This window comes from Mycobacterium asiaticum (assembly GCF_001673315.1).
Lineage (GTDB): Bacteria > Actinomycetota > Actinomycetes > Mycobacteriales > Mycobacteriaceae > Mycobacterium > Mycobacterium asiaticum_B.
The window spans coordinates 1-88,041 of sequence record NZ_LZLQ01000088.1 but is presented as its reverse complement, the minus strand read 5'-3'; the positions used below and the strand labels follow the sequence as shown (position 1 = coordinate 88,041).

The 88,041-nt window shown below is 65.7% G+C and carries 96 protein-coding genes and 1 pseudogene; 71 read left to right on the top strand and 26 right to left on the bottom strand.

Annotated elements, in window-relative coordinates:
* The 4 genes and pseudogenes from A5636_RS13680 to A5636_RS13665 form a co-directional block, all read left to right on the top strand.
* Positions 1-337: pseudogene (locus tag A5636_RS13680) on the top strand (elongation factor Tu); the annotation flags it as partial.
* A gap of 170 nt (positions 338-507) precedes the next feature.
* The gene (locus A5636_RS13675; RefSeq protein WP_065159170.1) at positions 508-1,311 is read left to right on the top strand and encodes an SHOCT domain-containing protein; all 804 of its coding nucleotides are present in this window, start codon (positions 508-510) and stop codon (positions 1,309-1,311) included.
* A gap of 117 nt (positions 1,312-1,428) precedes the next feature.
* On the top strand, positions 1,429-2,244 hold the full coding sequence (locus A5636_RS13670; protein ID WP_065159169.1) for a mycofactocin-coupled SDR family oxidoreductase: 816 nt from the start codon (positions 1,429-1,431) through the stop codon (positions 2,242-2,244).
* Positions 2,245-2,269: 25 nt separating this feature from the next.
* Positions 2,270-3,445 carry an NAD(P)/FAD-dependent oxidoreductase gene (locus A5636_RS13665; RefSeq protein ID WP_065159168.1) on the top strand — a complete coding sequence of 392 codons (1,176 nt, stop codon included), beginning with the start codon at positions 2,270-2,272 and terminating at the stop codon, positions 3,443-3,445.
* Here A5636_RS13665 and A5636_RS13660 read toward each other — a convergent pair.
* The 3 genes from A5636_RS13660 to mftR all read right to left on the bottom strand — a co-directional run bounded on the left by A5636_RS13660 (position 3,442) and on the right by mftR (position 5,918).
* On the bottom strand, positions 3,442-4,704 hold the full coding sequence (locus A5636_RS13660; protein WP_065159167.1) for a VOC family protein: 1,263 nt from the start codon (positions 4,702-4,704) through the stop codon (positions 3,442-3,444). The genes A5636_RS13665 and A5636_RS13660 overlap by 4 nt on opposite strands.
* Positions 4,697-5,227 carry an RNA polymerase sigma factor gene (locus A5636_RS13655; protein WP_065159166.1) on the bottom strand — a complete coding sequence of 177 codons (531 nt, stop codon included), beginning with the start codon at positions 5,225-5,227 and terminating at the stop codon, positions 4,697-4,699. Before A5636_RS13655 ends, A5636_RS13660 begins: the two co-directional genes overlap by 8 nt.
* A gap of 88 nt (positions 5,228-5,315) precedes the next feature.
* Positions 5,316-5,918 (bottom strand): mycofactocin system transcriptional regulator, encoded by a 603-nt coding sequence (gene mftR / locus A5636_RS13650; RefSeq protein ID WP_155763802.1) that lies wholly within the window; start codon positions 5,916-5,918, stop codon positions 5,316-5,318.
* A 109-nt stretch (positions 5,919-6,027) separates the two neighbouring features.
* Between mftR and mftA the strand changes: the two genes are divergently transcribed.
* The 7 genes from mftA (at position 6,028) to mftG (ending at position 12,605) form a co-directional block, all read left to right on the top strand.
* Complete coding sequence (gene mftA / locus A5636_RS13645; RefSeq protein ID WP_036352637.1) at positions 6,028-6,117, top strand: mycofactocin precursor MftA; 90 nt, start codon at positions 6,028-6,030, stop codon at positions 6,115-6,117.
* A gap of 2 nt (positions 6,118-6,119) precedes the next feature.
* The gene (gene mftB / locus A5636_RS13640; protein WP_081287784.1) at positions 6,120-6,428 is read left to right on the top strand and encodes a mycofactocin biosynthesis chaperone MftB; all 309 of its coding nucleotides are present in this window, start codon (positions 6,120-6,122) and stop codon (positions 6,426-6,428) included.
* A complete protein-coding gene (gene mftC, locus A5636_RS13635) occupies positions 6,425-7,612 on the top strand; it encodes a mycofactocin radical SAM maturase (RefSeq protein ID WP_065159164.1) in 1,188 nt (395 codons plus the stop codon). The genes mftB and mftC overlap by 4 nt, the downstream gene beginning before the upstream one ends.
* A 2-nt stretch (positions 7,613-7,614) precedes the next feature.
* Positions 7,615-8,790 carry a pre-mycofactocin synthase MftD gene (mftD, locus tag A5636_RS13630; protein ID WP_065159163.1) on the top strand — a complete coding sequence of 392 codons (1,176 nt, stop codon included), beginning with the start codon at positions 7,615-7,617 and terminating at the stop codon, positions 8,788-8,790.
* Positions 8,791-8,963: 173 nt separating this feature from the next.
* Positions 8,964-9,710, top strand: coding sequence for a mycofactocin biosynthesis peptidyl-dipeptidase MftE (gene mftE, locus A5636_RS13625; protein ID WP_065159162.1), 747 nt, complete (start codon positions 8,964-8,966; stop codon positions 9,708-9,710).
* A 30-nt stretch (positions 9,711-9,740) separates the two neighbouring features.
* Positions 9,741-11,156 carry a mycofactocin biosynthesis glycosyltransferase MftF gene (gene mftF / locus A5636_RS13620; RefSeq protein WP_065159161.1) on the top strand — a complete coding sequence of 472 codons (1,416 nt, stop codon included), beginning with the start codon at positions 9,741-9,743 and terminating at the stop codon, positions 11,154-11,156.
* 9 nt (positions 11,157-11,165) lie between these two features.
* Positions 11,166-12,605, top strand: coding sequence for a mycofactocin dehydrogenase MftG (gene mftG, locus A5636_RS13615; protein ID WP_065159160.1), 1,440 nt, complete (start codon positions 11,166-11,168; stop codon positions 12,603-12,605).
* A gap of 13 nt (positions 12,606-12,618) precedes the next feature.
* Here the strand turns inward: mftG and A5636_RS27285 are convergent, their stop codons facing one another.
* Both A5636_RS27285 and A5636_RS13605 read right to left on the bottom strand, forming a co-directional pair.
* A complete protein-coding gene (locus A5636_RS27285) occupies positions 12,619-13,305 on the bottom strand; it encodes a PE family protein (RefSeq protein ID WP_081287783.1) in 687 nt (228 codons plus the stop codon).
* Positions 13,306-13,459: 154 nt separating this feature from the next.
* Entirely contained in the window at positions 13,460-15,055 is a 1,596-nt protein-coding gene (locus A5636_RS13605) for an MFS transporter (RefSeq protein WP_065159158.1), read from the bottom strand.
* A 110-nt stretch (positions 15,056-15,165) separates the two neighbouring features.
* Between A5636_RS13605 and A5636_RS13600 the strand changes: the two genes are divergently transcribed.
* From A5636_RS13600 to rpsQ, 12 genes are all read left to right on the top strand, one after another.
* Positions 15,166-15,822, top strand: a complete 657-nt coding sequence (locus tag A5636_RS13600; RefSeq protein ID WP_065159157.1) for a TetR/AcrR family transcriptional regulator — start codon at positions 15,166-15,168, stop codon at positions 15,820-15,822.
* 463 nt (positions 15,823-16,285) lie between these two features.
* Complete coding sequence (rpsJ, locus tag A5636_RS13595) at positions 16,286-16,591, top strand: 30S ribosomal protein S10 (RefSeq protein ID WP_003873519.1); 306 nt, start codon at positions 16,286-16,288, stop codon at positions 16,589-16,591.
* 14 nt (positions 16,592-16,605) lie between these two features.
* Positions 16,606-17,259: a 50S ribosomal protein L3 gene (rplC, locus tag A5636_RS13590; RefSeq protein ID WP_065159156.1), complete on the top strand. Its 654-nt coding sequence runs from the start codon at positions 16,606-16,608 to the stop codon at positions 17,257-17,259.
* Positions 17,259-17,924 (top strand): 50S ribosomal protein L4, encoded by a 666-nt coding sequence (gene rplD / locus A5636_RS13585; RefSeq protein WP_065159155.1) that lies wholly within the window; start codon positions 17,259-17,261, stop codon positions 17,922-17,924. Before rplC ends, rplD begins: the two co-directional genes overlap by 1 nt.
* Positions 17,924-18,226 carry a 50S ribosomal protein L23 gene (gene rplW, locus A5636_RS13580; RefSeq protein ID WP_065159154.1) on the top strand — a complete coding sequence of 101 codons (303 nt, stop codon included), beginning with the start codon at positions 17,924-17,926 and terminating at the stop codon, positions 18,224-18,226. Before rplD ends, rplW begins: the two co-directional genes overlap by 1 nt.
* A 30-nt stretch (positions 18,227-18,256) precedes the next feature.
* A complete protein-coding gene (gene rplB, locus A5636_RS13575) occupies positions 18,257-19,099 on the top strand; it encodes a 50S ribosomal protein L2 (protein WP_065159153.1) in 843 nt (280 codons plus the stop codon).
* Between the two features lie 19 nt (positions 19,100-19,118).
* Positions 19,119-19,400 (top strand): 30S ribosomal protein S19, encoded by a 282-nt coding sequence (rpsS, locus tag A5636_RS13570; protein ID WP_011739061.1) that lies wholly within the window; start codon positions 19,119-19,121, stop codon positions 19,398-19,400.
* Positions 19,397-19,981, top strand: a complete 585-nt coding sequence (gene rplV, locus A5636_RS13565) for a 50S ribosomal protein L22 (RefSeq protein ID WP_065159152.1) — start codon at positions 19,397-19,399, stop codon at positions 19,979-19,981. Before rpsS ends, rplV begins: the two co-directional genes overlap by 4 nt.
* Positions 19,981-20,823, top strand: coding sequence for a 30S ribosomal protein S3 (gene rpsC / locus A5636_RS13560; RefSeq protein WP_065159151.1), 843 nt, complete (start codon positions 19,981-19,983; stop codon positions 20,821-20,823). Before rplV ends, rpsC begins: the two co-directional genes overlap by 1 nt.
* Before the next feature lie 3 nt (positions 20,824-20,826).
* Positions 20,827-21,243, top strand: a complete 417-nt coding sequence (gene rplP / locus A5636_RS13555; protein WP_036352685.1) for a 50S ribosomal protein L16 — start codon at positions 20,827-20,829, stop codon at positions 21,241-21,243.
* A complete protein-coding gene (gene rpmC / locus A5636_RS13550; RefSeq protein WP_065159150.1) occupies positions 21,243-21,485 on the top strand; it encodes a 50S ribosomal protein L29 in 243 nt (80 codons plus the stop codon). Before rplP ends, rpmC begins: the two co-directional genes overlap by 1 nt.
* Positions 21,482-21,856, top strand: coding sequence for a 30S ribosomal protein S17 (gene rpsQ / locus A5636_RS13545; RefSeq protein WP_155763801.1), 375 nt, complete (start codon positions 21,482-21,484; stop codon positions 21,854-21,856). The genes rpmC and rpsQ overlap by 4 nt, the downstream gene beginning before the upstream one ends.
* Positions 21,857-21,950: 94 nt before the next feature.
* Here rpsQ and A5636_RS13540 read toward each other — a convergent pair whose 3' ends face one another.
* Positions 21,951-22,595, bottom strand: a complete 645-nt coding sequence (locus tag A5636_RS13540; protein WP_253900588.1) for a TetR/AcrR family transcriptional regulator — start codon at positions 22,593-22,595, stop codon at positions 21,951-21,953.
* Between the two features lie 53 nt (positions 22,596-22,648).
* Here A5636_RS13540 and A5636_RS13535 point away from each other — a divergent pair, with 53 nt between their 5' ends.
* From A5636_RS13535 to rplO, 14 genes are all read left to right on the top strand, one after another.
* Positions 22,649-23,968 carry an oxygenase MpaB family protein gene (locus tag A5636_RS13535; RefSeq protein ID WP_065159147.1) on the top strand — a complete coding sequence of 440 codons (1,320 nt, stop codon included), beginning with the start codon at positions 22,649-22,651 and terminating at the stop codon, positions 23,966-23,968.
* Between the two features lie 141 nt (positions 23,969-24,109).
* Positions 24,110-26,485, top strand: a complete 2,376-nt coding sequence (locus A5636_RS13530) for an arylsulfatase (protein WP_065159146.1) — start codon at positions 24,110-24,112, stop codon at positions 26,483-26,485.
* A 101-nt stretch (positions 26,486-26,586) separates the two neighbouring features.
* Positions 26,587-27,480, top strand: a complete 894-nt coding sequence (locus tag A5636_RS13525) for a formylglycine-generating enzyme family protein (RefSeq protein WP_065159145.1) — start codon at positions 26,587-26,589, stop codon at positions 27,478-27,480.
* 102 nt (positions 27,481-27,582) lie between these two features.
* Positions 27,583-28,524, top strand: coding sequence for a DUF4436 domain-containing protein (locus A5636_RS13520; protein WP_065159144.1), 942 nt, complete (start codon positions 27,583-27,585; stop codon positions 28,522-28,524).
* A gap of 239 nt (positions 28,525-28,763) precedes the next feature.
* Complete coding sequence (gene rplN, locus A5636_RS13515; protein ID WP_036352708.1) at positions 28,764-29,132, top strand: 50S ribosomal protein L14; 369 nt, start codon at positions 28,764-28,766, stop codon at positions 29,130-29,132.
* Entirely contained in the window at positions 29,133-29,450 is a 318-nt protein-coding gene (gene rplX / locus A5636_RS13510) for a 50S ribosomal protein L24 (RefSeq protein WP_065159143.1), read from the top strand.
* Position 29,451: 1 nt separating this feature from the next.
* The gene (gene rplE, locus A5636_RS13505) at positions 29,452-30,024 is read left to right on the top strand and encodes a 50S ribosomal protein L5 (protein ID WP_065159142.1); all 573 of its coding nucleotides are present in this window, start codon (positions 29,452-29,454) and stop codon (positions 30,022-30,024) included.
* 4 nt (positions 30,025-30,028) lie between these two features.
* Positions 30,029-30,214 carry a type Z 30S ribosomal protein S14 gene (locus A5636_RS13500; RefSeq protein ID WP_011739072.1) on the top strand — a complete coding sequence of 62 codons (186 nt, stop codon included), beginning with the start codon at positions 30,029-30,031 and terminating at the stop codon, positions 30,212-30,214.
* A gap of 72 nt (positions 30,215-30,286) precedes the next feature.
* Positions 30,287-30,685: a 30S ribosomal protein S8 gene (rpsH, locus tag A5636_RS13495; RefSeq protein WP_065159141.1), complete on the top strand. Its 399-nt coding sequence runs from the start codon at positions 30,287-30,289 to the stop codon at positions 30,683-30,685.
* Between the two features lie 12 nt (positions 30,686-30,697).
* A complete protein-coding gene (gene rplF, locus A5636_RS13490; RefSeq protein WP_065159140.1) occupies positions 30,698-31,237 on the top strand; it encodes a 50S ribosomal protein L6 in 540 nt (179 codons plus the stop codon).
* Positions 31,238-31,239: 2 nt separating this feature from the next.
* On the top strand, positions 31,240-31,608 hold the full coding sequence (gene rplR / locus A5636_RS13485) for a 50S ribosomal protein L18 (RefSeq protein ID WP_065159139.1): 369 nt from the start codon (positions 31,240-31,242) through the stop codon (positions 31,606-31,608).
* 37 nt (positions 31,609-31,645) lie between these two features.
* Positions 31,646-32,338: a 30S ribosomal protein S5 gene (gene rpsE, locus A5636_RS13480; protein WP_065159138.1), complete on the top strand. Its 693-nt coding sequence runs from the start codon at positions 31,646-31,648 to the stop codon at positions 32,336-32,338.
* Complete coding sequence (gene rpmD / locus A5636_RS13475; RefSeq protein ID WP_065159137.1) at positions 32,335-32,529, top strand: 50S ribosomal protein L30; 195 nt, start codon at positions 32,335-32,337, stop codon at positions 32,527-32,529. The genes rpsE and rpmD overlap by 4 nt, the downstream gene beginning before the upstream one ends.
* 2 nt (positions 32,530-32,531) lie before the next feature.
* Positions 32,532-32,972, top strand: a complete 441-nt coding sequence (rplO, locus tag A5636_RS13470; RefSeq protein ID WP_065159136.1) for a 50S ribosomal protein L15 — start codon at positions 32,532-32,534, stop codon at positions 32,970-32,972.
* Between the two features lie 15 nt (positions 32,973-32,987).
* On the opposite strand, the gene A5636_RS13465 is transcribed toward rplO, so the two are convergent.
* Positions 32,988-33,914: an LLM class flavin-dependent oxidoreductase gene (locus A5636_RS13465; protein ID WP_065159182.1), complete on the bottom strand. Its 927-nt coding sequence runs from the start codon at positions 33,912-33,914 to the stop codon at positions 32,988-32,990.
* Positions 33,915-33,987: 73 nt separating this feature from the next.
* Here A5636_RS13465 and sppA point away from each other — a divergent pair, with 73 nt between their 5' ends.
* On the top strand, positions 33,988-35,769 hold the full coding sequence (gene sppA / locus A5636_RS13460) for a signal peptide peptidase SppA (protein WP_065159135.1): 1,782 nt from the start codon (positions 33,988-33,990) through the stop codon (positions 35,767-35,769).
* Here the strand turns inward: sppA and A5636_RS13455 are convergent.
* A complete protein-coding gene (locus A5636_RS13455; protein ID WP_065159134.1) occupies positions 35,763-36,683 on the bottom strand; it encodes a class I SAM-dependent methyltransferase in 921 nt (306 codons plus the stop codon). The genes sppA and A5636_RS13455 overlap by 7 nt on opposite strands.
* A 15-nt stretch (positions 36,684-36,698) precedes the next feature.
* The gene (locus tag A5636_RS13450; RefSeq protein WP_065159133.1) at positions 36,699-37,652 is read right to left on the bottom strand and encodes an SAM-dependent methyltransferase; all 954 of its coding nucleotides are present in this window, start codon (positions 37,650-37,652) and stop codon (positions 36,699-36,701) included.
* Between the two features lie 372 nt (positions 37,653-38,024).
* On the opposite strand from A5636_RS13450, the gene A5636_RS13445 reads away from it, so the two are divergent.
* The gene (locus tag A5636_RS13445; protein WP_065159132.1) at positions 38,025-38,573 is read left to right on the top strand and encodes a TetR/AcrR family transcriptional regulator; all 549 of its coding nucleotides are present in this window, start codon (positions 38,025-38,027) and stop codon (positions 38,571-38,573) included.
* A complete protein-coding gene (locus A5636_RS13440; RefSeq protein ID WP_437339829.1) occupies positions 38,504-39,796 on the top strand; it encodes a cytochrome P450 in 1,293 nt (430 codons plus the stop codon). Before A5636_RS13445 ends, A5636_RS13440 begins: the two co-directional genes overlap by 70 nt.
* On the opposite strand, the gene A5636_RS13435 is transcribed toward A5636_RS13440, so the two are convergent.
* From A5636_RS13435 to A5636_RS13425, 3 genes are all read right to left on the bottom strand, one after another.
* A complete protein-coding gene (locus tag A5636_RS13435) occupies positions 39,793-40,704 on the bottom strand; it encodes an MBL fold metallo-hydrolase (RefSeq protein WP_065159130.1) in 912 nt (303 codons plus the stop codon). The genes A5636_RS13440 and A5636_RS13435 overlap by 4 nt on opposite strands.
* Before the next feature lie 90 nt (positions 40,705-40,794).
* Positions 40,795-41,448 (bottom strand): L-fuculose-phosphate aldolase, encoded by a 654-nt coding sequence (locus A5636_RS13430; RefSeq protein WP_301336721.1) that lies wholly within the window; start codon positions 41,446-41,448, stop codon positions 40,795-40,797.
* 5 nt (positions 41,449-41,453) lie between these two features.
* Positions 41,454-42,434 (bottom strand): NAD(P)-dependent oxidoreductase, encoded by a 981-nt coding sequence (locus A5636_RS13425; RefSeq protein ID WP_065159129.1) that lies wholly within the window; start codon positions 42,432-42,434, stop codon positions 41,454-41,456.
* Positions 42,435-42,464: 30 nt separating this feature from the next.
* On the opposite strand from A5636_RS13425, the gene A5636_RS13420 reads away from it, so the two are divergent.
* Positions 42,465-43,811: a xylulokinase gene (locus A5636_RS13420; RefSeq protein ID WP_065159180.1), complete on the top strand. Its 1,347-nt coding sequence runs from the start codon at positions 42,465-42,467 to the stop codon at positions 43,809-43,811.
* A gap of 58 nt (positions 43,812-43,869) precedes the next feature.
* Positions 43,870-44,535: a GNAT family N-acetyltransferase gene (locus tag A5636_RS13415; protein WP_065159128.1), complete on the top strand. Its 666-nt coding sequence runs from the start codon at positions 43,870-43,872 to the stop codon at positions 44,533-44,535.
* Between the two features lie 17 nt (positions 44,536-44,552).
* Here A5636_RS13415 and A5636_RS13410 read toward each other — a convergent pair whose 3' ends face one another.
* Together A5636_RS13410 and A5636_RS13405 are read right to left on the bottom strand one after the other, a co-directional pair.
* A complete protein-coding gene (locus tag A5636_RS13410) occupies positions 44,553-45,479 on the bottom strand; it encodes a class I SAM-dependent methyltransferase (protein WP_065159127.1) in 927 nt (308 codons plus the stop codon).
* 13 nt (positions 45,480-45,492) lie between these two features.
* Entirely contained in the window at positions 45,493-46,428 is a 936-nt protein-coding gene (locus A5636_RS13405; RefSeq protein ID WP_065159179.1) for an SAM-dependent methyltransferase, read from the bottom strand.
* A 264-nt stretch (positions 46,429-46,692) separates the two neighbouring features.
* Between A5636_RS13405 and secY the strand changes: the two genes are divergently transcribed.
* The 13 genes from secY to A5636_RS13340 all read left to right on the top strand — a co-directional run bounded on the left by secY (position 46,693) and on the right by A5636_RS13340 (position 59,456).
* The gene (gene secY, locus A5636_RS13400) at positions 46,693-48,018 is read left to right on the top strand and encodes a preprotein translocase subunit SecY (RefSeq protein WP_065159126.1); all 1,326 of its coding nucleotides are present in this window, start codon (positions 46,693-46,695) and stop codon (positions 48,016-48,018) included.
* Complete coding sequence (locus A5636_RS13395; protein ID WP_065159125.1) at positions 48,015-48,560, top strand: adenylate kinase; 546 nt, start codon at positions 48,015-48,017, stop codon at positions 48,558-48,560. Before secY ends, A5636_RS13395 begins: the two co-directional genes overlap by 4 nt.
* Positions 48,561-48,562: 2 nt before the next feature.
* Complete coding sequence (map, locus tag A5636_RS13390) at positions 48,563-49,363, top strand: type I methionyl aminopeptidase (RefSeq protein ID WP_065159124.1); 801 nt, start codon at positions 48,563-48,565, stop codon at positions 49,361-49,363.
* A gap of 74 nt (positions 49,364-49,437) precedes the next feature.
* The gene (locus tag A5636_RS13385; protein ID WP_081287782.1) at positions 49,438-49,968 is read left to right on the top strand and encodes a sigma-70 family RNA polymerase sigma factor; all 531 of its coding nucleotides are present in this window, start codon (positions 49,438-49,440) and stop codon (positions 49,966-49,968) included.
* Between the two features lie 57 nt (positions 49,969-50,025).
* Entirely contained in the window at positions 50,026-50,799 is a 774-nt protein-coding gene (locus A5636_RS13380) for an anti-sigma factor family protein (RefSeq protein ID WP_065159123.1), read from the top strand.
* Positions 50,800-50,848: 49 nt separating this feature from the next.
* On the top strand, positions 50,849-52,591 hold the full coding sequence (locus A5636_RS13375; RefSeq protein ID WP_065159122.1) for a thiamine pyrophosphate-binding protein: 1,743 nt from the start codon (positions 50,849-50,851) through the stop codon (positions 52,589-52,591).
* The gene (locus tag A5636_RS13370; protein WP_081287781.1) at positions 52,572-53,789 is read left to right on the top strand and encodes a flavin-containing monooxygenase; all 1,218 of its coding nucleotides are present in this window, start codon (positions 52,572-52,574) and stop codon (positions 53,787-53,789) included. Before A5636_RS13375 ends, A5636_RS13370 begins: the two co-directional genes overlap by 20 nt.
* Positions 53,786-55,126, top strand: a complete 1,341-nt coding sequence (locus A5636_RS13365) for an FAD-binding oxidoreductase (protein WP_065159121.1) — start codon at positions 53,786-53,788, stop codon at positions 55,124-55,126. Before A5636_RS13370 ends, A5636_RS13365 begins: the two co-directional genes overlap by 4 nt.
* Positions 55,127-55,320: 194 nt before the next feature.
* Positions 55,321-56,049: an anti-sigma factor family protein gene (locus tag A5636_RS13360; RefSeq protein ID WP_065159177.1), complete on the top strand. Its 729-nt coding sequence runs from the start codon at positions 55,321-55,323 to the stop codon at positions 56,047-56,049.
* Positions 56,050-56,188: 139 nt separating this feature from the next.
* The gene (locus A5636_RS13355; RefSeq protein ID WP_065159120.1) at positions 56,189-56,860 is read left to right on the top strand and encodes a hypothetical protein; all 672 of its coding nucleotides are present in this window, start codon (positions 56,189-56,191) and stop codon (positions 56,858-56,860) included.
* Complete coding sequence (locus A5636_RS13350) at positions 56,857-57,876, top strand: 3-oxoacyl-ACP synthase III family protein (RefSeq protein ID WP_065159119.1); 1,020 nt, start codon at positions 56,857-56,859, stop codon at positions 57,874-57,876. The genes A5636_RS13355 and A5636_RS13350 overlap by 4 nt, the downstream gene beginning before the upstream one ends.
* Entirely contained in the window at positions 57,873-58,919 is a 1,047-nt protein-coding gene (locus A5636_RS13345; protein WP_065159118.1) for a pyridoxal phosphate-dependent aminotransferase, read from the top strand. The genes A5636_RS13350 and A5636_RS13345 overlap by 4 nt, the downstream gene beginning before the upstream one ends.
* A 36-nt stretch (positions 58,920-58,955) precedes the next feature.
* Positions 58,956-59,456 carry a MarR family transcriptional regulator gene (locus tag A5636_RS13340; RefSeq protein ID WP_065159117.1) on the top strand — a complete coding sequence of 167 codons (501 nt, stop codon included), beginning with the start codon at positions 58,956-58,958 and terminating at the stop codon, positions 59,454-59,456.
* Between the two features lie 7 nt (positions 59,457-59,463).
* On the opposite strand, the gene mmsB is transcribed toward A5636_RS13340, so the two are convergent.
* From mmsB to A5636_RS13300, 8 genes are all read right to left on the bottom strand, one after another.
* Positions 59,464-60,339 carry a 3-hydroxyisobutyrate dehydrogenase gene (gene mmsB, locus A5636_RS13335; protein ID WP_081287786.1) on the bottom strand — a complete coding sequence of 292 codons (876 nt, stop codon included), beginning with the start codon at positions 60,337-60,339 and terminating at the stop codon, positions 59,464-59,466.
* A gap of 20 nt (positions 60,340-60,359) precedes the next feature.
* Positions 60,360-61,520, bottom strand: a complete 1,161-nt coding sequence (locus A5636_RS13330; RefSeq protein ID WP_065159115.1) for an isobutyryl-CoA dehydrogenase — start codon at positions 61,518-61,520, stop codon at positions 60,360-60,362.
* 7 nt (positions 61,521-61,527) lie between these two features.
* The gene (locus A5636_RS13325) at positions 61,528-63,048 is read right to left on the bottom strand and encodes a CoA-acylating methylmalonate-semialdehyde dehydrogenase (RefSeq protein ID WP_065159114.1); all 1,521 of its coding nucleotides are present in this window, start codon (positions 63,046-63,048) and stop codon (positions 61,528-61,530) included.
* A 115-nt stretch (positions 63,049-63,163) separates the two neighbouring features.
* Positions 63,164-64,606, bottom strand: a complete 1,443-nt coding sequence (locus A5636_RS13320; protein ID WP_065159113.1) for a PecA family PE domain-processing aspartic protease — start codon at positions 64,604-64,606, stop codon at positions 63,164-63,166.
* A 463-nt stretch (positions 64,607-65,069) separates the two neighbouring features.
* Positions 65,070-65,678 (bottom strand): dTDP-4-dehydrorhamnose 3,5-epimerase, encoded by a 609-nt coding sequence (gene rfbC, locus A5636_RS13315; RefSeq protein ID WP_065159112.1) that lies wholly within the window; start codon positions 65,676-65,678, stop codon positions 65,070-65,072.
* Position 65,679: 1 nt separating this feature from the next.
* Positions 65,680-66,675 carry a dTDP-glucose 4,6-dehydratase gene (rfbB, locus tag A5636_RS13310; RefSeq protein WP_065159111.1) on the bottom strand — a complete coding sequence of 332 codons (996 nt, stop codon included), beginning with the start codon at positions 66,673-66,675 and terminating at the stop codon, positions 65,680-65,682.
* A 9-nt stretch (positions 66,676-66,684) separates the two neighbouring features.
* On the bottom strand, positions 66,685-67,545 hold the full coding sequence (locus A5636_RS13305) for an LLM class F420-dependent oxidoreductase (protein WP_065159110.1): 861 nt from the start codon (positions 67,543-67,545) through the stop codon (positions 66,685-66,687).
* An 18-nt stretch (positions 67,546-67,563) separates the two neighbouring features.
* Complete coding sequence (locus tag A5636_RS13300) at positions 67,564-68,430, bottom strand: LLM class F420-dependent oxidoreductase (protein WP_065159109.1); 867 nt, start codon at positions 68,428-68,430, stop codon at positions 67,564-67,566.
* A 240-nt stretch (positions 68,431-68,670) separates the two neighbouring features.
* Here A5636_RS13300 and infA point away from each other — a divergent pair, with 240 nt between their 5' ends.
* The 8 genes from infA (at position 68,671) to truA (ending at position 73,408) form a co-directional block, all read left to right on the top strand.
* On the top strand, positions 68,671-68,892 hold the full coding sequence (gene infA, locus A5636_RS13295; protein WP_003418601.1) for a translation initiation factor IF-1: 222 nt from the start codon (positions 68,671-68,673) through the stop codon (positions 68,890-68,892).
* Positions 68,893-68,951: 59 nt separating this feature from the next.
* Complete coding sequence (gene rpmJ, locus A5636_RS25520; RefSeq protein ID WP_003879483.1) at positions 68,952-69,065, top strand: 50S ribosomal protein L36; 114 nt, start codon at positions 68,952-68,954, stop codon at positions 69,063-69,065.
* A 153-nt stretch (positions 69,066-69,218) separates the two neighbouring features.
* The gene (rpsM, locus tag A5636_RS13290) at positions 69,219-69,593 is read left to right on the top strand and encodes a 30S ribosomal protein S13 (RefSeq protein ID WP_007167900.1); all 375 of its coding nucleotides are present in this window, start codon (positions 69,219-69,221) and stop codon (positions 69,591-69,593) included.
* Between the two features lie 6 nt (positions 69,594-69,599).
* Positions 69,600-70,019 carry a 30S ribosomal protein S11 gene (rpsK, locus tag A5636_RS13285; RefSeq protein ID WP_065159108.1) on the top strand — a complete coding sequence of 140 codons (420 nt, stop codon included), beginning with the start codon at positions 69,600-69,602 and terminating at the stop codon, positions 70,017-70,019.
* A 24-nt stretch (positions 70,020-70,043) separates the two neighbouring features.
* Positions 70,044-70,649 carry a 30S ribosomal protein S4 gene (rpsD, locus tag A5636_RS13280; protein WP_065159107.1) on the top strand — a complete coding sequence of 202 codons (606 nt, stop codon included), beginning with the start codon at positions 70,044-70,046 and terminating at the stop codon, positions 70,647-70,649.
* 76 nt (positions 70,650-70,725) lie between these two features.
* Positions 70,726-71,769 (top strand): DNA-directed RNA polymerase subunit alpha, encoded by a 1,044-nt coding sequence (locus tag A5636_RS13275; RefSeq protein WP_065159106.1) that lies wholly within the window; start codon positions 70,726-70,728, stop codon positions 71,767-71,769.
* Between the two features lie 171 nt (positions 71,770-71,940).
* Positions 71,941-72,567, top strand: coding sequence for a 50S ribosomal protein L17 (gene rplQ, locus A5636_RS13270; RefSeq protein WP_065159105.1), 627 nt, complete (start codon positions 71,941-71,943; stop codon positions 72,565-72,567).
* Complete coding sequence (gene truA / locus A5636_RS13265; protein WP_172827233.1) at positions 72,530-73,408, top strand: tRNA pseudouridine(38-40) synthase TruA; 879 nt, start codon at positions 72,530-72,532, stop codon at positions 73,406-73,408. Before rplQ ends, truA begins: the two co-directional genes overlap by 38 nt.
* A 65-nt stretch (positions 73,409-73,473) precedes the next feature.
* On the opposite strand, the gene A5636_RS13260 is transcribed toward truA, so the two are convergent.
* Positions 73,474-74,268: a cutinase family protein gene (locus A5636_RS13260; RefSeq protein ID WP_437339828.1), complete on the bottom strand. Its 795-nt coding sequence runs from the start codon at positions 74,266-74,268 to the stop codon at positions 73,474-73,476.
* Positions 74,269-74,388: 120 nt separating this feature from the next.
* Here A5636_RS13260 and eccB point away from each other — a divergent pair, with 120 nt between their 5' ends.
* A complete protein-coding gene (eccB, locus tag A5636_RS13255) occupies positions 74,389-75,789 on the top strand; it encodes a type VII secretion protein EccB (RefSeq protein ID WP_065159174.1) in 1,401 nt (466 codons plus the stop codon).
* On the opposite strand, the gene mycP is transcribed toward eccB, so the two are convergent.
* The gene (gene mycP, locus A5636_RS13250) at positions 75,760-77,088 is read right to left on the bottom strand and encodes a type VII secretion-associated serine protease mycosin (RefSeq protein ID WP_065159104.1); all 1,329 of its coding nucleotides are present in this window, start codon (positions 77,086-77,088) and stop codon (positions 75,760-75,762) included. The genes eccB and mycP overlap by 30 nt on opposite strands.
* Positions 77,085-78,410, bottom strand: coding sequence for a type VII secretion integral membrane protein EccD (gene eccD, locus A5636_RS13245; protein ID WP_065159103.1), 1,326 nt, complete (start codon positions 78,408-78,410; stop codon positions 77,085-77,087). The genes mycP and eccD overlap by 4 nt, the downstream gene beginning before the upstream one ends.
* Positions 78,411-78,504: 94 nt before the next feature.
* On the opposite strand from eccD, the gene eccCb reads away from it, so the two are divergent.
* The 7 genes from eccCb (at position 78,505) to glmM (ending at position 86,479) form a co-directional block, all read left to right on the top strand.
* Complete coding sequence (gene eccCb / locus A5636_RS13240; RefSeq protein WP_065159102.1) at positions 78,505-82,047, top strand: type VII secretion protein EccCb; 3,543 nt, start codon at positions 78,505-78,507, stop codon at positions 82,045-82,047.
* Positions 82,044-83,249, top strand: a complete 1,206-nt coding sequence (locus tag A5636_RS13235) for a type VII secretion-associated protein (RefSeq protein ID WP_065159101.1) — start codon at positions 82,044-82,046, stop codon at positions 83,247-83,249. Before eccCb ends, A5636_RS13235 begins: the two co-directional genes overlap by 4 nt.
* A gap of 51 nt (positions 83,250-83,300) precedes the next feature.
* On the top strand, positions 83,301-83,609 hold the full coding sequence (locus A5636_RS13230; protein WP_081287778.1) for a WXG100 family type VII secretion target: 309 nt from the start codon (positions 83,301-83,303) through the stop codon (positions 83,607-83,609).
* Positions 83,606-83,905 carry a WXG100 family type VII secretion target gene (locus A5636_RS13225; protein ID WP_065159100.1) on the top strand — a complete coding sequence of 100 codons (300 nt, stop codon included), beginning with the start codon at positions 83,606-83,608 and terminating at the stop codon, positions 83,903-83,905. The genes A5636_RS13230 and A5636_RS13225 overlap by 4 nt, the downstream gene beginning before the upstream one ends.
* Positions 83,906-84,087: 182 nt before the next feature.
* A complete protein-coding gene (gene rplM / locus A5636_RS13220) occupies positions 84,088-84,531 on the top strand; it encodes a 50S ribosomal protein L13 (RefSeq protein WP_065159099.1) in 444 nt (147 codons plus the stop codon).
* Between the two features lie 8 nt (positions 84,532-84,539).
* Positions 84,540-84,992, top strand: a complete 453-nt coding sequence (gene rpsI / locus A5636_RS13215; RefSeq protein ID WP_155763803.1) for a 30S ribosomal protein S9 — start codon at positions 84,540-84,542, stop codon at positions 84,990-84,992.
* Positions 84,993-85,141: 149 nt separating this feature from the next.
* Complete coding sequence (gene glmM / locus A5636_RS13210) at positions 85,142-86,479, top strand: phosphoglucosamine mutase (protein ID WP_065159098.1); 1,338 nt, start codon at positions 85,142-85,144, stop codon at positions 86,477-86,479.
* A 93-nt stretch (positions 86,480-86,572) separates the two neighbouring features.
* On the opposite strand, the gene A5636_RS13205 is transcribed toward glmM, so the two are convergent.
* Positions 86,573-87,871, bottom strand: coding sequence for a hypothetical protein (locus A5636_RS13205; protein ID WP_065159097.1), 1,299 nt, complete (start codon positions 87,869-87,871; stop codon positions 86,573-86,575).
* Positions 87,872-88,041 lie beyond the last annotated feature (170 nt).

Below are 88,041 nucleotides of genomic sequence, written 5' to 3'. Positions count from 1 at the left end.
GCGCGAGGACGTGGAGCGCGGTCAGGTTGTCATCAAGCCCGGCACCACCACGCCGCACACCGAGTTCGAGGGACAGGTCTACATCCTGTCCAAGGACGAGGGCGGCCGGCACACGCCGTTCTTCAACAACTACCGACCGCAGTTCTACTTCCGCACCACAGACGTGACCGGTGTGGTGACGTTGCCGGAGGGCACCGAAATGGTGATGCCCGGTGACAACACCAACATCACCGTCAAGCTGATCCAGCCCGTCGCCATGGACGACGGTCTGCGGTTCGCGATCCGTGAAGGTGGCCGTACCGTCGGCGCCGGCCGGGTCGTCAAGATCATCAAGTAGCGCTTACCGCGACAGACGCAAAAGCCCCCGAAACGAAAGTTTCGGGGGCTTTTGCGTCTGTTCGGCCAGGGGACCCGCCAGGGGACCCGCCGTCATTTTTGGGATCGGTAGCGGCGGTTCGGGCGCTAATGTGAATCAACTTTCGGGGCGAACACGAGGAGCGAAATCACATGCTGGCGCGGTACATCAAAATGCAGCTGTTGGTGCTGTTGTGCGGCGGCCTGGTCGGGCCGATCTTCCTGGTCGTGTACTTCACTCTGGGCTTCGGGGAGCTGCTGTCCTGGATGTTCTATGTCGGGCTGCTGATCACAGTGGCCGACGTGCTGGTCGCTATCGGACTCACATATTGGAGTGTCAACACCAGCGCCAGAAACGAGCAACTCGAGCAGTCCGGCGTGCTCGCCCTGGCGCAGATCACCGGCCTCACCGAGACCGGCACGCGGATCAACGAGCAACCGTTGGTGAAGGTGCATCTGCACATCTCCGGCCCCGGCATCGCGCCGTTCGACACTGAGGACCGTGTGATCGCCAGCGTGACGCGGCTGGGCAACCTGACCGCCCGCAAGCTGGTGGTCCTGGTCGACCCCACCACCAACCAGTACCGCATCGACTGGGATCGAAGCGCGTTGGTCAACGGTCTGGTGCCGGCCCAGTTCACCGTCGCGGAAGACAACCAGACCTACGACCTCAGTGGGCAGGCCGGGCCGTTGATGGAGATCCTGCAAATCCTCAAGGCCAACAACATCCCGCTCAACCGCATGGTGGACATCCGGTCCAATCCAGCACTGCGGCAGCAGGTGCAGGCCGTCGTGCGTCGCGCCGCCCAGCAGCAGGCCGGACCGGCGGCTGCGACCGTCGGCTCGCAGGCCTCGATCGGTGACAGGTTGCAGGAGCTGGAGTCGCTGCGTGCCAGCGGTGTGCTCAACGACCAGGAATACGCCAGCCGGCGGGCGCAGATCATCGCGGAGATCTAGAGTCGCGACTCGCTCGCGAGCCGAACCCCACTGCGATCCCAGGGCAAAATTTTCGCAGTGCGGTTCGGCTGACGGGGCAACTAGAACACGTTTCAGTTTCGCTGCTAGCCTGACCCCATGGGATCACTGCAGGGACGGGTGGCATTGATAACCGGCGCCGCGCGTGCCCAGGGTCGGTCGCACGCAGTGCGGCTTGCTCGGGAAGGCGTCGACATCGTCGCTCTGGACATCTGCGCCCCGGTGTCCGACACCATCACGTATCCGCCGGCCACGTCCGAGGATCTGGCCGAGACCGTCCGGGCCGTGGAGGCCGAGGGGCGCAAGGTGCTGGCTCGAGAGGTGGACATTCGCGACGACGCGGCACTGCGCGGAGTGGTGTCCGACGCGATCGAGCAGTTCGGTCGACTGGACATCGTGGTCGCCAATGCCGGCGTGCTGGGTTGGGGCCGGGTCTGGGAACTCTCGGATGAGCAGTGGGACACCGTCATTGGGGTAAACCTCACCGGCACCTGGCGGACCCTGCGGGCGACCATCCCGGCGATGATCGAAGCCGGCAACGGCGGCTCCATCGTGGTGGTCAGCTCCTCGGCGGGCCTGAAAGCCACGCCAGGCAACGGCCACTATGCCGCCAGCAAATATGGTCTGACCGCGCTGACCAACACGCTGGCCATTGAACTCGGTGAATACGGCATCCGCGTCAACTCCATCCACCCCTACTCGGTCGAAACCCCGATGATCGAGCCGGAGGCGATGATGCAGGTGTTTGGCGACCATCCGCGCTTCGTGCACAGCTTCCCGCCAATGCCAATGCAGTACAAGGGATTTATGTCGCCCGAAGAGGTATCCGACGTCGTCGTCTGGTTGGCCGGTGACGGCTCGGGCACGCTGTCGGGGACGCAGATCCCGGTGGATAAGGGCGCATTGAAGTACTGATTGTCTACCGTGCTATGAACTCCACGTGACCAGTACCAACGGAATTGTGATCGTCGGCGGCGGGCTGGCTGCGGCACGGACCGCCGAGCAGTTGCGCCGAGCCGAGTACGCCGGTCCGATCACCATCGTCAGCGACGAGGTGCACCTACCCTACGACCGTCCGCCGCTGTCCAAGGAGGTGCTGCGCGCCGAGGTCGACGACGTGGCCCTCAAACCGCGTGAGTGGTACGACGAGAAGGGCGTCACCCTGCGGCTGGGTGCGGCTGCCACCGGCGTCGACATCACCGCCCGGACCGTGACGTTGGCCGATGGGACCTCCCTGGGGTACGACGAGCTCGTCATCGCCACCGGCCTGGTGCCGCGACGCATACCGACTTTTCCCGACCTGGAAGGTATCCGGGTGCTGCGGTCGTTCGACGAGTGCTTGGCGTTGCGGACTCATGCATCGTCGGCGAAGCGGGCCGTGGTCGTCGGCGCCGGGTTCATCGGTTGCGAGGTGGCGGCGAGCCTGCGCGGCATGGGTGTGGAGGTGACGCTGGTCGAGCCGCAGCCGACGCCGCTGGCGTCGGTACTCGGTGAGCAGATCGGCAATCTGGTGACACGGCTGCATCGCGACGAAGGGGTCGACGTGCGGACGGGGCTCGGAGTCGCCGAGGTGCGCGGTACCGGACACGTCGATTCGGTGGTCCTGAGCGACGGCACCGAGGTCGGCGCCGACCTCGTCGTCGTGGGTATCGGGTCCATTCCGGCGACCGACTGGCTGGCCGGCAGCGGTATCGAGATCGACAACGGCATCGTCTGTGACGAGGCGGGCCGGACCAGTGCACCGAACGTGTGGGCGCTGGGCGACGTGGCCTCGTGGCGCGACACGACGGGACACCAAGCGCGCGTGGAGCATTGGAGCAACGTCGCCGATCAGGCCCGGGTCGTGGTGCCGGCGATGCTGGGTCGGGACGTGCCGACAAACGCCGTCGTCCCGTACTTTTGGAGCGACCAGTACGACGTCAAGATTCAGTGCCTGGGGGAACCGGTGGCCACCGACGTGGTGCACCTTGTCGAGGATGACGGCCGCAAATTCCTGGCCTACTACGAGCGCGACGGTGTGCTGGTTGGCGTGGTCGGTGGCGGATTGCCCGGCAAGGTGATGAAGGTGCGGGGCAAGATCGCTGCCGGCGTGCCCATCGCCGAGATGCTGGGTTAGAACTGGCCCAGGTAGAAGCGCGCACCCTGGTCGTCGGTGCATTCGGCGCTCAGGCCGTACGGCTGACGTGACGGCTCGGCCAGCACGCGACCGCCCGCCTCCCGGACCCGCGCAACGGCGGCGTCGATGTCGGCGACGGTCCACATCGGAACGGTCGCGGGGTGTTTGCTGCCGCCCGCGGCCCCGGACATCGGATGCGCCTGCTGCACCTGCCAGCCGTCCTCGATCCGGCCCGGTTCGAACGTCCAACCCAGCACCCGGCCGTAGAAGTCGCGGAACGATGCGATATCGCCGACCTCGTAGGTGACATACGCCAATTCGCCGGGCCCGGAACCGTTGAGTTCTGGTCTCTTTCGCGCTGCTGCCGCATCGAAGACTGCGAACGCAACGCCCTGCGAGTCGGTGGCGTCCACCGTGGCGCCGTGTGCGGTGTGGTTGATCTCGTCCGCGGTGCCGCCGGCTTCGGCGATGGCCGCGCGTGCCGCCTCCAGGTCGGTGACGGCGTAGCAGCAGAACAGGGTCGGACGGCCGGCGCTGACATGGATGCCGGTCGGTAGGTCGGTGTTCGTCACCCGGTGTGAGACGGGGTCGTAGGTCCAGCCGAGGACGTGGCCGTAGAACGCCGCGGCACGGTCGGTGTCGGGAGTGGCGATCGAGATGAAGCCGATGTCGCCATGCCGGATACCTTCGGTCGGCGCACCGAGAGGACCGCTGAGCATCCACCGGTGGCCGAACGGGTCGATGATTGTGGCGTTGCGTGAGCCATGGGCCTCATAGATGTCGCGTGCGACGGTGGCGCCGAGCTCGCGCGCCCTTTGCAATGCCGCGTCGGTGCTGGGGACATGCAACATCAGGCTGACCGAAACCGCTTGCGGTGCGGGGGCTTTCAGGCCTATTTCGGGGAACTCGTCGGCCAGATACAGGACGCCACCGGCGATGCCGATCTCTGCGTGCCCAATTCGGCCGTCCTCCATCACGATTGGTTCGCCGATCACCACAGCTCCGAAAGCGTCCGTGTACCAACCGATCGCTGCCCGAGCATCGGCGACACTCAGATACGGCTGGGCGGCGGGACGAGGGACCTCGGAGTTCTCGGGTTCGACTACTGCTTGGGTGCTCATGTCAATCCTTCCTAACGTCGCCGGCGACAGGGACAGCACCGCCTCCAGGCGATGCCGCAGTCGCACGGCGAACGCGGGATCGGGCTGGACCGGAAGGTCATCGGTGTGCAGCACGCTGAGTGGATCGTGCTTACTCATGACTGCCTCCCTCCGGATACTCTTTCCTGAACGCTCTTTTGGCGCGGACCAGCAGGGCTTCGGTGGCGTGCACGGTGCGCCCGAGCAGCTGCGCGCATTCGCTCACACTGCAGTCGTCCATGTAGCGCAGCACCAGCACCGCGCGGTGTGGTTCGGTCAGCTTGGCCAGTACATTTTCGGCGATCATCCGATCCAGCTCGGCATCCCAGTCGTCGGCCCCGCCTGGCGGCTCCGGTGGTTCTGCCACCGGCACCGGATCTGGACGGCCGCGGTAGTGGTCGGCCAGCTTGTGCCGGGACACGCCGAGCAACCACGGCATCCCGATCGGCGGCGGAGCGCCTCGTTGCGCACCTGCGCCGGCCGTTTGGAACGCCGCCAGGAACGTTTCCGACGTCAGGTCCTCGGCGATGCCACGGTCCCGGCAGCGGCGGGCGAAGTAGCCGTACACCGTCGGCAGGGCTTCGTCATAGAGCGCCAGCAGCGCGCGCTGGGTGTCGCGCTGGTGGTCGGGTTGGGCGCTCACATCCCTATCGTCGTTGCAAGGAGACAATTTCCGACGGCCTCGGACCGACAATTTTCGAATCGTGCCTGCAGCGCATGGCCGGTGCTGCTCAACGGAGCTCGCCGAGCCGGTTCAGTCCGGTGCCGACGACGTCGAACGCACTGCCTAGCGCGTCGGGCAGCGCGACCGATTCGTCGCGGAGCCAGTGTTCGTACGCACTCAAGGCCACCCCCAGCATCGTCCAAGCGACCGTCTGGGGCAGCAGCTCGGTTGTTTTGACGCCCAGCCGACGGGCCGTGAACCCGGCAATCACTTCCCGCCAGCCCGCGTACATTGTCATCGAATAAGCCTGCAGCTCAGCGGTTTCCAAGATTACCCGCATTCGTTGCCGGTGTCGGATGGATTCACACGCGTCGAAGGTGTTGAACGCCAACAGCGCCCCGCGCAGCGCCTCGCGCAGCGGCACCTTCGGGTCCACGCTGTCGAGCAGTTCGCTCAACTGGGCGAGGTGGGTATCGAAATCGCCCCACGGGATGGCGTTCTTCGAGGCGTAGTACCGGAAGAGGGTGCGACGAGCGATGCCGGCCGCTTGGGCGACGTCGTCGACGCTGACGTCGGCGAAACCGCGGGCAGCGAACAGGTCGATGGCGACATCGGTGATGTGATGCGGTGTCGTCGAGCGGCGTCGGCCCACCCGCGCCTCTTGCAGCATCAGACTCCGCCCTTCCGTTTCGGCACTCGATGCCATATTCTGGCCACGACGTGAGATTGTGACCAGCACCACCCATCATTGTCGAGTCCTCTCTGTGAAAGGCAGCCACATGGACAACGAGAACCAGACCGAGACCGAACTCGTCACCGAGACGCTGGTGGAAGAAGTGTCAATCGACGGCATGTGCGGGGTCTACTGACGGTGACCGCGCCCGCGAGCGCGCCGGCCGACCAGATAGCGCTCGACCCGGGCAGCGGCTGGCGACTGCATCCTCAGGTAGCGGTTCGTCCGGAACCGTTCGGTGCCTTGTTGTATCACTTCGGCACCCGCAAACTGTCGTTCCTGAAGAACCGCGACATCCTGGCGGTGGTGCAGTCGCTGGCCGAGCATCCCGACGTTCGGTCCGCTTGTCGCGCCGCGGGAATCGCCGATCCCCACCAGGGTCCATACCTGCACGCGCTGGGTGTGCTGGCCCGCTCCCAGATGCTGGTACCCCAGGAGAGCGAATGACCGTAGCAGTACCGTCCCTGATCGAGCAGTTCGAGCACGGCCTCGACGCGCCGATCTGTTTGACCTGGGAACTGACGTATGCCTGCAACCTGGCGTGCGTGCACTGCCTGTCGTCGTCGGGCAAACGCGACCCCGGCGAGTTGTCCACGCGTCAGTGCAAGGACATCATCGACGAACTCGAACGCATGCAGGTCTTCTATGTGAACATCGGCGGCGGCGAACCCACAGTGCGCCCGGACTTTTGGGAATTGGTGGACTACGCCACCGAACACCACGTCGGGGTGAAGTTCTCGACCAACGGCGTCCGCATCACGCCGGAGGTGGCCGCGCGGCTGGCCGCCAGCGACTATGTCGACGTCCAGATCTCCCTCGACGGTGCGACGGCCGAGATCAACGACGCGGTTCGCGGTCCAGGGTCCTTCGACATGGCGGTGCGGGCGCTGGAGAACCTGGCCGACGCGGGTTTCTCCGACGCCAAAATCTCTGTCGTCGTCACCCGGCACAACGTCGGTCAACTCGACGAATTCGCCGCGTTGGCAAGCCGTTATGGCGCCACGCTGCGGATCACCCGATTGCGTCCGTCCGGACGCGGTGCCGATACCTGGGACGAGCTGCACCCCACCGCCGCGCAACAGGTCGAGCTGTATGACTGGCTGGTCGCAAAGGGCGAGCGGGTGTTGACCGGAGATTCGTTCTTCCATCTGGCACCGTTGGGATCTGCCGGCGCACTGTCTGGACTGAACATGTGCGGCGCCGGACGGGTAGTTTGCCTGATCGACCCGGTCGGTGACGTCTACGCTTGCCCCTTCGCCATTCACGACCGGTTCCTCGCCGGGAATGTGTTGCGCGACGGCGGTTTTGACAACGTTTGGAAGAACGCCCCGTTGTTCCGCGAGCTGCGTGAGCCCCAGTCGGCCGGAGCGTGCGGTAGCTGCAACCATTACGACAGCTGCCGCGGCGGCTGCATGGCAGCCAAGTTTTTCACCGGCCTGCCAATGGATGGCCCCGACCCGGAATGCGTCCAAGGCCATGGCGCACCAGCGCTGGCCGCCGAGCGCGACACACCGAAACCCCGTGTCGATCATTCGCGCGGCAAGCGGATCAGCACGCCCGTTCCCCTGACCCTGTCGATGAGGCCGCCGGCGCGCCCGCCGGCCAGGCTCTGCAACGAAAGTCCCGTATAACCGTGGCCGACGAATGGTTCGAAACGGTCGCAATCGCGCAGCAACGCGCGAAGCGCCGGCTGCCGAAGTCCGTCTATTCCTCTCTGATTTCAGCCAGCGAAAAAGGCATCACCGTCGCCGACAATGTCGCGGCGTTCAGTGAACTCGGCTTTGCGCCGCACGTGGTCGGCGCCAGCGAAAAGCGCGACCTCGCTACCACCGTGCTGGGTCAGGATATTTCGTTTCCCGTGTTGATCTCGCCGACCGGCGTCCAGGCGGTCGATCCGGACGGTGAGGTCGCCGTGGCCCGCGCGGCCGCCGCCCGCGGCACGGCGATGGGGTTGTCCTCGTTTGCCAGCAAGCCGATCGAGGAGGTCATCGCCGCCAACCCCAAGCTCTTCTTCCAGATCTACTGGCTCGGCGGCCGGGATGCGATCGCCCAGCGCGTCGAGCGCGCGCGAGAGGCCGGAGCGGTCGGTCTTATCGTCACCACCGACTGGTCGTTCTCGCACGGGCGCGACTGGGGAAGCCCGAAAATCCCCGAAGAAATGAATTTGAAAACCATTTTGCGGCTGTCGCCCGAGGCGATCACCAAGCCGCGGTGGCTGTGGAAGTTCGGCAAGACACTGCGACCGCCGGACCTGCGGGTACCTAACCAGGGTCGCCGTGGCGAGCCCGGTCCGCCCTTTTTCGCCGCTTACGGCGAATGGATGGGAACGCCCCCGCCCACCTGGGAAGACATCGCCTGGCTGACCGACCTGTGGTCTGGACCATTGATGCTCAAGGGCGTGATGCGCGTCGACGACGCGAAAAGGGCTGTGGATGCCGGTGTTTCGGCGATCTCGGTGTCCAACCACGGTGGTAACAACCTGGACGGGACGCCGGCGTCGATTCGCGCCCTGCCCGCGATTGCGGCCGCGGTCGGCGATCAGGTCGAAGTATTGCTGGATGGCGGCATTCGGCGAGGCAGCGACGTGGTCAAGGCAGTGGCGCTGGGAGCGCGCGCGGTCATGATCGGGCGCGCCTACCTGTGGGGGCTGGCCGCGGCCGGGCAGCCGGGCGTCGAGAACGTTCTCGACATTTTGCGCGGCGGCGTCGATTCGGCATTGATGGGTCTCGGTCACTCGTCGATTCACGATCTGCGTCCCGACGACATTCTCATTCCGGACGGGTTCACCCGCGATTTGGGCACGGCTTGAGCTATCGAGCAGCAGGCGCGCGTAATACCACACATAATGCGTTCCAGGAATGAGTGATTCGCCAAGTTTGATACGGGCGGTGCAGCCGTGGCGGACGAGCAGTGATTTCGGCCCGGTGCTCAACTATGTGAAAAATATTTTCGATAGGTAGGGCAACAATTGGTGCACGCCAGGTGAATTCGTCCTACCATCGGCGAGTGCCCGTACTCGGCGAACTGGGGAGTGCGACGTCGAGGCAACTCTCAATATCGACCTCCGCGTCAATATTGATTCCCCTGGGGTCGACTGAACAACATGGTCCGCACCTGCCGTTGGATACCGACACCAGGATCGCCAGCGCAGTGTCCCGGGCCGTCGCGGCGCGACTGCACGCACTAAACGAGCCGGGCTGGCTGGTGGCGCCGGCCATCGCCTACGGCGCCAGTGGCGAGCATCAGAGCTTCCCGGGAACGATCTCCATCGGAGCGGAAGCGTTGACGCTGCTTCTGGTGGAGTACGGCCGCTCGGCGGCTAGTTGGGCGGACCGGCTGGTGTTCATCAACGGTCACGGAGGCAACATCGACTCCTTGCGTCACGCCACCGCGCTGCTACGGTCGGAAGGCCGCGACGCCGCCTGGAGTCCGTGCGCCGCGACCGGCGCTGACGCCCACGCGGGTCACACTGAAACCTCCGTGTTGCTCCACCTTTCACCGGCCGATGTTCGAACTGACCGATTTGTGGCCGGCAACGCTGCGCCGCTGGAAAAGTTGCTACCGTCGATGCGCCGCGGCGGAGTCGCGGCGGTAAGCGAGATCGGCGTGCTGGGGGATCCGACTACGGCCACCGCGGTCGAGGGGAGACGGATCTTTGCCGAAATGGTCGACGATTGTTTGGGTCGAATTTCACGGTGGGTACCCGGACCCGGGGGGGTCCTGCAATGACAGAGCCGAGCGTACCGAGGAGGAGCGGCGTTGACCACCCAGACCCGACTCCCTGACGGGTTTGCGGTGCAGGTCGATCGTCGAGTGCGGGTGCTCGGCGACGGCCGGGCGTTGCTCGGTGGTTCACCGACACGGCTGTTGCGTTTGGCGCCTGCCGCGCAAAGCATGCTCTCCGACGGTCGGCTGAAGGTTCGGGACGAGTTGAGTGCCGAATTGGCGCGCACCCTGCTGGACGCCACGGTGGCTCATCCGCGCCCTGCGACCGGGCCGTCGTACCGCGACGTCACTGTAGTCATTCCGGTGCGGGACAACGTCTTTGGTCTGCGCCGCTTAGTGGCGGCCTTACGCGGTCTGCGGGTGATCGTGGTCGACGACGGTTCCTCAGTGCCGATAGAACGGGAAGACTTCGCCGACGCCTACTGTGACATCGAAGTGCTGCATCACACTCGCAGCAAAGGCCCCGCGGCGGCCCGCAACACCGGGTTGTCCGCCTGCACCACCGACTACGTCGCCTTCCTGGACTCCGATGTCACACCGCGGCGCGGCTGGCTAGAAGCTTTGCTGGGACACTTCTGCGATCCCACCGTTGCGCTGGTGGCGCCCCGCATTGTCGGCCTGGCGCAGACCGAGAACGTGATCGCCCGCTACGAGGCGGTGCACTCGTCCCTGGACCTCGGGCTGCGAGAGGCGCCGGTACTGCCGCACAGTTCGGTTTCCTATGTTCCCAGCGCCGCGATGGTGTGCCGCGCCGCAGCCATCCGGGAAGTGGGCGGCTTCGACGAGACGATGCACTCGGGTGAGGACGTCGATTTGTGTTGGCGACTCGTGGAGGCCGGCGCCCGGCTGCGGTACGAGCCGATTGCGCTGGTAGCCCACGACCATCGGACCGAGCTCCGGGAATGGCTCGCGCGCAAGGCGTTCTATGGAGGTTCGGCGGCACCGCTTTCGGTGCGGCATCCCGACAAGACCGCGCCGGTGGTGATATCGGGCTGGGCATTGGCGGCCTGGATTTTGGTGTCGCTGGGTTCCGGTCTTACCAAGCTGGCCTCGATCGTGATCGCCATGCTGACAGGACGCCGCATCGCCAAGGCGCTGGACGGCGCCGAGACGACCCTGTGGGATGTGGTCGTGGTCGCCACCCGCGGGCTGTGGTCAGCGGCGCTGCAGTTGGCCTCGGCCATTTGCCGGCACTACTGGCCCCTGGCGCTGCTAGCGGCCATTCTGTCGCGGCACTTCAGACGGGTTGTAGTTATAGCCGCGATTGTGGACGGGGTGGCCGACTGGTTGCGCCGCCGCGGCGCGGTCGACAGCGAAGCCGAACCTATCGGATTGTTCACCTTCCTGGTGCTCAAGCGCGTCGACGACCTGGCCTACGGGATGGGGCTGTGGTGCGGCGTGGTGCGCGAACGCAATATCGGTGCGCTGAAGCCACAGATTCGGACGTAACGGTTCATCTTGTCCGCAGCCGACCGGCACAGCGATGTATTGATAGTTGGTGCTGGAAGTGCCGGTTCGGTTGTAGCCGAACGCCTTTCCCTCGACTCGGGGTGCCGGGTGACCGTCCTGGAGGCCGGCCCCGGCCTCGATGATGACGAGCTGCTGTCCCGCACGCGCAACGGCTTCCAGCTTCCGATCGGCGCGGGCAGCGTGCTGGCCGAGCGTTACCTGACGACGCTCACCGACCACCCGGCCCGACAGTTGCCGGTGGTGCGCGGGGTGACAGTAGGCGGCTCGGGCGCGGTCAACGGCGGTTATTTCTGCCGCGGGTTGCCCGGCGATTTTGATCGCCTCGGGCTGCCGGGGTGGGCGTGGTCCGATGTCCGCGAGCACTTCCGGGCCATCGAGACGGACCTGGATTTCGACACCCCGGCGCACGGCGACGCCGGTCCCATTCCGGTGTGTCGCACATCGGACATGACGGGTGCGACCGCCGCTTTCCGCACCGCCGCACAGCGCGCCGGCTTCCCCTGGATTGCCGACCTGAATGACGTGGGGCCCGAACTGCCAGCGGGCGTGGGCGCCGTGCCGCTGAACATCGTCGACGGTGTACGCACCGGCTCCGGCGCGGCTTTCCTGGTGCCTGCACTCAACCGCCCCAACCTGACCTTACTGGCGCAGACCCGGGCGCTGCGGCTGCGTTTCAGCGGCACGAGAGCCGACGGCGTCGAGGCGGCCGGTCCCGACGGCCCGATGACACTGACGGCGGATCGAATCGTGTTGTGTGCCGGAGCGATTGCGTCGGCACACCTACTGATGTCGTCAGGAGTGGGGGAGGAGGCCGTGTTACGCGCGGCAGGCGTGAAAGTTGTTGCGGCGCTGCCGGTCGGGATGAACTGCAGCGACCATCCGGAATGGGTGATGCCGACCAATTGGGATGTGGCAGTTAACCGTCCGGTCTTGGAGGTGGTGCTGAGCACCGCTGACGGCATCGAAATCCGGCCCTACACGGGTGGTTTCGTGGCGATGAGGGGTGACGGAACGGCGGGGCACCGCGATTGGCCGCACATCGGCGTGGCGCTCATGCGGCCCGTGGCGCGCGGACGCATCACCCTGCTGTCGGCAGACCCCCGGGTTCCGCCGCGGATCGAACATCGGTACGACAGTGCGCCAACCGATGTCGCGGCCCTGCGTGCGGGCAGCGAGCTGGCTCGCGAAATCTGCGCCGCGGCAACCGATATCGGGCCGGCCGTATGGTCGACTTCGCAGCACCTATGTGGCAGTGCCCCGATGGGTCTCGACAGTGACGCAGCTGCAGTGGTCGACAGTCGTTGCCGGGTACGCGGTTTGGAGAACCTGTGGGTGGTCGACGGTTCGGTCCTGCCGGTAGTCCCCAGCAGAGGCCCGCACGCAACCATCGTGATGCTGGGGCATCGTGCGGCGGAATTCGTCGCCTGACTTGCGCGCCCGATCAGCCGGCCGCGGCTGACTGGCCGGTCGCCTCGAACCGGGGTGCTGCCGCAGCGGCCGGGGCCGCCGCCGGTACCGCCCGCGCCGCCAGTGGGGCGGGCAAGGCAGAAACCGCCGCCGTCTCGCTGAGTTCGGTTGGCTGCGCGGGGCTCGCCGGTAGCGACGGGATTGGCTGACGCTTAGCCGACCCCGCCGATCCCGCCGCTACTGCCGACCCCACCGATCCCACCGGCGCTGCCGCCGGTGCGATCGCCGAGCCTACCGGTCCGGCCGCTGCCGGACTGATAGCCATTGTTTGCGCCGCTGCCGCGGCCGCCGGCGCCGCGTAGGCGCCCTGGTTCAGGACCCCGTGCCCCAGGGTCTGTTGAGGCAGGTTGCCTGTCTCGCTCTGAATGCTCGATACGTTCGCCGCCTCGCTCACGGCGTACTGCTGGGAACCGAGACTCATCAGTTGCACGAACTGGTCGTGAAAGGCCGCTGCCTGGGCCGCGATCTGTTGGAATGCCTCGGCATGTGCACCGAACAGGGCGGCCACCTCTGCCGATACCGCGTCGGCGCCCGCCGGAATCAGCGCACCGGTCGTCGGCATGGCCGCGGCCGCGCTGGCATCACCCAGAGCCGAGCCGATATTGGCCAAATCCGTTGCTGCGGCGGCCACGTACTCCGTAGCAGCAATTACATACGACATACCGTCCCCCAAGCCAAGCTGGACCGCGTCCGTCTCCCACCACGAACTCCATCCCTGGTTCGGATGCTAATTCAGCGGCACCCCCGCCCGAGGCGTTTTTGCTTGATTCGTCCATTTTTCTCGAAGCGAGCGGCGGCTTGTCAGAACGTGGATGTCAGCGCCGCCCACTGCGGATGCGGCGGGCCAGTCGCAACTGGCGCCCGTCGCGCCCCGGGGCCCAGAATCCGATCAGCAGCGCGGCGACCCCGACGATGGCGGCCATCGTGATCATCGAGTCGTGCATGGCCGTCATGAACGCCGTTTGACTCGCAGTGGTTAGTTGCTCACCTTGGCGGCCAAGCCTTTCCGATATCTCGACGGCCTTGGCCAACGAGTCCGACGCGGGCCCGCGCACCGGTTCGGGGAACGCCGCCAGCTGAGGGATCAGCTCGTTGCTGTACCGGCCGGCCAGAATCGAACCTGCCACGGCGATGCCCAAGGCGCCGCCCAACTCGCGCGCGGTGTCGTTGACCGCGGAGGCGACTCCCTGCTTTTCGTCTGGAACCGCGGCCATGATGGCCGACGTGGTAGGCGCTGTGCAGAATCCGATACCCGTACTGAGGATCAAGGTCGGCCAGGCCAGGTCGAGATACGAAGACTGCAGGTCGAGGATCAACATGCACAGGAAGCCCACGGCCATCATCAGGGTGCCCGCGAACAGCACCACACGTAGCCCGAGCTTGGGCACGTACCAGAAGGACAACGCCGAGCAGATGCCCAGCGGCACCATGAACGGCCCGAAGGCAACCGCGGTCATCAGCGGCGAATAACCCATGATCTGCTGCACATATTGCATGCCGAGGTAGAAGAAGCCGAACGTTCCGCCGAAGAGCACCACGATGGTCGCGACCCCCGTCGCGAAGCCGGCGTCGGCGAACAACCGGACATCCAGAAGTGGTTGCTGTTTCCGGAATTCGACGACTCCGAACAGGGTTGCGATCAGCGTCCCGATGGCGAGTCCGCCCCATACCTGGGGGTCGCTCCATCCGCGTGACGGCGCTTGCAGGATTGCGAACACTCCGATCGCGACGGCCGCACCGATCAGTACCGCGCCGGGCCAGTCGACCCGCGGAGCCTCGTCATCCCGGGACGGCGAGATGGTGCATGCCATCGCGAGGATGACCAACCCGGCGGCGCCCAGCGACCAGAAGATGGCGTGCCAGTCCCAAAAGCGAAGTAACAGGCCAGAACCCAGCATCCCGATGACCCCGCCGGAACCCGCGGTCCCAGCCCAGATGCCAACGGCCTTGATGCGCTGGTCTTTTGGGTAGGCGATGGTCAGCAGCGACAGGGTCGCCGGCATCACGAAGGCCGCGCCGACACCCGCAAGCGCCCGACCGGCGATGATCTGTGCCGGCGAGTGCAGCAGCGCCGGCGCCATCGAGGCCAGGGAGAAGATCGTCAAACCGGCGAGCAGGGCGCCCCGTCTGCCGTAGCGGTCGCCGATAGCTCCCGCCGGCAAGAGCAGGCACGCCAACGCCACGGTGTAGCCGTCGACGATCCAGGTGAGCTGAGTCTGGGTCGCGGAGGTGACGACCGCGATGTCGCCCAACGCGGTGTTCAACGCCGTCATCGACGCGACCACCAGCGAAACGCCGATGCATGCCACCGCCAGGGTCCACCTGCGGGCGCTACCGCTGCTGCCTGTCGCCTCAGTACGCTGATCAGGCCGGGAAATACGTGCGTCGGGTCGGAACAGGGTTTCGACCATGCTTGCGCCTCCTTTGGGCGGCGAAGTAATTTCCGAGACTAATGGTCTCGTGCATAGACGGATAGCCTTGGTCCCAAACAGGTTGGTCCCGAACAGGGAGGTGCGTCACAATCGGCAACGGCCGCAGTCAGGATCCTCGTCCGGCGCACTCGCGCGCCCGGTTACTCGAGGCCGCCGCGACGCTCCTGCGTGCCGGGGGTCCCAGCGCGGTGACCGTCGACGCGGTTACCAGGGCCGCCAACGTAGCGCGGGCCACGCTGTATCGCCACTTCCCGAGTGGAAACGATTTACTGGCAGCCACTTTCAACAGTCTCATCCCCACCGCTCCGCAGCCCCCGACCGAAGGGGCATTACGGGACCGCTTGCTGGCCATCGTGTTGGGGCAGGCCGAAGCCATCGCCGAGGCCCCCGCCGTCATGACTGCGATGGCGTGGCTTGCGCTGGGTTCGGATCTCCAGGAAATGCCGCAACCCCAGCACAACGACGGGTCCGAGAGCGCGATCAGCACGCTGCGTGAACGTATTGCCCAGCAGTACGCGGCGCCGTTCGACGCTCTGTTCGACAGCCCGCAGGCGGCCGAACTGGGCGAGGTGGACCGATCCCGGGCAATTGCGATGCTTATCGGCCCGCTGGTGCTCGGTCGCTTGAGCACGTTGCCGGATTTCGACTACCGCGAATGTGCGCAGGCTGCGGTGGACGGGTTCCTGCACGTGCAGCGCAGTCAGGCCACCGGCGGTGGGCCGGCCGGTTCGGTGGCCGCGCAGTAAGCGCGATCGGTGAAATACCGGACACCACCTGGCCCGTCACGGCGCCGGCCCGCGAGCCAAAAGCCCTGCTAGGCTCGCTGCGGAAGCATTCGGCGGCGCCTCTGAGTTCACCCGCAGCAGCCGACGACCTGGAATTTGGCCCACGCGCTGATGTGGGGCATACTGTTCAGGTTGCCTTGCGCCAGGTTCAGGTCTGGCCGGGCATACGACCAGCGCCCACCGGGGCGCGTCCGGTCCCATCCTTGGAGCGCGACTATTTAGATCGCCTTTAAGGCTGCGTGCGGGTGACACACCCGAGCGCGGGGAGCGGTTGAACCACGACAGGTAAACAGCGGCGCAGTATCCGGCGCAACGCTAGACCGGCCCTCGACAGGGCGGCCGGTCCGCGCGCCGGAGGGCACTGAGGTCGAAAAACGGCTGCAGTCCGGACACGGGCTCAAGTGTGAGAAGAGGTAGGGGAAGCGTGGCGGGACAAAAGATCCGCATCAGGCTTAAGGCCTACGACCATGAGGCTATTGACGCGTCGGCGCGCAAGATCGTCGAGACCGTCGTACGTACCGGAGCCAGTGTCGTGGGGCCGGTGCCGCTGCCGACCGAAAAGAATGTGTACTGCGTCATCCGCTCTCCGCATAAGTACAAGGACTCGCGGGAGCACTTCGAGATGCGTACTCATAAGCGGCTGATCGACATCCTCGACCCAACGCCGAAGACCGTTGACGCTCTCATGCGCATCGATCTCCCGGCCAGTGTCGACGTCAACATCCAGTAGGGAATCGGCGAGCAATGGCGAGAAAAGGCATTCTGGGCACCAAGCTGGGCATGACGCAGGTGTTCGACGAGAACAACCGAATCGTGCCGGTGACGGTCGTCAAGGCTGGGCCGAACGTGGTGACCCGCGTTCGGACCCCCGAGCGTGACGGTTACAGCGCCGTGCAGGTGGCTTACGGCGAGATCAGCCCCCGCAAGGTCAACAAGCCGGTCACCGGCCAATTCGCGGCTGCGGGCGTCAACCCGCGCCGTCATCTGGCCGAGTTGCGGCTGGACGACGCGGCGGCGGCGGCCGAGTACGAGGTTGGGCAGGAGCTGACGGCGGAGATCTTCGCCGACGGCGCCTACGTCGACGTGACCGGTACCTCCAAGGGCAAGGGCTTCGCCGGCACCATGAAGCGGCACGGCTTCCGCGGGCAGGGCGCCAGCCACGGCGCCCAGGCGGTGCACCGGCGTCCGGGTTCCATCGGCGGGTGTGCGACGCCGGCCCGCGTGTTCAAGGGCACCCGGATGTCCGGCCGGATGGGCAACGATCGCGTCACCGTGCAGAACCTGGTGGTGCACAAGGTCGATGCCGAGAACGGCGTGCTGCTGATCAAAGGCGCGGTCCCCGGCCGCACCGGTGGACTCGTCGTGGTCCGCAGTGCGATCAAACGAGGTGAAAAGTAATGGCTGCCCTGCAAATTGAAGTCAAGACGCCGGCGGGCAAAGTCGACGGCTCGATCGAGCTGCCGGCCGAATTGTTCGACGCACCGGCCAACATTGCGCTGATGCACCAGGTGGTGACCGCGCAGCGCGCGGCGGCCCGCCAGGGCACGCACTCGACCAAGACGCGCGGCGACGTCAGTGGTGGTGGCCGTAAGCCCTACCGCCAGAAGGGAACCGGCCGGGCCCGTCAGGGTTCGACGCGCGCCCCGCAATTCACCGGTGGTGGCGTCGTGCACGGCCCGCAGCCGCGGGACTACAGCCAGCGCACACCCAAGAAGATGATTGCCGCCGCGTTGCGCGGCGCGTTGTCTGACCGGGCGCGCAACGGACGCATCCACGCGGTTACCGAGTTCGTCGAGGGTCAAACTCCGTCGACCAAGAGCGCCAAGGCGTTTCTGTCCACCCTGACCGACCGCAAGCAGGTGCTGGTGGTCATCGGGCGCAGCGACGAGGCGGGCGTCAAGAGTGTGCGCAACCTGCCCGGTGTGCACACCCTGTCGCCGGACCAACTCAACACCTACGACGTGTTGCGCGCCGACGACGTGGTGTTCAGCGTGGAGGCACTCAACGCCTACATATCGGCCAACACTGCCAACACCGCATCTTCCGAGGAGGTTTCGGCCTGATGGCAACCATCGCAGACCCCCGGGACATCATCCTGGCGCCGGTCATCTCCGAAAAGTCCTACGGGCTGCTCGACAACAACGTGTACACCTTCGTGGTGCACCCCGACTCGAACAAGACGCAGATCAAGATCGCCATCGAGAAGATCTTCTCCGTCAAGGTCGCCTCGGTGAACACCGCGAATCGGCAGGGCAAGCGCAAGCGCACCCGGTCCGGATACGGCACGCGCAAGAGCACCAAGCGCGCGATCGTAACCCTGGTCCCGGGAAGCAAGCCGATCGACCTGTTCGGAGCACCGGCCTAGGCCGCGCGCGAGAGAGAGATCTGATTAGACATGGCAATTCGCAAGTACAAGCCGACGACACCGGGTCGCCGCGGTGCCAGCGTGTCCGACTTCGCCGAGATCACCCGGACGACGCCGGAGAAATCGCTGGTTCGTCCGCTGCACGGTCGTGGCGGGCGTAATGCGCACGGCCGGATCACCACCCGGCACAAGGGCGGTGGCCACAAGCGTGCCTACCGGGTGATCGACTTCCGTCGCAACGACAAGGACGGCGTCAACGCCAAGGTCGCCCACATCGAGTACGACCCGAACCGCACCGCACGGATCGCGCTCCTGCATTTCCTGGACGGCGAGAAGCGTTACATCATTGCGCCGAACGGACTTTCGCAGGGCGACATCGTCGAGTCGGGCGCCAACGCCGACATCAAGCCAGGCAACAACCTGCCGCTGCGCAACATCCCGGCCGGCACCCTGGTGCATGCCGTGGAGCTGCGGCCCGGGGGTGGCGCAAAGCTCGCCCGGTCCGCCGGGTCCAGCATTCAGTTGCTCGGTAAGGAAGCCACCTACGCCTCGCTGCGTATGCCCAGCGGTGAGATCCGCCGCGTCGATGTCCGCTGCCGCGCGACGGTCGGCGAGGTGGGCAACGCCGAGCAGGCGAACATCAACTGGGGCAAGGCCGGCCGGATGCGGTGGAAGGGCAAGCGCCCGTCCGTCCGTGGTGTGGTGATGAACCCCGTCGACCACCCGCACGGTGGTGGTGAGGGTAAGACCTCCGGTGGTCGTCACCCGGTCAGCCCGTGGGGTAAGCCCGAGGGCCGCACCCGCAACCCGAACAAAGCCAGCAACAAGCTCATCGTCCGACGCCGGCGCACCGGCAAGAAGCACGGGCGTTAGGACAGGGGAGTAGCGAACTATGCCACGCAGCCTCAAGAAGGGCCCGTTCGTCGACGACCATCTGCTCAAGAAGGTCGACGTGCAGAACGAGAAGAACACCAAGCAGGTCATCAAGACCTGGTCGCGGCGTTCGACCATCATTCCCGACTTCATCGGGCACACCTTCGCGGTGCACGACGGCCGCAAGCACGTCCCGGTGTTCGTCACCGAATCGATGGTCGGGCACAAGCTCGGTGAATTCGCGCCGACCCGCACCTTCAAGGGGCACATCAAGGACGACCGAAAGAGCAAGCGGCGATGAGTACCACCACTATCGAATATCCGTCGGCGACCGCCAAGGCGCGGTTCGTGCGGGTGTCGCCGAGAAAGGCGCGCCGGGTCATCGACCTGGTGCGCGGCAAGTCGGTGACGGACGCCCTCGACATCCTGCGCTGGGCGCCGCAGGCCGCCAGTGAGCCGGTTGCCAAGGTGATCGCCAGCGCCGCGGCCAACGCCCAGAACAACAACGGGCTCGATCCGGCCACCCTGGTGGTGGCCACGGTCTACGCCGACGAAGGGCCGACCGCCAAGCGGATCCGTCCGCGGGCTCAGGGGCGTGCGTTCCGGATTCGCAAGCGCACCAGCCACATCACGGTGATCGTGGAGAGCCGTCCGCCCAAGGACCAGCGGGCCGCGAAGTCGTCGCGGGCCCGTCGCGCCGAGGGCAGCAAGGCCGCCGCCAAGAATGCGCCCGCAAAGAAGGCCGCGAGCACGGCTCCGGCCAAGAAGGCTGCGAGCAAGGCTCCGGCCAAGAAGGCGCCGGCCAAGAAAGCGGAGCCCAAGACCGCCAAGACCGAAGCCAAGACGTCTGAGACTTCTGACGCGAAGGGAGGCTCAGACTAGTGGGCCAGAAGATCAATCCGCACGGCTTCCGGCTGGGCATCACCACCGACTGGAAGTCGCGCTGGTACGCCGACAAGCAGTACGCCGACTACGTCAAGGAAGACGTCGCGATCCGACGCCTGCTGTCGACCGGGCTGGAGCGTGCCGGTATCGCCGACGTGGAGATTGAGCGGACCCGCGACCGGGTCCGGGTCGACATCCACACCGCCCGCCCGGGCATCGTCATCGGTCGCCGTGGCACGGAGGCCGACCGCATCCGCGCCGACCTGGAGAAGCTGACCAAGAAGCAGGTCCAGCTCAACATCCTCGAGGTGAAAAACCCTGAGTCGCAGGCACAGTTGGTGGCCCAGGGTGTGGCCGAGCAGCTGAGCAACCGGGTGGCGTTCCGTCGCGCGATGCGCAAGGCCATTCAGTCGGCGATGCGCCAGCCCAACGTCAAAGGCATCCGGGTGCAGTGCTCGGGCCGGCTGGGTGGCGCCGAGATGAGCCGTTCGGAGTTCTACCGCGAAGGGCGCGTGCCGCTGCACACGCTGCGGGCGGACATCGACTACGGCTTGTACGAGGCCAAGACCACCTTCGGCCGGATCGGCGTGAAGGTGTGGATCTACAAGGGCGACATCGTCGGCGGCAAGCGCGAACTGGCCGCTGCCGCGCCCGCCGGTGCCGACCGGCCGCGTCGCGAGCGGCCTTCGGGCACCCGTCCACGTCGTAGCGGTGCTTCCGGCACCACGGCGACCGGCACCGACGCCGGCCGGGCCGCCGGCAGCGACGAGGCCTCGGCGCCTGCCGCGGCCGAGGCCGTCGCGGCGCCGGCAGTTGAAGCGCAGAGCACGGAGAGCTGAATCATGTTGATTCCCCGCAAAGTTAAGCACCGCAAGCAGCACCACCCGCGCCAGCGCGGCATCGCCAGTGGCGGCACGTCGGTGAACTTCGGCGACTACGGGATCCAGGCGTTGGAGCACGCTTACGTCACCAACCGGCAGATCGAGTCCGCTCGTATCGCCATCAACCGGCACATCAAGCGTGGTGGCAAGGTCTGGATCAACATCTTCCCGGACCGCCCGTTGACCAAGAAGCCCGCCGAGACCCGCATGGGTTCGGGTAAGGGTTCACCCGAGTGGTGGGTCGTCAACGTCAAGCCGGGACGGGTGCTGTTCGAGTTGAGCTACCCGAACGAGCAGATCGCGCGGGCGGCGCTCACCCGAGCGATCCACAAGTTGCCGATCAAGGCACGCATTGTTACCCGAGAGGAGCAGTTCTGATGGCAGTGGGAATTTCCCCTGGCGAACTGCGTGAGCTCACCGACGAGGAGCTGCAGGATCGCGTACGCGAGTCCAAGGAAGAGCTGTTCAATCTGCGCTTCCAGATGGCCACCGGCCAGCTCACCAACAACCGTCGGCTCCGCGTGGTGCGTCAGGAAATCGCGCGCGTCTACACGGTGTTGCGCGAACGCGAACTGGGTCTGGCTTCCGGCCCCGATGGGTCCGACGAGAAGGAATCGTGATGGCAGAAGCGAAGAAGGCACCGGCCAAGGCCGCGACCAAAGCCGCTCCGAAGGCCGCCGCCGCGAAGGACGCCGGCTCGAAAGAGAAGGGCCCCAAGCACACTCCGGCCGCTCCGAAGCCGCGCGGCCGTCGTAAGACGCGCATCGGCTACGTGGTGAGCGACAAGATGCAGAAGACCATCGTGGTCGAGTTGGAAGACCGTATGAGGCACCCGCTGTACGGCAAGATCATTCGTACCACCAAGAAGGTCAAGGCTCACGACGAGAACAGCGCCGCCGGCATCGGCGACCGCGTCTCGCTGATGGAGACGCGTCCGCTGTCGGCGACCAAGCGCTGGCGACTGGTGGAGATCCTAGAGAAGGCCAAGTAAAAGCCAGGCAGAAGCGGCACAGGCCCGAGTAAGGCCGAGGGAGGCCGCGAGCAGCTGCGAAAGCCCCCGATTTCGGACCGAGGTCGGGGGTTTTTTACGTCCGATCGCGAACGCTTGGTACCCCCACATCACGCCAGTCGCGTAGGCCCTGCACGAAGGTGCGGAGCCGTTCGGTTGTCGCGGTGACCGGGTCACTGAGGCGCAGCTGAAGCAGTTCTCGACCCGCTGCGTAGAGGATCCGGGCGGAGAATTCGGGGTCTGGCAATCCAGGATCCAGGCGCAGCAGTTCGCCTTGCAAGAACTCCCGCACCACTGTCTGCGACTGAGCGAGCCGTTCATGCAACACCGGCGGTGCGCCCTGGGGTGGGAACAGGAACAGCCGCCACGTCGCGGTGTGGGCGTCGACGGCGGCGAGGACTCCCTCGAACGCGCGCACCAATGGTTGGTTGTGCTGGCTGGGCTCGCCGAGCCCACTGACCGCCTCGATGAACTGTTCGCCGGCCCGTCCCGCTTCCCGGTCGACCAGGGCGACGAAAAGCTGTGCGGGATCACCGAATAACTGGTAGATCAGCGATCGGTTGATGCCGGCCTGCTGCGCGATGCGGATCGGCGTCGCCGCGTGGAATCCCTCAGCGTCGACGATGGCGTGGGTGACATCCAGAATCTGCTCGCGCCGCCGCTCCGCGGTCATCCGTCGTCTCGGGACATCGCTGGCCACTCGCATCACGCTTGACAGCATAACTAACACTTTGTGAGTATTACTCACAACTTGTTAGTTATCGAAAGGTCGGCATGGTCACGTACTACCCGGAACTCGCCCAGCGCGTCGCAAGCCAACGGCGGTTGCAGCCGGATCTGTACGGCGACATCAACTTCGACGAGCGGCCGTACCGGTTGACCAAGCTGCCCGGTGACAAGTCGTCTCTGCCGGGATGGGCCGCCGATCGTGCGCAAATCCTCGAGGACGACCGCGTCTTGGAGTTGATGGAGACAGCCACCATGCTCGGCGACGTGGTGGCAGACCCCTATGCCGCCCTGATGAGCAGGTATAGCGTCTCCGAGCTGATCGACATGCTCAAGACGGCCTGCCGGGAGGGCGTTGACGCGGTACCCGATGCACCGGACGAACTGGCGTCGTTCATCGCCGCGATGGAAGCCAAGCCGGATTGGATCGACTTCGATCTGATCGAAGAAGGCGCACGCCAGGCGCGCACTGCGGCCGCCTTGCTGGCCCACTTCATCACCCGCGGGGCTTTCATTGCCACTTTCACCAATACCTACGCCGCATTGCCGATGGGCCTGACCGGTGCGCTCTCTGGCCGCCGTGCCGCGCGCCGGGTCAACGAGACGGCCAGTTTCTTCGCCGTCACCACCCTGCCCGGCGCGTTGCAGCGATATGGGCCGGGGTTCGAAGCCGCCGCGATGGTCCGGTTGATGCACTCGATGGTCCGCTACAACGCGCTGAAGAAGTCCGAGAAGTGGGATGTCGATGTCTACGGCGTGCCGGTCCCACAGGTCGACCAGATGCCGGCCGGCATGATCGGCCAGTATCTGACGTCCCAGCAGGTGCTGCGGCAGGGGCGAGCTGAGTTCAACGAGCAGGAACGTGCTCTGGTCGAATTCGGGCGGTACCGCTGCTTTTTGCTCGGCCTCCCCGAGGAACTGCTGCCGACCACGCCCGCCGACACCGTGCACGTCATGCATGCTCGCGCGGCTCTGCTGCGGGATGGGTTCGACTCTGAATGCCGCGAACTCGTCGACTCTACGATGAATGCCTACCTGCGTCCGGCAACCACGTGGTTCGACCGCGCCGCAGAGGCTGTCGAGAAGAGCTACAGCAAGGAAACCTTTGTGCGGGCGTTCTGCAATGGTGACCGCGGCGTCGCCTCGGCCATGGGTGTTTCGATCGGGTTGGCCGATCGTGTCCGTATCGCCCTGACCGGGCCGTTCATCGCCGGGCGCTTCATTGCCGTCAACCGGATCAGCAACATCCCAGCACTTCGAGGTCTCGCCGACCGATATGTCATCCGGCTCCTCAAGCTGCGGCTTGCGACCTATGGAAAGCCCGAATTCACCAGCGACTCATCGCATTACACGCCGATCTCACGCTGAGCAGGGGCCACAGGGCGCGGCCCGGCGGTGCTGCGGCGGCGGCAAGCCGGCGCCACCGCCAAATCTCAGCTGATTACTATCCGGCGCGGGTAATGTGCACGGACAATCGGATCGTCCATTTCTAGGTGAGGCTGGCGGCATATGACGGGGCAGTCGGGGTCGGAAGAATCGGGTCAGTTTCGGGGCGAGATCGAGCTAGACATCCGTGATTCGAAGCCGGATTGGGGTCCTTATGCGGCGCCCACCGCACCGGCGAATGCGCCGAACGTTCTCTATCTGGTGTGGGATGACACCGGCATCGCGACGTGGGACTGCTTCGGTGGTCTGGTCGAGATGCCCGCGATGAGCAGGATCGCCGAACGCGGGGTGCGGCTGACGCAGTTCCACACCACGGCGTTGTGCTCGCCGACGCGGGCGTCGTTGCTGACCGGCCGCAACGCGACCACAGTCGGCATGGCGACCATCGAAGAGTTCACCGACGGGTTCCCCAACTGCAACGGCCGTATCCCGGCCGATACCGCTCTGCTCTCGGAAGTGCTGAACGAACACGGCTACAACACCTACTGCGTCGGTAAGTGGCATCTGACCCCGCTCGAAGAGTCGAGTATGGCTGCGACCAAACGGCATTGGCCTACCTCGCGGGGCTTTGAACGCTTCTACGGTTTCATGGGCGGTGAGACCGACCAGTGGTATCCCGACCTGATGTACGACAATCACCCGGTAAACCCGCCGGGTACCCCCGAGGACGATTATCATCTGTCGAAAGACCTGGCGGACAGAACAATTCAGTTCATCCGCGATGCCAAGGTGATCGCGCCGGACAAGCCGTGGTTCAGCTACGTCTGCCCCGGGGCCGGCCACGCTCCGCATCACGTGTTCTCCGAATGGGCCGACAAGTACGACGGTGTTTTCGACATGGGCTATGAGAAGTACCGCGAGATCACCCTGGAGAAGCAAAAGGCGATGGGGATCGTTCCCCCGGACACCGAATTGTCTCCGGTCAACCCTTACCTCGACGTCAAGGGGCCACAGGGGGAGCCGTGGCCGCTGCAGGACACGGTGCGGCCGTGGGACGGACTCAGTGACGAAGAGAAGCGGTTGTTCAGCCGGATGGCCGAGGTGTTCGCCGGCTTCCTGAGCTACACCGATGCCCAGATCGGTCGCATCCTGGATTATCTGGAGGAATCCGGCCAGCTGGACAACACCATCATTGTGGTCATCTCCGACAACGGTGCCAGCGGCGAGGGCGGCCCGAACGGGTCGGTCAACGAAGGCAAATTCTTCAACGGCTACATCGACACCGTCGAAGAGAGCATGCGACTGTTCGACCACCTAGGCGGGCCGCAAACCTACAACCACTACCCAATCGGGTGGGCGATGGCCTTCAACACCCCCTATAAATTGTTCAAGCGCTACGCATCTCACGAGGGCGGTATCGCCGACTCCGCGATCATCTCCTGGCCCAACGGAATTGCCGCGCACGGTGAGGTTCGGGACAACTACGTCAACGTCAGCGACATCACCCCGACCGTCTACGACCTGCTCGGCATGACCCCGCCGGACACCGTCAAAGGCATTGTGCAGAAACCCTTGGACGGTGTGAGTTTCAAAGCGGCGCTTGAAGATCCGTCCGCCGACACCGGAAAGGCCACGCAGTTCTACACCATGCTGGGTACCCGTGGGATCTGGCACCAGGGATGGTTCGCCAACACTGTGCATGCGGCCACGCCCGCGGGCTGGTCGCACTTCGACCAGGACCGGTGGGAGTTGTTCCACATCGAGAGTGACCGCAGCCAGTGCCATGACCTGGCTTCTGAGCATCCGGACAAGCTCGAGGAACTCAAAGAGTTGTGGTTTTCCGAGGCAGCCAAGTACAACGGACTGCCGCTGGCCGACCTGAACATCTTCGAGACGCTGTCGCGCTCGCGGCCCTATCTGGTGGGCGAGCGGGACAGCTACCTCTACTACCCCGACTGTGCCGACGTCGGGATCGGCGCTGCTGCCGAGATTCGCGGGCGGTCGTTTGCGGTGGTAGCCGAGGTCACCCTGGACACCACCGGCGCCGAGGGGGTGTTGTTCAAGCAGGGCGGCGCACATGGCGGGCACGTGCTGTTCATCCAGGACGGGCGCCTGCAGTACGTGTACAACTTCCTCGGTGAACGCCAGCAGCTGGTGCAGTCCAACGGCCCGGTCCCCCTGGGCCACCATCTGCTCGGCGTTCGCTACGAACGCACCGGGACCGTCCCGGACAGCCACACCCCGGTAGGCATCGTCACCTTGTACTTCGACGAGCACCCGGTCGGGATGCTTCCCGAGGTCATCACCCATCCCGGAACGTTCGGGTTGGCCGGTGCCGGGATCACGGTTGGGCGCAACGGCGGTTCGGGAGTATCCAGCCGATACGTGGCGCCATTCGAGTTCACCGGCGGCACCATCGCCCAAGTTGCGATGGACCTTTCGGGTCGGCCCTACGAAGACGTGGAAAAGGATCTCGCGCTTGCCTTTTCGCGCGACTGACCGGCCGGCCCGTGGCGCGGCCGACCGCGGCTGATCGCGATCCGGCACGGCCGGCTGCTAGTCCCACAGCGGGGAGTCGGCGGTCGACATACCCTGAAACGGTGTCGACCGAGCTGGTGGAGCTGCCTGGGGGATCGTTCCGCATGGGGTCGACCAGCTTCTATCCCGAAGAGGCGCCGATCCATACCGCGACGGTGGCAGCTTTCGCAATCGAACGCCACCCGGTGACCAATGCGCAGTTCGCCGAATTCGTCGATGCGACAAGTTATGTCACGGTGGCCGAGCAGGCCCTCGACCCTGCCCTGTATCCAGGGGCCAATCCTGCTGACCTAAGTCCCGGTGCCATGGTGTTCCGCCCGACCCAGGGGCCGGTCGACCTGCGCGACTGGCGGCGCTGGTGGGACTGGGCGCCGGGCGCGAGCTGGCGCCACCCGTTCGGTCCGGACAGTGACATCTGCGACCGGGCCGATCACCCGGTCGTGCAAGTGGCGTATTCCGACGCGGCAGCCTATGCGCGATGGGTGGGGCGGCGGCTGCCGACCGAAGCGGAATGGGAGTACGCCGCCCGCGCCGGGGTAGCGGACCGGTACGCGTGGGGCGACGATGAAAAGCCCGACGGACGGCTGATGGCAAATACCTGGCAGGGGCGGTTCCCCTACCGCAACGATGGCGCCCTGGGCTGGATCGGTACCTCGCCGGTGGGGACGTTTCCGCCCAACGGCTTCGGCCTGTCCGACATGATCGGCAACGTCTGGGAATGGACCACGACGGAGTTCAGTGCCCACCACCGAATCGACCAGCCGCCGAAGTCGTGCTGTGCTCCGGCCAAGCCGGCCGACCCGTCGATCAGCCAGACCCTCAAGGGCGGCTCGCACCTGTGCGCGCCGGAATACTGTCATCGCTACCGGCCCGCGGCACGCTCGCCGCAATCCCAGGACACTGCTACCACCCATATCGGATTCCGCTGCGTGCTGGATTCAACTCGCGCCGGATAAATCTGCCCGCGAACGCCGCGGCGCATTGCGGCCGCAATAGCTATGCGTTTCAATAGCCTTTCGCCAGCAAACCCCCGCGCTTCCACCGAAAGGCCGTGTCCGATGAGTCATCAGGCCCCGCCGCCCGCACCGCCGCAAAGCGCGCCGCCGCAAAGCACGCCGCAACCGGGACAACCCCGGCCGGAGAGGCGGGGAAGGCGCCTGCTGGTCGATCTCGGCGTGATCCTGGCCGTGGTGGCCGTGTATGTGATCTCGTTGGTCGGCGTCCACTTATTGGCCACTTCGGCCGAACCGCTGCCCCCGGCGGACCTAGGCACTGTCGAAGACACTGTCGTGCAGGTGAAGGTGGAGGAACTCGACACGGTCAACAACCGTCTGAAGGTGAGTGTTCTCGTCAGTCCCGAACAGTCGAAGGTCGACAAGGAGTTTCACACGCTGACCCAGGATCTCACCGTGCGTCTCTATCCCGAGAATGATTTGGGTGATCTGCAATATCCGGTGGGTAAGTCACCCGCGCAACAGAGCACGTATCTTGACGCCGAAGGCGATCCCGCCAACTGGCCGTTTGACTCGTATACGACCGGAACCATCCAAGCCGAAGTGTATTCAGGCACTGGACCGAACCGCGTCAAGGAGGACGCACGCGTCGAGGTGATCGGTGAGGTCGGAGGCTGGGACGTCAGCGTCCGGCGAGTCGGCGAGTCGACCCAGACCGACCCCCGTCCGGACGACGTGATCATCACGCTGCACCGGTCGAAAAGCACGTTGATCTTCGACCTGGGCATTGTGCTGGTGCTTATCTCGCTGCCGGCGTTGGCGTTGTGGGTCTCAATCCCAATGGTGTTGGGCAAAAAGAAGTTCATGCCGCCGTTCGTGTCGTGGTTCGCCGCCATGCTGTTCGCGGTCGTCCCGCTGCGAAATATCTTCCCGGGCAAGCCACCAGAAGGTTCCTGGGTGGATCAGGCCGTAACGCTGTGGGTGCTGCTGGCCCTGATCGTCGCGATGACGCTGTTCATCCTGGCCTATCGAAAACAGTCGGACTGACCCTCAGAAACGGTGTCGGTCGTCCGCCAATTTGGCGCTGAGCTGCTCGTCCCCTAGACTCTAGGGGTTGCCTTGGGCAGACCTCGGCTGGTTCGTGCAAACGTCCGGCCCCGCGTGCCCTTCGGGAACGAATGCTTGTCAAGACCGCGCAAGGCTTGTGCTGCTGTCGGTTGTGCCCGCGTTGGGCCCATACCGCCTGTTCTCTTGCCGCGCACACGTCAACCAGGTCAGGAGATCTAGTGATTCAGCAGGAATCGCGGCTCAAGGTCGCCGACAACACCGGCGCCAAGGAGATCTTGTGCATCCGGGTGCTCGGTGGTTCATCGCGGCGCTACGCCGGGATCGGTGATGTCATCGTGGCCACGGTCAAGGACGCCATCCCGGGCGGCAACGTCAAGCGGGGAGACGTCGTCAAGGCTGTTGTGGTGCGCACCGTCAAGGAACGCCGGCGGCCCGACGGTAGCTACATCAAGTTCGACGAGAACGCCGCAGTGATCATCAAGCCCGACAACGACCCGCGCGGAACGCGCATCTTCGGCCCGGTCGGCCGCGAGTTGCGGGAGAAGAAGTTCATGAAGATCATCTCGCTGGCCCCGGAGGTGTTGTAGATGAAGGTCCACAAAGGCGACACCGTGCTCGTCATCGCCGGCAAAGACAAGGGCGCCAAGGGCAAGGTCATTCAGGCTTACCCGGATCGCAATCGGGTGCTGGTCGAAGGCGTCAACCGGATCAAGAAGCACACCGCCGTATCGACCAACCAGCGCGGCGCCCGCTCGGGTGGCATCGTCACCCAGGAAGCGCCGATCCACGTCTCCAACGTGATGGTTGTTGATTCGGACGGCACGCCCACCCGCATCGGCTACCGCGTAGACGAGGAGACCGGCAAGCGGGTCCGTATCTCGAAGCGCAACGGCAAGGACATCTGACATGACCACAGCAGAGGCTGACATGAAGACGCAGCCGCGCTTGAAAGAGCGCTACCGCAGCGAGATCCGCGACGCGTTGCACAAGCAGTTCAACTACGCCAACGTCATGCAGATCCCGACGGTGACCAAGGTCGTGGTCAACATGGGTGTCGGCGAAGCCGCGCGTGACGCGAAGTTGATCAACGGTGCCGTCAACGACTTGGCGCTGATCACCGGGCAACGTCCCGAGATTCGCAAGGCGCGAAAGTCCATCGCGCAGTTCAAGTTGCGCGAGGGAATGCCGATCGGGGCACGGGTGACGCTGCGTGGCGACCGGATGTGGGAGTTCCTGGACCGGCTCACCTCGATCGCGCTGCCCCGCATCAGAGACTTCCGCGGGTTGTCGCCCAAGCAGTTCGACGGTGTCGGCAACTACACCTTCGGTCTCGCCGAACAGTCGGTGTTCCACGAGATCGACGTCGACAAGATCGACCGGGTCCGCGGCATGGACATCAACGTCGTCACCTCGGCGACGAACGACGACGAGGGACGGGCGCTGTTGCGGGCCCTCGGCTTTCCCTTCAAGGAGAACTGAGCAGATGGCGAAGAAGGCATTGGTCAACAAGGCCGCACGCAAGCCGAAGTTCGCGGTGCGCGGCTACACGCGCTGCAGCAAGTGCGGTCGTCCGCGCGCGGTGTTCCGCAAATTCGGGCTGTGCAGGATCTGCCTGCGCGAGATGGCGCACGCGGGTGAACTGCCTGGCGTTCAGAAGAGCAGTTGGTGACGGGACACAAGGACTAACCATGACCGCGATGACGACGATGCAGAGCGTAGCGATGAAGAGGAGCAGCGCTCGATGACTATGACGGATCCAATCGCAGACTTCTTGACCCGTCTGCGCAACGCCAACTCGGCCTACCACGACGAAGTGACCTTGCCGCACTCCAAGATCAAGGCCAACATCGCCCAGATCCTGAAGAACGAGGGTTACATCACCGACTTCCACACCGAGGATGCCCGGGTGGGTAAGTCGCTGATCGTCCAGCTGAAGTACGGACCCAGCCGGGAGCGCAGCATCGCCGGCTTGAAGCGGGTGTCCAAGCCCGGTCTGCGTGTGTACGCAAAGTCCACCAACCTGCCGCGCGTGCTCGGCGGCCTTGGCGTTGCGATCATTTCGACGTCGTCAGGTCTGCTCACCGACCGTCAGGCAGCGAGACAAGGCGTGGGCGGCGAAGTCCTCGCTTATGTCTGGTGAGAGGAATTAGATATGTCGCGCATTGGTAAGCAGCCGGTTCCGGTTCCCACCGGAGTCGACGTAACGATCGAAGGCCAGAACGTCTCGGTGAAGGGGCCCAAGGGCACCCTCGCGTTGACGGTCGCCGAGCCGATCTCCGTGTCGCGCAACGACGATGGCGCAATTGTGGTTACGCGTCCCAACGACGAGCGGCACAATCGCTCGCTGCACGGGTTGTCGCGGACCTTGGTGGCCAATCTGGTGACGGGCGTGACCGAGGGTTACACGACCAAGATGGAAATCTACGGTGTCGGTTACCGTGTGCAGCTCAAGGGTTCCAACCTGGAGTTCGCGCTCGGCTACAGCCACCCGGTGGTAATCGAAGCCCCCGAAGGCATCACCTTCGCGGTCCAGGCACCCACCAAGTTCACGGTGTCCGGCATCGACAAGCAGAAGGTCGGCCAGATCTCGGCGAACATCCGTCGCCTGCGCCGTCCCGACCCGTATAAGGGCAAGGGCGTGCGGTACGAGGGTGAGCAGATCCGCCGCAAGGTCGGAAAGACAGGTAAGTAGCGATGGCGCAAACAATTTCCGCAACGCGACGGGTCTCGCGGCTGCGCAGGCACGCACGGTTGCGTAAAAAGGTGTCCGGCACCGCCGAACGTCCCCGCTTGGTGGTCAACCGGTCGTCACGGCACATCCACGTGCAGTTGGTGAACGACCTCACCGGCACCACCGTGGCAGCGGCCTCGTCGATCGAAGCCGACGTCCGCGGTGTGGATGGGGACAAGAAAGCCCGTAGCGTGCGGGTCGGCCAGTTGATCGCCGAGCGGGCCAAGGCAGCCGGCGTCGACTCGGTGGTATTCGACCGCGGCGGCTACACCTACGGTGGACGGATCGCGGCGTTGGCTGATGCCGCGCGCGAGAACGGATTGAGTTTCTAATGATCAGCATCAGCCTGATGAACGGAAGGTTCGCATAATGGCGGAACAACCCGCTGGCGGTCCGACAGATAGCCGGGGCCCGGACAGTCGCGACGGCCGCGACTCGCGCGACGGGCGGGGCCGCCGCGATGGCGGTGGCCGTGGTGGCCGCGACCGTGACCGCGACGGCGACAAAGGCAACTATCTGGAGCGGGTCGTTGCGATCAACCGCGTCTCCAAGGTGGTCAAGGGTGGTCGGCGGTTCAGCTTCACCGCTCTGGTCATCGTGGGTGACGGCCACGGCATGGTCGGCGTCGGTTACGGCAAGGCCAAGGAAGTTCCGGCCGCGATCGCCAAGGGCGTCGAGGAGGCCCGCAAGGGTTTCTTCCGGGTGCCGCTGATCGGCGGAACCATCACGCACCCGGTGCAGGGTGAGGCCGCTGCCGGTGTCGTGCTATTGCGCCCGGCCAGCCCGGGTACCGGTGTGATCGCCGGTGGTGCAGCCCGCGCGGTGCTGGAATGTGCTGGCGTGCATGACATTCTGGCCAAGTCGCTGGGTAGCGACAATGCGATCAACGTGGTGCACGCGACCGTCACCGCCCTCAAGATGTTGCAGCGTCCCGAGGAGGTGGCCGCCCGCCGCGGTCTGCCCATCGAGGATGTCGCCCCGGCCGGGATGCTGAAGGCCCGTCGCGAAAGTGACGCACTGGCCAGGGCCGCGGTGGCAAGAGAGGCAAATGCACAGCCATGAGCCAACTGAAAATCACCCAGGTGCGGAGCACCATCGGGACACGCTGGAAGCAACGCGAGAGCCTGCGGACGCTGGGCTTGCGCAAGATTCGCCACTCGGTGATCCGCGACGACGACGCGCAGACCCGCGGGCTGATTGCCGTGGTGCGCCATCTCGTCGAGGTGGAACCCGCGAATACCGGAGGTAAGTAGAAGTGACCATCAAGCTGCACGACCTGCGGCCTGCGCCCGGGTCGAAGACCGCGCGCACCCGAGTCGGCCGCGGTGAGGGTTCCAAGGGCAAGTCCGCGGGCCGCGGCACCAAGGGAACGAAGGCCCGCAAGAACGTTCCCGCCACCTTCGAGGGTGGGCAGATGCCGCTGCACATGCGGTTGCCCAAGCTCAAGGGATTCCGCAACCGGTTCCGCACCGAGTACCAGGTGGTCAACGTCGGTGACATCAACCGCCTGTTCCCCGAGGGCGGTTCGGTTGGTGTCGACGAGTTGGTGGCCAAGGGCGCGGTTCGCAAGAACACGTTGGTGAAGGTCCTCGGCGACGGAAAGCTGACCGTCGCGGTTCAGCTGTCGGCGCACAAGTTCAGCGGCAGCGCGCGCGAGAAGATCACCGCGGCCGGCGGCTCGGCGACCGAACTGTAACTGCGCTGGCGCAAGCTAGCTCAACCGCGGAATGACCTCCGCGGCAAGACGTTCCATCTGCTCCCGGTCCTGCGTGAGCGTTTCCCCGACGGGATTGAACAGCAGCATCTGCGCGCCGGCGTACATGACTTCGCGAAGGCCACGCACGACGTCGGCCGGAGTTCCTGCGACCGGAACGGCGTCGATGCCGGCCATCTTGCCGTAAATGCGGCGCAGCCCGGCACGCACGCGTTCGTGGGCGCGATCGGCATCGTCGTCGATCATCAGGTAGACCCGTTTCCCGATGGTGAAGCGGGTCGGGTCTTTGTCCTGCACGGCCAGTTCGCGGCGCACCCCCTGCACCGCGGTGGCAAAGTCGGACGTCGACGACGACCCGGCACCCAAGAACGCATCCCCGTGCCGCACCGCCCTGGCCAGCGCCTTGGGCGCCACTCCGCCGAACCAGATCGGTGGATGTGGTCGCTGCACCGGCTTGGGCTGGATGGGTAAGTCGTCGACGTCACGGAACCGGCCGTGGAACGTCACCCGCGGTTGGTCCGACCAGGCCGCCTTCATCAACTGCAAGCCCTCGGTGAAGTAGCTGATGTAGGTGTCCTTGTCGACGCCGAAGGCCGCGAACCGGCGCCGGCCGCCGCCAGGGGCTACACCGACGTCGAGCCGACCGTGGCTGAGCCGGTCGACGGCCGTCACGGCCGAGGCCAACTGCAGCGGATCGTGCAGCGACGTCACCAGGACGCCAACGCCCAGGCGCAACCGCGTGGTGCACGCAGCCGCGTAGGCCAGCAACTCCAGCGGCGCCAGCAGCGGCGCGTCACCAATGATCTGCTCGAGTACCCAGCCACCCTCGAAACCGAGTTCCTCGGCCCGGGCCAGATAGGAACGCAGCCCGTCGGCGTCAAAGCCGTCCGAGTCGAACTGGGGGATGGCGATCGAGTACCTCACGCCAGCCACGGTACTGGTCAGGTTCGCTTTTGCGGCTGCTCGCGGTATCAGGGCGATCGGTAGGGTGGCAAACATGTTCGCTTTACTGCCGACGCTGCCCGGTTTCGACGATGTGCGCGCCTTCGTCGACCGGGTCGACACCGCCCGACACCACGGCGTACCCAATGGTTGTGTGCTGGAGCTGAACCTCCGTAGCGCACCGCCGGAGACGACAGGCTTCGACCCGCTGACGCTCATCACCGGCGGTGGCCGGCAACTGGCGCTGCGCGACGCGGTCACGGCTATCCACCGTGCCGCCGAGGACCCGCGGGTCGCCGGACTCATCGCTCGGGTGCAGTTGCCGCCGTCGCCCATCGGGACGGTTCAGGAGTTACGCGATGCCATCGCGACGTTCAGTGCGGTCAAGCCGTCCCTAGCTTGGGCAGAAACCTATCCGGGCACCCTGTCCTACTACCTGGCGTCGGCGTTCCGCGAGGTCTGGATGCAACCTTCCGGTGATGTCGGCCTGATCGGCTTCGCCAGCCACGCGATGTTTCTGCGCGACGCCCTGGACAAAGCCGGCATCGAAGCTCAATTCATCGCTAAGGGCGAATACAAGTCGGCGGCAAATCTTTTCACCGAGGATGGTTTCACCGAGGCACATCGCGAGGCGGTCACTCGGATGCTGGACAGCCTCCAGGCGCAGGTATGGCAGGCGGTTGCCCAATCCCGCAACCTCGATGCCGGCGCGCTGGACAGCCTGGCCGACCGCGCTCCGCTGTTGCGTGACGACGCGGTGGCTTCCGGGCTGGTCGACCGGATCGGATTCCGCGATGAGGCCTACGCGCGGATGGCGGAGTTGGTGGGCGCCAGTGCCTCGGACTCCGAAGATGACGAGGACAAGCCGCCACGAATGTACTTGGCCCGCTACGCCGGTGCTGCCCGGTCGCGGCTGACCCCGGCGGTGCCGTCGGTTCCTGGGCGCCGAACCAAGCCGACGGTCGCCGTGATCACCCTGCAGGGCGCGATCGTCAATGGGCGTGGCGGCCCGCAGGGCTTGCCGATCGGGCCGTCCAATGCCGGCGGTGACACCATCGCGGCGGCGCTGCGCGAGGTGGCGGCTCAGGAGTCGGTGGCGGCAATCGTGCTGCGGGTGGATAGTCCCGGCGGTTCAGTGACCGCGTCGGAAACCATTTGGCGGGAAGTCCTCCGGGCCCGTGAACGCGGCAAGCCGGTGGTGGCGTCGATGGGTTCGGTCGCCGCGTCCGGTGGCTATTACGTCTCGATGGGCGCCGACGCGATCGTGGCGAATCCGGGCACCATCACCGGTTCGATCGGCGTCATCACCGGCAAGCTGGTGGTTCGGGATCTCAAGGACCGCCTCGGCGTCAGCTCAGACACGGTGCGCACCAACGCAAATGCCGATGCCTGGTCCATCGATGCGCCGTTCACACCGCAGCAACAGGCTCACCGTGAGGCGGAGGCGGATCTGTTCTACACCGACTTCGTGCAGCGGGTCGCAGACGGCCGCAACCTGACCACCGATGAGGTGGAAGTCGTTGCCCGGGGCCGGGTTTGGACCGGCGCCGATGCGCTGGAACGTGGTCTGGTAGACGAACTCGGTGGCCTGCGGACCGCGGTTCGCCGTGCCAAGGTGCTGGCCGGACTGGACCCGGACGCCGAGGTGCGGGTGCTCAACTATCCGGGCTCGTCACTGCTGGACATGGTGCGACGGACGTCCTCGCAACCGGCCGCCGCCTCGCTGCCCGACGCGGTCGGGGCGTTGCTCGTCCGCTCCGTGCTCGGAATCATCGACCAGGCCGAGCAGGCGGTCAGCGGTGCCCATGTGTTGTGGCTGGGGCAGTCGCGCTACTGACGGCGGCTCAACGCACCGCTGATGAAGATGATCTCGCCCAGCGGGTCGTCGTCAGCCGGGGCAGGAACCAACAACCCGTGCTGCTTGAACAGTTCGGTTCGGGTCACCCCCTCGACCTCCCAACCCTTGGCGCGAAGATAGTCGAGTACGTGGTTGCGCTCGCCGGAATACACCAGCGACGCCATGTCGATCTCGAGGCCATGATCGCGCAACGAACCCGACATCTCGCGCACCCGGTCGGCGTCGAAATCCACGATGCCAGGCACGAATTCGGTTGCGACAGTGCTACCCGGCGCACTGAGCGCGGTGATGTTGTCGAAGAGCCGGTCCTGGGCTTCCGGGGGGAGGTAGATCAGCAGACCCTCGGCCAGCCATGCCGTCGGCCTCGTCGTATCCAGGCCGGCCGCCTGCAGCGCCGCCGGCCAGTCCGCCCGGAGATCGATCGCCACCGTACGCCGGATGGCGCTCGGTTGGGCACCGATACCGGCCAGGGTGGAAGTCTTGAACTCGATCACCTGCGGCTGGTCGATCTCGTAGACGACGGTTCCCTCCGGCCAGGGCAACCGGTAGGCGCGGGCGTCCAGCCCGGACGCCAGAATCACTGCCTGCCGGACCCCAGCGGCGGTCGCGTTGGCGAAGTACTCATCAAAGTACTTGGTGCGCACACCCATTCCGTTGATCATCGCCTGCATGCGGTCCGGCGAGAAATTTTCGAACGACTCGAGTTCGAGTTCACCGTCGATCATCTTGGTGAAGAAGTCCACCCCGACAGCCCGAACCAGCGGGCCCGCGAATGGATCGTCGATCAGACCGTCGGGCGCCTGGGTCACCAGCGCCCGGCCGGCCGCAACCATGGTCGCGGTTGCGCCGACGCTTGACGCGAGGTCCCAGTTGTCGTCGTGAGCGCGTGCCATACCCGTCCTTTTTACTCAGTGTGTCTTGTACAGGGTCCCACTGATGTAGAGCATTTCCACCGCCGGTACGTCGTCCTCGACCTCGGGGGAAAGTCCATGAAGCACACGCAATTCCGGAAGCGGGATGCTCGTCATCAGCCAGCCACGGTCGGTCAGGTACGCGGCGACCTCGTTGCGGTCGCCGAAATATACGAGTTCGGTCATGTTCAGATCGAGACCGTGCGCGTGCCAACGCTCAGAGACGTCCCGCATGCGCTCCTCCAACCGGTCCTGGTCGTCGCCGTCGACCTTGTTCATGCTTTCGGTGGCGAACCGGCTTCCCAGGGCGCTGAGCTTGGTGACGGTGTCCAGCAGACGGTCCTGAGCGTCCGGCGGTAGGTAGCCGAGCAAGCCCTCGGCGCTCCACGCAGTCGGCTGCGCCGCGTCGAATCCGGCAGCGCGCAAGGCGGCGGGCCAGTCGTCACGCAGATCGACCGATACCGTGCGCAAGTCCGCAGTGGGTTGAGCACCCAGTTCGGCCAGGGTGCGCGACTTGAACTCGGTGACTTGCGGTTGGTCGATTTCGTAGACCACGGTCCCCGCCGGCCACGCCAGCCGGTAGGCGCGCGAATCCAATCGCGAGGCCAAGATGACGGCCTGCGTGATACCGGCCCGCGCCGCATCCAGAAAGAATTCGTCAAAGAATTTGGTACGGACCGCCATGTTGTCGGCGGCGGTGGTTACCGCATTGAACGGACGCTCCGGGTCGTCGTCGAGGTCGGCAGCAGTGATTTCCCCGGCCGCCAGGCGGGTGAGTACATCCAGGCCCACAGCCCGCACCAGCGGCTCGGCGAACCGGTCTTCGACGAGCGGGTTGTCGGCGCGGGTTGCCATCGCGCGGGCGGCGGCGACCATGGTTGCGGTCACCCCGACACTTGATGCCAAATCCCAGGAGTCTCCCTCGTGTCGGGTGGAACCGGAGGATGCCATGCCATGCCTCATTCGCCGAATAGCCGGATGATCTTTAGCCAACTTAACAAACCGGGGCCGCCGGAACCCCGGCGTGCCCGATGCTGGCCCGAGCGGGGACGGAATGCCGTTTGCCGCGGCGTGTCGCTGTGCAGCTGTGCACGTTCGCGCGGCAAGTAGCTCGATTACGCGGGACGGGTGGCCTGGAAATAGCTGAGCTGGCCGACGATCCGCTGCCCGCAGAACGGTATCGGACCATTCCGGCGGCGCCACCGGTGCCGGTCGCCCGGTACGACGAACTCCACCCCCAAGTGCCGCCTGACACGCGTAACCGTTGACACCCGAACTGGAACACTGTTCTAATCAGAACATTGTTCGAAATGGGGGAGCTGGATGGACGCACCGGTGCTGCGGTATGGCGCGCTGGACAGGACGCATCTGACCAAGCATCTGTGGCAGATGGCCAAACGCGTTGGGGTCAGCCGGGTGACCATCCGCGATCTGGCGGCCGCGGCCGGCACCAAGCCGTCCTCGGTGTACTACCACGTGCGCGACAAAAGCGAACTGTTCGACCTCCTGATCGAGTCGGTGCTGGCCCAGATCGAGGTACCGCCGACCGGCGACTGGGAATCGCGTCTGGTCGACCTCTATACGAACGCCTGGAAAGTCCTCATCGACGTACCTGGCATCGCGACTCTGCTCCAGGAGCATCCGCACACCGCGGCGGCCACCGAGATGGACCGGGCCTCACGCGCCATCCTGAGTGAATCCGGTTTGCGGACACGGGATTTCGAGGCCGCGCATGCTGCCTTGTATATCCACCTGCTGGGTTCCGTGCAACTGGCCCACATCCGCCCCGGACAGCCGAGCGACTGGTCGTTCAGGTACGGGTTGCGGCTGATCCTGAACGGTCTGCGCAGCGAAGTGAGGGAACAAGCATGACGGACACCGCGATCGACCTCGCCCATCCGGCGCTTTGGGCATCGTGCTTCCCGGATGATCTGTTCGCACAACTGCGGGCCAGCACGCCCGTCTTTCACCAGCAACTCACCGACGACGTCAAGTCCTCGGTGGGGCGCGAATTCTGGGTGTGCACCAAGCACGCCGACGTCGCCCGTGTGCATCGTGACTACGAAGCGTTCACCGCCACCAGGGGTCCGCTCATCCAGGATGTGCCGCTGTTCGAGGCGTATCCGGCAATCGTGAGCCTGGATCCACCCGATCACACCATCCGCCGCCGCGTCATCACGCGTGCGTTCACACCGCGGGCCGTGGCCAAGTTGGAAGACGGCATCCGGGCGCGGGCCGGCGCGATGGCCGGCGAACTGCTGAGCAACGGTGGCGGTGAGTTTGTCGATCTTGCTGCCGGACTGCCGATTTCAGTGATCGGTGACATCGTGGGCATTCCGGAAGTAGACCGGCCGCGAGTGTTTGGCTTGATCGACCGCGTGTTGAAGACCGCCGGGGCACAGATGTCGGTGCCCGACGGTGCTGACGTACTGCCGTTCATGGAGCTGTTCCAGTACGCCAGCGCGTTGACGGCGGATAAGCGCGCACATCCGGTAGACGACATCTGGAGCACGTTGTGTACCACCGAGATCACCTCGGATTCGGGCGACAGCTTCTTGCTGCCGGCCAACGAGTTGGAGATCTTCTTCTTCATCCTCGGTCTGGCCGGCGCAGACACCACGCGGAATGCCTTGTGCGACGGTATCCGGGCATTCGCAGCCAACCCCGACCAGATCGCCATCTACCGATCCGAGCCCGAGTCACGAGCCACCGCGGTGGAGGAGGTGATCCGTTATTCGACGCCGATCATGTTCTGGGTGCGCGGGGCTACCAGGGACGTGCGACTCGGCGACGTGCTGATCCCGGCGGGGGCACGGGTCGTGACGATGCTGCGCTCGGCCAACCGCGACGAGGACGTCTTCGCCGATCCCTACCGCTTCGACATTCACCGCGATCCCAACCCCCACCAGTCCTTCGGCGGCGGCGGCGCTCATCACTGCCTGGGCGCGATGCTGGCCCGCGCGGAGGTACGGGCGGCCCTCGATGAGATCCTGTTGAACGCCAACACGATCGAACTCGGAGAGCCCGAACTGCAGCTGCCCAATCTGTGCAACAACATGACGGTGTACGAGTCGCTGCCGGTCCGCCTGAGTTAGAGCGTGTCGAGCTCCAGCCACCGGTCGACGTCGAATCGGCCGTCCACGGCACGCAACGTCGCGCCGGCGCGGCCCGGATAGTGCGCGGGTATCACGGCGGCCCGGGCGCGCAGGGATTCGGTGAAGATGCGGTGGCGGGTCGCCGCGGCTGCGCCGGCATCGACGTCGAAGGCGCACGCGTCGTCGGGTCGGCGCACCTGCAGCGGGCTATGGGTGAGGTCACCGACGAAGACCGCCGGCTGACCGGCGTCCAGCCACAGCACCGAGGAGCCTGGGGTGTGCCCGGGCGCGGCCCGCAGCCAAAGCGAGTCGCTGACCCGATAATCGTCGGCCCACTGCACTACCTGGTCGTCGACCGGTAAGACACTGTCCTCGAAGACCAACCGGTCACCACGCTGTTGCAACTCTTCTTCCTCGGTGCGCGGCACTCGTCGTGCGGCGTCGCCGTCGGGATGAAAGTAGCGGTAGTCGGCGGCGGCCACCAGATAGCGCGCGTTGGGAAATGTCGGTACCCAACTGTCGTTGCAAGCCATCGTGTTCCAACCGACGTGGTCAGAATGCACGTGGGTGTTGACCACCACGTCGACGGCGTGGCGGTCGATACCCGCCGCTGCGAGTGCATTGAGGAAACCGGTGTCCAAGCCGTCCAGCGCCGGCAGGTGGGGGCGGGCACGGCCGTTGCCGACGCCGGTGTCGACGACAACGGTGAGGCCGTCCACTTCGATCACCCAGCTCTGGATCGCGACTTTCCACAGCTTGGAGTCAGGGTCGAAGAAATCCGGCACCAGCAGGTCGGCGTTCTCGGACCAACCCTGCGGCGGTGTGTCAGCGAACGTCCGGGTCGGCAGGTCGAACCGTAGTTCCAGCACCCGCGTCACGGTGGCGCGGCCGAGCTGCAACCGGCTCATCCGGCCCTCCTCACGGCGAAGGTGAACTGTGCGAGTGCGACCATCTGAATCCAAAGTGCCGCGTCGGGCAGTTCACAGTGGCGGGTGTTGTCAGTTTGCGCGCAGGTAGGTGTACACACCGGCGAAATTACGGTTCACCTCCTCGGGCACCGGCACTGGTCCACCCAGTGCTCTTGCACCCCAGGCTATTTGGGCTGTCCGCTCGACCAGGGCGGTGATGTGCAGCGCCTTGTCGGGCCGGGGACCAACCGCCACTAAACCGTGGTTGGCGATCAAGGCGGCGCCGCGCCCCTCCAGCGCCTTGACCGCATTCGTTCCGACATCGGGCGTGCCGGACGCGGCGTACTCGGCACATCGCACGTCCCCGCCGCAGTACACCGCGAACTCGTCGATACAGGCCGGAATGGCTTGATGCGCAACCGCGAACATGGTGGCCCAGACGGGATGGCTGTGGATGACGCTGCCGATGTCGTCGAAGGCCTGGTAGCAGGCCAAGTGCAGCTGCATCTCCGTGGACGGCATGCGGCCCTCCTTGGCTTGCAGCACAGCACCTTTCGGATCGACCAGGACGAGGTCGTCCAGCGTCATGTCGGCGTAGTCGACCGAGGACGGCGTGATGACCAGGTTGCCGTCGGAGCGCCGCGCCGAGATGTTGCCGGCGGTGCCCTCCACCAAGCCGCGGCGCAACATGTCTTTGGCCGCCGCCAGCACTTTGATTTCCGCGTCGTCGACGCCACGTCCCACGGATTTCACGTCTCCAGCACCTCCGGGTTGACGATATGGGCGGGCCTTTCGCCGGACAGCAGTGCGGCCAGATCGTCGGCAACCATCTGCGCCTGCCGGGCTTCAGTGTTCCACGTCGCCCCGCCGATGTGCGGGGTCAGCGCCACGTTTTCCATCCCCGTCAGGGGGTGATCGGTCGGCAGCCACTCACCGGCGAAATGGTCCAGGCCGGCAGCGGCCACCTTGCCGCTGCGCAACGCCTCGACGAGAGCATCGGTGTCGTGCAGTTCTGCTCGTGCGGTGTTGAGGAAAACGGCGCCGTCGCGCATGGCCGCGAACTGGTCGGCACCGATCATGCCGAGGGTGTCCTCGGTGACGGGAGCGTGCAGGGAAATCACGTCGGATTCGGCGAAGAGTTCGGCGAGACTGTGCTGGGCCTGGACGTTGTACGGGTCGTGCGCGATGACGCGCAGACCCAATCCGGACAACCGCCACGCGGTGGCCCGGCCAACCGCGCCCAGGCCTACCAGTCCCGCGGTACGCCCGGCGATCTCCCAACCCCGGAAGCGCTGGTACGGGATCGTTCCGTCACGAAACATGTTGCCGCCGCGGACATCCGCATCCGCAGTCAACAACCGGCGGGTGGCGGCCAGCAGCAACCCGACGGTCAACTCCGCGACCGCGTCGGCGTTACGCGCCGGCGTGTTCAGCACCGGGATACCGGCCGCCGTGGCACCCGGAATGTCGACGTTGTTCGGATCGCCGCGGGTGGACGCTATCGCCCGCAAGCCGAGCTCAAGAACCGGTCCCTTGACCGAATCACTCTCCACCACAACAACATCGGCCCGTTCCACCGCGATCCGCTCGGCCAGTTGCTCCGCGCCGTAAATCCGCAGTGGGGTCTGCTCTATCCAGGGGTCGTACACCACATCGGCCAATTGCCGTAGCTTGTCGAAACCGGGCCCGCGCAAGGGGGCGGTGACCAGGGCACGTGGTCGGGACGTCACGAATGCCAATGCTGGCGTACCGTGGCGCCCGTGTCACGCGAAGACGTCACAATCGGCATCGACGTCGGCACCACCGCGGCCAAGGCGGTAGCGGTCGACGAGGACGGCCGCGTGCAGTCGCGAGTACGGATTCCGCACCAGTTGCGCGTGCCGGCCCCCGATCGACTCGAACACGACGCCGACGAGGCGTGGCGACGTGGGCCGGTGGCGGCACTGAAAAGCCTGAACCTGCCGTCGAAGACACGATTGAAGGCGGTTGCGGTCTCGTCGATGGTGCCTTCGCTGACCGCAGTCGACTCCGACGGCCGCGCGCTTACGCCGGGTCTGCTCTACGGCGATGTGCGGGGCCGGGTACCCGGAGCCGACACTCAGCCGCTCCCGGCGGTGGGTGAGGCCGCCGAGTTCTTGCGTTGGACGGCGGCCGAAGCGCCGGATGCGGCCGGGTACTGGCCGGCGCCCGCCGTCGCCAATCACGCTCTGGCGGGGGAGCCGGTGATCGACTTCGCCACTGCCATCACCTCGCTTCCGTTGTTCGACGGCACCGGCTGGAATTCGGCGGCGTGCGCCGAATGCGGCGCCGCGGTGGATCAGATGCCGCGGGTCGAGACGTTCGGAACCCCGGTAGGGGAGGTGCGCGGGTTCGGTGCGGTGCTGGCGACCGGGGCTATTGATGCCCTGTGTGAGCAAATGGTCGCGGGCGCCGATCAAGAAGGTGATGTGCTGGTGATGTGCGGCACGACGCTGATTGTCTGGACCACGATCTCCGCGCCGCGGGAGGTGCCGGGATTGTGGACCATTCCGCACACGGCCGCAGGTAAGAGCCAGATCGGCGGTGCCAGCAACGCCGGCGGCATGTTCCTGGGTTGGGTGGATCGTGTTGTCGCGCCAGCTGATCCGACGTCGCCCGAGCCGCGCCGAGTGCCGGTGTGGTTGCCCTACATTCGCGGTGAGCGAACCCCGTTCCACGATCCCGACCGTCGCGCGGGGCTGGACGGCCTGGATCTCACTCACGACGCCGCGTCGGTGCGGCGGGCCGCCTACGAAGCATCGGCATTCGTCGTTCGGCAAATCCTGGAGCTGAGTGGAGCACCCGTGCGTCGCATCATCGCTTCCGGGGGCGGCACCCGGGTACAGGCGTGGATGCAGGCCATCGCCGATGTGACCGGTCGGGCCGTCGAAATATCTGCGGTGGCAGAGGGCGCCGCGCTTGGGGCGGCTTTCCTGGGTCGGATGGCGGTCGGGCTGGAGTCCACCATCGCCGACGCTGCCCGGTGGGCTTCGGTGGAGCGCGTCGTGGAGCCCCGGCCCGCGTGGATGGAGCCCACCAAGGACCGGTATCGCCGGTTTCTCGAACTCAGCGGATCGCGACTCGCGTAACAGCAGAGTCCGCGATCTCGGTGGCGCGGTGCGGTGGAAGTGGTTCTACGCTTATGCAATGACTGACCACGACCAGACCGCAGCCCGCCGAGAGATCGCAGATGCTTTGCTTGCCGCCTTGGAACGCCGGCATGAGGTCGCCGACGCCATAGTGGAAGCCAAGAACAAAGCCGCCGCGGTCGAGTCGATCGTCACGCTGCTCGGTACGTCTCATCTAGCTGCCGAAGCAGTCATGAGTATGTCGTTCGATCAACTCACCCAGGACGCACGCGCCAAGATCCTCGCCGAACTCGACGACCTCAACAAGCAACTCAGCTTCACACTCAACGAGCGTCCGGCAAGCTCGGGCGAGACGCTGGAACTGCGTTCCTTCTCCGCTGTCGCGGACCGCGACATCTTCATCGCCCGCACCGATGAGATCAAAGCGGCCGGCGACGGTTCGGGAGCACCTGCCGGCAGCATCGACGACGAAATCGGCAAGGCGATCAAGCGTTTGCACGACGAAGAGGCGGCCTGGTTCGTGGCCGTCGATTCCGGCGAAAAGGTCGGCATGGTGTTCGGCGAGTTGCTCAACGGCGAAGTGAATGTGCGGATCTGGATCCATCCCGACCACCGCAAGAAGGGCTACGGCACGGCCGCGCTACGCAAGTCGCGCTCCGAAATGGCTTGGGCGTTCCCGGCGGTGCCGATGGTGGTCCGCGCGCCCGCCGCCAATCCCGGATAGCGGTGCGCGCCCGCGCCCTAGTCGCGGATAGCGGTGATGGTGACGATGTTGCGCAACTGGGCCAGTTCGTCCCCGTCGGGAAACACCCGCCCATAACCGGTGTACAACTCGCGCCGTGGCCGAGTGCTGACCTGCCAGCCCTTTCCGGTGAGGTAATCGATCACGTTGCTGCGTTCGCCGTCGTAGAACAGTCCTGACAAGTCGATGTCGCAGCCCAGATTGGCCCAACGTTCGTTGAACGCCCGGGCCCGCTGCGACATGGGCACGTCCGAATCGGGGTGGAATTCGGTGGCCAATCTGCTGCCGGGTCCACTGAGGGCGGTGATGTTGTCGAAAAGCCGGTCCTGGGCGTCGGGCGGCAGATACATCAGCAGCCCTTCGGCGCTCCACGCGGTAGCCCTTGTCGGCTCAAACCCGCTGCGGCGCAAGGCCGCCGGCCAGTCATCTCGCAGGTCGATGCTGACCGCTTTGCGGTGCGCCGACGGAGTGGCCCCCAGCGCTGACATGGCCGAGTTCTTGAACTCGATCACCTTCGGTTGGTCAACCTCATAGACCACCGTGCCGCGCGGCCAGGGCAACCGGTAGCCGCGGGCATCCAGTCCGGCGGCCAGGATCACCGATTGGCGAACCCCGGCGCGGGCAGCGTCGAGGAAGAACTCGTCGAAGAACCGGGTGCGCACCGCGATCGAGTCAGCCATAAGTTGCAGATCGCGCGCGCGGGATTCGTCGGTCGTGACCTCCGGCACCTGGCCGTTGACCAAGCGGGTGAAGAAATCCAGGCCGACCGCCCGCACCAGAGGCGCCGCGAATTCGTCCTCGATGATCGGGTTGTGCTGTTCGGAGGCCACCGCGCGGGCCGCAGCCACCATCGTTGCCGTGGCGCCCACACTGGATGCCAGATCCCAGGTGTCCCCACTGGACCGCTGTGAGTCGAACGAGGTCATGGCTTGTGCTTCCTCACGACCGCTCTGCGCTGAGATAAACCACCTCGCCGAACGGGGCGTCGTCGCCCTCGGCCGGGATGAGCCCATGTTGGGCAAACAGGTCGGCGTTGCGTGCGCTGGTGGTCTGCCACCCGTGTGCGGACAGATAGGTCCCGGCGTCTGTGCGTTCGTCGAAATACACCAGGGCGGCCATGTCGAAATCCAGCCCGTGGCTGCGCCACCGGTCGTTCTGTCGCCGCATGCGGGCACGCAGGTCGTCCTCGTTGAGCTCGTTGATGTCCAACAGCCCTTCGGTGGCGAACCGGCTGCCCGGCACGCTCTGTGCGGTGACCTGGTCCAGTAGTCGGTCCTGGGCCTCAGCCGGCAGGTAACCCAGCAGTCCCTCAGCGATCCAGGCGGTGCGCTGGCTGGAATCGAATCCGGCCTCGCGAAGGGCAGCCGGCCAGTCTTCACGTAGATCGACGGCCACGGCGCGCCGGTCTGCCGTCGGCTGCGCGCCCAACCGGGCCAGTGTTGCGCTTTTGAACTCGATCACCTGTGGCTGGTCGACTTCGAACACGGTGGTGCCGGGCGGCCAGGGCAGCCGGTAGGCGCGGGAGTCCAGGCCCGCCGCCAAGATGACGGCCTGCCGGATGCCGTCGCCGGTTGCAGCGCTGAAGAAATCGTCGAAGAACCTGGTGCGGATTGCCATCGCGTCGGCGAAATGCCTGGTGCCGGCGGCCGTCTCCTCGTCCAGGTCGGCCAGATCCAGGTCGCCGCTGGCCAGGCGGGAGAAGAAGTCAACACCCACTGCGCGGACCAGCGGTTCGGCGAACTTGTCGGTGGCGACTGCGCCCGCGCCCCCGGTGTCCCGGGCGGCCACCGCCCGGGCGGCGGCGACCATTGTGGCGGTCAAACCCACGCTGGACGCCAGGTCCCACGTGTCACCCTCGAACCGCGCGCTGCCCATCTGGGTCATAGATATGCTCCCGGAAAACGGATCTGTTATTTAGCAAATATAACGAGCTTCCAAGACTGTACGCCCACCCTGGCAGGGCCGACCCGTACCAGCTGTTAGTCTCGTACACGGTTTGACGCGCGACGGCGTACGTCCTGGCCTGCTGGGTGTTGGGCACGTGACGCGGGATGAACCCAGGACTGATCAGAAAAATGGACCCAGCCGGCCGATCCGGTTGGCATGCCGCGACCAGAGTTCGGCTGCGCAGGAGGAAGAGTGCTTTCGGCTTTCATCTCATCGCTGCGAACAGTGGACCTGAGACGGAAGATCCTCTTCACGCTGAGCATTGTGGTCCTCTACCGGGTCGGCGCCTCGCTGCCCTCGCCCGGGGTCAACTTCGTCAACGTGCAGCAGTGCATCAAAGAGGCCAGCGGCGGCCAGGCCGGGCAGATCTACTCGCTGATCAACCTGTTCTCCGGCGGCGCATTGCTCAAGCTCACGGTGTTCGCGGTAGGCGTCATGCCCTACATCACCGCCAGCATCATCGTGCAGCTGCTCACCGTGGTCATCCCGCGCTTCGAGGAGCTGCGTAAAGAGGGTCAGGCCGGTCAAGCCAAGATGACGCAGTACACGCGTTACCTGGCGATCGCGCTGGCCGTGCTGCAGGCGACCAGCATCGTGGCCCTGGCCGCCAATGGCGGGCTGCTGCAGGGCTGCTCGCTGGACATCCTGTCGAACCAGACCATCTTCTCCGAGATCGTCATCGTGCTGGTGATGACGGCCGGCGCCGCGCTGGTGATGTGGATGGGTGAGCTGATCACCGAACGGGGCATCGGCAACGGCATGTCGCTGCTGATCTTTGTCGGTATCGCCGCCCGAATCCCCGCGGAGGGCAATCAGATTCTGCAGAGTCGCGGCGGGATGATCTTCGCCGCGGTGTGCGCGGCAGCGCTGGTGATCATCGTCGGTGTCGTATTCGTGGAGCAGGGGCAGCGGCGAATCCCGGTGCAGTACGCCAAGCGCATGGTGGGCCGGCGGATGTATGGCGGCACGTCCACATATCTGCCGTTGAAGGTCAACCAGGCCGGTGTTATCCCGGTGATCTTTGCGTCCTCATTGATCTACATCCCGAATTTGATCACCCAGCTAGTCCGTAGCGGCAGTGGCGGTGGAGGCCACAGTTGGTGGGACAAATTCGTCGGCAGTTATCTCTCGGACCCGAGCAACGCGGTATACATCGCGATCTACTTCGGGCTCATCATCTTCTTCACGTACTTCTACGTGTCGATCACGTTCAATCCCGATGAACGTGCCGACGAAATGAAGAAGTTCGGCGGCTTCATTCCCGGTATCCGGCCGGGTCGCCCCACCGCCGATTATCTGCGCCATGTGTTGAGTCGGATTACCCTGCCGGGCTCGATCTACCTCGGTGTCATCTCGGTCCTGCCGAATGTGTTTCTGCAAATGGGCAACAGCGGCGGGATCCAGAATTTACCCTTCGGCGGTACCGCGGTTTTGATCATGATCGGCGTCGGGTTGGATACGGTCAAACAGATCGAAAGTCAACTCATGCAGCGCAACTATGAAGGGTTCCTGAAGTGAGAGTGGTTTTGCTGGGGCCGCCGGGGGCCGGCAAGGGGACGCAAGCCGAGAAGCTGGCCGAAAAGCTCGGCGTGCCGCATATCTCCACTGGGGAATTGTTCCGCAACAACATCAAAGAGGGCACCAAGCTGGGCCTGGAGGCCAAGCAGTACCTGGACGCCGGCGACCTGGTGCCCTCCGAGCTGACCAATGAACTCGTCGACGACCGCTTGAACGACTCGGACACGGCGGACGGCTTCATCCTGGACGGATACCCGCGCTCGGTGGCGCAGGCCAAGGCGCTGCACGACATGCTGCAGCGGCGCGGCACCGACGTCGATGCGGTGATCGAGTTCCGGGTTTCCGAGGAGGAGCTGTTGCAGCGGCTCACCGGACGTGGTCGTGCCGACGACACCGAAGACGTCATCCGCAACCGGTTCAAGGTCTACCGAGAAGAGACCGCACCGCTGCTGGATTACTACAGCGACGAGCTGAAGACAGTCGACGCGGTGGGTTCGCTGGACGAGGTGTTCGAGCGCGCTCTGCACGTTCTGGGCAAGTAGTCGTGGGCGCCCTGGCACGGCTGCGGGGCCGCAGAGTGGTGCCGCAGCGCACCCCCGGTGAGCTCAATTCGATGGCTGCGGCGGGCGCGGTCGTGGCTGCCGCACTGCAGGCGGTGCGAACGGCCGCGGTCGCCGGAGTATCCACTTTGACTCTCGACGAGATCGCCGAGTCGGTGATCCGCGAGGCCGGTGCAACCCCGTCATTCCTCGGCTATCACGGCTACCCGGCGTCAATCTGCGCGTCGGTCAATGACCGTGTGGTCCATGGCATCCCGTCGGCCGCCGAAGTTCTGGTGTCCGGTGATCTGGTGTCCATCGACTGCGGCGCTGTGTTGGACGGTTGGCACGGTGATGCGGCGGTCACATTCGGGATCGGCAATCTCATCCCAGCCGACGCGGCACTGTCGCAGGCGACCAAGGAGTCGCTGGAGGCCGGAATCGCGGCGATGGTCGTCGGAAACCGGCTGACCGACGTCGCCCACGCCATCGAGACGGGCACGCACGCCGCCGAAGTTCGTTACGACCGTGCCTTCGGGATCGTCGAGGGCTACGGCGGCCACGGCATCGGCCGGCAGATGCACATGGACCCGTTCCTGCCCAACGAAGGGGCACCGGGACGTGGTCCGCTGCTGGCCGCCGGGTCGGTGCTGGCCATCGAACCGATGCTGACCCTGGGGACGGGGAAGACGGTGGTCCTCGACGACGAATGGACGGTCACCACCGCCGACGGGTCGCGCGCGGCGCACTGGGAGCATACGGTGGCTGTCACCGAGGACGGTCCACGCATTCTCACGCTCGCCTAACGGGATCAGATCGCCGCTCACTGGTGTTGAACCAGGCGTCTACGTGACTCGTGTCCGTAGGCGGAGGTGATCGAGTGGCTCGTGTGACCGGCGCGGCTGCGGAAGCCGCTCTGATGACAGCGTTATACGACGAGCATGCCGCTGTGCTGTGGCGCTACGCATTGCGCCTGACCGGCGATTCCAGCCAAGCCGAGGATGTCGTCCAGGAGACGCTGTTGCGGGCCTGGCAGCATCCGGAGGTCATCGGCGACACGGAGCGGTCTGCGCGGGCCTGGTTGTTCACGGTCGCCCGCAACATGATCATCGACGACCGCCGCAGCGCGAGGTACCGCAAGGTCGTTGGATCGACCGACGAGGACGGCGCGCCCGAGCAGTCCACGCCCGACGAGGTGAACGCGGCGCTGGATCGGCTGTTGATCGCCGATGCCATGGCCCAATTGTCCGTCGAGCATCGGGCCGTGATCGAGCGGTCCTACTACCGCGGCTGGACCACAGCGCAGATTGCTACGGACCTGGGAATCGCGGAAGGAACAGTGAAGTCGCGCCTACACTATGCGGTGCGGGCTTTGCGGCTCACTCTGCAGGAACTTGGAGTTACCCGATGACACCGGAACGGGCCATCCGGGCGGTCATCGGCTCCGAATACTTGAGGGTGACGGGAGATGGGTGAAATGACGACGCCGCTACGAGGACTCGGCCCGCCGGGTGACGGGGTGGGGAATATGGCCGAGGGTGGAAGCCACGCCTACGCGATGTGGGATGCGGCATACGTCTTGGGTTCGCTGTCGGCCGCCGATCGCCGCGAGTTCGAAACCCACCTGGCGTCCTGCTCGGGATGTCGGGAGGCCGTCGCCGAACTCGGTGGCATGCCGGCTCTGCTTTCGCAGCTCAGCCCCGGCGATATTTCGGCGATCAACGAGTCCGCCGCCACTGCCGGCACCCGAGTGCCGCCACCGGCTATGTCACAGGACGTATTGCCGTCGCTGTTGGCTTCGGTGCGCTTCCGGCGCCGCCGGGCCCGCGTCACGACCTGGTTGGCCTCGGCCGCGGCGGCCGTGGTGCTGGGTATCGGCGTGCTGGTGGGAGTGAACAGTCACACGACAATGCATCCGCCGCCGGCGACTACATCGGCGCAGCCGATGGCGCAGGTCGGCACCAAGCTGTTGACCTCGACTATTTCGCTGAGCGGCCAGCACTGGGGGACATTCATCAACCTCAAGTGCTTCTGCCTGGCGCCACCGGATGCCCACCACGACACGCTCGCGATGGTCGTGGTGGGTCGCGACGGGCGACTGACCCGGCTGGCGACGTGGGTCGCCGTACCCGGTCACAGTGCTACGCCAGCCGGCAGCATCTCGACTCCGATCGACGAGATCGCCGCTGTGCAGGTCGTTTCCGCTGATACCGGCAAGATTCTGCTGGAGAGGTCTCTCTAAGTCGGCTCAGGGCGGTGAACTGAAGGTCGCCGCCCGTCGTGGTACCGGAATGCCCAGGAAATATCGTGTGGTCGATTACATCGTCGAGCGCATCGCGGCAATCGGAGTCCGCCACATCTTCGGCGTCGACGGCGCCAACATCGAGGATCTCTACGACGCCGCACACTTTCAGTTAGCGGTCACCGCAGTCCTGGCCAAGCACGAGTTCTCAGCGGTCACCATGGCGGACGGTTACAGCCGCAGCGGGGCCGGCCTGGGCGTGGTTGCCGCCACCTCCGGTGGTGGCGCGCTGAATCTGGTTGCGGGCCTGGGTGAGTCGCTGGCAAGTCGTGTTCCGCTTTTGGCGCTGGTCGGCCAAACGGCCAGCGGAATGGACGGCCGGGGCAGCTTCCAGGACACCAGCGGACGCAACGGGTCGCTTAACGCCGAGTCGGTCTTTTCTGCGGTGTCGTTATCGTGCGAGCGGGTGCTCACGCCCGCCGATATCGGTCCGGCGCTGGCCCGTGCCATCACGGCGGCACGGACCGGCGGTCCCGCAGTATTGTTGCTGCCCAAAGATATTCAGCAGGGATATCTCGAGGGCATGGACCCAAGGATGGTGCTGTCCGACCCGCCGGCCATCGGAAACCCCCGAGCGATCGTCCCTGCGCTACAAGGCGCGGACGGCCCGGTCACCATCATCGCGGGCGAGCAGGTAGCCCGTGACAACGCGCGGGCCGAACTCGAAGAGTTGCGCGCGGCGTTGCGCGCACAGGTCGCAACCGTGCCTGACGCCAAAGATGCTTCGGGGACACCGGGTTTCGGGTCATCGTCGGCGCTGGGAGTTACCGGCGTGATGGGCCATCCGGGTGTGGCTGAAGCGGTGGCAGGCAGCGCAGTTTGCCTGGTGGTCGGCACCAGACTGTCCGTAACTGCGCGCACCGGGCTTGACGACGCGCTGGCATCGGTCCGAACGGTATCGATCGGTTCGGCGCCCCCGTATGTTCCGTGCACTCATGTGCACACCGATGACCTCCGTGGCTCGCTGCGCATGGTCATCGATGCACTGTCTGGCCCAGGACGGCCCATGGGAGTACGCGTGCCCGACGAAGTTCTCCGGACTGAACTGACGCCCCCGCCCTGGACCGGTACGGGTGTGCGTTACCGCGACGCCATGGCTGTGCTGGACGACGTGTTGCCCGACGGGACCGACATCGTGGTCGACGCCGGTAACACCGGGGCGGCCGCGATCCACCACCTGCCGGCCCGCCGGGACGGCAGATTCGTGGTCGCGCTCGGAATGGGCGGGATGGGTTACAGCTTCGGCGCCGGCATCGGGATAGCGTTCGGTCGTGCGAACCGTGGTCGGCCCGTCGGGCGCACCGTGGTCATTGCCGGAGACGGCGCGTTTTTCATGCACGGCATGGAGGTTCACACCGCGGTCCAGTACCACCTTCCGGTGACCTTCATCCTGTTCAACAACAATGCACACGCCATGTGTGTGACTCGCGAGCAACTGTTCTACGACGATCTGTACAGCTACAACCGATTCCGCGCCAGTCGGCTGGGTTCAGGTCTCGCAGCGATGTTTCCGGGACTGACGTCGGTTGACATCGCCGATCTCGAAGGGTTGGCGCCGGCATTGCGCACGGCGTTGGCTACCGACGGGCCAACGGTGGTCAGCATCGAATGTGCCGCCGACGAAATTCCGCCCTTCGCACCGTTTCTCGCGGCAAAGGCAACCAAAGTCAATGTCGCGGAAGAGGACTTGGCTGCTGCAGAGGACCGGACGAATGTCATCGCCGGCACATAGCCACGATGCGGTGGTGATCGGCGCCGGGCCCGCTGGTCTGGCTGTCGCGCGCCAACTCGATCATCAGCACGGCATTCGAGCGCTCGTTCTCGATCGCGCGTCGGCCCCGGCGATTTCGTGGCGCCGGCGCTATGACAACTTCCGCCTCAACACCGCCGGTTTCCTGTCACACCTGCCCGGACGGCGAATCCCCTTGGATGCCGGTCGTTGGCCGACCAAGGAGGACATGGTTCGCTATTTCGATCACTATGTTGCCCAGCAGAACATCGCGCTGATGCTCGGATGTCAAGTCCACCGCATCGACCGTGCTGGGGGAGTCTGGCAACTCGGCACCTCGTCAGGTGAAATGCGGACGCAGGCAGTCGTTCTCGCTACGGGCAACTACAGTGCACCCACCATCCCTGCCTGGCTCTGCCCGAGTCGCTTCACCGGCGACATCGTTCATTCCGGAGATTTCACGCATGCGTGGCCCTACCGCGGTTGCGACGTCCTGGTTGTGGGTGCAGGTAATTCGGCCGCCGACATCGCCGTCCAGCTCGCGGAGGGCGGTGCGCGGGGGATCTGGCTCAGTGTGCGCACGCCTCCGCACCTCGTCCGGCGGGCGATGGGTCCGTTCCCCTCGGACATCTTCCTCGAGTTGTTCTCGAGGGTCCCCGCACGCTTGGTCGATCCACTGATCGCACGACTGAACCACCTGCTGTGGGGTGACCTTTCGGACTTGGGTTTCCAGCGGCCACCGCTCGGGCTGAAGGCGACGGTGGAGCAGCGAGGACGAATTCCGACGATGGCCGATGAGCTCATCTCGGTCGTGCGAGGCGGGCGGGTCGAGGTCGTCGGCGCTGTCCACGCTGTCGAGTCCCACGCTGTGATCCTGGCCGACGGCACATCCGTAATGCCGCAGGTGATAATCGCCGCCACCGGGTTTCACCCGGATCTCAAGGGTCTGGTCGGACACCTTGGCGTCCTCGACGAGCACGGAAATCCGAAGGGCGGCTTTGCCGCACATGTCGGCGACGGACTGTTCGCAATCGGGTACGGCATCCCGCCCAACGGTCCACTTCGAGCGATACGGATCAACGCGACGCCGTTGGCCCGGGAAGTCGCTACCTACCTGAGCCAAATCGGTCCATCGGTCCGGCCGCCACACGGCCGTCCGACGGCGGATTCGCCGGCGCCCACAGCAAGGGGAATGCAATGAGTCTGATCTCGAACACGAATACGTTCTTCCGAGGTGCAGCCGGGTACGAAGCGGCGCGTCGCCAAACGGTATGGAATGGCATTCTGCCACAACGGTTTCCCGATGTGGTCGTGCAAGCGCGGGATGCCGACGACGTGGTGGCCGCGGTCCGTTACGCCTCGGCAAACGGACATCAGATCGGCGTGCGTTCGGGTGGACACAGCTGGACGGCCAGTCACCTGCGCGACGGTGGCCTGCTGCTCGACGTCAGCCGTCTCGATCAATGCAACGTGGAGCAGGATCGGATGATCGCAAACGTAGGCCCGGGAAAGGTTGCCAGCGTCTTCGCGGCAGACCTGGACGCCGAAGGGCTGTTCTTCCCCGCGGGCCATTGCGAAGGCATCTGCCTGGGTGGCTATCTCCTGCAGGGCGGATACGGCTGGAACAGTCCGGTGCTAGGTCCCGCATGCGAGAGCGTGCTCGGACTCAACGTTGTCACCGCCCAAGGGGAACACATCTACTGCGACCCAGAAAACCATCCAGACATGTATTGGGCGGCCCGCGGGTCGGGGCCCGGCTTCTTCGGTGTGGTCACGTCCTTCAAACTGCGGTTACATCCACGCCCCCCGGTCTGGGGGACGTGCCTGTACATGTACCCGATCGAGGTAGCCGACGAGGTGTTCACCTGGGGACGCTCGATCTGCACAGAGATCGACGATCGGGTGGAATTGCAGATCCACACCGCGCGGGGCTTTCCAGGTGCCGGACTCAATCAACCCGGCATCACGATCGCCGCGCCGGTATTCGCCGACTCGGTGGACGAAGCGGTGAAAGCTCTTGCCCCACTGGGTGACTGTCCAGTCATCGATAAGGCGATCGTCAACCTTCCTTATGCGCCCACTACCTTGGCGAATTGGTACACCGCCGTGATGACCAGCTACCCCAAAGGTCACCGCTACATCGCCGACAACATGTTCACGTCGGCCTCGGCCGAAGAGTTATTGCCGGGCATTCGCAAGATCATCGAAACCATGCCACCACCTCCGTCACACTTCATCTTCACTGGCTGGAAGACGTCACCGGACCGCGCGGACATGGTGTACGGCGTGGAAGACGATATTTACCTGGCGCTTTACACCATCTGGGAGGATCCGGCGGACGACGACCGATACCGCGACTGGGCCGCATCCAACCTGGCGGCAATGTCCCATTTGGCGACCGGCATCTCGTTGGCAGACGAGAATCTGTGCCGGCGGCCTGCGCGATTCATCGCCGAGTCGAACATGGCCCGCCTCGATAAGGTGCGTGCGGTCTACGACCCGGACCGTCGCTTCCACAGCTGGATGGATCAACCCTGACCGCTGGCACCGTCGCCGTGAACCGGCGGGACGCTTGGATCGTTGTCTGAACAACGGATCCACAGGCGCTGCAACATAAGTCGGACAGAGCCCGTGGACCGCGGCGCAGATCTCCCGCCGATCCCCGCCATCGGGGAATGCGCAGCCCTACCCGGCAATGCAACGCACAGACAAGAGACAGGAGTGACGCGATGATGCCGCTACGGCTGCCCGGGACACCACAAGGTGTCGGCCTGGCCGTGCATGACGACTACGTGATGTGGGATGCCGCATACGTACTCGGAGCGTTGTCGTCGGCGGAATGGCGGGAATTCGAAGGGCAGATGGCCGACTGCCCGTTGTGCCGCAGTGCCGTTGGTGAGCTGAGCGGCATGCCGGCCCTCCTGTCGCAATTGGATCGCGACGAGTTGCTGGCGATCGATGAAGTCGACCACAATCCGTTGCCCGATGAGTTGCTGCCGTCGCTACTGGCTCAGGTGAAGTGGCGCCGGAGCAGGTCCCGTGCCGTGGTCTGGGCGACCGCTGCCGGCGCAGCAGCGGTACTGGCGATCGGTGTGCTTGTCGGATTCGGGGTCCACCACCCGACGCCTGTGCCCAACCCGCCTGGGAGCGTGTCGGCTCAGCCGATGACGCCGGTCGGGACTTACTCGTTGACGTCGACGGTCGCGGTCAGCGGTCAACACTGGGGAACGTTCATCTCGATGCACTGCGTCTGTCTGGCCCCGCTGAACGCCTACCGCGACACGCTGGCGATGGTCGTGGTAGGCCGCGACGGGAGCCGTACCCGGCTGGCAACCTGGGTGCAGAATCCGGGCCATGCGACGACACCGGCCGGAAGCATCTCGACGCCAGTCGACCAGATCGCTTCTGTACAGGTCATTTCCGCCGAGGACGGCCAAGTGCTACTGGAGCGTCGGCTGTAGATATCGCCCAGGGTGAACCGGCTCCCCCCGCGAGTCGTGGTACCGGTATCAGCACCAGTAAAGATACCGGTCACCTGGGGGAGGCGCGACACCAACCTCGTTGTTGGCCAACAGTTCACCACAAAAGGAGAACCAGTCCATGGCTCTAACTGCGCTTGACGATATCGCCGCACACAGCGGCACCACCGAGCCGATCGAAGGATTGGTCCGTATCGAGACGTCGCCACTCGAAGAGACCGCCCCGATGTTCATGGCCAAGATGCGGTCGGTGTACCCACACGACGAGGTCTTCGGCCAGTACTGCACTGTCAACGACTACGTCGATTGCCCTCCCGACGAGTTGTTCGAGTACCTGGCAGATACCCGCAGCCTCGAAGAGTGGACCTATACCCTGCGCGACTTCACTCCGACTGAAGAACCCGGGCTCTGGCTGGCCTACGATCGGCTGCTGCCGGACACCGAGATATACACGCGCACCGTCGCCCACGCAGAGGCCCGTACCGTCGATTACCACTGTGCGTGGGACCAGGGCAAGCATCTGTGGATGATCTACTTGATGCGGGTCATCGACGCACAGGTGGTCTTGGGCAAGCCCGGTTCGGTTGTGCTGTGGACGAATTGCCGCCACCCGTTCTATGACCGCAACCCGTATCCGGAGGCCGCGCCCCCGCAACGCACGGGCTGGGTTGGCGATTTCTGGGACATCTTCGGTGCCGGGCATGGGCTGGAGCTCAACAACCTCAAGACGATCGCCGAATACCGGCACCGCAACGGACTCCCGGTGAAGCCGGACTGGATGAGCACATCATGAGCCAACCCACCGTCAGCCTGACCGACATTTCCACCTATCTCCCGGGTGAACCGATCGGCGCGGACTACTACGCTCAATTCGCCGGATCGGACGACCTGGCTGCCAACCTCATGTTCCGTGCGCCCCGGTTCCGCCATCACGTCGGACCGGACGAAACGGCGACAGACATGGTCGAGCGAGCCGCGCAGGACCTGATCGAACGGCACGGCCACGACGTCATTGCGAACGTCGATGTCCTGATCACCCACGCCCAGATGCCCGACGTCCCGTTCTACGGCGGGGGTGGGGCGATCGCGCACCGCCTGGGTATGCGTCCGGAGTGGGTGCTGGATCTGCACAACGGCGGGTGCGCGGCGTTCGTGCTCGGTCTCAAGGCGGCCCATCAACTGCTCGCGTCCGGGCAGGGGCGCACAGCGCTGATCGCGATTGCCCAAAACGCGGCTGGTCAGATCTTCGACCAGCCCGGGGTGCGCCGGAAAGCGCAGTCGTGCGTGCCCGGCGACGGCAGCGCAGTTGGACTGGTCACGGTTTCGGACGAGTCGCCCATCCTCGACATCGAGTGCCGCACCTTCGGCGAGTATGCCGGGGACATGACGCTTGCCGTCGATCCGCCCCGAAAGTGGTGGCAACCCGGTCCCGGTGAGGGTTGCATCGGTTTCACCGAAACAAAAATCATGAAAGTCCTGGCTCGCGGGAACCGCCAGGTGCCCGAAGTGGCGCTCACCGTGTGTGATCGAATCGGACTGTCGTCCAAGGACATCGATCTGCTGGTGACAAATCAGCCAAACCGGGTGTTTCTGCAGAACTGGCGCGAAGCGCTCGAGTTGCCGCCCCAACGTCACCGGGACACTTTTGACGAGTGCGGAAACCTGTTCGGTGCCGGCATCCCGATCAATCTGGATCGTGCGATATCCGACGGTCAGGTCAAAGCCGGCGACATGGTGATGATGGCGGCCTTTGCGCACGCCGGCGACTTCGCGGGTGCCGCAGCAATTCGGTGGGGAGGACGACCATGATATCGCCCCTGCTGGACGAGAGCCGTTGCAGCGCGGAGATTCTCGACGCCCTGCCGCAGGCGACCGACCCATTTGCCCTGTCGCTCAATGAGAACCCCTTTCCGCCGCTGCCGGCGGTTCGCTCGGCGCTGATCCGCTCGATCGATGCCGCCAACCGGTATCCCGAGTTCCTGCCCGAAGTGCTGCGCCGACTGATCGCCGGTCACATCGGGGTTTGTGAGGAGCAGGTCGTACTGGGAGCAGGCGCAAGCGGGGTGGTGATGCAGGTCCTGCATGCGGTGACGCGGCCCGGCGACCGAATCGTACTGAGCGAACCCACTTTCGACGGGTATCCGATCTTCACCCAGATGGCTCGCCTGACACCGGTCACCGTTCCGCTCGACATACGCGGCCATCACGACCTCGGGGCGATGGCCGAGGCGGCGACCGATGCCACCGTCGTCGTCTTGTGTCGACCGCACAATCCAACCGGCACCCTGGAATCCGTCGCGGATGTAGAACGATTTCTTCGGGCGGTGCCCGAGGATACGTTCGTGCTGCTCGACGAGGCCTACATCGAGTTCGTCGCCCGCCAGTACCGCATCGACGCACCGGACCTGGTCCGGCGCTTTCCGAATGTCGTGGTGCTGCGGACCTTCTCGAAGGCCTACGGATTGGCCGGACTCCGAATCGGATACGGGTTCGCCTCAACAGGGCTGGCCACGACCCTATGGAAAATGCAGTTGCCGTTCGGAATGGGTATCACCAGCTTGACCGCGGTGGCGGCGTCCTACGATGCCGACGACCAGTTACAGCAACGCATTCTGCGGATCAGCGGTGAGCGCGAGTACCTGTGCCGGCGCCTGCGGGCAATGGGTGCTTACACCACCGCCGGGCATGCCAACTTCGTCTACCTGCCGGCCGCCAAGCGACCCTGGCGAGAACTCATCGGCGGTGCCGCGCTCAAGGCCCGTTACTACCCTGACGGCGCAACCCGAATCACCGTCGGAAGCCGCAGGTCCACGCAAGCGGTGCTGGCCGCGGTGGCAAAGTCGAGCACCTGACCGAATCGCGCCCCGAAATGGGGTAAGAACAGGAGTGTGGCTGACTCGCAGAAGCGCGATCCGATCGCTGCAGCACGGGACAACTGGGAGCGCTCCGGTTGGGCCGACGTCGCGCCCGGCATGGTCGCGGTGACGTCGGTGATGCGCGCGCACCAGATTCTGCTCGGCCGAGTCGAGACCGCGCTGCGCCCTTACGATTTAAGCTTCTCCCGGTATGAGTTGTTGCGGCTGCTGGCATTCAGCCGTACCGGAGCGTTGCCGATCACCAAAGCGTCGGACCGGCTGCAGGTGCATGTCACCAGCGTCACCCACGCGATCCGGCGGCTCGAGGCCGACAAACTGGTGCAGCGCGTGCCGCACCCAACCGACGGTCGGACCACGCTGGTACAGATCACCGAGTTGGGTCGGTCCACGGTCGAGGACGCCACGGTGACCCTCAACGAACAGGTCTTCGCGAATATCGGCATGGCGGCCGACGAATCGCAAGCGCTGGTGTCGTCTATCGAAACGTTGCGCCGTAGCGCGGGGGATTTCTAGCCAGCGGTCAGGAACTGTCGCGCAGGGTCTGGATGATCGCGCTGAAGTCTTTGTCTCCGTGGGTGGCGGCGAACTTCGAATAGATCTCGGCGGCGTGGGTGCCCAGCGGAGCGGCCGAACCGGTCGAGGCGACCGCGTCCATCGCCAAGCCCAAATCCTTGTTCATCAGCGCGGCCGCGAAGCCGGGCTGGAAGTCGTTGTTGGCCGGTGACGTCGGAACCGGCCCGGGCACTGGGCAATTGGTGTGCACCGCCCAGCAGTTACCGGTGGCCCCGGTGATGACGTCGAATAGGGACTGGGCCGACAAGCCGAGCTTCTCGGCCAGCACGAACGCTTCGCCGATCGCGATCTGCTGCACTGCGAGCACCATGTTGTTGCAGACCTTGGCGGCCTGGCCGGCCCCGGCCGCGCCACAGTGAATGATCTTGCCCGCCATGGGTTGCAGCACCGGTCGGGCGCGTTCGAGTGCCGCTTCGTCGCCGCCGACCATGAAGGCCAGCGTCCCGGCCACCGCGCCCTTCACCCCACCCGACACCGGTGCGTCGATCTGGGTCATGCCGTGTTCTCCGGCCAGCGCGTGCACCTCGCGCGCGTCGTTGACCGAGATAGTGGAGCTGTCGATGAACAACGCACCGGCCTGCGCGACGGGCAGCACGTCGGCATAGCAGCGCTTCACCACGTCGCCGTTGGGCAGCATGGTAATCACGACGTCGGCCTCGGCGACCGCTTCGGGGGCACTGTCGAACACCGTCGCGCCGTGCTCGGCAGCGGCATCCGCCGCCGCCGGCACTGGGTCGTAACCGCGCACAATGTGGCCGGCCGCAAGGAGATTCGCCGACATCGGCCCACCCATATGACCAAGCCCCAGGAAAGCGACCTGCACTGACACTCTGGCCCGCCCTTCTACGCGCTGGCGCGAAACCGGTTGGCCTCGGCCCGGCCGATGACCACCCGCATAATTTCGTTGGTCCCCTCCAGGATCCGATGCACCCGCAGATCCCGCACGATCTTCTCCAGACCATACTCGCGCAAATAGCCATAGCCGCCGTGCAGTTGCAGCGCCTTGTCGGCGACCTCGAAGCAGGTGTCGGTGACGTAGCGCTTGGCCATCGCGCACAACTCCACCTTGTCGGCGGCGTCCTCGTCGAGGGCATTCGCCGCCCGCCACAGCATCATTCGCGACGTCTCCAGGCCGGTGGCCATGTCGGCGAGGGTGAATCGGACGGTCGGTTCGTCCAGCAGGGCCGAACCGAAGGCCTGGCGCTCGCGCACGTAGCCGCCCGCCTTGTCGAACGCGGCCTGGGCGCCGCCCAGCGAGCACGCCGCAATGTTGAGCCGTCCACCGTTGAGGCCGTTCATCGCGATGCCGAATCCGGCGCCTTCGCCTTCCGAGCCGCCCAGCATGGCGTCGGCCGGTACCCGCACCCCGTCGAACACCACCTGGGCGGTGGGTTGGGCGTGCCAGCCCATCTTCTCCTCCAGCGCTCCGAAACTCAGTCCCGGAGTGTCCTTTTCGACGACGAACGCCGAAATGCCGCGTGGGCCTTCGCTGCCGGTGCGGGCCATCACCACATACACATCTGAGGCACCCGCACCGGAGATGAACTGCTTCACGCCGTCCAGAACGTAGTCCGAACCTTGCTTGACCGCGCGGGTACTCAACGCGCTGGCATCGGAGCCGGCGCCCGGCTCGGTCAGGCAGTAGCTGGCGATGACGTCCATCGACGCCAGCCGCGGCACCCACGATTTGCGTTGCTCTTCGGTGCCGAAGCGGTCGATCATCCAGGCGCACATGTTGTGGATGGACAGGAATGCGGCCGTGACCGGGTCGGCGACGGCCAGCTGTTCGAAGATGCGCACCCCGTCGAGGCGGCGCAGCCCGCTGCCCCCTACGTCGTCGCGACAGTAGATCGCTGCCATGCCGAGTTCGGCGGCCTCACGCAGCACGTCGGTCGGGAAGTGTTTGGTGGCATCCCATTCCAGGGCGTGCGGGGTGATGCGTTTGTCGGCGAACGCGGCGGCCGTCTCGGTGATGACCCGTTCGTCGTCGTTGAGAGTGAACATGGTGCTCTTAATTCATTGTGGGGATGACGAATTCGGCACCGTCTTTGATGCCGGACGGCCACCGCGAGGTGACGGTCTTGACCTTGGTGTAGAACTGGATCGACGCCGGCCCGTGCTGGTTGAGGTCACCGAAACCGGAACGCTTCCAGCCGCCGAAGGTGTGATAGGCCACCGGAACCGGGATCGGCACGTTCACACCGACCATGCCCACCTGAACGCGGGAGACGAAGTCGCGGGCGGTGTCGCCATCGCGAGTGAACACCGCGACGCCGTTGCCGTACTCGTGCTCCGACGGCAGCCGCAGCGCCTCCTCGTAGTCGTGTGCGCGCACGATGCACAGCACCGGCCCGAAGATCTCGTCGGTGTAGATCGACATCTCGGGGGTGACGTGGTCGAAGAGGGTGGGGCCGATGAAGAAGCCGCCCTCCAGGTTGGCATCGCCGAATGTCAGGTCGTCGCTGGCGCGCTCGCGTCCGTCCACGACGAGCTCGGCGCCGGCATCCACCCCCTGGGCGATGTAGTCGCGGACCCGGGTCAACGCGGCCTCGGTGACCAGCGGACCGTAGTCGGCCTTGGGGTCCAGGCTGTGCCCCACCCGTAGGCCGTTGATCCGCTCGACGAGCCTGGCCCGCAACCGATCTGCGGTCTGTTCACCGACTGGGACGGCCACGCTGATCGCCATGCACCGTTCGCCCGCGCTGCCGTAACCGGCGCCGATGAGGGCATCGACGGCCTGATCGAGGTCCGCGTCGGGCATCACGATCATGTGGTTCTTGGCGCCACCGAAGCACTGCGACCGCTTGCCGGTGGCCGCGGCGCCAGAATAGATGTACTGCGCGATGTCCGAGCTGCCGACGAAACCGACGGCATGGATGTCAGGGTGGTTGAGGATAGCGTCGACGGCCTCCTTGTCACCGTGCACCACCTGGAACACACCGGGCGGCAGACCGGCCTCGACGAACAGCTCGGCCAACCGCAGCGGAACCGACGGGTCGCGCTCACTTGGCTTGAGAATGAACGCGTTTCCGCACGCGAGCGCCGGGCCGGCCTTCCACAGCGGGATCATCGCCGGGAAGTTGAACGGGGTGATGCCGGCCACCACTCCGAGCGGTTGGCGCAGTGAGTACACGTCGATGCCGGGGCCGGCGCCCTCGGTGTAGTCACCTTTGAGCAGATGCGGGATGCCGATGCAGAACTCGATCACGTCGATGCCGCGCTGAACATCGCCACGCGAATCGGCCAACGTCTTGCCGTGCTCGAGGGACAGCAACTCGGCCAACTCGTCGATGTTCTTGTTGACGAGGTCCACGAAACGCATCAGCACCCGGGCGCGGCGCTGTGGATTCCAGGCGGCCCAGCCTTTTTGGGCCTTTGCCGCCGAAGCCACCGCGGCGTCGATATCGGCCTGGTTGGCCATAGGAACGGTTGCCTGCACCTCGCCGGTGCTGGGGTTGAGGACCTCGGCGGTCCGGTTGGACGAGCCTGCGGTGCGCTGGCCATCAATGAAATGCGAAATCTGCGTGGTCATGACTGTCCCGGAAGTGAGGAAGGGTTTTAGAGGATACTTGGATATCCTAGTAACTCAGGTCTTGCGTTGGCAAGCGAGGCCGCCGCTGCTGCGGGGTCAGGCGGATGGGCCCGTTTCAGAGATCGAAAATCGTTGTTCCAGAACCGGTCGGACTGTAGGAGAGGTAAATCGGCCGTTCCAGGAACGGGGTGATCCCGGTATTGAAGACGCCGCCGAACCAATAGGGCACCACGCTGGTCTGTTGCGCACCCACCGTCGTGGTGTACAGCAACGTCCCGTTGGGCATGTAGACCGAGACAGTCGTGCCCGCCGGCAGATACCCACCGACGTTGGGTGGGTTGAGGATGTCGGGGATGGATCCGTAGAGGCCGCCGGAATCGATGAACGCACCCGTCGTGTGCTGCAGCGGGCCGTTGTTGATCTGGATGTCCAACGCGGTGATCGGCGAACCGGTGACCGAGGCGTATGCGGGCAGCGGGTTCGGTCCGAACTGCATGACATGGTCCGGCGCGTTGATGAGCACGCCCTGGCCGAAGGTGCCCGGCAGTGCGGTCACCGGACTGGTGCCGAGTGGCCCGGGCACATTGGCCCCGATGCCCAGAATCGCTGGCGCCTGTGAAGCCGGGTAGGAGAAGAAGCCGTTCTGCACGACCGAAGTGACCACGGCAACGGTAGTCGGCGCGGTCACGACGCCGTTGCCGAAATCGACTGTAGACGTATAGGTGTTGTAATTCTCGGTCAGATAGTTGCCGAACTGGCCGTAGGTGACGCTGCCGGTGCCGGTCACCGGCCCGAGGGTGGCGAAGTTCACGGCCTGGGGCGGGAGGATGAGCCCCCGGGATCCGGTGTCGACGATGACCGACGATGTCGGCCCGCCGCCCACGGACAGATTCATCAGCAGGCGTTGCCCGTCGAAGTTCAGCGGGACTGTGGCCAGGCCCGGCGCGCCGGTGATACCCGCCGAACCCCATAACAGCCCGCCTTGCCCGCCGGGGCCGCCTAGAGCGGCAAGCCCACCGGTCCCGCCGTTTCCGCCGTAGCCGACGAGCAAACCGGCGGCGCCCCCGGGGCCACCGGGCACTCCCACCGCGGTGCTGTTACCGCCGTTGCCGCCGTTGCCCCACAGCAGACCCGCCGGGCCGCCGGGCGTCCCGACGCCTTGGGCGTTTGTTATCCCGTTGACCCCGTCGCCGATCAGTGGGCGTCCCAACAAGGTGGTGGTGGGCGCGTTGACCAGGGCCAGGAAGTTCTGCTGGATGGTTTGCAGCGGATCGACACTGGCGGCCTCGGCGGCGGCGTAGGCCCCCGCCGCCGCGTCGAGACTCTGCATGAAGCGGGTGTGGAATGCCGCGGCCTGCGCGCTGAGCGCCTGATACGCCGACCCATGTGCCGAGAACAATCCGGCAATGGCCGTCGACACCTCGTCGGCAGCCATCGGCAGCAGCGCCGCCGTGCGCGCCGACGCGGCGGCGTGCGCCGCTTCGATGCGGGATTCCAGACCCGCCAACGCGCCTGCGGCTTCCGCCATGACGTCCGGCATCACCGATACGAACGACATCCCACCTCCAGCGTTCACTCAAGAGCGGACGTCGCGGCCCGATTGGCGACATTGCGGATGGTAGCCACATTTGGCTGCAGCGAAGTTGGTTTTGACGGTTTCGGTGACGTGTCCAGTTGGTTGGTTACCAGTTAGAGAATGAACAGCGAGTGCAAAGCTGTTGTCAGCCAGCGCATTTGAATGGCATAAGTGCAGATACGATTCCCCGCCCCAGGGCGGTGCGTCGGGTGGACCGACCAAGCGGCAACGTTCGGATACTGGAAGCTCGATTCTCACAGCAAATTTCATTCCAGGAGTTTGCACCTTGCCTCGCCACCTATGTCGCCATCCCGGAAGTGTTGCGGCACACAGCCTCAAGGTTGGCGGTGCGGGTCAATGACGGGGCAGCAGCCTGAACGCGTGGGCTGGCCGCCGGAACGGCGAGTGGCCCTGGGGGATATGGCGCCGGCGCGAGGGCTGAAAACTACTTCTCGCGCAAGCCGTCCACGAATTGCCGGGTTTCCTCCCAGGTGGGCAAGAGCCCAGACGCCTGTACTTCTTGGAAGCTGGGGGCGGCGGCGTCGCGGTCCGACAAAGTGGGCACCGCGCCGTTCACCAACGGCCAGTCGATTGCCAGAGTTGGGTCCGTGGCAGCGATGGTGTGTTCACGCTGCGGGTCATACGCTGCCGAGCAGAGGTACATCACCGTCGAATTGTCCTGCAGCGCAAGGAAAGCGTGCCCAAGCCCTTCGGATACATAAATGGACCGACGATCTTTGTCGTCGAGCAGGACGGAGTCCCACTGGCCGAATGTGGGTGAGCCGACCCGGATGTCGACCACGACGTCGAAAACCGAGCCGTACACACACGTGACGTACTTGGCCTGGCTGGGCGGCACCTGCGCGAAGTGCAGCCCGCGCAGAACGCCCGCCGAGGACGTAGAGCAGTTCGCCTGGCGGAGGTCGAAACGGTGACCGGCAAAATTATCGAATCCGCGCTCGGTGAACCATTCGAAGAATATGCCGCGCTGGTCTCCGTGAATGGCCGGGGTGATCTCCCAGGCCCCCGGAATCTTGAGTTCACGTGCTTTCATGTCATTGACCGCGTTCTTCGTAGCGGGCTTCGGCGGCGTCCTTCAATGGGCGCCACCATGATTCGTTGTCTCGATACCAGTCGATGGTGGCCTGCAGGCCCTCTTCAAAGTTCGTATGCTTTGGTGCCCAACCCAGTTCGTTATAGAGCAGGGACGGGTCGATCGCGTACCGGAGGTCATGGCCGACCCGGTCGGTGACGTGGTCGAAGTCGTCGGGTTCACGACCCATCAACTGCAGCAGGGTGCGCAGCACGGTCAGGTTGTCACGTTCGCCCTCGGAACTGATCAGATAGGTCTTGCCGATCTCGCCCTTGTCCAGGATGCGCCGCACCGCACTGTTGTGGTCTTCCACGTGGATCCAGTCGCGGACATTGTGTCCGCTGCCGTACAACTTGGGCCGGCGACCGGTGAGCACGTTGGTGATCTGGCGCGGGATGAACTTTTCGATGTGCTGATAAGGCCCGTAGTTGTTGGAGCAGTTGGACAGGGTGGCCTGCACGCCGTAGGACCGCACCCAAGCGCGCACCAGCATGTCGCTGCCGGCTTTGGTCGCCGAATACGGACTGGACGGGTTGTAAGGAGTGGACTCGGTGAAGCGCTGCGGGTCGTCGAGTTCGAGGTCGCCGTAGACCTCGTCGGTGGAGATGTGGTGCAACCGCACGCCGTGGCGGCGGACCGCCTCCAGGATGGTGAACGTGCCGACGACGTTGGTGTGCAGGAAAGGTTCTGGGTTGTCGAGGGCGTTGTCGACGTGGGATTCGGCGGCGAAATGCACGACGGCGTCCGACTCGGCGACCAGCCGGTTGACCAGCTCGGCATCGCAGATATCGCCTTCGACCAGCCGGATCGTGTCCTCGACGTCGGCTAGCGACTCCCGGCGGCCCGCGTAGGTCATCGCGTCGATGACGGTCACCGCGTCCTCAGGATGCTCGCGCACCGTGCTGTGCACGAAATTCGCGCCGATGAAACCGGCTCCACCGGTGACTAGCAGCCGCATGGGGCAACCCTAACGGGTCAGGCCGAGGGGTCCTGCCAGTTCGCGGAGTACCGGGGTGAGCTTTTCGGGCCGTGAGACGCCGAGCACCTGGATGGCCACGTGGTCAGCGCCGGCGTCGAGGTGCTCGTGCAACCGTCGTGCGATGTCGTCCGGCGTGCCGTAGGCGACCAGAGCGTCGATCAGTCGGTCACTACCCGGCTTGCGTACGTCTTCGTCCGTAAAGCCCAGCCGCAGCCAGTTGTTCACGTAGTTGCTCAGCCCGAGGTAGAAGTCGACGAACTTGCGTCCGACCGCACGAGCCTCCTCGGCGTCGGTAGTCAGCACAACCTTGTGCTCGGGCGCCAGGAAGACGGTATTTCCCACCAGGTGACGCGCCCGGCCGGTGTGCTCGGGTGTGGTCAGATACGGGTGGGCGCCCGCGCTGCGTCGCGCGGCCAGACGCAGCACCCGAGGTCCCAGCGCGGCAAGCACCCGGCGGCTATTGGGCACCATGGCGCTGTCGAGCTCGTCGAGGTAGGACACCAGAGCGTCGTAGGGCTTCTGGTATTGCTGCGTGTGCTCAGGGTGTCCCACGCCGACGCCCAGCACGAACCGGCCCGGATGCGCGGTTTCGATGCGGTGAAACGAAGCGCCGACCTCTTTGGCCGGAGCTGCCCAGATGTTCACGATCCCGGTCGCGACCTGCAGCTGACTGGTCTCAGCCAACGCCGGCTCGACCCACGCCAGTTCGGCGTCCGGCGAAGCTCCGATCCATGCGGCGCCGTATCCCAGCGACTCGATTTCGGCCGCCAGCTCGGGGGCCAGCGACCGGGTGCCCAGCCACACCCCGAAACGTCCCAGGTCAGGTTTGAGTGAAACTGCGTCAGTCACTTGGCCACCTATACCCGTTTACAGACCCAATGCTTTTGCCAATTCGGCCAGCGCCGGAACGAGATTTTCACTTCTGGTCAGCACCTGCACCGGAACGTGGTCCGCGCCGGCATCGAGGTGCTCGCGCAGCCGCGCCGCGATGGAGTCGGTGGTGCCGTATGCGACCACCGCGTCGACGAGCCGGTCACTGCCGGGTCTGGCGACATCCTCGTCGGTGAACCCCAGCCGCTTCCAGCTGTTCAGGTAGTTGGCGAGGTTGAGGTAGATGTCGAGCGCCTTGCGTCCCACCGCGCGGGCCTTGTCGGCATCTTCTTTGTCCGGGTACGCGAGGATCACCTTGTGCTCGGGCGCCAGAAACGCCGACGGACCCATCAATTCCCGCGCCTGCGCCGTGTGCTCCGGCGTCGTCAGGTACGGGTGCGCCCCGGCCGCGCGCTGCGCGGACAGCTTCAGGACCCGCGGGCCAAGGGCCGCCACCACCCGCCGGTTGGCCGGCACACCGTGCTCGTCGAGCTGGTCGAGATACTCCACCAAAGCGTCGTAGGGCTTGCGGTACTCGGTGTGCGCCTCCGGATGACCGACTCCGATACCGAGCAGAAAGCGCCCGGGGTAGGCCTGATCGATCCGGTGGAACGATTCGGCCACCGGCCCAGCCGCGGCCGTCCAGATGTTGACGATGCCGGTGGCCACCTGCAACGTGGTGGTGGCTGCCAGGATGGGTTCGACCCAATCCAGTTCGGCGGGCGGTGAGCCACCCACCCAGACAGCGCCGTAGCCCAGGGCTTCGATCTCCTTGGCTTGCTGGGAAGTGACGCCGCGTCCGAACGATCCGAAACGGCCTAAATCGGGCTTGCTGGATGCTGAACCTTGCTGGGAGTCCGTCATGGATGGTCTAACCGGCCGGCCGGGTCGTGCTATTCCGCGCAGAGCGAAGTGGTCGCTTTTGCTTCCGGAGCGACGGTGCGGGTATCGTGGACCAACGGTGCGGCGTCCGTGCCGGCTCTTCGCGTGCCTTGTCTGAAATTCTTCTGGGAATTTCCATCACCGGCTCACGTTTTGTAGCTCGGACGAATGCTGCGCCCACCCAAGTGCACGGACAACAAGGTAGAGGATTCCCGAAAAGTAATGGCGAAGAAGGACGGTGCCATCGAGGTCGAGGGCCGCGTGGTCGAGCCCCTGCCCAATGCCATGTTTCGCATTGAGCTGGAAAACGGCCACAAGGTACTCGCCCACATCAGCGGCAAGATGCGGCAGCACTACATCCGCATCCTGCCCGAGGACCGGGTGGTAGTGGAGCTGTCTCCTTACGACCTGTCCCGGGGCCGCATCGTGTACCGGTACAAGTAACAAGCACTCCGGTACAAGTAACAAACACCTAGAGACCAGAGAACAGGACCGAGACTGCCGTGAAGGTGAACCCGAGCGTCAAGCCGATCTGTGACAAGTGCAGGGTGATCCGTCGGCACGGACGGGTCATGGTGATCTGCTCCGACCCGCGCCACAAGCAGCGGCAAGGCTAGTCAGGGCGAGATCGTCCGATAACTGAATGCAGACCTCCCAGTACCACTGCGCGGATACGCCGCGCACCACGTCCGGACGGAGGCCGGGCCCTCGCCATCAGGTGAGGAACGGACTGGGAAAAGACCTCCGCTGAGAAAGAGGAAACGCCACCTATGGCTCGACTAGTAGGCGTCGATCTGCCGCGCGACAAGCGCATGGAGATCGCACTGACCTATATCTTCGGCGTCGGTCGTACCCGATCCAACGAGATTCTGGCTGCCACCGGCATCGACAAGGATCTGCGGACTCGGGACCTGACCGACGACCAGCTGACCCATCTGCGCGACTACATCGAAGCCAACCTCAAGGTCGAAGGTGACCTGCGTCGTGAGGTGCAGGCCGACATCCGTCGCAAGATCGAGATCGGCTGCTACCAGGGCTTGCGGCACCGTCGCGGCCTGCCGGTGCGCGGCCAGCGGACCAAGACCAACGCGCGGACCCGCAAAGGCCCCAAGCGCACCATCGCAGGCAAGAAGAAGGCCAGGTAAAACCGGATGCCACCGACAAAAAAGGGCCAAACATCATCCGCTAAGAAGGGGCAGAAGACCCGCAGGCGGGAAAAGAAGAACATCCCGCACGGTGCCGCCCACATCAAGAGCACCTTCAACAACACGATCGTGACCATCACCGACCCGCAGGGCAATGTCATCGCGTGGGCGTCGTCGGGTCACGTCGGCTTCAAGGGTTCCCGGAAGTCGACTCCGTTCGCCGCTCAGCTGGCTGCGGAGAACGCCGCCCGCAAGGCGCAGGAGCACGGCGTCAAGAAGGTCGACGTGTTCGTCAAGGGCCCGGGTTCGGGTCGGGAGACCGCGATCCGGTCTCTCCAGGCCGCCGGCCTGGAGGTCGGGGCCATCTCCGATGTCACCCCGCAGCCGCACAACGGCTGTCGTCCGCCCAAGCGGCGCAGGGTCTAACAGGGTCTAGGAGGAACATAAGAAATGGCTCGTTACACCGGACCTATGACCCGCAAGTCGCGCCGGCTGGGCACCGACCTCGTCGGCGGCGACCAGTCCTTCGAGAAGCGGCCCTACCCGCCCGGCCAGCATGGCCGCGCGCGGATCAAGGACAGCGAATACCGTCAGCAGCTGCAGGAGAAGCAGAAGGCTCGCTTCACCTACGGCGTCATGGAGAAACAGTTCCGCCGCTACTACGAAGAGGCAACCCGCCAATCCGGCAAGACCGGTGAGGAACTGCTGCGCATCCTGGAAAGCCGACTCGACAACGTCGTCTACCGCGCCGGCCTGGCCCGGACCCGGCGGATGGCTCGTCAGCTGGTCAGCCACGGGCACTTCTCGGTCAACGGCGTGCACGTCAACGTCCCCAGCTACCGGGTGTCGCAGTACGACATCATCGACGTACGGGACAACTCGCTGAACACGGTGCCGTTCCAGATCGCGCGGGAGACTGCGGGTGACCGCCCGATCCCGAGCTGGCTGCAGGTGGTCGGAGAGCGGCAACGCATCCTGATCCATCAGCTGCCCGAGCGCGCTCAGATCGACGTGCCGCTCACCGAGCAGCTGATCGTCGAGTACTACTCGAAGTAAAGATTTCCTGCGCCGTCGGGGCGCAGGAACCTAACGGCATCAAATAGCGGGTGCCGAGAAGGAGAAGAAGAAACACATGCTGATTTCTCAGCGGCCCACCCTGTCCGAGGACATCCTCAACGACAGCCGGTCTCAGTTCGTCATCGAACCTCTCGAGCCCGGATTCGGCTACACACTGGGCAATTCGCTGCGTCGCACGCTGCTGTCGTCCATTCCCGGCGCGGCGGTGACCAGCATTCGGATCGACGGCGTGCTGCACGAGTTCACCACCGTGCCCGGTGTCAAGGAAGATGTCACCGACATCATCCTGAACCTCAAGGGTCTGGTCGTGTCGTCCGAGGAGGACGAGCCGGTCACCATGTACCTGCGCAAGCAGGGCCCGGGCGAGGTCACCGCGGGCGACATCGTGCCGCCGGCCGGTGTGACCGTGCACAACCCGTCCATGCATATCGCGACGCTGAACGACAAGGGCAAGCTCGAGGTCGAACTGGTGGTCGAGCGTGGCCGCGGTTACGTACCGGCGGTGCAGAACCGAGCCTCGGGCGCCGAAATCGGGCGTATCCCAGTCGATTCCATCTACTCGCCGGTGCTCAAGGTCACCTACAAGGTGGATGCCACCCGTGTGGAGCAGCGCACCGACTTCGACAAGCTGATCCTGGACGTGGAGACCAAGAACTCGATCACTCCGCGCGACGCGCTGGCGTCGGCCGGTAAGACGCTGGTCGAATTGTTCGGTCTGGCACGCGAACTCAACGTCGAGGCCGAAGGCATCGAGATCGGGCCGTCGCCGGCCGAGGCCGACCACATTGCGTCGTTCGCGCTGCCGATCGACGACCTGGACCTGACTGTCCGCTCCTACAACTGCCTCAAGCGCGAGGGCGTGCACACTGTCGGCGAACTGGTCTCGCGCACCGAGTCCGACCTGCTCGACATCCGCAACTTCGGTCAGAAGTCCATCGACGAGGTGAAGGTCAAGCTGCATCAGCTGGGTCTGTCGCTCAAGGACAGCCCGCCCAGCTTCGACCCGTCCGAGGTCGCCGGCTACGACGTGGCCACCGGCACCTGGTCCACTGAGGGTGCCTACGACGACCAGGACTACGCCGAAACCGAACAGCTGTAACGCCCGTCCGGCGACGATGCGGCCGTGCAGCGGCCGCTGAGGAACCGGACACATGCAACACCGTCCGGCGACGATGCGGCCGTGCAGGCCGCTGAGGAACCGGACAAATGCAACACCGTCCGTCCCGGTCCTACCTGATACGGGGACCGGCCCCACATAGGAGAAGTCGCAATGCCCAAGCCCACCAAGGGCCCTCGCCTCGGCGGGTCGTCGTCGCACCAGAAGGCGCTCCTGGCCAACCTGGCCACGTCGTTGTTCGAGCACGGCCGGATCAAGACCACCGAGCCCAAGGCGCGGGCGTTGCGACCCTATGCGGAGAAGCTGATCACCCACGCCAAGAAGGGCTCGCTGCACAATCGGCGTGAGGTCATGAAGAAGATCCGCGACAAGGATGTGGTGCACACCTTGTTCGCGGAGATCGGGCCGTTCTTCTCCGACCGCGACGGTGGCTACACCCGGATCATCAAGGTCGAGCCGCGCAAGGGTGACAACGCTCCGATGGCGGTGATCGAGCTGGTGCGGGAGAAGACGGTGACGTCGGAAGCCGACCGGGCCCGGCGGGTGCAGTCCTCGAAGAAGGCCGCACCCGAGGCGGCCGCTGCGGCACCGCAGGCGGCTGTCGTGCCGGAGGCGGTGGACGATTCGCCGGCCGACGAGGCGGCGACCGACACCGAGGCCACGCCTGAAGCGGCGGCTGCGACCCCGCAGGCGGGCATCCAAACCACCGACGAAGCCACCGATGAAGCGGCCACCGACAAGGATGCCGACAAGGCCACGGAAGAGGCCTCCGAGAATTAGCGAGGTCGTCCGTCTGCGGCTCGATATCGCCTACGACGGAACCGATTTCGCGGGTTGGGCGGCGCAAGCGGGTCAGCGAACCGTCGCCGGTGTGCTGGACGAGGCATTGACGACCGTGTTCCGTGCACCGGTTCGGCTGCGCGCGGCGGGACGCACCGACGCCGGTGTGCACGCCACCGGGCAGGTGGCGCATGCCGATGTGCCGGTCGATGCCGTGTCGAAGGTCTATTCGAGGAACTCATCTCCTGGGGATCCGGAGTTCCTGGCTCTGGTGCGGCGGCTGGGCAGGTTCCTGCCCGCCGACGTTCGGGTGCTGGACATCGCCCGCGCTCCGGCCGGTTTCGACGCACGGTTCTCGGCGCTGCGCCGTCACTACGTCTACCGGCTGTCGACGGCGCCCTACGGCGTGGTTCCGCAGCAGGCGCGTTTCATCACCGCCTGGCCGCGTGCCCTGGATGTGGACGCGATGTCGGCGGCGGCCCGAGAACTGTTGGGGCTGCACGATTTCGCCGCGTTCTGTCGTCATCGTGACGGGGCCACCACCATCCGGGAGCTGCAGCGGTTGGACTTTTCCCGCGAGGGCGATTCGATCACGGCCCATGTCAGCGCCGACGCGTTCTGCTGGTCCATGGTGCGATCGCTGATGGGGGCCTTACTGGCCGTCGGCGAGCATCGGCGCACAGCGGCATGGTGCCGTGAATTACTTACTGCGACAAGCAGATCCAGCGACTTCGCGGCCGCCCCGCCGCAGGGGTTGACGCTGGCTCAAGTGGATTATCCGCCCGACGACGAGCTCGGGGCCCGGACGCTGATCACCCGCGACGTGCGCTCGCCCCGTTAGAGCTCACCGGCAGCGAAAGTCGGCGGCTTGATCGGTCGGGCTTGGCCCGCACCCCGTATGCGCCGTCAGTGCACCTGCACCACCGGCGCGGTGGCCGGCAGACTGGGCGAGACCGACCCCGGCACCTGGGGTACCAGCGGGACCTGCGGGAGGGGCAGCTGCCCAGGCATGTGCGGCACGCCGTTCATCAGCTTGGGCGCCGCGTAAGCCGCGCCCAGGGTGGTGTACGTGGGGACGTATCCCTCGGTGTGCCCGGTCCACTCGTTCCCGGCGCCGGCGTGGCAGATCGGGTCCGTCGGGTTGCAGTAGTCCACTGCCTTGGAGCCGAGCAGAGCGCTCTTGGTGGGCAGCGATCCGCCGGCGCGGTCAGCGATGTCGCCGAAGGTCACCACCGCCGCGATGTTGCCTGCGTATTCGGGCGGCAGGGAGCTGCCGAAGCTGATGCCACCGATCGGAACTCCGGCCACGATGTCCATCACGGAAGCACCCTGTGAATAGCCGCCCAACACGATCTTGGTGCTCGGGCACGCCGCGGCCGTCTTCTTGACATGCGAAATCGTGTCGTTGGCGCCGTCGCCGCCATGCAACTGCAGCTTGCTGGCCGCATAGTTGACCGCGTAGGTGTCGATGTTCACGCCGGGGGCCTGCTGGCGCAGCGACTGCACGAATGCGTCGCCCACTCGGCCCAGGCCGGGCGGCTCGTTGGTTCCCCGGGCGAAGACGACTTCGGCGTCCGGACAGTCGTCGGCGGATGCCCGCGGGATCGCGACGAGGGGGTTCACCAGCGCAACAGCGGCCGCCGCAGCGGCGACACCCACACCGGCCCGACCGGCTAGGCGAATGAAGGGGTCCTTGAGCACCTGGGAAATTTTATACGGATTCGCGCGGAGCATCATCTCCGCGCCTGTGGACAACCGGCGGGAAGGGCGTATCGGACGGCCTAGAGTCGGGGGCGGTCAGGGCAACATGTGGGGGGTTCAGTGCGGCGGGAAACCACCTCCTGGCTGCACGTCAGCGCTCACCGGTACCTGACCCGGCGCCTGGAGTGCGCGTTGCTGGGCGGCGATTACCGCACGGTCGAGGGATCGCGCCGTACCCGACTGATTTCGCTGACATTCGGCTGTGTATTGACGGTCGTCGCGATCGCGGGATGCGGTTTGTTGAGTTTGCTGCAGCCGCAGTCGGGCCTGGGTGATGCCCGGATTGCGATGGGCCGGGTGTCCGGCGCGCTGTACGTGCGGGTGGGGGACACCTGGCATCCGGTGCTCAATCTGGCCTCGGCGCGGTTGATCGCGGCGTCAGACGCCAACCCGCAACCGGTGCGAGAGTCCGACCTGTTAAGCGCCAAACATGGCCCGCTGCTGGGCATTCCGGGTGCGCCACAGCTGCTGGCCCCGCCCCTGCCGGTGCGACAGTCGGCTTGGACGATCTGCGACGGCGGGGGTGACGCAGGAACAACGGTGCTGATCGGTCCGCCGGCGGGCCCATCCGTGGCTGCTCTCGCGGCTGACCGGGCCATCCTGGTCACGACGGATTCGGATTCGCAGGCTTACCTGCTCTACCACGGCTCACGGGCACTGGTGGATCTGGCTGATAGCGCAGTCGTGCGAGCGTTGGGGCTGTCGGGCCAGCGGCCGCGTACCGTCTCGCGATCGTTGCTAGGAGCCGTCCCGGAGGCGCCGCCCATCGCGGTTCCCCGAGTCGCGAAGGCGGCCGGACCGCCCCGAGCGTGGCTCCCCGAAACTCCGGTCGGCACTGTGTTGCGGATCACACGCGCGGGAGGCGACGAGTTCTACGTGGTGCTGACCGCCGGGGTCCAGCGAATCGGGCAGCTGACTGCCGATCTACTGCGGTTCCACGATTCGCAGGGCAGCGCCGACGTCGTAACGATCTCGCCCGACGCCCTGAGACAGGCGCCGGAGGTCGACATCCTGCCGACCGCCGGGTTTCCCGAACGGGCTCCGGCGTTATCGGTCGGGGACTCCGACATTTGTGTGGTGTGGACGCCCGTGCCGGCCGGTCCGGCGGAGATCACCGTGGGGACGGGCAGCGCGCGGGGCTTATCAGCCGGAGGGCGGGCGGCGACCCTGGCGCAAGCCGACGGCCGCGGGCCCGCGGTGGACGCCGTCTATCTACCGCCGGGCCACAGCGCTTATGTGTCGGCTCAGGGCCTGACTGGCATCGGTGCCCGCAGCTTGCCTCGTTTCCTCGTCACCGACGCTGGCGTTCGATTCGCCATCCACGACGACGAGGCGGCCCGTGATCTGGGGCTGCCGTCCACGGCTGCCCCGGCGCCGTGGGCGCTGCTCGCGGCGCTGCCGTGCGGACCGGAGCTGAGCAGGGCGAAGGCATCAGTCGGCCGCGACACGGTTGGACCCTAGGCGTCGGCGCATAAGCGAGGCCATTGTCGCCAGTAGCGCCACCAGGCAGATCGCGGCCCCACCGAAAGCGGTGTCGCGTGGGCGGTTGTCGGGCTGACCTGGGGTGGCCGGGCCGGGCAGGCCCAATATCCGGCGGCCGGCCGTGCCGGATCGTTCGGTGGTGGCGGTGCTGACCGCGGCCAGCGCGTCGACGGCACCGTTGCCGACGAATGGATCCCAGCCCGCGGCCGGATGGTGCGCGGTGGATTCGATGCGCTGCATCACCTCACGCGCCGTCAGTGCGGGAAAACGCGCCCGGATCAGCGCTGCCAGCCCGCTCACCACGGGCGCGGCAAAGCTTGTTCCGCAGAGCTGTTGTCCGGCAACGCTATTGACAATGCCGTCGTTCACCGGGCTCAGCGAGGTCACACCCTCGCCGGTCGCGGCGACATCTACCCATGGTCCGGCCAGGGTGAACGACGACGGCGCGCCCTGGGGAGTCACCGAGCCGACGGTCAGGACATAGTCGTCGTACCAGGCGGGACTGACCACCGTCGCAATGTTGTCGTAGCTGACGTCGGCAGGTTGGCCTGGGCACTGCGTTGCACCGCCGGTGTTGCCGGCGGCCGCTACGACGACGGCGTCTTTGACATCGACGGCGTAGGCGAGAGCGGCGCCCAGCGCGCGATCGTCGGGCGCGTCCGCGGCCGCAACACACGCCACCGACGAGATGTTGATGACGGAGGCGCCGAGATCGGCGGCGGTACGGACCGCCTTGGCCAGCGTCCCGACGTCACCGACGCCCGCTCCGGTGTGGTCGCCGGCGAGAGAAAATCTGGTGCTGGATTGCCGCACGCCGATCACGGTGACATCTGGTGCCACACCAGTGAATCGGTCGGCCTCGGGGGCCGGTTTCGCCGCGATGATCCCGGCCACCAGCGTGCCGTGTGCATCGCAGTCCTGGGTACCGTCGCCGGTCGACACGTAGTCACCTCCCGCCACCAGCTTCGATAAGCGCGGGTGACGCCGGACGCCGGTGTCGATCACCGCGACTCGCTGACCTGCCCCCCGGGTTAGTTGCCAGATCCGCGGCAGATCCAAGTCGCCGAGTTGCGTGGGCACACCGGTCTTGGCCGGGTCGGCTGCCGTCACCGCGCAAACTTCATGCTGGACCGTGGGTCCCGGCGGTGACGGCAATGCCGGTGCCGGCAGCCACTTCTGGTCGGCCGGTGGAGGTGAGACCGCATGAGCCGAGGGCGCAGCACACGGTGCCGTCAACGTGACCGCGAGCAGCAGGTGCGCGAGGCGGTTGCTCGTCACGTGCGAAGCAAATTCAGGTTGCGAACGGCACCGAAGGCGCCGCAGGTCCAGCAGGCCAGCGGCACGGTCGCGGCGAGCACCACGCAGCCCAGGGCGTCGACGACCCGTCGTGCCATTGGCGAGAGAGATCTCGCGGGAGCGACGAAGCCCAGGTAGATCGCCCCGGCGGCCAACACCGTTGTCAGGGCCGCGATCCACGGTTCGTGCTGAGGTAGTCGGACGGCCGTGATCGCCAGGACGCCACCGGCGGTGGCGATTCCGGTGCCGGTGAATACTGCCGTGGGGCGGTGGCCGGAACGGGCATGCATCAGTAGCACCCCGGCCGTCACGGCGGCCAGGACAATGGCGCGCGGGCTGGCCAGGGCGGCGACCGCGGCACCGGCGCCGGTAGCCACCGCGAGCGCACCACGCAAACTGGCCAGCCAGCGCTCGGCGCGGGCCGCTGCGCAGGCCAGCACCGCCGGGTTGGGCAGTCCGGGCACCAACCCCGTCACGAGCATGCAGATCCGAGGTGCCATTTCGATGAGAACCAGGCACACAACAACGGTGACCGCGCCGACGACTTGTGTGGGTGCGGTGGTGAGCACGGCTGCCAGTGCCGCGATGCCCTCGACTATTGCGCAACCCACGAGTGTCGTCAAAACCTCTGACCCGCAATCGGTTGTGCGTATGGCGAGGACAGCCGTGGTGGCCGCCGCCATGGCGGCGAGCAGCACGTGGGGTGCGCCCGGGGGCCCAGGCACGGCGAGCAGGCCGGCGACCGCACCGAACATGGCGGCGACGACGCTCAGGGTCATTGCGGCGAAAGGTTCGCGGTAAGCCCGCTGTGCCACCCCGGCCGATATCAGCGCAACGGCGGCCGCGGTCACCAGGATGGCGACGGTGTAGGCAGATCCTCTGGCAATGCATGTGTTTCGCGCCAGCATCAGCGTGCCGACCGCGGTGAGAAGGATGGCGCCGAGGGCGCCGCTGAGGCGGGTCGTGCCCCGCGTAGGGGTCGGGTCCCGCAGACTTGCGGCAACCCCCTCAGCCTCATCGGCGCAGCGGGGGGAGGGCGGCACCGGCGCGTCCCGGGTCAATACCAGGACGGCGCCGTCTTCGATGCCGTTCTGCGCCAGGGTTGTTGAGTTCAGCAGCGGTCGACCGCCTACTGGGGCGATCCGGTAGCGAGCCGGCATCAAGTCGTCCGCACCGCCCAGCAGGTCGACTATGGCCGGGATCAACACGGCGACCGGAACGCCCGCGGGGATGGTGAGATCGATGTCGGTCTCGCCGGCGTGGACGGCGACGCGGCGCGTTTCGGCTGCGATTGCTGAACTCATCGTCGGTACGGTAGCCGGATCTCAGGTAGACCGGGATTCAGTTCTCCACAGCTGACTTGCAGCCAGATTCACTGCGGCATAACGTCATCGAACTGTGACTGCGGTCATCGAAGTCGACGCCCCGCCGGAGGTGCCGCAGACGGCGGCGGCGAGCGCGCTGGTTTTTCTGCTGCCCGTCGTGATGTCGGTCGTGACGCTCGCCGCCACGGTGGGGGCTTTGGTTACCGGTTCGCCGGTCGGGCGGAGCCCCGGCTTTCTCGTCTTCCCGGTGATGATGCTGGCCTCGCTGGCCGTGACCGTATTGACCGGCCGCGGTCGACGCCGGGGCGCAGCGATCGATGCCGACCGTGACGAATACTTTGCGTACCTGAGCGGGCTGCGCGATCAGGTCACCGAAGTGGCTGCCACGCAATACATTTCCCTGCTGCGTGAGTTCCCGGATCCCGATTGCCTGTGGACGGTGATCGGGAGTCCGCAAATGTGGGCGCGGCGGATTGCCGATGCCGCTTGCTACCGGGTGCGCGTCGGGGTCGGAAGCCAGCCGCTCGCCGCCCGATTGGTAGCCGCGCCCACCCCGCCTGAGCAGCGACGTGATCCGGTCACCGCGGAAGCACTGCAAAGATTTCTGGATGCGCATTCCACGATCGACGGCCCGATCGTGGTTCCGCTCAGTCTCGGCCAGACCGTCACGATCGACGGTGGCCCCAGTCGAGTCCGCGGCCTGATTCGCGCGATTGTCTGCCAGCTCGCCGTATTTCATGCGCCCGAGGAGCTGTCCATCGTCGCTGTCGGTAGCGGGTGGGATTGGCTGAAATGGTTGCCGCACAACCAGCATCCTCGACTCACCGACGGAGCGGGGGCGGCGCGGATGGTGTATCCCACCTTGCTCGACGCGCAAGCCGGGCTGGCCGCCGGATCATCACCGCATGTGTTGGTGATTGTCGACGTGCCTGAGTCGGATTCGATCGCGGACACAACCAGTGTGGTGGTCGGCCACGATGCCGCAAAGCTGGTCATCCGTCGCGCGGATAAGCAGGAGATGCTGGCGTGCCCGGACCAGCTCTCCGTCGAGGAGGCCACGGTGTGTGCACGCCGCTTGGCCGCCGTCGCCGGCAGGTCGTGGCCGGGAAGTAGTCCGAGCTGGATCCGGGAGCTGGGTGAAGTCGACCCGGTTCTGCTGTGGCGTAACCAGGACCGACGCGACCGGCTGTGTGTCCCGATCGGTGCCACCTTGGATGGTCAGCCCGTCCACTTGGACATCAAAGAGGCTGCGGAGCAGGGTATTGGCCCGCACGGGTTGTGCATCGGAGCGACCGGGTCAGGCAAATCGGAGTTACTGCGAACCGTGGCATTGGGCATGCTGGCCCGCAACTCGCCCGAAGTGCTCAACCTACTGCTCGTCGATTTCAAAGGCGGAGCAACCTTTCTGGACATGTCGGAAGCGCCGCACGTGGCGGCCGTCATCACCAACCTGGCGGACGAAGCACCGCTGGTCGACCGAATGCGTGCTGCCCTCGCCGGTGAAGTGAACCGTCGGCAACAGCTGCTGCGGACGGCGGGCTGTGTCAGCCTTGCGACCTACGAGCAGCACCGCCCCCTGGGATCCCCGCCGCTACCTGCTCTTTTCATCATCGTCGACGAATTCTCCGAACTGCTCAGCCAGCATCCTGACTTCGCGGAGATGTTCGTGACGATCGGCCGAGTGGGCCGGTCACTGGGAATGCACCTGTTGCTGGCCAGCCAGCGGCTTGACGAAGGCCGACTGCGAGGACTCGAGGCGCACCTGTCCTACCGCATGTGCTTGAAAACATTGTCCGCCAGCGAATCACGTGCCATTCTGGGAACGCCCGAGGCCTACCATCTGCCGAATACACCGGGCGCCGGCTATCTACGGACCGCTAGCGGTGATCTAATCCGGTTTCAAAGCGCGTTCGTCTCGGGACCCGGGACGGCAACACTACCGGCCGGCACTGCACCGGCAGCGGTGAGCCGGTTCCCCGCCGAAACCGTAGGCCAAGTGCGGCAAGTCATCCCGGTGCGTGCGCGGTCGGTCATGCGGACGGTCCTCGATCGGATCGAAGACCAGGGACCACCGGCCCACCCCGTGTGGTTGCCGCCGCTGAACACGGCGCCAACATTGGGTGCGCTGCTGCGGGACGGTGAGGCCAGACACCTGATCGTGCCGATCGGTGTCGTGGACCACCCCTACGAGCAGTCCCGCGGCCCGCTGATCGTCGACTTGTCCGGTGCCGCCGGCAATGTCGCGGTGGTAGGCGCTCCCCAAGCGGGAAAGTCGACCGCGCTGTGCACGTTGATCACCGCGCTGGCCGCTACCCACGAGCCCTCGCAAGCGCAGTTCTACTGCCTGGATTTCGGCGGTGGATCGTTGTCCGCAATGGGTGAGCTTCCGCATGTGGGTGGGGTGGCCGACCGGTCCCAACCCGACCTCGCCGAACGCATCGTCGCTGAGATGGAGTCGGCCGTGCGTACGCGGGAGGCCCGCGTACGGGCCGGGTCCGGCACGGCGGACCTGGCAGATGTGTTTCTCGTCATCGACGGCTGGGTGGGTTTGCGGCATGAGTTCGACCACCTCGAAGAAACCATCGCCATGGTTGCGACACAAGGTCTTTCGTGTGGTGTGCATGTCGTGCTGTCCGCGTCCCGTTGGGCCGAGATCCGACCGGCGCTGAAAGACCAGCTGGGTACCCGCATCGAGTTACGACTTGGGGATCCGGCGGATTCCGACTGCGACCGTGCGCAGGCGCGCCAGGTTCCCCGTGATCACCCCGGCCGCGGTCTGAGCCCCGATGGTCTGCAGATGGTGGTGGCACGGCCGGAATTAGAAGAAGTCGAGGTGCGCTGTGGCGGCCCGGTGGCACCGCCGGTATTGCTACTGCCCACCAAGGTGGACCACCAGATCGTCATTGCCGAAGACCGCACCACGAGCCGGATCCTGCTCGGGCTCGGCGAAGGCGGGCTGGAGCCGGTCGGCGTCGATCTCGGTGGTAGCGGGCACCTACTGATACTGGGGGACAACGGCTGCGGGAAGACCTCGGCGTTGCGCACCCTGTATCGCGAGATCGTCCGTACCAAGACGGCGGCGCAGGCTCGACTGTTCGTCGTCGACTTCCGTCGCACCCTGATGGGTGTCGTCGGGTCCGAACATTCCGGTGGCTATGCCATGTCACCCGCAGCGTTGACCGCGGTCCTGCCCGGCCTGGTCGACTTGCTTCGGAGTCGGATGCCAGCCGCTGACGTCAGCCACACGCAGCTTCGCACCCGGTCCTGGTGGGCGGGTCCCGACATCTACCTGTTGGTCGACGACTACGACCTGGTGGCCAACGCGAGCGGGAATCCGCTACACCTGTTGCTCGAGTACTTGCCGTACGCAAAGGATCTCGGGCTGCACCTGGTTGTGGCGCGCCGCAGCGGGGGTGCCGCGCGCGCCTTGTTCGATCCGCTGCTGGCGAGCCTGACCGAGCTGGGCTGCACGGGCCTGCTCATGAGCGGACGAGCGGAGGACGGCGTGCTGCTCGGATCCAAACCCGGCCGGCCGCTGCCACCCGGTCGCGGCGTCCTGATCACCCAACCCGGCGTCGAGCAACTGGTCCAGGTCGGCTGGACGCCGCCGGCATGAACCCACACCGCGCCGTCATCGAGGCAGGGCCGGCATCTGTTCGTCGATTATGTTGTGACACAAAGAATTCGAGCCGATCCGGTGCGGCCGCGCTGGATGGGATCGACGACCCGGTGGCACTGTTGGACGAGCGACCGGTCGCCGTCGAACTGCTCTGGTCGCAGGCATTGCGGTCGTTGGCCGAAGGGCATCGCGGGGGCCCCATCGTTGTGCACCCCTCGTGGTGGTCGGCCGCGCGGGTGGGCGTGCTCGCCGCGGCGGCCTCCGGCCTCGGCGGTGGCACCCTGCGGCCGCGCTCGTGGTTGCTGGCGCAAGGACAGTCGCACGAGTCGACGGTGTCGATCGAGATCGCCGACCGGCTGGTGGCGATCGTGGGACCAGAGGTGGTGGCCGTGCCGCGCCGGACGGAATCCTTGCCCGTGGCCGGCGCGGTCGCAGAGGCCGTCGAGACGATGCTGCCCGGGGCGTCGGTGTGCATCGATACGCCGGCCGCCATACCCGGGGCGAGGCTGCTCGCGCAGCAGATCGCAAGTGTTCTGACATCACCCGCCGTAGTAACGATCGACGACGCCGGACTGGCCCGGCAGGCCGCTGCGGCCGCGGTCACCGGTGACCCGCCCCGTCGGCCGCCCACCGCACCGCCGGGCTCCGGATCCCGGGTTAGCGCGACGGCAGCGGTTGTGGCCGCGGGCATTGTCGCAGCGGTGCTGGTCGTGGCGGCGCCGACGACGGATACGGAAAGGCCGCGCCGATCGTCCGAGACGCAGCCGGCTCCGACGAAAGTCTTGGTGGAAGGTCGCGTTGCGCTGACCGTTCCCGCAACCTGGCTGACGCAACGAGTGATCGCCGGACCGGGATCCGCCCGGGTCCAGGTCACGTCGCCGGCCGACCCGGAGGTGGCGCTGCACATCACGCAGTCGCCGACGCCCGGGGAGACACTGGCCCGTACCGCGGAACGGCTGAAGCGGGCGATGGACAGCGAACCCGCGGGGGTGTTCGTCGACTTCAACCCCGCCGGTCTGAGTGCCGGCCGGCCCGCGGTGACCTACCGTGAGGTGCGGGCCGGCCACGACGTGCGCTGGGCGGTGTTGATGGACGGATCGACGCGCATCAGCGTCGGATGCCAGAGCCGGCCCCATGCCCAGGACGCCGTCCGCGACGCCTGCGAACAAGCCGTGCGGTCGGTACACGCGGTGGAATAACCCCGAGCAAATCGATGGAACCGAATCGGCTCCGCGACAGTCCAATCCGGTATGAGCACACTGAATACCGATTTCGATTTGATGCGCTCGGTCGCAGACGCCACCGATGCCCGCAATGAGGAAATCCGGGCGTTGTTGCACGCCTTCGTCGGCAGGATGGGCAGCGTGCCGGCGTCGGTCTGGGGTGGGTTGGCCGCGGCGCGGTTCAAGGACGTGCTGGATCGTTGGAACGCCGAATCAACACGGCTGTACCACGTATTGCACGCCATTGCCGAGACCATCCGGTTGAACGAGGCGGCGCTTCGGGAAGCCGGGCACACCCACGCCCAGCGCATCGGCGCCACCGGGGGTGCGCTGTGAACGAGACGACCTTGTCCTACAACTTCGGCGCGATCGAACACTCGGTCCGTCAGGAGATCCACACCACGGCCGCACGCCTGAATGCCTCGCTCGAGGAGCTCAGATCGCACATCGCGCCGCTGCAACAGCTGTGGACCCGCGAGGCGGCCGCGGCGTACCAGACCGAACAACTGAAGTGGCATCAGGCGGCCACTGCGCTCAACGAGATACTGAACCAACTCGGCCACGCGGTCCGAGACGGCGCCGACGAGGTGGCCAGCGCCGATCGCCGGGCCGCCGGTAGCTGGGCCCGCTAGTTTTGACCTGCGGGGATGCGGATCTGTAAGCTGCTCCGTTGGCGTGCGGTACCTACAGGTACATCGGGTTCCAGGGTTTCTCGGGTCTATGTCGGTCGCCGAGAGCAACCCCAACCGCATACGCCGGACCGGCCCCCGGCTCACACCGGGATCAACCCGAGAGAAAGAAGAAGGTAAGCGCTGTGCCTACATATGCGCCCAAGGCGGGTGACACCACGAGGTCGTGGTACGTCATCGACGCCACGGACGTCGTGCTTGGCCGCCTCGCCGTCGCAGCAGCCACCCTGTTGCGCGGCAAGCACAAGCCAACGTTCGCGCCGAACGTCGATGGTGGCGACTTCGTCATCGTCATCAATGCCGAAAAGGTCGCGATCAGCGGCGACAAACTGCAGAGCAAGATGGCCTACAGCCACTCGGGTTATCCCGGCGGTCTGCGCAAGCGGAGCATCGGAGAGCTGCTGCAAAAGCACCCCGACCGGGTGGTGGAGAAGGCGATCGTCGGCATGCTGCCCAAGAACAAGCTGAGCCGGCAGATTCAGAAGAAGCTTCGCGTCTATGCAGGCCCGGAGCATCCCCACACCGCGCAGCAGCCCGTTCCGTTCGAGATCAAGCAGGTGGCCCAGTGACCGAAACCATGGAAACCGGAGAGGTTTTTGAGACCGGGGCCGAGGATGCGGCGGCCAGTGAATCGTTCGTGTTCGAGCGGCCCATCCAGACGGTCGGTCGCCGCAAGGAAGCCGTCGTCCGGGTGCGTCTTGTGCCTGGCACCGGCAAGTTCGACCTCAACGGGCGCAGCCTGGAGGACTACTTCCCCAACAAGGTGCACCAGCAGCTGATCAAGGCTCCGCTGGTCACCGTCGACCGGGTGGACAGCTACGACATCTTTGCGCTGCTGCACGGCGGCGGCCCCTCCGGCCAGGCCGGCGCGTTGCGCCTGGGCATCGCTCGCGCACTGATCGTGGCGACACCCGAGGACCGGCCGGCGCTGAAGAAAGCCGGTTTCCTCACGCGTGACCCGCGTGCGACCGAGCGCAAGAAGTACGGCCTGAAGAAGGCCCGCAAGGCGCCTCAGTACAGCAAGCGCTGATCAGCAACCTGCGGGCTGCGGGCGTGCATCCCCCGGACGACTTATTCGCATATTTCGGCGTGTCGGTGGTACCGGGGGCGTGCCCGCAGCCAACAGTGGGTTATCTGCCCACTCGCTTTCTGTGAGCCAACTGTGAGAGGTTTGTCCGCATGGGTCGACTATTCGGCACCGACGGCGTACGCGGAGTCGCCAATCGTGAGTTGACCGCCGAGTTGGCCTTGGCGCTGGGTGCGGCCGCGGCCCGGCACCTGGCGGACTCAAACGGTCCCGGCCGGCGGGTCGCCGTAATCGGGCGGGATCCGCGGGCCAGCGGCGAGATGTTGGAAGCCGCGGTCATCGCGGGACTGACCAGCGAAGGGGTCGACGCGTTACGGGTCGGGGTGCTCCCGACACCCGCGGTGGCCTACCTGACCGGCGCCTACGACGCCGACTTCGGCGTGATGATCTCCGCGTCGCACAACCCGATGCCCGACAACGGCATCAAAATCTTCGGCCCCGGCGGCCACAAACTTGACGACGACACCGAGGACCGCATCGAGGATCTGGTGGCGGCCGGCCCCGGACTGCGCCCGGTCGGCGTCGGCATTGGCCGCGTTCTGGACGCCGCGGATGCCGCCGATCGTTACCTCGGCCACGTGGCCAAGGCCAGCAGCCATCGCCTGGACGGGTTGACGGTGGTGGTCGACTGCGCGCACGGCGCGGCGTCGGAGGCGGCACCGGCGGCCTACCGCGCTGCCGGCGCGCGCGTCATCGCAATCAACGCCGATCCCAACGGACTGAACATCAACGACGATTGCGGTTCGACGCATCTCGATTCGCTGCGAGCCGCGGTCACCGCACACCGGGCCGACCTGGGGTTGGCGCACGACGGCGACGCCGATCGGTGCCTGGCCGTCGACGCCGACGGTGAACTCGTCGACGGCGACGCCATCATGGTGGTGCTGGCCCTGGCGATGAAGGAGGTTGGCGAACTGGCCTCCGACACGTTGGTGGCGACGGTGATGAGCAACCTCGGTCTGCACCTGGCCATGCGCGCCGCCGGCGTGACAGTGCGCACCACCGGTGTCGGCGACCGCTACGTCCTGGAAGAGCTACGGGCCGGTGGCTACAGCCTTGGCGGTGAGCAGTCCGGCCACATCGTGATGCCGGCGCTGGGTTCCACCGGCGACGGCATCGTCACCGGGTTGCGGCTGATGGCTCGCATGGTGCAGACCGGTTCGTCGCTGGCGACCCTCGCCTCGGCCATGCACACGCTGCCGCAGGTGCTGATCAATGTGCAGGTGGCGGACAAGACCGCTGCCGCTGCCGCGCCCGCGGTGCAAAGTGCCGTCGACCGCGCCGAAGCCGAACTGGGCGACACCGGGCGAATCCTGTTGCGGCCCTCGGGAACTGAGCCCATGATCCGGGTGATGGTGGAAGCCGCCGACGAGGACGTCGCACAACGGCTGGCCGGGACGGTGGCCGACGCGGTCAGCTCCGCCGGCTGAACCCAGCATTCCGCTGGAACCCGCACGCCTCGATCGGCGTCGAATCAAGTATGAGATTCGATGGTGTGACCGTGTGCGGGGTTGCCGATGAGATCAGCGCGACCGCGGAGCTGGTCGAAGATGCCGCAGGAAAGTACCTGGCGCAGTTTGGCTTTGGTGGTGCCCAGGCTGGCCGGGCGCCGGCTGTCCGGGCGGGGCCGTCGATGCGGCCGGCAATGGCGTGGACTTGGTGGCGTGGCCCGCATCATCAGGCTCGCGGGGATTCGACTCCTCCCCTTCCGCGGGCTGGTTCGGATCGTGCTCGTCGTCAGGGTCATCGTCGAATGGGTCGTCGCCGGGCACGTCGCCCGCCGAATCCAGCAGGCCGCCCAGCGTCTCGACGATCCGACTGACGAGTCCGCTCAGGCCACCCCCGCTACCAACGTCACCGCTACCACCGAGCCCCCCGCCGGACATGCCGGAGGCATCCCCGGGCAGTCCGGCGGCACCACCGGACAGTCCCGCGGCACCACCGGGAAGTCCGGCGGCACCCCCTGGTGGTCCGGTAGGCCCCCCGGGCGTCGCCATCGAATCCAGCTCTGCGGGTGACGGATTCCGCATCAGAGGCGATGCCGGACTGGGCGGGGGCGTTACCGTCGGGCCAGTCGAGTAACCGGCCGGGATAAGCGGAGGCACCGGCCGGGCCGCAGCGGCCTCGGGCGCTATCGAGGTCTTCACCGCCGGCCCGGCTGCCCCGAAATCGCCGGGAATCTCGAAGTGCGGCCGCGGCACGGCGACCAACCGATCGACGACGCTGTCGTAGGACGCGTTCACAGCGGCCTTCGCCGAATGCATTGCGGTCACCCAGTCCTGCCGAATGTCGTTGTCCACGTAGGGTTTTATCTGCTGGTTGACAACCTCCCGCGCGGTCGTCTGGTCCCCCACGCCGGTGCTGGCCGCCGCGGCCGCGGCCAGCCATGCCGGGCGCTGCGTCACGGTGCGGTCATCGATGGCGACGGTCGTCGCGACTTTCGCGTCGACGAGGCGCCAGAGGCTGTCCCGTAGCGACTCGAGTTGCTGGGCAGCGGCATGCAACGCAGTGACCACGGCGTCCGCGCTGTCGCAATGGGCCTGCAGAAACGCTACGGCGGCGTCTGCGCCCGGGCCGGTCCACGCCGCCGCCAATCTGGTGGCCTGCGCACGCTGCACTCGCAGGGCTTCCATGGCTACCGTGCCCACGGCCTTCAGTCGCGCGCAGTCAGCGTCGAGCGCATGCAGATCGAGTCCCTCTTCGCTGCCGTATAAGTCGCGGACGGGCACCCGGTCATGGCAAGCGCGGGCGTAAGTCTCGTAGTGCTCGACGGCGGGGAGCCCTTCAGCGAGACGCCCGGCGACGTCCAACCGATCGGCCATCAGCTGATCCTGGCGGTGGCATACAACTCTGCCTCCGCGTAGCGGTTGACCCCGGCCCGCAGCGCGGCGCCGATCTCTGCGGTCGCCCGCGACCACTGCGCCAGGTCCGTAGCCAATCCGGTCAGCCCCGCCCGCGACTTATACGGCAGCGAAGAGGGACTCGATCTGCA

Bases quoted from the DNA above. Each gene is read 5' to 3' on its own strand.
- rpmD (WP_065159137.1), top strand. From the start codon at position 32,335: ATGAGCCAACTGAAAATCACCCAGGTGCGGAGCACCATCGGGACACGC.
- A5636_RS13660 (WP_065159167.1), bottom strand. From the start codon at position 4,704: ATGAGTAAGCACGATCCACTCAGCGTGCTGCACACCGATGACCTTCCG.
- A5636_RS13275 (WP_065159106.1), top strand. From the start codon at position 70,726: ATGCTGATTTCTCAGCGGCCCACCCTGTCCGAGGACATCCTCAACGAC.
- rplP (WP_036352685.1), top strand. From the start codon at position 20,827: ATGTTGATTCCCCGCAAAGTTAAGCACCGCAAGCAGCACCACCCGCGC.
- A5636_RS13500 (WP_011739072.1), top strand. From the start codon at position 30,029: ATGGCGAAGAAGGCATTGGTCAACAAGGCCGCACGCAAGCCGAAGTTC.
- rplQ (WP_065159105.1), top strand. From the start codon at position 71,941: ATGCCCAAGCCCACCAAGGGCCCTCGCCTCGGCGGGTCGTCGTCGCAC.
- rfbB (WP_065159111.1), bottom strand. From the start codon at position 66,675: ATGCGGCTGCTAGTCACCGGTGGAGCCGGTTTCATCGGCGCGAATTTC.
- rpsM (WP_007167900.1), top strand. From the start codon at position 69,219: ATGGCTCGACTAGTAGGCGTCGATCTGCCGCGCGACAAGCGCATGGAG.
- A5636_RS13380 (WP_065159123.1), top strand. From the start codon at position 50,026: ATGGGTGAAATGACGACGCCGCTACGAGGACTCGGCCCGCCGGGTGAC.
- mftA (WP_036352637.1), top strand. From the start codon at position 6,028: ATGGACAACGAGAACCAGACCGAGACCGAACTCGTCACCGAGACGCTG.
- A5636_RS13370 (WP_081287781.1), top strand. From the start codon at position 52,572: ATGTCATCGCCGGCACATAGCCACGATGCGGTGGTGATCGGCGCCGGG.
- A5636_RS13350 (WP_065159119.1), top strand. From the start codon at position 56,857: ATGAGCCAACCCACCGTCAGCCTGACCGACATTTCCACCTATCTCCCG.
- A5636_RS13325 (WP_065159114.1), bottom strand. From the start codon at position 63,048: ATGACCACGCAGATTTCGCATTTCATTGATGGCCAGCGCACCGCAGGC.
- A5636_RS13330 (WP_065159115.1), bottom strand. From the start codon at position 61,520: ATGTTCACTCTCAACGACGACGAACGGGTCATCACCGAGACGGCCGCC.
- truA (WP_172827233.1), top strand. From the start codon at position 72,530: ATGCCGACAAGGCCACGGAAGAGGCCTCCGAGAATTAGCGAGGTCGTC.
- sppA (WP_065159135.1), top strand. From the start codon at position 33,988: ATGTTCGCTTTACTGCCGACGCTGCCCGGTTTCGACGATGTGCGCGCC.
- glmM (WP_065159098.1), top strand. From the start codon at position 85,142: ATGGGTCGACTATTCGGCACCGACGGCGTACGCGGAGTCGCCAATCGT.
- rpsS (WP_011739061.1), top strand. From the start codon at position 19,119: ATGCCACGCAGCCTCAAGAAGGGCCCGTTCGTCGACGACCATCTGCTC.
- A5636_RS13320 (WP_065159113.1), bottom strand. From the start codon at position 64,606: ATGTCGTTCGTATCGGTGATGCCGGACGTCATGGCGGAAGCCGCAGGC.
- A5636_RS13355 (WP_065159120.1), top strand. From the start codon at position 56,189: ATGGCTCTAACTGCGCTTGACGATATCGCCGCACACAGCGGCACCACC.
- rplD (WP_065159155.1), top strand. From the start codon at position 17,259: ATGGCTGCCCTGCAAATTGAAGTCAAGACGCCGGCGGGCAAAGTCGAC.
- infA (WP_003418601.1), top strand. From the start codon at position 68,671: ATGGCGAAGAAGGACGGTGCCATCGAGGTCGAGGGCCGCGTGGTCGAG.
- A5636_RS13445 (WP_065159132.1), top strand. From the start codon at position 38,025: ATGGACGCACCGGTGCTGCGGTATGGCGCGCTGGACAGGACGCATCTG.
- A5636_RS13675 (WP_065159170.1), top strand. From the start codon at position 508: ATGCTGGCGCGGTACATCAAAATGCAGCTGTTGGTGCTGTTGTGCGGC.
- A5636_RS13230 (WP_081287778.1), top strand. From the start codon at position 83,301: ATGAGCACACTGAATACCGATTTCGATTTGATGCGCTCGGTCGCAGAC.
- A5636_RS13410 (WP_065159127.1), bottom strand. From the start codon at position 45,479: ATGACCTCGTTCGACTCACAGCGGTCCAGTGGGGACACCTGGGATCTG.
- rpsI (WP_155763803.1), top strand. From the start codon at position 84,540: ATGGAAACCGGAGAGGTTTTTGAGACCGGGGCCGAGGATGCGGCGGCC.
- rplB (WP_065159153.1), top strand. From the start codon at position 18,257: ATGGCAATTCGCAAGTACAAGCCGACGACACCGGGTCGCCGCGGTGCC.
- rfbC (WP_065159112.1), bottom strand. From the start codon at position 65,678: ATGAAAGCACGTGAACTCAAGATTCCGGGGGCCTGGGAGATCACCCCG.
- A5636_RS13455 (WP_065159134.1), bottom strand. From the start codon at position 36,683: ATGGCACGCGCTCACGACGACAACTGGGACCTCGCGTCAAGCGTCGGC.
- mftR (WP_155763802.1), bottom strand. From the start codon at position 5,918: ATGCTGCAAGAGGCGCGGGTGGGCCGACGCCGCTCGACGACACCGCAT.
- A5636_RS13405 (WP_065159179.1), bottom strand. From the start codon at position 46,428: ATGGGCAGCGCGCGGTTCGAGGGTGACACGTGGGACCTGGCGTCCAGC.
- rplR (WP_065159139.1), top strand. From the start codon at position 31,240: ATGGCGCAAACAATTTCCGCAACGCGACGGGTCTCGCGGCTGCGCAGG.
- rplW (WP_065159154.1), top strand. From the start codon at position 17,924: ATGGCAACCATCGCAGACCCCCGGGACATCATCCTGGCGCCGGTCATC.
- A5636_RS13360 (WP_065159177.1), top strand. From the start codon at position 55,321: ATGCCGCTACGGCTGCCCGGGACACCACAAGGTGTCGGCCTGGCCGTG.
- A5636_RS13205 (WP_065159097.1), bottom strand. From the start codon at position 87,871: ATGGCCGATCGGTTGGACGTCGCCGGGCGTCTCGCTGAAGGGCTCCCC.
- A5636_RS13435 (WP_065159130.1), bottom strand. From the start codon at position 40,704: ATGAGCCGGTTGCAGCTCGGCCGCGCCACCGTGACGCGGGTGCTGGAA.
- A5636_RS13345 (WP_065159118.1), top strand. From the start codon at position 57,873: ATGATATCGCCCCTGCTGGACGAGAGCCGTTGCAGCGCGGAGATTCTC.
- rplF (WP_065159140.1), top strand. From the start codon at position 30,698: ATGTCGCGCATTGGTAAGCAGCCGGTTCCGGTTCCCACCGGAGTCGAC.
- A5636_RS13375 (WP_065159122.1), top strand. From the start codon at position 50,849: ATGCCCAGGAAATATCGTGTGGTCGATTACATCGTCGAGCGCATCGCG.
- rplV (WP_065159152.1), top strand. From the start codon at position 19,397: ATGAGTACCACCACTATCGAATATCCGTCGGCGACCGCCAAGGCGCGG.
- A5636_RS13540 (WP_253900588.1), bottom strand. From the start codon at position 22,595: ATGCTGTCAAGCGTGATGCGAGTGGCCAGCGATGTCCCGAGACGACGG.
- rpsD (WP_065159107.1), top strand. From the start codon at position 70,044: ATGGCTCGTTACACCGGACCTATGACCCGCAAGTCGCGCCGGCTGGGC.
- A5636_RS27285 (WP_081287783.1), bottom strand. From the start codon at position 13,305: ATGTCGTATGTAATTGCTGCTACGGAGTACGTGGCCGCCGCAGCAACG.
- A5636_RS13300 (WP_065159109.1), bottom strand. From the start codon at position 68,430: ATGACGGACTCCCAGCAAGGTTCAGCATCCAGCAAGCCCGATTTAGGC.
- eccD (WP_065159103.1), bottom strand. From the start codon at position 78,410: ATGAGTTCAGCAATCGCAGCCGAAACGCGCCGCGTCGCCGTCCACGCC.
- A5636_RS13520 (WP_065159144.1), top strand. From the start codon at position 27,583: ATGAGTCATCAGGCCCCGCCGCCCGCACCGCCGCAAAGCGCGCCGCCG.
- A5636_RS13530 (WP_065159146.1), top strand. From the start codon at position 24,110: ATGACGGGGCAGTCGGGGTCGGAAGAATCGGGTCAGTTTCGGGGCGAG.
- A5636_RS13670 (WP_065159169.1), top strand. From the start codon at position 1,429: ATGGGATCACTGCAGGGACGGGTGGCATTGATAACCGGCGCCGCGCGT.
- A5636_RS13415 (WP_065159128.1), top strand. From the start codon at position 43,870: ATGACTGACCACGACCAGACCGCAGCCCGCCGAGAGATCGCAGATGCT.
- A5636_RS13365 (WP_065159121.1), top strand. From the start codon at position 53,786: ATGAGTCTGATCTCGAACACGAATACGTTCTTCCGAGGTGCAGCCGGG.
- A5636_RS13535 (WP_065159147.1), top strand. From the start codon at position 22,649: ATGGTCACGTACTACCCGGAACTCGCCCAGCGCGTCGCAAGCCAACGG.
- rpsK (WP_065159108.1), top strand. From the start codon at position 69,600: ATGCCACCGACAAAAAAGGGCCAAACATCATCCGCTAAGAAGGGGCAG.
- rplX (WP_065159143.1), top strand. From the start codon at position 29,133: ATGAAGGTCCACAAAGGCGACACCGTGCTCGTCATCGCCGGCAAAGAC.
- rpmC (WP_065159150.1), top strand. From the start codon at position 21,243: ATGGCAGTGGGAATTTCCCCTGGCGAACTGCGTGAGCTCACCGACGAG.
- rpsH (WP_065159141.1), top strand. From the start codon at position 30,287: ATGACTATGACGGATCCAATCGCAGACTTCTTGACCCGTCTGCGCAAC.
- rplE (WP_065159142.1), top strand. From the start codon at position 29,452: ATGACCACAGCAGAGGCTGACATGAAGACGCAGCCGCGCTTGAAAGAG.
- A5636_RS13605 (WP_065159158.1), bottom strand. From the start codon at position 15,055: ATGGTCGAAACCCTGTTCCGACCCGACGCACGTATTTCCCGGCCTGAT.
- A5636_RS13235 (WP_065159101.1), top strand. From the start codon at position 82,044: ATGAACCCACACCGCGCCGTCATCGAGGCAGGGCCGGCATCTGTTCGT.
- mftC (WP_065159164.1), top strand. From the start codon at position 6,425: ATGACCGTAGCAGTACCGTCCCTGATCGAGCAGTTCGAGCACGGCCTC.
- rpsE (WP_065159138.1), top strand. From the start codon at position 31,646: ATGGCGGAACAACCCGCTGGCGGTCCGACAGATAGCCGGGGCCCGGAC.
- A5636_RS13450 (WP_065159133.1), bottom strand. From the start codon at position 37,652: ATGGCATCCTCCGGTTCCACCCGACACGAGGGAGACTCCTGGGATTTG.
- rplC (WP_065159156.1), top strand. From the start codon at position 16,606: ATGGCGAGAAAAGGCATTCTGGGCACCAAGCTGGGCATGACGCAGGTG.